This window comes from Tabrizicola piscis, from assembly GCF_003940805.1.
GTDB classification, from domain to species: domain Bacteria; phylum Pseudomonadota; class Alphaproteobacteria; order Rhodobacterales; family Rhodobacteraceae; genus Tabrizicola; species Tabrizicola piscis.
This window is the reverse complement of sequence record NZ_CP034328.1, coordinates 1,890,417-2,000,092: the sequence shown is the minus strand read 5'-3', so window position 1 is coordinate 2,000,092 and position 109,676 is coordinate 1,890,417. Positions and strand designations below refer to the sequence as shown.

Annotated in this window: 120 protein-coding genes and 1 pseudogene (2 of these 121 cut by a window edge); 59 read left to right on the top strand and 62 right to left on the bottom strand. The window is 64.7% G+C overall.

The genetic code is table 11. The annotated features are described in order from the left end of the window. On the bottom strand, positions 1-159 hold the beginning of the coding sequence (locus EI545_RS09755; RefSeq protein WP_125325297.1) for an ABC transporter substrate-binding protein. Its footprint begins 999 nt before the window's first position; only the first 159 of its 1,158 coding nucleotides appear in the window; its start codon is at positions 157-159; its stop codon lies beyond the left edge, outside the window. Positions 160-388: 229 nt separating this feature from the next. Between EI545_RS09755 and EI545_RS09750 the strand changes: the two genes are divergently transcribed. Further along, positions 389-1,558, top strand: a complete 1,170-nt coding sequence (locus tag EI545_RS09750) for a glycosyltransferase (protein WP_164517260.1) — start codon at positions 389-391, stop codon at positions 1,556-1,558. Here the strand turns inward: EI545_RS09750 and EI545_RS09745 are convergent, their stop codons facing one another. Next, positions 1,559-2,467, bottom strand: a complete 909-nt coding sequence (locus tag EI545_RS09745) for a LysR family transcriptional regulator (RefSeq protein WP_125325295.1) — start codon at positions 2,465-2,467, stop codon at positions 1,559-1,561. It lies immediately after the preceding gene. Positions 2,468-2,587: 120 nt separating this feature from the next. Beyond that, positions 2,588-2,932, bottom strand: coding sequence for a hypothetical protein (locus EI545_RS09740; protein WP_125325294.1), 345 nt, complete (start codon positions 2,930-2,932; stop codon positions 2,588-2,590). Positions 2,933-3,017: 85 nt separating this feature from the next. On the opposite strand from EI545_RS09740, the gene EI545_RS09735 reads away from it, so the two are divergent. Beyond that, entirely contained in the window at positions 3,018-3,416 is a 399-nt protein-coding gene (locus EI545_RS09735; protein WP_125325293.1) for an OsmC family protein, read from the top strand. A 52-nt stretch (positions 3,417-3,468) separates the two neighbouring features. On the opposite strand, the gene holA is transcribed toward EI545_RS09735, so the two are convergent. From holA to EI545_RS09715, 4 genes are all read right to left on the bottom strand, one after another. Then, on the bottom strand, positions 3,469-4,482 hold the full coding sequence (holA, locus tag EI545_RS09730) for a DNA polymerase III subunit delta (RefSeq protein WP_125325292.1): 1,014 nt from the start codon (positions 4,480-4,482) through the stop codon (positions 3,469-3,471). After that, on the bottom strand, positions 4,479-5,036 hold the full coding sequence (gene lptE, locus EI545_RS09725; RefSeq protein WP_125325291.1) for an LPS assembly lipoprotein LptE: 558 nt from the start codon (positions 5,034-5,036) through the stop codon (positions 4,479-4,481). Before lptE ends, holA begins: the two co-directional genes overlap by 4 nt. After that, a complete protein-coding gene (gene leuS / locus EI545_RS09720; RefSeq protein ID WP_125325290.1) occupies positions 5,023-7,650 on the bottom strand; it encodes a leucine--tRNA ligase in 2,628 nt (875 codons plus the stop codon). Before leuS ends, lptE begins: the two co-directional genes overlap by 14 nt. A gap of 120 nt (positions 7,651-7,770) precedes the next feature. Continuing rightward, positions 7,771-8,325: a DUF3576 domain-containing protein gene (locus EI545_RS09715; RefSeq protein ID WP_125325289.1), complete on the bottom strand. Its 555-nt coding sequence runs from the start codon at positions 8,323-8,325 to the stop codon at positions 7,771-7,773. 274 nt (positions 8,326-8,599) lie between these two features. On the opposite strand from EI545_RS09715, the gene EI545_RS09710 reads away from it, so the two are divergent. Both EI545_RS09710 and EI545_RS09705 read left to right on the top strand, forming a co-directional pair. Then, the gene (locus EI545_RS09710; RefSeq protein WP_164517259.1) at positions 8,600-9,556 is read left to right on the top strand and encodes a porin; all 957 of its coding nucleotides are present in this window, start codon (positions 8,600-8,602) and stop codon (positions 9,554-9,556) included. A 98-nt stretch (positions 9,557-9,654) separates the two neighbouring features. Further along, on the top strand, positions 9,655-10,311 hold the full coding sequence (locus tag EI545_RS09705; protein WP_125325287.1) for a YggS family pyridoxal phosphate-dependent enzyme: 657 nt from the start codon (positions 9,655-9,657) through the stop codon (positions 10,309-10,311). Here the strand turns inward: EI545_RS09705 and EI545_RS09700 are convergent. The 7 genes from EI545_RS09700 to ribA form a co-directional block, all read right to left on the bottom strand. Further along, positions 10,299-10,586, bottom strand: a complete 288-nt coding sequence (locus EI545_RS09700; RefSeq protein WP_125325286.1) for a hypothetical protein — start codon at positions 10,584-10,586, stop codon at positions 10,299-10,301. The two genes, EI545_RS09705 and EI545_RS09700, sit on opposite strands and share 13 nt — an antisense overlap. Further along, positions 10,576-11,622, bottom strand: coding sequence for a hypothetical protein (locus EI545_RS09695; RefSeq protein WP_125325285.1), 1,047 nt, complete (start codon positions 11,620-11,622; stop codon positions 10,576-10,578). Before EI545_RS09695 ends, EI545_RS09700 begins: the two co-directional genes overlap by 11 nt. Beyond that, positions 11,619-12,017: a hypothetical protein gene (locus EI545_RS09690; protein ID WP_174258173.1), complete on the bottom strand. Its 399-nt coding sequence runs from the start codon at positions 12,015-12,017 to the stop codon at positions 11,619-11,621. The genes EI545_RS09695 and EI545_RS09690 overlap by 4 nt, the downstream gene beginning before the upstream one ends. Continuing rightward, entirely contained in the window at positions 12,014-13,492 is a 1,479-nt protein-coding gene (locus EI545_RS09685) for an FAD-binding oxidoreductase (RefSeq protein ID WP_125325284.1), read from the bottom strand. The genes EI545_RS09690 and EI545_RS09685 overlap by 4 nt, the downstream gene beginning before the upstream one ends. A 151-nt stretch (positions 13,493-13,643) precedes the next feature. After that, complete coding sequence (locus EI545_RS09680; protein ID WP_125325283.1) at positions 13,644-15,530, bottom strand: amylosucrase; 1,887 nt, start codon at positions 15,528-15,530, stop codon at positions 13,644-13,646. Between the two features lie 90 nt (positions 15,531-15,620). Further along, complete coding sequence (locus tag EI545_RS09675; protein WP_125325282.1) at positions 15,621-16,124, bottom strand: L,D-transpeptidase family protein; 504 nt, start codon at positions 16,122-16,124, stop codon at positions 15,621-15,623. Next, on the bottom strand, positions 16,121-17,209 hold the full coding sequence (gene ribA, locus EI545_RS09670; RefSeq protein WP_125325281.1) for a GTP cyclohydrolase II: 1,089 nt from the start codon (positions 17,207-17,209) through the stop codon (positions 16,121-16,123). Before ribA ends, EI545_RS09675 begins: the two co-directional genes overlap by 4 nt. 139 nt (positions 17,210-17,348) lie before the next feature. On the opposite strand from ribA, the gene EI545_RS09665 reads away from it, so the two are divergent. The 5 genes from EI545_RS09665 to EI545_RS09645 all read left to right on the top strand — a co-directional run bounded on the left by EI545_RS09665 (position 17,349) and on the right by EI545_RS09645 (position 21,084). After that, positions 17,349-18,035, top strand: coding sequence for a response regulator transcription factor (locus EI545_RS09665; RefSeq protein WP_125325280.1), 687 nt, complete (start codon positions 17,349-17,351; stop codon positions 18,033-18,035). Between the two features lie 291 nt (positions 18,036-18,326). Next, positions 18,327-19,304 (top strand): alpha/beta fold hydrolase, encoded by a 978-nt coding sequence (locus EI545_RS09660; RefSeq protein ID WP_125325279.1) that lies wholly within the window; start codon positions 18,327-18,329, stop codon positions 19,302-19,304. Between the two features lie 7 nt (positions 19,305-19,311). Next, positions 19,312-20,100: an exodeoxyribonuclease III gene (locus EI545_RS09655; protein ID WP_125325278.1), complete on the top strand. Its 789-nt coding sequence runs from the start codon at positions 19,312-19,314 to the stop codon at positions 20,098-20,100. Between the two features lie 51 nt (positions 20,101-20,151). Beyond that, positions 20,152-20,637, top strand: a complete 486-nt coding sequence (gene parS, locus EI545_RS09650) for a type II RES/Xre toxin-antitoxin system antitoxin (RefSeq protein ID WP_125325277.1) — start codon at positions 20,152-20,154, stop codon at positions 20,635-20,637. After that, positions 20,638-21,084 carry an RES family NAD+ phosphorylase gene (locus EI545_RS09645; protein WP_125325276.1) on the top strand — a complete coding sequence of 149 codons (447 nt, stop codon included), beginning with the start codon at positions 20,638-20,640 and terminating at the stop codon, positions 21,082-21,084. It begins immediately after the preceding gene. Here EI545_RS09645 and EI545_RS09640 read toward each other — a convergent pair. Further along, entirely contained in the window at positions 21,078-21,644 is a 567-nt protein-coding gene (locus EI545_RS09640) for a TlpA family protein disulfide reductase (protein WP_425471640.1), read from the bottom strand. The two genes, EI545_RS09645 and EI545_RS09640, sit on opposite strands and share 7 nt — an antisense overlap. Here EI545_RS09640 and argH point away from each other — a divergent pair. The 7 genes from argH (at position 21,643) to pheT (ending at position 30,924) form a co-directional block, all read left to right on the top strand. Further along, on the top strand, positions 21,643-23,046 hold the full coding sequence (argH, locus tag EI545_RS09635; RefSeq protein ID WP_125325274.1) for an argininosuccinate lyase: 1,404 nt from the start codon (positions 21,643-21,645) through the stop codon (positions 23,044-23,046). The genes EI545_RS09640 and argH overlap by 2 nt on opposite strands. A gap of 93 nt (positions 23,047-23,139) precedes the next feature. Beyond that, positions 23,140-23,265, top strand: a complete 126-nt coding sequence (locus EI545_RS21770; protein WP_281275758.1) for a hypothetical protein — start codon at positions 23,140-23,142, stop codon at positions 23,263-23,265. Then, positions 23,262-23,582, top strand: coding sequence for a DUF2834 domain-containing protein (locus tag EI545_RS09630; protein ID WP_125325273.1), 321 nt, complete (start codon positions 23,262-23,264; stop codon positions 23,580-23,582). The genes EI545_RS21770 and EI545_RS09630 overlap by 4 nt, the downstream gene beginning before the upstream one ends. Before the next feature lie 102 nt (positions 23,583-23,684). After that, positions 23,685-24,950: a diaminopimelate decarboxylase gene (gene lysA, locus EI545_RS09625; protein WP_125325272.1), complete on the top strand. Its 1,266-nt coding sequence runs from the start codon at positions 23,685-23,687 to the stop codon at positions 24,948-24,950. Positions 24,951-24,978: 28 nt separating this feature from the next. Further along, positions 24,979-27,555 (top strand): TIGR02302 family protein, encoded by a 2,577-nt coding sequence (locus EI545_RS09620; RefSeq protein ID WP_125325271.1) that lies wholly within the window; start codon positions 24,979-24,981, stop codon positions 27,553-27,555. Between the two features lie 160 nt (positions 27,556-27,715). Further along, positions 27,716-28,441, top strand: coding sequence for an acetyltransferase domain-containing protein (locus EI545_RS09615; RefSeq protein ID WP_125325270.1), 726 nt, complete (start codon positions 27,716-27,718; stop codon positions 28,439-28,441). A gap of 65 nt (positions 28,442-28,506) precedes the next feature. Next, a complete protein-coding gene (gene pheT, locus EI545_RS09610) occupies positions 28,507-30,924 on the top strand; it encodes a phenylalanine--tRNA ligase subunit beta (RefSeq protein WP_125325269.1) in 2,418 nt (805 codons plus the stop codon). A gap of 3 nt (positions 30,925-30,927) precedes the next feature. Here the strand turns inward: pheT and EI545_RS09605 are convergent, their stop codons facing one another. The 13 genes from EI545_RS09605 to panB all read right to left on the bottom strand — a co-directional run bounded on the left by EI545_RS09605 (position 30,928) and on the right by panB (position 42,447). Continuing rightward, positions 30,928-31,587, bottom strand: coding sequence for a hypothetical protein (locus EI545_RS09605; RefSeq protein WP_216842507.1), 660 nt, complete (start codon positions 31,585-31,587; stop codon positions 30,928-30,930). A 66-nt stretch (positions 31,588-31,653) separates the two neighbouring features. Then, a complete protein-coding gene (locus EI545_RS09600; protein WP_174258172.1) occupies positions 31,654-32,331 on the bottom strand; it encodes a DUF1523 family protein in 678 nt (225 codons plus the stop codon). 12 nt (positions 32,332-32,343) lie between these two features. Continuing rightward, entirely contained in the window at positions 32,344-32,622 is a 279-nt protein-coding gene (locus tag EI545_RS09595) for a hypothetical protein (RefSeq protein WP_245990352.1), read from the bottom strand. Continuing rightward, complete coding sequence (locus EI545_RS09590) at positions 32,622-33,989, bottom strand: DUF6638 family protein (protein ID WP_125325267.1); 1,368 nt, start codon at positions 33,987-33,989, stop codon at positions 32,622-32,624. The genes EI545_RS09595 and EI545_RS09590 overlap by 1 nt, the downstream gene beginning before the upstream one ends. Then, on the bottom strand, positions 33,986-34,585 hold the full coding sequence (locus EI545_RS09585) for an endonuclease domain-containing protein (protein ID WP_125325266.1): 600 nt from the start codon (positions 34,583-34,585) through the stop codon (positions 33,986-33,988). The genes EI545_RS09590 and EI545_RS09585 overlap by 4 nt, the downstream gene beginning before the upstream one ends. Positions 34,586-35,189: 604 nt before the next feature. Further along, positions 35,190-35,564, bottom strand: a complete 375-nt coding sequence (locus EI545_RS09580) for a hypothetical protein (protein ID WP_125325265.1) — start codon at positions 35,562-35,564, stop codon at positions 35,190-35,192. After that, the gene (locus EI545_RS09575; protein ID WP_125325264.1) at positions 35,561-35,875 is read right to left on the bottom strand and encodes a hypothetical protein; all 315 of its coding nucleotides are present in this window, start codon (positions 35,873-35,875) and stop codon (positions 35,561-35,563) included. The genes EI545_RS09580 and EI545_RS09575 overlap by 4 nt, the downstream gene beginning before the upstream one ends. 3 nt (positions 35,876-35,878) lie before the next feature. Continuing rightward, complete coding sequence (locus EI545_RS09570; RefSeq protein ID WP_125325263.1) at positions 35,879-37,807, bottom strand: AAA family ATPase; 1,929 nt, start codon at positions 37,805-37,807, stop codon at positions 35,879-35,881. Between the two features lie 130 nt (positions 37,808-37,937). Further along, positions 37,938-39,065, bottom strand: coding sequence for a hypothetical protein (locus EI545_RS09565; RefSeq protein ID WP_245990351.1), 1,128 nt, complete (start codon positions 39,063-39,065; stop codon positions 37,938-37,940). Continuing rightward, positions 39,058-39,405 (bottom strand): hypothetical protein, encoded by a 348-nt coding sequence (locus EI545_RS09560; protein WP_125325262.1) that lies wholly within the window; start codon positions 39,403-39,405, stop codon positions 39,058-39,060. Before EI545_RS09560 ends, EI545_RS09565 begins: the two co-directional genes overlap by 8 nt. A gap of 30 nt (positions 39,406-39,435) precedes the next feature. Then, positions 39,436-40,506 carry a coiled-coil domain-containing protein gene (locus EI545_RS09555; protein ID WP_125325261.1) on the bottom strand — a complete coding sequence of 357 codons (1,071 nt, stop codon included), beginning with the start codon at positions 40,504-40,506 and terminating at the stop codon, positions 39,436-39,438. 262 nt (positions 40,507-40,768) lie between these two features. Further along, a complete protein-coding gene (panC, locus tag EI545_RS09550; protein WP_125325260.1) occupies positions 40,769-41,608 on the bottom strand; it encodes a pantoate--beta-alanine ligase in 840 nt (279 codons plus the stop codon). Then, the gene (gene panB / locus EI545_RS09545) at positions 41,605-42,447 is read right to left on the bottom strand and encodes a 3-methyl-2-oxobutanoate hydroxymethyltransferase (protein ID WP_125325259.1); all 843 of its coding nucleotides are present in this window, start codon (positions 42,445-42,447) and stop codon (positions 41,605-41,607) included. The genes panC and panB overlap by 4 nt, the downstream gene beginning before the upstream one ends. Before the next feature lie 151 nt (positions 42,448-42,598). On the opposite strand from panB, the gene EI545_RS09540 reads away from it, so the two are divergent. Then, positions 42,599-42,940, top strand: a complete 342-nt coding sequence (locus tag EI545_RS09540) for a cupin domain-containing protein (protein ID WP_125325258.1) — start codon at positions 42,599-42,601, stop codon at positions 42,938-42,940. A gap of 154 nt (positions 42,941-43,094) precedes the next feature. On the opposite strand, the pseudogene EI545_RS09535 reads toward EI545_RS09540, so the two are convergent. Continuing rightward, positions 43,095-43,829 (bottom strand): annotated as a pseudogene (locus EI545_RS09535) (L,D-transpeptidase); the annotation flags it as partial. 305 nt (positions 43,830-44,134) lie between these two features. Here EI545_RS09535 and EI545_RS09530 point away from each other — a divergent pair. Continuing rightward, the gene (locus EI545_RS09530) at positions 44,135-44,389 is read left to right on the top strand and encodes a GlsB/YeaQ/YmgE family stress response membrane protein (RefSeq protein WP_125325256.1); all 255 of its coding nucleotides are present in this window, start codon (positions 44,135-44,137) and stop codon (positions 44,387-44,389) included. Between the two features lie 35 nt (positions 44,390-44,424). Here EI545_RS09530 and EI545_RS09525 read toward each other — a convergent pair whose 3' ends face one another. Beyond that, entirely contained in the window at positions 44,425-45,630 is a 1,206-nt protein-coding gene (locus EI545_RS09525) for an aminopeptidase P family protein (RefSeq protein WP_125327348.1), read from the bottom strand. A gap of 236 nt (positions 45,631-45,866) precedes the next feature. Between EI545_RS09525 and EI545_RS09520 the strand changes: the two genes are divergently transcribed. From EI545_RS09520 to EI545_RS09510, 3 genes are all read left to right on the top strand, one after another. After that, positions 45,867-46,220, top strand: coding sequence for a TFIIB-type zinc ribbon-containing protein (locus tag EI545_RS09520; RefSeq protein ID WP_125325255.1), 354 nt, complete (start codon positions 45,867-45,869; stop codon positions 46,218-46,220). A gap of 148 nt (positions 46,221-46,368) precedes the next feature. Further along, positions 46,369-46,719: a cupin domain-containing protein gene (locus EI545_RS09515; RefSeq protein WP_125325254.1), complete on the top strand. Its 351-nt coding sequence runs from the start codon at positions 46,369-46,371 to the stop codon at positions 46,717-46,719. Then, the gene (locus tag EI545_RS09510; protein ID WP_125325253.1) at positions 46,719-47,723 is read left to right on the top strand and encodes a P1 family peptidase; all 1,005 of its coding nucleotides are present in this window, start codon (positions 46,719-46,721) and stop codon (positions 47,721-47,723) included. Before EI545_RS09515 ends, EI545_RS09510 begins: the two co-directional genes overlap by 1 nt. Positions 47,724-47,781: 58 nt before the next feature. Here the strand turns inward: EI545_RS09510 and EI545_RS09505 are convergent, their stop codons facing one another. Genes EI545_RS09505 through pgsA form a run of 3 tightly spaced genes read right to left on the bottom strand, consistent with a single transcriptional unit; the run spans position 47,782 to position 49,134 of the window. Beyond that, positions 47,782-48,222 carry a molybdenum cofactor biosynthesis protein MoaE gene (locus EI545_RS09505; RefSeq protein ID WP_125325252.1) on the bottom strand — a complete coding sequence of 147 codons (441 nt, stop codon included), beginning with the start codon at positions 48,220-48,222 and terminating at the stop codon, positions 47,782-47,784. 1 nt (position 48,223) lies between these two features. Beyond that, positions 48,224-48,472, bottom strand: a complete 249-nt coding sequence (gene moaD / locus EI545_RS09500) for a molybdopterin converting factor subunit 1 (protein ID WP_125325251.1) — start codon at positions 48,470-48,472, stop codon at positions 48,224-48,226. Beyond that, a complete protein-coding gene (gene pgsA / locus EI545_RS09495) occupies positions 48,469-49,134 on the bottom strand; it encodes a CDP-diacylglycerol--glycerol-3-phosphate 3-phosphatidyltransferase (RefSeq protein WP_125327346.1) in 666 nt (221 codons plus the stop codon). The genes moaD and pgsA overlap by 4 nt, the downstream gene beginning before the upstream one ends. A gap of 319 nt (positions 49,135-49,453) precedes the next feature. On the opposite strand from pgsA, the gene EI545_RS09490 reads away from it, so the two are divergent. After that, entirely contained in the window at positions 49,454-50,143 is a 690-nt protein-coding gene (locus EI545_RS09490; protein WP_125325250.1) for a hypothetical protein, read from the top strand. 23 nt (positions 50,144-50,166) lie between these two features. On the opposite strand, the gene uvrC is transcribed toward EI545_RS09490, so the two are convergent. From uvrC to EI545_RS09470, 4 genes are all read right to left on the bottom strand, one after another. Then, a complete protein-coding gene (gene uvrC / locus EI545_RS09485) occupies positions 50,167-52,035 on the bottom strand; it encodes an excinuclease ABC subunit UvrC (RefSeq protein ID WP_125325249.1) in 1,869 nt (622 codons plus the stop codon). A gap of 297 nt (positions 52,036-52,332) precedes the next feature. Continuing rightward, positions 52,333-53,106 (bottom strand): SDR family oxidoreductase, encoded by a 774-nt coding sequence (locus tag EI545_RS09480; protein WP_125325248.1) that lies wholly within the window; start codon positions 53,104-53,106, stop codon positions 52,333-52,335. Continuing rightward, positions 53,103-53,288, bottom strand: coding sequence for a hypothetical protein (locus tag EI545_RS09475; protein ID WP_125325247.1), 186 nt, complete (start codon positions 53,286-53,288; stop codon positions 53,103-53,105). The genes EI545_RS09480 and EI545_RS09475 overlap by 4 nt, the downstream gene beginning before the upstream one ends. Before the next feature lies 1 nt (position 53,289). Continuing rightward, positions 53,290-54,084 (bottom strand): S49 family peptidase, encoded by a 795-nt coding sequence (locus EI545_RS09470; protein WP_125325246.1) that lies wholly within the window; start codon positions 54,082-54,084, stop codon positions 53,290-53,292. Between the two features lie 61 nt (positions 54,085-54,145). On the opposite strand from EI545_RS09470, the gene EI545_RS09465 reads away from it, so the two are divergent. The 6 genes from EI545_RS09465 to EI545_RS09440 all read left to right on the top strand — a co-directional run bounded on the left by EI545_RS09465 (position 54,146) and on the right by EI545_RS09440 (position 60,988). Further along, positions 54,146-55,027 (top strand): LysR family transcriptional regulator, encoded by an 882-nt coding sequence (locus tag EI545_RS09465; protein WP_125325245.1) that lies wholly within the window; start codon positions 54,146-54,148, stop codon positions 55,025-55,027. Positions 55,028-55,116: 89 nt separating this feature from the next. Beyond that, complete coding sequence (locus EI545_RS09460) at positions 55,117-55,575, top strand: formate dehydrogenase subunit gamma (RefSeq protein WP_125325244.1); 459 nt, start codon at positions 55,117-55,119, stop codon at positions 55,573-55,575. Beyond that, positions 55,572-57,077 (top strand): NADH-ubiquinone oxidoreductase-F iron-sulfur binding region domain-containing protein, encoded by a 1,506-nt coding sequence (locus EI545_RS09455; protein WP_125325243.1) that lies wholly within the window; start codon positions 55,572-55,574, stop codon positions 57,075-57,077. The genes EI545_RS09460 and EI545_RS09455 overlap by 4 nt, the downstream gene beginning before the upstream one ends. Then, positions 57,074-59,950, top strand: coding sequence for a formate dehydrogenase subunit alpha (gene fdhF, locus EI545_RS09450; RefSeq protein ID WP_125325242.1), 2,877 nt, complete (start codon positions 57,074-57,076; stop codon positions 59,948-59,950). The genes EI545_RS09455 and fdhF overlap by 4 nt, the downstream gene beginning before the upstream one ends. Then, on the top strand, positions 59,947-60,768 hold the full coding sequence (fdhD, locus tag EI545_RS09445; RefSeq protein WP_245990350.1) for a formate dehydrogenase accessory sulfurtransferase FdhD: 822 nt from the start codon (positions 59,947-59,949) through the stop codon (positions 60,766-60,768). Before fdhF ends, fdhD begins: the two co-directional genes overlap by 4 nt. Next, entirely contained in the window at positions 60,758-60,988 is a 231-nt protein-coding gene (locus EI545_RS09440; protein WP_125325241.1) for a formate dehydrogenase subunit delta, read from the top strand. Before fdhD ends, EI545_RS09440 begins: the two co-directional genes overlap by 11 nt. 78 nt (positions 60,989-61,066) lie before the next feature. Here the strand turns inward: EI545_RS09440 and rfbA are convergent, their stop codons facing one another. From rfbA to rfbC, 4 genes are read right to left on the bottom strand one after another with little or no spacing between them, the layout of a single operon-like run. Next, positions 61,067-61,939, bottom strand: coding sequence for a glucose-1-phosphate thymidylyltransferase RfbA (gene rfbA, locus EI545_RS09435; protein ID WP_125325240.1), 873 nt, complete (start codon positions 61,937-61,939; stop codon positions 61,067-61,069). Next, entirely contained in the window at positions 61,936-62,790 is an 855-nt protein-coding gene (gene rfbD, locus EI545_RS09430) for a dTDP-4-dehydrorhamnose reductase (protein ID WP_125325239.1), read from the bottom strand. The genes rfbA and rfbD overlap by 4 nt, the downstream gene beginning before the upstream one ends. Positions 62,791-62,792: 2 nt before the next feature. Beyond that, the gene (gene rfbB, locus EI545_RS09425) at positions 62,793-63,833 is read right to left on the bottom strand and encodes a dTDP-glucose 4,6-dehydratase (RefSeq protein ID WP_125325238.1); all 1,041 of its coding nucleotides are present in this window, start codon (positions 63,831-63,833) and stop codon (positions 62,793-62,795) included. Further along, the gene (gene rfbC / locus EI545_RS09420) at positions 63,830-64,390 is read right to left on the bottom strand and encodes a dTDP-4-dehydrorhamnose 3,5-epimerase (RefSeq protein ID WP_125325237.1); all 561 of its coding nucleotides are present in this window, start codon (positions 64,388-64,390) and stop codon (positions 63,830-63,832) included. Before rfbC ends, rfbB begins: the two co-directional genes overlap by 4 nt. A gap of 160 nt (positions 64,391-64,550) precedes the next feature. Here rfbC and EI545_RS09415 point away from each other — a divergent pair, with 160 nt between their 5' ends. The 8 genes from EI545_RS09415 (at position 64,551) to EI545_RS09380 (ending at position 74,172) form a co-directional block, all read left to right on the top strand. Then, positions 64,551-65,600, top strand: a complete 1,050-nt coding sequence (locus EI545_RS09415) for a saccharopine dehydrogenase (protein WP_125325236.1) — start codon at positions 64,551-64,553, stop codon at positions 65,598-65,600. Between the two features lie 84 nt (positions 65,601-65,684). Further along, on the top strand, positions 65,685-66,836 hold the full coding sequence (locus EI545_RS09410) for a saccharopine dehydrogenase family protein (RefSeq protein ID WP_125325235.1): 1,152 nt from the start codon (positions 65,685-65,687) through the stop codon (positions 66,834-66,836). 81 nt (positions 66,837-66,917) lie between these two features. Further along, positions 66,918-68,681 (top strand): heparinase II/III family protein, encoded by a 1,764-nt coding sequence (locus EI545_RS09405; RefSeq protein ID WP_125325234.1) that lies wholly within the window; start codon positions 66,918-66,920, stop codon positions 68,679-68,681. A gap of 36 nt (positions 68,682-68,717) precedes the next feature. Then, positions 68,718-70,301, top strand: coding sequence for a bifunctional phosphoribosylaminoimidazolecarboxamide formyltransferase/IMP cyclohydrolase (purH, locus tag EI545_RS09400; protein ID WP_125325233.1), 1,584 nt, complete (start codon positions 68,718-68,720; stop codon positions 70,299-70,301). Between the two features lies 1 nt (position 70,302). After that, on the top strand, positions 70,303-70,797 hold the full coding sequence (lspA, locus tag EI545_RS09395) for a signal peptidase II (RefSeq protein WP_125325232.1): 495 nt from the start codon (positions 70,303-70,305) through the stop codon (positions 70,795-70,797). 64 nt (positions 70,798-70,861) lie between these two features. Continuing rightward, a complete protein-coding gene (locus EI545_RS09390; RefSeq protein ID WP_125325231.1) occupies positions 70,862-71,389 on the top strand; it encodes a DUF3035 domain-containing protein in 528 nt (175 codons plus the stop codon). Positions 71,390-71,461: 72 nt separating this feature from the next. Then, positions 71,462-72,880, top strand: coding sequence for a M16 family metallopeptidase (locus EI545_RS09385; protein WP_125325230.1), 1,419 nt, complete (start codon positions 71,462-71,464; stop codon positions 72,878-72,880). Next, the gene (locus EI545_RS09380) at positions 72,877-74,172 is read left to right on the top strand and encodes a M16 family metallopeptidase (RefSeq protein ID WP_125325229.1); all 1,296 of its coding nucleotides are present in this window, start codon (positions 72,877-72,879) and stop codon (positions 74,170-74,172) included. Before EI545_RS09385 ends, EI545_RS09380 begins: the two co-directional genes overlap by 4 nt. Before the next feature lie 55 nt (positions 74,173-74,227). On the opposite strand, the gene EI545_RS09375 is transcribed toward EI545_RS09380, so the two are convergent. The 3 genes from EI545_RS09375 to EI545_RS09365 all read right to left on the bottom strand — a co-directional run bounded on the left by EI545_RS09375 (position 74,228) and on the right by EI545_RS09365 (position 76,595). Beyond that, positions 74,228-75,172: an NAD(P)H-binding protein gene (locus tag EI545_RS09375; protein WP_125325228.1), complete on the bottom strand. Its 945-nt coding sequence runs from the start codon at positions 75,170-75,172 to the stop codon at positions 74,228-74,230. Between the two features lie 135 nt (positions 75,173-75,307). Beyond that, positions 75,308-75,616 carry a P-II family nitrogen regulator gene (locus EI545_RS09370; RefSeq protein ID WP_125325227.1) on the bottom strand — a complete coding sequence of 103 codons (309 nt, stop codon included), beginning with the start codon at positions 75,614-75,616 and terminating at the stop codon, positions 75,308-75,310. 1 nt (position 75,617) lies between these two features. Further along, positions 75,618-76,595 carry a sodium-dependent bicarbonate transport family permease gene (locus EI545_RS09365; protein ID WP_125325226.1) on the bottom strand — a complete coding sequence of 326 codons (978 nt, stop codon included), beginning with the start codon at positions 76,593-76,595 and terminating at the stop codon, positions 75,618-75,620. A gap of 114 nt (positions 76,596-76,709) precedes the next feature. Here EI545_RS09365 and mutL point away from each other — a divergent pair, with 114 nt between their 5' ends. From mutL to EI545_RS09350, 3 genes are all read left to right on the top strand, one after another. After that, positions 76,710-78,536, top strand: coding sequence for a DNA mismatch repair endonuclease MutL (gene mutL / locus EI545_RS09360; protein ID WP_125325225.1), 1,827 nt, complete (start codon positions 76,710-76,712; stop codon positions 78,534-78,536). Then, a complete protein-coding gene (locus EI545_RS09355) occupies positions 78,533-79,693 on the top strand; it encodes a DNA recombination protein RmuC (protein ID WP_125325224.1) in 1,161 nt (386 codons plus the stop codon). The genes mutL and EI545_RS09355 overlap by 4 nt, the downstream gene beginning before the upstream one ends. Positions 79,694-79,811: 118 nt before the next feature. Continuing rightward, positions 79,812-80,351 (top strand): HutD/Ves family protein, encoded by a 540-nt coding sequence (locus EI545_RS09350; protein WP_164517256.1) that lies wholly within the window; start codon positions 79,812-79,814, stop codon positions 80,349-80,351. Positions 80,352-80,375: 24 nt separating this feature from the next. On the opposite strand, the gene EI545_RS09345 is transcribed toward EI545_RS09350, so the two are convergent. Both EI545_RS09345 and EI545_RS09340 read right to left on the bottom strand, forming a co-directional pair. Then, on the bottom strand, positions 80,376-81,020 hold the full coding sequence (locus EI545_RS09345) for a ChrR family anti-sigma-E factor (protein WP_125325222.1): 645 nt from the start codon (positions 81,018-81,020) through the stop codon (positions 80,376-80,378). A gap of 14 nt (positions 81,021-81,034) precedes the next feature. Beyond that, entirely contained in the window at positions 81,035-81,580 is a 546-nt protein-coding gene (locus EI545_RS09340) for a sigma-70 family RNA polymerase sigma factor (RefSeq protein WP_216842506.1), read from the bottom strand. 286 nt (positions 81,581-81,866) lie between these two features. Between EI545_RS09340 and EI545_RS09335 the strand changes: the two genes are divergently transcribed. From EI545_RS09335 to EI545_RS09315, 5 genes are all read left to right on the top strand, one after another. Next, positions 81,867-83,162 carry an NAD(P)/FAD-dependent oxidoreductase gene (locus EI545_RS09335; protein WP_125325221.1) on the top strand — a complete coding sequence of 432 codons (1,296 nt, stop codon included), beginning with the start codon at positions 81,867-81,869 and terminating at the stop codon, positions 83,160-83,162. Then, positions 83,162-83,908 (top strand): DUF1365 domain-containing protein, encoded by a 747-nt coding sequence (locus tag EI545_RS09330; RefSeq protein WP_125325220.1) that lies wholly within the window; start codon positions 83,162-83,164, stop codon positions 83,906-83,908. Before EI545_RS09335 ends, EI545_RS09330 begins: the two co-directional genes overlap by 1 nt. A 124-nt stretch (positions 83,909-84,032) precedes the next feature. After that, positions 84,033-85,334, top strand: coding sequence for an MFS transporter (locus tag EI545_RS09325; RefSeq protein ID WP_342776568.1), 1,302 nt, complete (start codon positions 84,033-84,035; stop codon positions 85,332-85,334). Then, a complete protein-coding gene (locus tag EI545_RS09320; RefSeq protein ID WP_125325218.1) occupies positions 85,331-85,912 on the top strand; it encodes a DUF3833 domain-containing protein in 582 nt (193 codons plus the stop codon). Before EI545_RS09325 ends, EI545_RS09320 begins: the two co-directional genes overlap by 4 nt. Further along, positions 85,909-86,649, top strand: coding sequence for an SDR family NAD(P)-dependent oxidoreductase (locus EI545_RS09315; RefSeq protein WP_125325217.1), 741 nt, complete (start codon positions 85,909-85,911; stop codon positions 86,647-86,649). The genes EI545_RS09320 and EI545_RS09315 overlap by 4 nt, the downstream gene beginning before the upstream one ends. 87 nt (positions 86,650-86,736) lie before the next feature. On the opposite strand, the gene EI545_RS09310 is transcribed toward EI545_RS09315, so the two are convergent. Then, positions 86,737-87,960, bottom strand: coding sequence for an RsmB/NOP family class I SAM-dependent RNA methyltransferase (locus EI545_RS09310; RefSeq protein WP_125325216.1), 1,224 nt, complete (start codon positions 87,958-87,960; stop codon positions 86,737-86,739). 67 nt (positions 87,961-88,027) lie between these two features. Here EI545_RS09310 and EI545_RS09305 point away from each other — a divergent pair, with 67 nt between their 5' ends. Beyond that, entirely contained in the window at positions 88,028-88,201 is a 174-nt protein-coding gene (locus EI545_RS09305; protein WP_125325215.1) for a DUF1674 domain-containing protein, read from the top strand. Between the two features lie 30 nt (positions 88,202-88,231). Here EI545_RS09305 and EI545_RS09300 read toward each other — a convergent pair whose 3' ends face one another. Further along, entirely contained in the window at positions 88,232-88,567 is a 336-nt protein-coding gene (locus EI545_RS09300) for a dihydrodipicolinate reductase (protein WP_245990349.1), read from the bottom strand. An 87-nt stretch (positions 88,568-88,654) separates the two neighbouring features. Next, the gene (gene dapB, locus EI545_RS09295) at positions 88,655-89,464 is read right to left on the bottom strand and encodes a 4-hydroxy-tetrahydrodipicolinate reductase (protein WP_125325213.1); all 810 of its coding nucleotides are present in this window, start codon (positions 89,462-89,464) and stop codon (positions 88,655-88,657) included. 84 nt (positions 89,465-89,548) lie between these two features. Between dapB and rbfA the strand changes: the two genes are divergently transcribed. From rbfA to truB, 3 genes are read left to right on the top strand one after another with little or no spacing between them, the layout of a single operon-like run. Beyond that, positions 89,549-89,980 (top strand): 30S ribosome-binding factor RbfA, encoded by a 432-nt coding sequence (gene rbfA, locus EI545_RS09290; protein ID WP_125325212.1) that lies wholly within the window; start codon positions 89,549-89,551, stop codon positions 89,978-89,980. Beyond that, complete coding sequence (locus tag EI545_RS09285; RefSeq protein WP_125325211.1) at positions 89,980-90,714, top strand: phosphodiester glycosidase family protein; 735 nt, start codon at positions 89,980-89,982, stop codon at positions 90,712-90,714. The genes rbfA and EI545_RS09285 overlap by 1 nt, the downstream gene beginning before the upstream one ends. 5 nt (positions 90,715-90,719) lie before the next feature. Then, positions 90,720-91,622 carry a tRNA pseudouridine(55) synthase TruB gene (gene truB / locus EI545_RS09280; protein ID WP_125325210.1) on the top strand — a complete coding sequence of 301 codons (903 nt, stop codon included), beginning with the start codon at positions 90,720-90,722 and terminating at the stop codon, positions 91,620-91,622. A 154-nt stretch (positions 91,623-91,776) separates the two neighbouring features. Here truB and rplT read toward each other — a convergent pair whose 3' ends face one another. The 4 genes from rplT to pyk form a co-directional block, all read right to left on the bottom strand. Beyond that, positions 91,777-92,139, bottom strand: coding sequence for a 50S ribosomal protein L20 (rplT, locus tag EI545_RS09275; RefSeq protein ID WP_125325209.1), 363 nt, complete (start codon positions 92,137-92,139; stop codon positions 91,777-91,779). A 12-nt stretch (positions 92,140-92,151) separates the two neighbouring features. Further along, positions 92,152-92,352 (bottom strand): 50S ribosomal protein L35, encoded by a 201-nt coding sequence (gene rpmI / locus EI545_RS09270; protein WP_100196796.1) that lies wholly within the window; start codon positions 92,350-92,352, stop codon positions 92,152-92,154. A gap of 109 nt (positions 92,353-92,461) precedes the next feature. Continuing rightward, positions 92,462-92,686, bottom strand: a complete 225-nt coding sequence (locus EI545_RS09265) for a hypothetical protein (protein ID WP_125325208.1) — start codon at positions 92,684-92,686, stop codon at positions 92,462-92,464. Positions 92,687-92,728: 42 nt separating this feature from the next. Further along, a complete protein-coding gene (gene pyk / locus EI545_RS09260; protein WP_125325207.1) occupies positions 92,729-94,174 on the bottom strand; it encodes a pyruvate kinase in 1,446 nt (481 codons plus the stop codon). A 172-nt stretch (positions 94,175-94,346) separates the two neighbouring features. Between pyk and EI545_RS09255 the strand changes: the two genes are divergently transcribed. Together EI545_RS09255 and EI545_RS09250 are read left to right on the top strand one after the other, a co-directional pair. Next, a complete protein-coding gene (locus EI545_RS09255) occupies positions 94,347-95,075 on the top strand; it encodes an N-formylglutamate amidohydrolase (RefSeq protein WP_125325206.1) in 729 nt (242 codons plus the stop codon). A gap of 1 nt (position 95,076) precedes the next feature. Beyond that, the gene (locus tag EI545_RS09250) at positions 95,077-95,391 is read left to right on the top strand and encodes a DUF1244 domain-containing protein (RefSeq protein ID WP_125325205.1); all 315 of its coding nucleotides are present in this window, start codon (positions 95,077-95,079) and stop codon (positions 95,389-95,391) included. Between the two features lie 22 nt (positions 95,392-95,413). On the opposite strand, the gene EI545_RS09245 is transcribed toward EI545_RS09250, so the two are convergent. The 6 genes from EI545_RS09245 to dgcA form a co-directional block, all read right to left on the bottom strand. Next, entirely contained in the window at positions 95,414-95,893 is a 480-nt protein-coding gene (locus EI545_RS09245; protein WP_125325204.1) for a hypothetical protein, read from the bottom strand. 212 nt (positions 95,894-96,105) lie between these two features. After that, positions 96,106-96,405, bottom strand: a complete 300-nt coding sequence (locus tag EI545_RS09240) for an AzlD domain-containing protein (protein ID WP_125325203.1) — start codon at positions 96,403-96,405, stop codon at positions 96,106-96,108. Continuing rightward, positions 96,402-97,106, bottom strand: coding sequence for an AzlC family ABC transporter permease (locus EI545_RS09235; protein WP_164517255.1), 705 nt, complete (start codon positions 97,104-97,106; stop codon positions 96,402-96,404). The genes EI545_RS09240 and EI545_RS09235 overlap by 4 nt, the downstream gene beginning before the upstream one ends. A gap of 117 nt (positions 97,107-97,223) precedes the next feature. Further along, complete coding sequence (locus EI545_RS09230; RefSeq protein ID WP_125325201.1) at positions 97,224-98,087, bottom strand: D-amino-acid transaminase; 864 nt, start codon at positions 98,085-98,087, stop codon at positions 97,224-97,226. Positions 98,088-98,150: 63 nt separating this feature from the next. Beyond that, a complete protein-coding gene (locus EI545_RS09225) occupies positions 98,151-98,879 on the bottom strand; it encodes a hypothetical protein (protein ID WP_125325200.1) in 729 nt (242 codons plus the stop codon). 9 nt (positions 98,880-98,888) lie between these two features. Then, positions 98,889-99,851: an N-acetyl-D-Glu racemase DgcA gene (gene dgcA / locus EI545_RS09220; protein ID WP_125325199.1), complete on the bottom strand. Its 963-nt coding sequence runs from the start codon at positions 99,849-99,851 to the stop codon at positions 98,889-98,891. A gap of 185 nt (positions 99,852-100,036) precedes the next feature. Here dgcA and EI545_RS09215 point away from each other — a divergent pair, with 185 nt between their 5' ends. The 6 genes from EI545_RS09215 to EI545_RS09190 all read left to right on the top strand — a co-directional run bounded on the left by EI545_RS09215 (position 100,037) and on the right by EI545_RS09190 (position 104,012). Next, positions 100,037-100,996 (top strand): L-malyl-CoA/beta-methylmalyl-CoA lyase, encoded by a 960-nt coding sequence (locus tag EI545_RS09215; RefSeq protein WP_125325198.1) that lies wholly within the window; start codon positions 100,037-100,039, stop codon positions 100,994-100,996. Between the two features lie 277 nt (positions 100,997-101,273). Next, the gene (locus tag EI545_RS09210) at positions 101,274-101,753 is read left to right on the top strand and encodes an SRPBCC family protein (protein WP_125325197.1); all 480 of its coding nucleotides are present in this window, start codon (positions 101,274-101,276) and stop codon (positions 101,751-101,753) included. Then, positions 101,754-102,179: a hypothetical protein gene (locus EI545_RS09205; RefSeq protein ID WP_125325196.1), complete on the top strand. Its 426-nt coding sequence runs from the start codon at positions 101,754-101,756 to the stop codon at positions 102,177-102,179. A gap of 65 nt (positions 102,180-102,244) precedes the next feature. Further along, on the top strand, positions 102,245-103,204 hold the full coding sequence (locus EI545_RS09200; RefSeq protein WP_125325195.1) for an acetyl-CoA carboxylase carboxyltransferase subunit alpha: 960 nt from the start codon (positions 102,245-102,247) through the stop codon (positions 103,202-103,204). Then, complete coding sequence (locus EI545_RS09195) at positions 103,201-103,515, top strand: DMT family transporter (RefSeq protein ID WP_125325194.1); 315 nt, start codon at positions 103,201-103,203, stop codon at positions 103,513-103,515. Before EI545_RS09200 ends, EI545_RS09195 begins: the two co-directional genes overlap by 4 nt. Then, positions 103,512-104,012 (top strand): hypothetical protein, encoded by a 501-nt coding sequence (locus EI545_RS09190; protein ID WP_125325193.1) that lies wholly within the window; start codon positions 103,512-103,514, stop codon positions 104,010-104,012. The genes EI545_RS09195 and EI545_RS09190 overlap by 4 nt, the downstream gene beginning before the upstream one ends. A gap of 33 nt (positions 104,013-104,045) precedes the next feature. Here EI545_RS09190 and EI545_RS09185 read toward each other — a convergent pair whose 3' ends face one another. From EI545_RS09185 to EI545_RS09175, 3 genes are read right to left on the bottom strand one after another with little or no spacing between them, the layout of a single operon-like run. Beyond that, the gene (locus EI545_RS09185) at positions 104,046-104,771 is read right to left on the bottom strand and encodes a lysophospholipid acyltransferase family protein (RefSeq protein ID WP_125325192.1); all 726 of its coding nucleotides are present in this window, start codon (positions 104,769-104,771) and stop codon (positions 104,046-104,048) included. Beyond that, positions 104,768-105,664, bottom strand: coding sequence for a cell division protein FtsX (locus EI545_RS09180; protein WP_164517254.1), 897 nt, complete (start codon positions 105,662-105,664; stop codon positions 104,768-104,770). The genes EI545_RS09185 and EI545_RS09180 overlap by 4 nt, the downstream gene beginning before the upstream one ends. Then, positions 105,661-106,332 carry a cell division ATP-binding protein FtsE gene (locus EI545_RS09175; protein ID WP_125325191.1) on the bottom strand — a complete coding sequence of 224 codons (672 nt, stop codon included), beginning with the start codon at positions 106,330-106,332 and terminating at the stop codon, positions 105,661-105,663. Before EI545_RS09175 ends, EI545_RS09180 begins: the two co-directional genes overlap by 4 nt. A 187-nt stretch (positions 106,333-106,519) precedes the next feature. Here EI545_RS09175 and EI545_RS09170 point away from each other — a divergent pair, with 187 nt between their 5' ends. From EI545_RS09170 to EI545_RS09160, 3 genes are all read left to right on the top strand, one after another. After that, positions 106,520-107,683 (top strand): zinc-ribbon domain-containing protein, encoded by a 1,164-nt coding sequence (locus EI545_RS09170; RefSeq protein WP_125325190.1) that lies wholly within the window; start codon positions 106,520-106,522, stop codon positions 107,681-107,683. Between the two features lie 108 nt (positions 107,684-107,791). Continuing rightward, entirely contained in the window at positions 107,792-109,525 is a 1,734-nt protein-coding gene (ilvD, locus tag EI545_RS09165; RefSeq protein ID WP_125325189.1) for a dihydroxy-acid dehydratase, read from the top strand. A 9-nt stretch (positions 109,526-109,534) separates the two neighbouring features. Further along, positions 109,535-109,676 carry the 5' end (the start) of a DUF6478 family protein gene (locus EI545_RS09160; RefSeq protein WP_125325188.1) on the top strand. It continues 632 nt past the right edge of the window, so 142 of the gene's 774 nt are visible here — the first part of the coding sequence; the start codon lies at positions 109,535-109,537; the stop codon falls past the right edge of the window.

Genomic DNA, 109,676 nt, shown 5'->3' with positions numbered 1-109,676 from the left:
GAATTCCTTCATCGTCTCGCCGCGCTCGATATAGCCGGCCCAGGCGACGATGTTCACCTGACCTTCGGCGGCGCCGATTTCGGTGACTTGGGCCAGAATCGGTGTTGCAGCAGTCAGTACAGCAAGCGTTGTAGTTCCCAAGAGTTTGAGGCGGTTCATGGCTGGCTCCCGTTGGTGTTGCTTATGAAATGGGTGCAGGGTGTCCGTTATTCCGGACCTGCTGTCAGCGTATGACAGGAATACGCTTTCGCAATACCAAAAAGCTGATCCAGACCATCGCTTTTTCCGATGTCACTGTGACATCCTGTGGGAAGGCCAACGGATCGAATCCGGCTTGCTGGAATGTCTGGGGAACTTTAGGTGGTGAATAGCTTAAGGGTGGATGCTGATGCCAAGCTTAGTGATGATTGCGCCAGCCCCTGTCATCGATGCCGACAATCGGTTGCAGTTGGACATCAAGTTTGTCGAAGGCATGCGGGTGACGCAGGCGATGTGGCCGGACCGCATCATTTGCGTGCTTCGGCGCGGGGCGGCAACCATCCCCTTCGGAGCCGAGTTCGATCGCGCCGATCTGCCCTTTGAACTGGTGGTCCTTGCCCCCGATGAACCGCTGGGCCCCGCGCATCTTGGGGGACATGACCTGATCTATGCTTCGGGCGATGATTTCCATTGTCTGCGACTGGCCGATTCGCTGCAGCCTGAACAGAAGATCGTCTATGTCATAGAATACACGCACGAAACGCGGATGCAGATCCTGTGGCTGGATCGGAGCCGCAGCATGATCCGGCGGTTGAGGGGTGCCGTCTGGTTGCTGCAGCAGGAGCGGCTGCGGCGAAAGGCTTTCCGTCGCGCGGACGGATTGCAGTCCAACGGCTATCCGGCGCATGACCTTTACGGACCGATGTGCCGTGACAGCCTGCTGTATCTTGACGGTCGAATGACGCCTGCACTGTTCGCCACCGAGACGGAAATGGCCGCGCGCGAGGCCTATCGAGCGGCTGGCGGCCCGCTGCGGTTGATTTTCTCGGGCCGACTGGAGCCGATGAAGGGTGCGCAGGATCTGGTGCCGGTGGCGCGACGGCTGCAGACACTGGGAGTTGACTTTACCCTTGATATCTTCGGGGTCGGGTCGCTGCGCGACGAGATTGCGTCCGGAATCCGCGCCTTGGGCGCGGATGGGCGGATAAGGTTGCATGCACCGGTGGACTTTGAAACCGGTCTGGTCCCGTTTACCCGGCAGAACGCTGACATCTTCGTCGGCTGCCATCGCCAGTCCGACCCGTCCTGCACCTATCTTGAGGCGATGGGCTGTGGCGTTGCCGTGGCAAGCTATGACAATCGCATGTGGAGCCGCCTGAATCAGGAGTCCGGCGCAGGATGGAGCGCGGCCTTGGGCAGTGTTGATGCACTGGCCGATCAAATCGCCGATGCCGCCCGTCGCCCGGACGAAATCACGTCGCGCAGCCGCAAGGCGTGGGCCTTTTCGAAGGCGCATGGGTTTCATGAGGAATTCCGGCTGCGGATGGAGCATTTGGCGCGCATCGCCGGCGGAGGTTGATCAGCCCGGCCGCATTATGGTGGAGCTTTGCGCCGAGCGGATGAAGCTGCTGGCTGGACCGGAAAGCGGGGCGCCCTTGCGCCAGGCGAGGCCGACATGCACCGTCGGCAGGTCGCCCGAGACATCGCGGATTTCGATCCGGTCGCCTTCAAGGCTCCATGGCCGGTAGACCAGCGATGGCAGGATCGCCAGACCCGCGCCGGTGGCGACAAGGGACCGTACCGCCTCGACGCTGCGGGTGCGGTAGGCGATTGCCGGCTTGACCGGCAGGGCCGCGGTGAGGCGGCGGGTGCTTTCCTCGATCTCGTCCACCATCAGCTGGATCATCGGCTGACCGGCCAATTCGTCCAGCGTGATGCTTTCCTGCTGGGCAAGCGGATGCCCGAGCGGCAGCCACAGCCGGTAGGGTGACACAAGCAGGGTTTCGACGTTCAGCGCCAAGCGGTCCTTGACTGAGGATGTCAGGAGGACGGCCACGTCCAGTTCGCCCCCGATCAGCAGGTGTTGGAGGTATTCGCCATTATCTTCGATCACGTTGAGGGTGATCTGCGGAAAGGCGCGGCGATAGCGGGCGAGGATGTCTGACAGGACATAGCCGGCGACAAGGCTGGTGACGCCAAGCGACAGGTGGCCTGTCGCGGCCTCGGCCTCGGTCTGGAAGGCACTGCGGGCCGAGGCGACGTCAGCCAGGATCTTGCTGGCGTGACGCAGGAAGGCCGAGCCCTTGTGCGTGATCAGAAGGCCGCGGGCCTGCCGGTCGAAGAGGGTGACGCCAAGATCATCCTCAAGACTGCGGATCGCTTCGGTGACCGACGACTGGCTGATCGACAGCGCCCGTGCGGCGCCGGTGACAGACCCGGCCTCGGCTGCGGCGACGAAGAATTGCAGTTGGCGAAGGGTGAAGGCCATGGGCTTTGGTCTGATCCTGCAGGACCCGGGGGGGCTTGGCCCGCCATGAGCCGCGATTGGGTCGGTCGGGGAAAGAGACAGTCGGGGAAAGGCGCTGGGCGGCGTGATCTTGTCGCGGCGTCAGGGCGGTGTCCAGCGGCGGCTGTCCAGTGCGACCCAGCCTTGGGGCAGGGCATCCGGGGGCGGGCCGTCATCCTGCCAGAACTGCAGGCGGATGTGGTCCGGCAGGGTTGGCGTGTCGGCAAGGGCGGCCACGGTCCAGACCAGATGAAAGCCATCTTCCAGCAGCCCTTCGGCGTAGAAGGCGATTTCTTCGGACTCCAGCGCCTCGCTTGGCGCAGCGGGCCAGCCGTCGGCACCACCCCAGAAGACCAGCGCCTCGATCTCCGGGCGTTTGCGGGCGAGGGCAGTGAGCGGGGCCAGAAAGAGCTCGATCGGGGTGGGGTCGGGTTTGCGCTGGGTCAAGGCCGGTATCCTTTGGATGGGGCATTGTCCGGGCTTGGTCAGGGCAAAGTCAATCTGGTGAATGGGGCAGCGTGGTGGGGGCAGCATGAAATATGAACTGCGGGCATGGCGGGTGGACGGAACGGGCAGCCGGGCCGTGGCGCATGGGGCCGAGGTGGCCTTGGGCACGGACCTTGCCGGTCGATCGGAGGCGATGAACCCGGTGGAATTGCTGCTATCGGCGCTGGCGGCCTGCATGATCAAGGGGGTGGAGCGGGTGTCCCCGATGCTCGACTTTGCCTTTGACGGGGTCGAAGTGCGGCTGGAGGCGGAGCGGCAGGATGCGCCGCCGAAGCTGGTTGCGATCACCTATGAGATCATCGTCAAGACCGATGAGCGGGGACCAAGGCTGGACCTTTTGCACCGCAATATCCTGAAATACGGCACGATTTCCAACACTCTGGCGGGTGCTGTGCCGTTGACCGGGATCATCCGGCGGGCGTGAGGGGGCGGAGTTTTGCAAAACTCCGGTCCGATTTCTTGGAAGAAATCGGGGTCTAGCGCCGGGTCATCGCGATGCGGATCAGGGCGCGTTCCATCACCGCCATGCCCGGCGCGCGGGAGGCGGAGCGAAGCGTAAGGTCGGTTTCCAGCAGCAGCGATACGGCGGTTTCCAAGGCGCGGCTGCCCCATTGCCCGGCCTGACGGCCCATGGCGTCCTTCTGCTTGAAGTTCACGCGGGCTTTCTGGATGCCGACGCCCGGACCTTGGGGGTCGCAGGCGGCGGCGTGCAGGATGCGGAAATGGCGCAGCGCGGCGATGCAGATCGTGACGGGCAGGGTGCCCTGCCCCTCTAACCGCCGGAAGAAGGGGCCGATGGCATCGGTCCGCGCCTCAGCCACGGCAGAGATCAGGTCATCCACCTCGGCCTCGATGGTGGCGGGAGCCATGGCGGCGACATCGGCGGGTGTCAGGGGTGAAGGGTCGCCCCATTTGTAAAGCGCGATCTTTTCCAGCGTCTGGCGGAAATCGCCGGGGTCCAGCGCGCGGGCGAGGGTGGTGAGGTCGGTCATCGCCTCACGGTCCAGATTGGTCAGGCCGGCCTTCTGCAATGCGGCCTCAATCTCTTCCCGACCGGGCGGTTCGTCATAAAGGCCGATGCAGATGGCGGTGGGATGCTTTTCGAACAGGGTCTTCAGCGCCGATTTGCCGGTCAGGTTGCCAGCCGTCACAACGATCTGCGCGTCGCCGGGTTTCCAGTTCTTCAGCGCGGTGGCGATGGTTTCGGTCAGCCCGTCGGTGGCGTCTTCCAGAAAGGCGACCCGCGGGCCGGGGAAGAAACCGGTGGCCTTGATCGCATCTAGCAGGAGGCTGCCATCCTTGCGCAGGTCGCCGCCAGACATGCGGGTCAGGCGCATTTCGCCCTCACCCTCCGGGCCGATCAGGGCGGCAATCGCCTCTTGCCGTTTCAGGGCCACGCGCATGGCGTCGGCGCCGAAGATCAAAAGCCCCGCACGTCCCGGATCGGGTTTGGCGCAATAGCGGCTGGCCTCAACCCCTTTCAGGATCATGGCAGGCTGGGGGAAACGGCGATCAGGCGGGCGGTGATCTGGTCGGCAAGGATGCGCATCAGGCGGTAGGCGGCATCTTCCTCGGCGGCCAGGCCGGCAACGGTGGATCCGGTGGCGGAATAGGCGGTGAAGCTTTGCACCCGTCCCCCGGCAAGGCGTTCCCCCGTGGCGCGGTCGGACAGGGTGTAGTCGATCACGCCTTTCAGGTTGTAGCGGGTGATGTCGTTTTCCGTGGTGATGCCGACGCCAACCGCTTCTGTCGTGATCGTATAGGCCAGATCGTAGCGGTGGTTTTCCGGCCGACCAAGGCGTTCCTCAAGCCGCTCCACCAGATCGAAGCCGTTCTTGTCGGTCGGGTCCTGCGCGCGCACGGTGCCGAGGAGCGCCGTTGCAGCGCCACCGGGCGCATAGGCAGGGGTGAAGCCGCAGGCGGCGAGGGCGAGCGGTGCCAGAAGGACGGCGCGGCGCGAAAGCGCCGCCCTCCCCCCTGTGTGGGGGAGGGATGGGGTGGGGGGACACCCGCGCCTTGGGAAGGTTTTGTCAGACGACGACATTGATGATGCGGCCCGGCACGACGATGATCTTCTTCACCGGCTGCCCGGCAAGGAACTTGATGACATCCTCATCCGCCAGCGCGAGCTTTTCAACCTCTGCCACGGGCATATCCTTTGGCACGCTGATTTCCGCCCGCCGTTTGCCGTTGATCTGAATCGGCAGGATGACCGTGTCATCGATCAGGAGCGCCGGGTCGGCCTTGGGCCACGGGGCCTGCGCGCAAAGCCCGGCACCGCCCTGAAAGGTCCAGATCGATTCTGCGATATGCGGGGTCATTGGCGACATGAGCTTTGCCAGTGTCCGGATCGCCTCTTTCATCGTGGCGGTGGAGGCGTTGGCCTTGGCGATGGTGTTGGTGAAGGCATAAAGGCTGGCGATGGCCTTGTTGAAGGCAAAGCCTTCGATGCCCTTCGTGACTTCGTCGATGGCCCGGGCCGTCGCTTTCGCCAGATCGCTGTCGCCCTCACCCTTGTGGTCGGCAGGCATGTCGCCAATGCGGGAACACAGCGCCCAGACGCGGCTGAGGTGCTTGAACGCGGCTTCGGCGCCCGAGGCTGTCCATTCCACATCGCGTTCGGGCGGGCTGTCGGACATGACAAACCAACGCGCGGTATCGGCGCCGAAACTGGCGATGATGTTCATCGGGTCGACGACGTTCTTCTTCGACTTCGACATCTTGGCCGAGGGGATCACTTCGACCAGCAGCCCCTCGTCGCTAAGGGCGCGGATCCAGGCGTCGACATCGTCGATCATGTCCACGGGTGGCGGCACGTTGCCGGGTACCACGATCCTGCGGTCGGCCACGTTGAAGACAGTCACGTCTTCCGGCAGGTGATAGACCGGGCGACCTTGCGCGTCGGTGGTCTTGTAGATCTCATGCGTCACCATGCCTTGGGTGAACAGCGCGTTGAACGGCTCAATCGCCCCAGCTGGCAGGTGGCCGGTCTTGTGCATCGCCCGGGCGAAGAAGCGGGAATAGAGGAGGTGCAGGATCGCATGCTCCACCCCGCCGATATATTGATCGACGTTCATCCAGTAGGCGGCATCTTCGGCCACGGTCGGCGTCGTGGCGCGGGGGGCGGTGAAGCGGGCGTAGTACCAGCTGCTGTCCACGAAAGTATCCATCGTGTCCGTCTCACGCCGGGCCTTGGCACCACACTTGGGGCAGGTGCAGTCGCGCCATGTGGGGTGGCGGTCCAGCGGGTTGCCGGGGATGTCGAAGCTGACATCGTAGGGCAGTTCGATGGGCAGGTTCTTCTTGTCCTCGGGCACGACCCCGCAGGTCGCGCAGTGGATCACCGGGATCGGGCAGCCCCAATAGCGCTGGCGGGACACGCCCCAGTCGCGCAGGCGGAACTTGGTGACGCCCTTGCCATAGCCGTTGGCCTCAGCATGGGCGATGGCGGTGGCCACCCCTTCATCGCCCGTCTGCACCGCAGCCCCGGCAAAGCCGCGGACATAGTGGACCTTTTCCGACTTCATCGGCACGAAAGCCTCGGCCAGCGACTCGTCCATGCCTTCGGCCAGAAACACCGGCTTGATCGGCAGCCGGTACTTGGTGGCAAAGTCAAAGTCGCGCTGGTCATGCGCCGGGCAGCCGAAGATCGCCCCGGTGCCGTAGTCCATCAGGATGAAGTTCGCGATCCAGACCGGGAGTTCCCATGTCGGATCAAGCGGATGCTTCACGCGGATACCCGTGTCATACCCGATCTTCTCGGCCGTCTCGATCTCTTCGGCGCTTGTGCCGCCCTTCCGGCATTCGGCCACGAAGGCCGCCACCGCTGGGTCACCCTCCAGCGCCTTGGCAAGCGGGTGATCGGCGGAAATCGCGGCGAAGCTGGCGCCCATCAGTGTGTCGGGGCGAGTGGTATAGACCTCCAGCGTCTCGAACCCGGCCGGAGCACCGACCGTATCGAAGGCAAACTGCAGGCCACGGGATTTCCCGATCCAGTTCGCCTGCATAAGGCGCACTTTCTCCGGCCAGTTGGTCAAACCGTCCAGCGCTGACAGCAATTCCTCGGAGTATTCGCTGATCTTGAAGAACCACTGCGTCAGCTCGCGCCGTTCGACCGCAGCGCCGGAGCGCCAGCCCTTGCCGTCGATCACCTGCTCATTCGCCAGAACCGTCATGTCGACCGGGTCCCAGTTGACCACCGCCGCCTTGCGATAGACCAGCCCCGCCTCCAGCATGTCGATGAACATCGCCTGTTGCTGGCCGTAATATTCCGGGTCGCAGGTCGCCAGTTCGCGTGACCAGTCGATGGACAGGCCAAGGGGCTTCATCTGCGCCTTCATGTCGGCGATGTTGCCGTAGGTCCAGTCCTTCGGATGGCCGCCCCGTTCCATCGCGGCGTTTTCGGCGGGCATGCCGAAGGCGTCCCAGCCCATCGGATGCAGCACCGAAAACCCCTGCGCCAGCTTGGTGCGGGCCACCACGTCGCCCATGGTATAGTTGCGGACGTGCCCCATGTGGATGCGCCCGGACGGATAGGGGAACATCTCCAGCACATAGTACTTTGGCTTGGCCGGATCGCGCTGCGCGGTGAAGGCCCCCGCTGCATCCCAGGCCTGCTGCCACTTGGGTTCGATCACCGATGGGTCATAGCGCGACATTCTGGGGCCTCATGCAGGGTTGAGCGGCGGAATTACACCGCAGCAAAAGGAAAGGTCCACCCCATCCTTTCTCTTCACCAAATATCCCGGGGGTGCGGGGGCTGGCCCCCGCTGCCGTCATCAAAGATTGCTGTCGCGCACCCGAAGCTGGCGGGCGCGGGTCAGGATCGCATCTTCGATCGCGCGGACGGTTTCCGGTGCCACGGAGCCACCACCCTGCGACTGGAGGGCCACCTTCAGGCTGCGCGCGTCAAGGGCCGGGTCCTGCACATAGACGGTAGCGCGGTAGGCGCGGCCCCCGCCCGGCGGGCGGCCATAGCCGGTGGTGAACACGCCGGTGAACGGGTCGACCGATTCGACCGGCAGGAAGTTCAGCACTTCAAGGCTGGCCTGCCAGATATACTTGTTCACTTCGACGGTCGTGTTCGGATCATCAGCGTTGGAGAACAGGCTCCAGATCGTGTTGCGGCCGGTCCGGGTTCCCGTCTGGCGGATTTCGTTCGTGGGGGCGGCGCGCCGTTCTTCATCGGCCTTTGCGGCAGCAAGCTGCTCATCGGTTTGAGGGGCGCGGCGGAACAACCCACTGTCACCGCTCGCAAAGCCACCTCCGCAGGCAGACAGCGTCACGGCCAGCCCCGCTGCAAGCGTCATCCGTGCAAGTTGCTGCAAGATCATCTGGCCATCCTCAGTTCCCGTGTTCGTTGTCTAACTGAGCGTCCAAGGCCTGCCAAGGCCTTTCGATATTCTGTGCCGCGCTGGGCCCGCGCGCGGGGCGTGCAAAGCGGGGAATCCTGACCTGTGGCTTTAGTGCACCAACTGAACGCCGTTTTATGCCGCTCTTCCTGTTGCCGTTGCAATCGGGGGCGTCTGGGGCGAAAACCACGCCATTCCACTGCGGATTCCCCTGCGGCGGGCCTACCTTGAAGAAAGAGGGAACAACATGAAAAGAATGCTTCTCGCAACCACCGTGCTGGCTCTGACCGCACCGATGGCTGTCGCAGAGATCAGCTTCTCGGGTTACGGGCGGTTCGGTCTTAACTACAACTCGGACGCCGTGTTCAACGAGAGCCAGATCGACATGCGCATGCGCATCAACATCGACGGCTCGGTTGAAACCGACTCGGGCATCACCTTCGGTGGTCGCATCCGTCTGCAGTACGACGAAAACACCGTCAGCGATAACGATTCCGACGGTCTCGTTTCCAATGACCGCGCTGGCGCTCAGCTGAGCCCGGCCATGCTGTACGCAACCGGTTTCGGCGTCCGTGTGGAAGTTGGTAACGCCAACACCGCTTATGACTCCGTCGCTCTGATGTACAACTCGGAAATCGGTTACCTTGACCGTGGCTTCGGCGATCCGAACGGCAACTACTTCAGCTTCAACTCGACCCCCTACGGTTCCGAAGAAATCAACCGCATGGGTCTGTTCGTCAGCTACTCGGCTGGTGGCTTCAACGGTCGTATCTCGCTCGTCGACCCGGACCAGACCGGTGCCGTGATTGACGAAGAAGAACTGTCGCTGTCGGTTGACTACGCCTTCGGTCAGGCGACCGTTGCCGCTGCCTACGTCGACAACGCTGCTGGCGTTGAAAATGCTCAGGCTCTGTTCCTCGGCGCTGAATACGCTATCAGCGACGCTGCCAACATCGGCCTGCTGTACTTCGACTACGACGAAGACCTGGATGCCAACGACTCCGTCCGTGTGACCCTCTATGGTAACTACACGATGGATGCGATCACCTTCAAAGGCTACGTCGCAACCGACGACCAAGACGGTCTGGCCAACGACACCGCTTACGGCCTCGGCGTTGACTACGACCTCGGCGGCGCTCGCCTCTCGGGCGACATCCACCGCAGCTACGCCGAAGAGACCATCGCCGGTCTGGGCGTTCGCTTCGACTTCTAATCCTTCGGGATCCTTCTTTCGGAGAGAGCGGGCCTTGTGCCCGCTCTTTTCTTTTTGCGGCAGGGGGCTAGGGTCTGCCCGAAAGATGGGGGGACAGCATGGCACTGGCAGAGATCACGGCACGGATACGCGCGGCTGAAGCTGCGGCAGGGCGGGCGGTGGGGTCGGTCCAACTGATCGCCGTGTCAAAGGTGCAGCCGCTGGAGCGTGTAGTTGCGGTGCTGGACGCCGGGCACCGCCTGTTCGGCGAAAACTATGTGCAAGAGGCGGCGTCGAAATGGCCTGACCTGCGCGCCCGCTTTGGCCCGGTTCAGGTGCATATGATCGGCCCCTTGCAGACCAACAAGGCCAAACTCGCGCTGGACCTGTTCGACGCGATCCACACGCTGGACCGCCCTTCGCTGGCGCAAAAGCTGGCGGCCCTTGCCCAGGCGCGCGGTTCCTGCCCTGACCTGTTCGTGCAGGTGAACACGGGCGAAGAACCGCAGAAGGCCGGCGTCCTGCCCGCCGATCTGGCCGGGTTCCTGAAGGATTGCCGGGCGCTGGACTTGTCGCCCAAGGGGCTGATGTGCATCCCGCCCGAGGGCGAAGACTCCACCCCCCATTTCGCGATGCTGGCCGGGATGGCGGCGGATCACGGGCTGACCGGCCTGTCGATGGGGATGAGCGGGGATTTCGAAGCCGCGATTGCCCATGGCGCCACCCATGTCCGCGTGGGCAGTGCGATCTTCGGCGCGCGGGCCTATCCGGCCTGAGGCAGGCACAGGGTCAGCCCGGCGGGCAGCACCAAGGGCGCGCCAAGGGCGTATAGCGTGGCGACAAGGCTTGCTTCCCCCCGCAGGGTGACGCTGATCGGCCCGGCGCTGACCACCGACACCCCGGCTGGCAGGGCGCTGACGAAGCCGTCAGGCGGAAACATCACCAGCGCCGCCGGAGCCTCACCCCCCAGCCGCATGACCAGCGCCAGAGTGCCGATCCAGCCAAGGGCGACCAGTGGCAGGGCCGCAAGCCAGCGCCAGTCAATAATCATGGATATGTTCCAGCGCGCCTTGCGGCAGGGCGTTCAGGGTTGCGGCAAGGTCGCTGACCGGGACCAGCACTAGATGCCGGAACCCCGGGTTGCCCTGCCGGGGGAAGGAATGGATCGCGGCATCGGCTGTGAGCTGATCGGTGATGATGGTGAACAGGATATCGTCATTCCCGGCGATTTCGGTGAACCGGCCACCCGCAGCGGCGATGGTTGCCGCCAGTTTGGTAAAGGCGCGGTAGCGGGGGGCTTCGATGACAATGCCCTCCGGCAGGGTTTCGATCACCTGAACATCGGGAAGGGCGGCGAGCGTCGTTTCCGGCAGATCGCTTACCACCGCCCGCAGCCGCAGCTGGTCTTCCCCCACCGCAGCCACGGCGGCGGCAATCACTTGCGCATAGGCTGCCTTGGCCCAGTATTCCGCGCCAAGGGCAAAGCGTCGCTCTCTGTCGCGCAGGCTGTCGGTGGCTTGCGTGTCAAGTTCGGCGGCATCGCGCGGGAAGTCCCATTTGTACCACGGGGTTTGCTGCAGGAAGACCGCATAGTCAGCGGCCTGCCGGGCGGACAGATCATCCAAAGGCGCGCGGGTGTCGCCCCGGATCAGGGTGAAGATGCGGCCGATGGTTTCCTCATATGCGGCCTTGGCCAAAAGCTCGGCGGTGAAGCTGACACCGATGGTGTAGACCATCTGCTTGGTTTCCCAAGGGAAACCGCCGTGGGGACCCGAGGCCTGCGACAAGGCGCAGGTCGATGACCAGAAGCCCGCGATGGCGGAGAGGAAGCCATAGTCATGCGGGTCGGCGGTGCGGATGACTTCGCCGTAGTCGGCATAGGCATGGACGATATGCCATTCCGGGTAGGTCAGCAGCGTGCGACCTTCCGGGCGCTGCCAGTCAGGCCCGACAAGGGGGGTATGGGCCACAGCCACGCCGGCCGGGCGGCACATCGTTTCGACATAGGCGACGGGGGACAGCAGGCCAAGGACAAGCACCACGACCAGCAGGACAAGGCGACCGGTCCAGCGCAGAAGGACCCTCACCGCTTGAACCCGATGTAAAGCGCGAAGCCGCCCAGCAGCAGGTGGGGCACGGAAGACAGGAATTTCAGCGTGTAGGAGATGTCGAGGACCCCCCAAGTGAAGATGCCAAGGTCAAGAAAGCCGGACCCCGCATAGGTGCCCAGAAGCCCGTCAAGGAAGTAAAGCGCGCCGAACAGGATCAGGAACATCCGCGACGCCCTGGTTGACAGGACCCCTGCCACCAAAGCCCAGAGAGCCGAGGCAATGTGCAGCGCGTCGTCATAGATATCCAGCGCGAAGATTCCGAAGGTGCGGCCTTCGGCATCGACGATCCCGGGGATCGGCAGATAGTTCAGCGAGGCGACCAGCGCCAGGATGACGGCATAGGCGAAGGCGGTTTTGCGGTGCAGGGTCAATAGACGAATCCCTTATCCAGATAGGTGTCCCAAAGGGCGTTTCTCAGGCGAAGCTTCGGGTCGACCTGCAGCTTCACCTTCAGGAAATCCAGCGACCGGCCATAGCAGCGGCGAAACTGGTCCGGTGTCGCATGCAGCCGGTAGGGCAGGTAATAACTGCCGCCGATGGCCAGAACGGCCTCGATCAGCTCTTGCGTCATCCGGGTCATGTCAGCCTCGGCCCGCGCGGTCATCTCTTGGCTGAACAGCAGGACCGAGGCGATGCGCGGACCGTCTGGCGCGTAGCTGAGCAGCGCGGTCGGGTCTTGGGCGACATAGCGCAGGGTGATATTGAGAAGCTCTTGATAGCTGCCGGGGATGATCGCCTTGGCGGCGGCGGCGAAGTCGGCAAAGCGGTCGGGGGCGACGAAGTATTCGTGCAGGATGTCAGTGCGGGTCGGGTCGCGGTCATCCAGGGTGATGACCGGTTCGTTCATCAAACTGGACCGGCTGGAAGCGCCCGCCAGCATCGCGCCGATGCCGGTTTCAATCCCCCAGCGGCGGCGCTTGATCCATTCATTGCCCGGCTGCGCCCGGAAGATCGCGCGTGAGGCTTTGGACAGGAAGCCAGACCCGCTGGCCGGGGGGATGTCACCAGCGACCGGGCGGTAGGTCACCAGCATGGCGTCGTCAAAGAACCCCTCGCGGTCGATGTTCAGGCGGCCGTACGCCATGGGGGTGGAGCCGTCGGCGATGGCGGTGAAGGCGGCGGCGAAATCGGCGGTGGGCATGGTCTGGAAGGTGGGTTCCAGTAGCTGGTTCGGGACTGCCTCAACCTCCAGTTCCGTGATCAGGCCGATCAGGCCGTAGCCGCCCATCGCGGCGGCGAAAAGGTCGGCGTTTTCGCTGCGCGAGGCGGTGACAAGGGTGCCGTCGGCCAGCAGCATCTGGACGGAGCGCACGGTTGATCCCATGGGGCCATACGGCATCGGCCAGCCATGCGCGCCGACAGAGAAGGTGGAGGCAACACCGAAATCGGCGTTGGATTGCATGACCTTGGGCGACAGCCCAAGCGGGTCGAGCGCGGTGATCACCTGATGCCAGCGGGTGCCGGCCTGCACGCGGTAAGTCTCCCCCTCAACCAGGATCGAGGGCGTGTCGAAGGTGATTGCGTGGCCGTCGCGGGGAATGGCCTGACCCCCCATCGAATGGCGTGCCGCGCCGATGCTGACGGGGCGATCCTCCGCCTCGGCGGCGCGCAGTTCGGCCCGGAGCGTGGCAATCAGGGCATCGCCCGGCGGGTCCTTGATGATGATGTGCTTGAAGATCGGTGTTTCCGACAGCAGCGAGGCGTCGTTCAACGTGGTCTCACCGCCTGCAGGGGCGACAATCGCCACCCCGTCGAGCGAGGGGTTCGCCGCCCCCATCCAACGGCTGCCAGCCACGCCCACCGCTGCCCCGGCCCCAAACAGCGCCGCCCGTCTTGTCAGCGCCATGCGGCACCCTTTTCATTGTCCCAAGGCGCAGAATGGCGCGGCGCGCATGAGGCGTCCAGTCAGCATTTCCGGACGGGGAAGGCGGAGTTTTTGAAAACTCCGCACCGGAGCCTTCGAAGGCTCCGGTCCGATTTCTTTGAAGAAATCGGCGTCAGGTCAGCCAGACGCGGGCATAGGGCGGCAGGACGATCTGGCCGGCATGGGTTTCCACGCGCTGATCCGACAGCATGTCATGCATGGCCGTGACCCCAAGTGCGCGGGCCGATGCTTCGCTGATGTGCTGCCAGCGTTCGGTGAAGTTGAACAGGCCCAGCAGCGTTCCGGTCGGCGCAAGCCGCTGGAAGGCCAGCACGGCATCGTTGCCTGCAGCAACGACCCGGATCGGCACCGCCGCATGCAGCGCAGGCGTGGCGGCGCGGCGGGCAAGGATCTGCTTGGTCGCCCAGAAGACCCGGGCAGCGGGGGTGTCGCCGGAATGGCGCCCCTCGGCCCGTGCCCACTCCATCTGCGGACGGTGGATCCAGCGGCTGTCATGGGCATGGTCCGGGTTGGCCAGATAGCCATGGTCGTTGGGCAGTGCCAGCTCATCCCCCATGTAAATCAGCGGGATGCCGCCCCAGGCCGCGATCAGGGCATGGCCCAGCAGGATGCGTTGCACGGCCATTTCCACCCCTGCGACGTCCCCGGCCGCCTCGGCCAGTTCAAGCCCGGCAAGCGAGGCGAAGCTGCCCGAGATGCGCTTGTCGCCTGTCGCCTCGTTGAACTGGAAGAGCGCACCCTTGGCGAAGGAGCCGGGAAAGCTGCCTTCGAAGAAATCCGACAGGAAGTTGCGATGGCCGTGGCCCGAGGCACCGACGGCGGCGGCATCCTCATCCGTGATCGCCCAGCCGATATCGTCATGGCAGCGGATGTAGGTGGCATAGGTGGCATTGGTCAGCCTGTCGGGGAAATGCGTCGCCAGCACATGTGTCATTAGACGCGTGTCGCGGGTGGCAAGGGCTGACCAGAACTGCACCATCAGGCTGTTGTGGTAGGCAAGGTTCGCAACCTTCCCGTCATGCCGCCCGCGACCAAGGTAGGGCAGCATTTCGGCGGGGGCGACGATCGCCTCGGCCAGGTGCAGAACGGCGGCGCTGGCAATCCGGCTGCAGGCGCGCAGGGCTTGCAGCAGCATATGAACCTCGGGCTCTGACTGGCAGCGGGTGCCCATCCGCTTCCACATGAAGGCGACGGCGTCCAGCCGCAGCACATCGACGCCCTTGTTGGCAAGGAACAGCATCACCTCGACGATTTCCAGAAACACCTGAGGGTTGGCCCAGTTCAGGTCCCACTGGTGTTCGTTGAAGGTGGTCCAGACCCATTTGCCGAAGTCCGGATAATGGGTGAAATTTCCCGGCGCGTTGTCGGGGAAAACCTCGACCAACGTCTGTTCGTACTGGTTGGGCAGATCGGGCGAGTCGAACATCAGGTAGTAGTCCTGATAGGCGGCGTCGCCCTTCGCGGCCTTCTTCGCCCAGGCGTGCTCTTTCGCGGTGTGGTTCAGCACCAGATCGACGCACAGGGAAATGCCGCGTTCGCGTAATGCGCGGCTGACGGCTTCGAAGTCGGCCATCGTGCCGAAGGCGGGGTTGATCTGGCGGTAGTCCATCACCGAATAGCCGCCGTCGCTGTCGCCGGGGCGGGGCTTCAGGCAGGGCATCAGATGGACATAGGTGATGCCAAGGTCCTCAAGGTAATCCAGCTTGTCGAGAATGCCTTGCAGCGTGCCGTTGAAGCGGTCGATGTAGAAAACATAGCCCGCCATGCCCGGACGCTGGAACCAGTCGGGTTCAAGGTCGCGCTGCAGATCAAGGCGCTTGAGGTCGTCAGGCCGATCCGCCCAGCCCTTGCGCAGGGCCTTGACCAGCCTTTCGCGGAAGGCGGGATAGTCGGGGCGGGCGCCATAAAGGCCCTCAAGCATCGGGAAGAGGTCAGGCGCGGACCGGGCCAGCCGCAGATCGAAGATGTCGTCATCCGCGCTGGACGGCGTTCTGGCCATGGCTGTCCTCCCCTTTTGGACAGATTAGGTGGTCCAAAGCGGTTTGGAAAGGGGTCTGCCAGTGTGCCAGAAGGGGGAAGGGGCGGATGGTCAGAGCCGGATCACTAGCCGCGTCTGGAGGGTGATGCGCGGGGCGATCCAGTGCAGGGCGCGGCGGGACAGGGCAACGCAGCCTGCCGTGGGCGCGCCTGGGCGACGCCATTGGTGGATGAAGATGGCCGAACCCCGGCCCGGGTCGGCATGCGGCCAGTTCCAGTCGGTGATCAGGATCAGGTCATACATCGGGTCGGCCCGGCGCAGGCGTTCATGGCTGAACCCGTGCGGCGCGCGGACCATCAGGTTGTAGTCTTCATCCCGCGGATCGTCAGACCACAGGTCAGACGGCCCGATCGGCAGCGCCCAATCCGCCGGGCGGGCCATCCGGTCCGGGCGGTACAGCATGCCAACCAGCCGGTGCACCCCGGCGGGCGTGGCCCCGTCGCCTTCGCGCTTGCGTGCGGCGGGAACAACCCCGCCGCGCCCCAGCGTGCAGGCAAAGCGGCGGCCCATGAAGCGCACGCCCATCGGAGTGACGACCAGATCTTCCCGCTTCACAGAAGATGCCCCGATTTCGCGGCCTTGGTGGCCAGATAGGCGCTGTTTTCGGCGGTCATCCCTACCTTCAGCGGCACACGTTCGGTCACATGCAGGCCGCAGCCTTCCATCATCGCCAGTTTCTTCGGGTTGTTCGTCATCAGCCGTACGGCGGAGAACCCCATCTTGCGCAGGATCTCGGCCCCCAGCCGGAAATCACGCTCGTCATCTTCAAAGCCAAGCCGGTGGTTCGCCTCGACCGTGTCAAAGCCCTGATCCTGCAAGGAATAGGCGCGCATCTTGTTGGCCAGCCCGATCCCCCGACCTTCCTGGTTGAGGTAGAGGAGCACCCCCGCCCCTTCCTCACCCATCTGCGCCAGTGCCGCGCGAAGCTGTGGGCCGCAGTCGCATTTCAGGCTTCCCAGCACGTCGCCGGTAAAGCAGGCCGAATGCAGCCGGGCCAGCACCGGTGCCGCGCGGTCCGGCTTGCCGATCTCAATGGCGTAATGCTCTTCGCCACCGTCATCCGGGCGGAAGATGTGGACGCGCCCGGCGCTGGAGGCGACCAGCGGCACCCGGGCAGACACCACCTCGGCCATGGGCGACAGGGCGGCAAGGACGGGGGTGATGTCGTCCAGCGCCAGCAGGGTCAGGCCGCTGTCCTGCGCCAGTTGCAACGGATGGACCACCGGCACGACCAGCACGGCCGGCAGCAGATGCGCCGACTTCGCCAGCGCAAGGGCGGCGCGGTGCAGGTCGGCAGGCCCGTCCCGCAGGGATTGCAGCGGCCCCTTCATCGGGGCGCGCAGATCATCCGCCGGGTCGGCAACAGACCGCAGCCACGGCAAGCCGGCATCGGCGGGCAGGACAATGCGGGCAAGATCCCCGTCATAGGCGCGCGCCTTCAGCGTTTCCGCCCGCCGTGCCGTGATGGCCAGAACGGGCGTGCCAAAGCCCCGCAGGTCGGCAAGGCGCGAAGGCTCCAGCGCCTCGACCGCGACGACCATTGCGGCAGATCCGGCCATGCACAGCACCACAGGCACGCCCATGCGCAGATCGCCCCGGGCGCGGGTCAGCCGTTCGGTGGTGGTGAGGGTCAGTGTCATGCCTCCTCTCATACCCCCGGGGTTACGGAATTGAAACATTGACCGGCTGTGCGACACGACCGCGTGAGGTTTTCGTTGCAATCCTTGAAGGGGCCGTGATCGGGGCGCATGTCACCAGACAGAAGCAGTGGAGGCACTCATGGCCGGACTTCGGAAAATCCTGTTGGTGGACGACGACGACGACCTGCGCGAGGCGTTGAGCGAGCAGTTGGTTCTGACTGAAGATTTCGATGTGTTCGAAGCCCGCACGGGTGCCGAGGGCATGGAAAAGGCCAAGGCCGGGCTGTTTGACCTCGTGATCCTGGACGTGGGCCTGCCGGATACCGACGGGCGCGAGTTGTGCCGCCGGATGCGCAAGGGCGGCGTGAAATGCCCGATCCTGATGCTGACTGGGCACGACACCGACAGCGACACGATCCTTGGGCTTGACGCCGGTGCCAATGACTATGTGACCAAGCCGTTCAAGTTCCCGGTCCTGCTGGCCCGCATCCGCGCCCAGCTGCGCACGCATGAACAGTCTGAGGATGCGATTTTCCAGATGGGTCCCTATACCTTCAAGCCGGCGCAAAAGATGCTGGTGGACGAGAAGGACAAGAAGATCCGCCTGACGGAAAAGGAAACGAACATCCTGAAGTTCCTGTACCGCGCCAGCCAAAGCGTGGTCGCCCGGGACGTCCTGCTGCACGAGGTCTGGGGCTATAACGCGGGGGTCACCACCCACACGCTGGAAACCCACATTTACCGCCTGCGCCAGAAGATCGAGCCCGATCCATCGAACGCGCGGATTCTTGTCACGGAAAGCGGGGGTTACCGGTTGGTCGCCTGAAGCGCGCCGGGTTCTGTTGCGCGGTAGCCGCAGTGTGTTGCGGCTGCCTTGCAACAGCCCAGAAATCTTGCGCATTGGGGCTTATTGTTGCCGGATTTGCTTGCTACCTTCATTTCATGCACAGGTTGTGCACCCAGTTCCCCTTGTCGCGTCGGGGTTATGGCGCGGCATCCTCCCTGTTGGACCTGGCCGGGCTTCTTGCCCGGCCTTTTTTTTCCAATGGGTTGACCAAAAGGGTCAACTCCGGGGGCAGTTGTTGCCGCATGCAGACCGCTCTGTTACCCAAGCGTGATGCGCTATGTGTTCGGTCTTCTGACAATCCTTGTCTTCGTGGTGGTGATCGGGCTGCTTGGCCTGAGACTGACCGCGATGCTGCGCGAGATCAGCATTCTTCCGGACAGCATCCCCGAAGAGGGGCGGATCGTCGAAACCGCGCTTGGCCCGATCTATGTCGAAGAGCTTGGTCCCGAGGATGGCCCGGTGGTCCTGCTGGTGCACGGCTCTGTCGGCTGGTCGCGGATGTGGCGCCCTACGCAAGTGGCACTGGCTGCCGAAGGCTATCGCACCGTGGCTTTCGACATGCCGCCGATGGGGTATTCCTTCCGCGATCCTGACGCCGACTACAGCCGCCAGACGCAAGGCGGGCGCATGCTGGCGCTGATCGCGGCGCTTGACGTGCGGCCGGTTGTCGTCGCGCATTCCTTTGGCGCGGGGCCAGCGGCTGAGGCGGCGATGGTTGACCCTGCCGCCATTGCCGGGCTGGTCGTCGTTTCCGGCGCGATCGGGCTGGAGGGGCGGGAAGGCGGCACCTTGCCCTGGCCGCTGGGCAACTCGTTCATGCGCGAACTGGCCGTGTCGGCCAGCGTGACCAATCCCTATGCAATGGGCCCCCTGCTGCGCCTTTTCCTCCATCGGAAAGAGGCCGCGACACCCGAAGTGATCGACATGCTGCTGGCACCCTCCCGGCGGCCCGGCACGACGACGGCGATTGCCGGTTGGCTGCCAAGCCTGCTGGTGCCGCCAACCGGCGCCTTGTCCACCCGGGCCGAGGGCTGGCAGGCGCTGGCCGTGCCGCTGGCCTTCCTCTGGGGCGACCGGGACACCGCCACGCCGCTGGCGCAGGGCGAAAGGCTGGCCGACCTGACCGGCGCGCCGCTTTCCATTCTGCCAGAGGTCGGCCATATTCCGCAGATCGAGGCGCCGGATGACTTTCAGGCGGCGCTCATCGCACTGCTTGCCGACCTGACGCCCCCGATCACAGCCCCTTGAGCCCCCCATGTCCTTTACCCTTGCCACCTGGAACATCAACTCTGTCCGCCTGCGCGAAGGTCTGGTGACCCGGTTGCTGGCCGAAGAAATGCCCGACATCCTGTGCCTGCAGGAATGCAAAAGCCCGGTCGAGATGATCCCCTTGGCGCAGTTTCAGGCGCTGGGCTACCGCTACATCGTGGCGCGGGGGCAGAAGGGTTACAACGGCGTGGCGATCCTGTCCAAGCTGCCCATCGTCGATGCCGGGGACAAGGACTTTGCCCAGCTTGGCCACGCGCGGCATGTGGCGGCGCGGCTGGAAAACGGGGTAACGATCCACAACACCTACGTCCCCGCGGGCGGCGATATCCCGGACCGCGAGGTGAACGTGAAGTTCGGGCAAAAGCTGGATTACCTGACCGAGATGCGGGATTTCTTCCGCTGGGAACGCCCCGACCGCGCCATTCTGGTCGGCGACCTGAACATCGCCCCGCGGGAAGATGACGTGTGGAATCACAAGGCCTTGCTGAAGATCGTCAGCCATACGCCCATCGAGGTCGATCATTTCAACGCGGTGATGGAGGCGGGCAACTGGCAGGACGTCACCCGCCACGATCTCCGCGAGGGCCGGCTTTACAGCTGGTGGAGCTACCGCGCCGCCGACTGGGACACCGCCGACAAGGGCCGCCGGCTGGACCATATCTGGGCCACCCCCGACATCCTGAACGCCAGCCACCAAAGCCGCATCCTGCGCCCAGTCCGGGGCTGGGACGGGCCAAGCGACCATGTGCCCGTGTTTGCGACGTTTGATTTGTGAAGTGCTAACCGCCATATGCTGTGATACACTGCGGCAAATGGCGGGGATGGGATGGCCAAGAACAGTGCCGAGAAGACCGTGGCACGGTCAAGAAAAAGCGGACTGGCTTCGAAGACTTTGATGGGTCGGGATGCCTCATCCGGTCAGTTTTTGGTCCGGAACCCGGAGGCTAAGTCCTATTTTGTATCCTATCAGGCGGTGTCAGGTGGCATTCCGTCGCGAGCGGTGCGGGTGTTGGAAGACAATGGCGTTTCCAAAGACGACATTCGTCAGATCATCCCTGACCGCACGCTCGAACGCCGGATCGCGTCGGGCGAAAACCTGAAGCTGGAAGAAGCTGACGGCCTTGCACGCCTACTTCGCGTCGTAACCATGGCGCGGCGCGTCTTTGGTGACAACGCCCTTGCGGACGAATGGCTGCGCAACCCGAACCCGGCTCTGGGCGATGCTATCCCGATAAGAATGGCCCGCACCGATCTTGGCGGGCGCGAGGTCGAGGCTGTGCTGGGCCGCATCGAACATGGGGTGTTCAGCTAAGTGCGCCTATGGCGGCTGACGAAACCTGAACACGCCCCCGGCCTTGATGGTGAGGGTGCACGGCTTTGGGGTGGGCGGTGGAACAGTCCAGGCCTGCCGATGGTTTATACCTCTTCTTCCCTTTCGCTTGCCGCGTTGGAGGTTCTGGTCCACCTGCCACCCATGATGCGCCGCAAAGGTGGGCTGCCACCATTTGTTGCCGTCGCAATCGACGTGCCCGACGAGCAAATTGCTGAAGCCGGCCTTGGGGTTGATCAGGACGAACAGTTTACTCGCGCTTTCGGGGACGCTTGGCTAAAGCAATCAGCAAGCGTTGGCATGAGTGTCCCAAGCAGGGTCATCCCGCTGGAACTCAACGTGCTTTTAAACCCCCGCCACCCCGCGATGGTCATGGTGAACGTAGTCCTCGCCCAACCCTTCGTCTTTGACGACCGTCTAGCTTACTGACCCGCCACCAGCGCCGCCATGATCGCCTTGGCGCTGGCGCTGTCCCATTCGGCGTCGCCGATAAGGCGGGCGACTTCATGGCCGTCGGGGTTCAGGATCACGGTCACCGGCAGACCCATCACGCCCATGCCCCGCGCAAGTTCCGATTTCGGATCGCGCAGGATCGGCAGCAGCTTGATCTCGGCCTCTGCAAAGAACTTCTCGATCCCGGTCACCGAGTTGCGCCCTGTCGCGACAGGCACGACGGCAATCTCGGGCATCGCCGCCTGCAGCCGGTCAAGCGAGGGCATCTCGTGCCGGCAGGGCGCGCACCATGTGGCCCAGAAGTTCAGGACCACCCATTTGCCACGATAATCGGCCAGCGCATGTTCGCCGTCCGTCGCATCCAGCAGCACCACCTCGGGCAGGGCCACAGGGTCGGTGTGCAGCGCCAGTTTCTTCATGTCGCCATCGCGCAGGGCTGACACGTCGGCTGCCGCCGCGTTTGCACCAAAGAGGAAGGCCGTGTAGAGGACGACCATAAATTTCCGCACGACATCCCTCCGAAGGCCAGTCCCCATGACCGAACGCCCTGACACCCCTTCCGCCAACCAGATGTGGGGCGGGCGCTTTGCCTCGGGGCCGGACGCGATCATGCAGGCGATAAACGCCTCTATCGGGTTCGACCAGCGGCTTTACGCACAGGATATCGCAGGCAGCCGGGCCCATGCCGCGATGTTGGCCGCACAGGGTATTCTGAGCAATAAGGACGCCGAGGCAATCGGGGAAGGGCTTCTCACGGTCTTGTCAGAGATTGAAACCGGAAACTTCCCGTTCCGGGTGGAGCTTGAGGATATCCACCTCAACATCGAATCCCGCTTGACCGAGATTGTGGGCGACGCGGGCAAGCGCCTGCACACCGCGCGCAGCCGGAATGACCAGGTGGCGGTGGACTTCCGGCTGTGGGTCCGCGACCAGTGCGACGCGGCGATTTCCGGGCTAACCGCGCTCATGCAGGCGTTTGTGACGCAGGCCGAGGCAGGGGCCGATTGGGTGATGCCGGGCTTCACCCACTTGCAGACCGCGCAGCCGGTGACCTGGGGGCACCACATGCTCGCCTATGTCGAGATGTTCGCGCGGGACCGCAGCCGGTTTGAAGATGCGCGGCGGCGGATGAACGAATGCCCCTTGGGGGCGGCGGCACTGGCGGGGACCAGCTTTCCAATTGACCGCGAGATGACCGCCAAGGCGCTGGGCTTTGACCGGCCGACGGCAAACAGCCTTGATTCGGTCAGTGACCGCGACTTCGCGCTGGAGTTTCTGGCCGCCTCCAGCATCACCGCGATGCACCTGAGCCGCTTTGCCGAAGAGCTGGTCATCTGGTCATCGGCCCAGTTCCGCTTTGTGCGCCTGTCGGACCGCTGGACCACCGGGTCTTCCATCATGCCGCAGAAGAAGAACCCCGACGCGGCGGAACTGCTGCGGGCCAAGCTGGGGCGGATTCTGGGGGCGACGGTGGCCCTGTTCACCATCATGAAGGGGCTGGCGCTGACCTATTCCAAGGACATGCAGGAAGACAAGGAACAGGTCTTCGACGCCGCCGACACACTGATGCTGGGCCTTGCCGCGATGACGGGCATGGTCGGCGACATGACCGCCAACCGCGAGACGTTGAAGACCGCCGCCGCCTCCGGCTTTTCCACCGCGACCGATCTGGCCGACTGGCTGGTGCGGGAACTGGGCCTGCCCTTCCGCGAGGCGCATCATGTGACCGGCACGCTGGTGGCGCTGGCCGAAAGCGCGGGCGTTGACCTGCCGGACCTGACGCTTTCGCAGATGCAAGGCGTGCATCCCGGCATCCGCGACGATGTGTTTGCCGTGCTGGGGGTCGAAAACTCGGTCCGCAGCCGGATGTCCTATGGCGGCACGGCCCCTGACCGGGTGCGCGAACAGGTGGCGCGCTGGAAGGCCGCTCTGGGGTGACGCCAAGGAACCCTTGTGCCGGTTTCCCGTACCTTGCGGGTCGCGGCCCGGGGTGGCACAGTCCCGTCCACTTCCCCTGACCTTGAGGTTGCAATGTCCCGCCTGATCCTTCTTGCCGCCTTGGCCCTTGCTGCTTGTGGCGTCGATGGTGACCCGCAGCCGCCGTCAAAGTCCGGCATCACCGTTTCGGGTGAAGCGCGGATTGGCGTGACGAATTGACACCGCTGCGGTTGGCCTTCCTTGCGCTGGCGATCTGGGGGGCGGTGCATCCGATGTACTGGTTCCTGCGCCATATGCGCGAAACCGGCACTGGCCTTGGGGGCCTGATCGACGCCTGGTATGTGAACGCCTCGACCACTGGCCTGACGTGGGACCTGACGATTGCCGCCATCGCCCTGACGGTCTGGGTGCTGGCCGAGGCGATTTCGCGCAAGGCGTGGTGGCATCTGGTGGCGATCCCCGCCACCTTCTGCATCGGGGTCAGCTGCGGGTTGCCGCTTTATCTGTTCCTGCGGTCCGGTCGGGCATCGGCGTAGCGGAGTTTTGCAAAACTCCGGTCCGATTTCTTTGAAGAAATCGGCACTTTGCACCAATGCAGCGCCCGGATATGACAGCGCGACGGTATCCGGGGGCGACGCATGGACCACTTCCTTTACAAGAACGGCGTTCTGCATGCCGAGGATGTGGCGATCCCCGATATCGCCGCCGCTGTGGGCACGCCGTTCTACGTCTATTCCACCGCCACGCTGACCCGGCACTATCACCTGTTCACCGAGGCGCTGAGCCCGCTGCCGCACCTTGTGTGCTTCGCGATCAAGTCGCTGTCCAACGTGGCCGTGCTGAAAACGCTGGGCAATCTGGGTGCCGGGATGGATGTGGTGTCCGCCGGGGAATACCTGCGCGCCAAGGCCGCTGGGGTACCCGGAGATCGGATCGTGTTTTCCGGCGTCGGCAAAACGCGGGACGAGATGCGGCTGGCCCTGACCGGCGGCATCCGCCAGTTCAACGTGGAATCGGAACCCGAGTTGCGGGCCTTGTCCGAGGTGGCGGTGAGCCTTGGTGTGACCGCGCCCATCACCATTCGCGTCAACCCGGATGTGGACGCAAAGACCCATGAAAAGATCGCCACGGGCAAGAAGGAAAACAAGTTCGGCATCCCCATCTCCCGCGCGTCCGAGGTCTATGCCGAAGCCGCCCGCCTGCCCGGCCTGCAGGTCATCGGGATCGACGTGCATATCGGCAGCCAGCTGACCGAGCTGGAGCCGTTCGAGCAGGCTTACCTCAAGGTCGCCGATCTGACCCGCCGCTTGCGCAGCGAAGGCCATACGATCACCCGGCTGGACCTTGGCGGCGGGCTGGGCATTCCCTATGCCCGGTCGAATGACGCGCCGCCCCTGCCCACCGACTACGGCGCCTTGATCAAGCGCACCGTGGGTGATCTGGGCTGCGAGATCGAGATTGAGCCCGGCCGTCTGATCAGTGGCAACGCGGGCATCCTCGTGTCGAAGGTCATCTATGTGAAAAACGGCGAAGGGCGGGATTTCCTGATCCTTGACGCCGCGATGAACGACCTTGTCCGCCCGTCGATGTACGGCGCGCACCATGACATCATTCCGGTGGCCGAACCCCCGGTCGCCGCGCCCACGCAGGAATTCGACGTGGTCGGCCCGGTCTGCGAAACCGGCGACACCTTCGCCAAGGGGCGTGATCTGCCGCTGGTGGCCGAGGGCGACCTTGTCGCCTTCCGCAGCGCTGGGGCCTATGGCGCGGTGATGGCATCGGAGTACAACACACGGCCGCTGATCCCCGAAGTGCTGGTCCATGGGGATCACTTCGCTGTCATCAGGGAAAGACCAACCTTTGACGAAATCCTGAACCGCGATACCATCCCTCCGTGGCTGTGACATCCCGTCGGGCCCAGAGGCAGCCCTGATGACCGGAACACCACCCCAACCACCCCTGAAATCGCTTGTCTGGCCGCTGCGCCTGACACTGACGGGGTTGTGGGCGGAACGGCTGGCACGCGCATTCTGGCCGCTTTGGTCGCTGATCTTGCTGGTCCTCGCCGCGCTGGCCTTCGGGCTGCAGGATCTGGGGCCGCTCCATTGGGCGCAGATCGGTGGCGGCGTGGCGGCACTTCTGGCGCTGGGCCTTGGCGTGCTGGGCTGGCGGCGGTTCGCCAAGCCGACGGTGGGCGATGCGCTGGTCCGGCTGGACAGCACCATGCCCGGCCGCCCCATCGCCACGCTGCTGGACACTCAGGCCATCGGCCGGAACGATCCCGCCTCCCTCGCCGTGTGGGAGGCGCACCGTGCCCGCATGACCGCCCGCGCCGCCATGGCGCAACCCGTGGCCCCCAACCTGCGCCTGTCGTCGCGCGATCCCTTCTCGCTGCGCTATGTCGCGTTGACGGCCTTCGTCATGGCGGTGCTGTTCGGGTCGTTCTGGCGTGTCACCTCGGTCGCCGGCCTTGCGCCCGGCGCGGCCGAGGCGATGCCGGGCGGACCAAGCTGGGAAGGCTGGGCGCAACCGCCCGCCTATACCGGCAAGCCGTCGCTCTACCTCAACGACATCACCGCGCCGGGGTTGGAACTTCCCACCGGCACCCGCCTGCAGATCCGGCTGTACGGGGCTGAGGGTGGGCTGACCGTCGCCCAGACCGTGGCCGATGCGTTGCCGCCCCCTCCGCCGCCCGTGGCAGATGAGGCGACGCCCGCCGCCGCCGTGCCCGATGGCATGGCCGGGGTGTTTGACCTGACCGTGAACCGCTCGGGCCGCCTTGCCATCGAAGGCCCGAACGGCCGGGAATGGGACGTGACCGCCCTGCCTGACGGCCTGCCCAGCATCGCCATCGCCGGTGAAATCGGGCGCGAGGCGGATGGCCGCTTTACCCAAGGGTTCACCGCCTCGGACGATTATGGCGTGGTCGCGGGCCGCGTCACCATCAGTCTGGACATGTCGCAGATCGACCGCCGCCATGGTCTGGTCCCAGACCCCGAACCGGTGGAACCTGTCACGCTTGACCTGCCGATGCCGCTGTCGGGCGAACGGACCGAGATCACCGAGACGCTGATCGACGACCTGTCGAAGCACGTCTTCGCCAACCTCCCGGTGACCATGGTCTTTGCCGCTGTCGATGCGGCGGGGCAAGAAGGCACCTCGGCCCCCCATGCCGTCACCTTGCCGGGCCGGCGTTTCTTTGACCCGCTTGCCGCCGCGCTGATCGAGATGCGGCGCGATATCCTGTGGAACCGGATCAACGCCCCCCGCGCCGGGCAGATCCTGAAGGCTGTCACTAACGCGCCCGAAGGCTTTATCCGCCATGACCGCGCGTTCATGCGCCTGCGGGTCCTGATGCGCGACCTTGAGGCGAAAGAGGCCAGCCTATCGGTCGAAGACCGTGACGCCATCGCCGAAGAGCTGTGGACGATTGCCCTGATGGTCGAGGAGGGGAACCTGCAATCCGCGCTTGACCGGCTGCAGCGCGCGCAGGACCGCCTGCAAGAGGCGATCGAAAACGGGGCCTCGCCCGAAGAAATCGACCAGCTGATGCGCGAAATGCAGCAGGCGTTGAACGAATACATGCGCGAACTGGCTGAAGAGGCGCAGCGCAATCCGGACGACCAGCAGCAGTCCGAGATGATGCAGGGCCAGATGATGTCTGGTGACCAGCTGCAGGAAATGCTGGATGAACTTCAGCGCCTGATGGAAGAGGGCAAGACGGCCGAAGCGGCGGAACTGATGGAGCAACTCCGCCAGCTGATGGAAAACATGCAGGTTGTGCAGGGCCAAAGCGGTCAGGGCCAAGGTCAGGGCCAGCCCGGTCAGCAAGGCATGCAGGATCTGGGCGAAACGCTGCGGGACCAGCAGGAACTGTCTGACGATGCCTACCGCGACATGCAGCGCGGCGAAGGTGGCCAGCAACCGGGCGAGCAGCCGGGTCAGGAAGGTGGCGAGCAGCCGGGCGAAGGTCAGGGCCAGCAGGACGGCGATCAGGCAGGCGAAGGCGGGCAGGGCACGCTGACCGACCGCCAGCGTGACTTGCGCCAACGGCTGGGTGACCTGCAGCAGGGTGATCTGCCGGGCGATGGCACCGAACAGGGCGAGGAAGGCCGCCGCAATCTGGACCGCGCGGGTCGCGCCATGGAAGAGGCCGAAGAGGCACTGCGCCGGGGCGATCTTGACGGCGCGCTTGACCGTCAGGCCGAAGCGATGGAGGCCATGCGCGACGGTCTGCAGGACTTTGGCGAAGCGCTGGCGCAGGAACAACGCGAACAGCGCGACGGGCAGGGCGGGCAGGAGTTTGGCAGCGCCGACCCCAACGGGCGTGATCCGCTGGGCCGTGAACCCGGCGACAGCGCGCGCATCGGGTCGGACCAGAACATGGTGCAGAACGACCCCAATGCCCGCGCGCAGGAACTTCTGGACGAAATCCGCCGCCGGTCAGGTGACCTTAGCCGGTCGGGCGAGGAACTGGATTACCTCAAGCGCCTCTTGCAGCTGTTCTGATCCCTTCCCGGCAAGCACGCCGGAATTTTCGAAAATTCCGGACCGGAGCCTTCAAAGGCTCCGGCGCGATTTCTTTGAAGAAATCGGCGACGCGGCACCCGGCGGTCGGTAAAGGGCCTGCGGCTTGCAGGCCCTGCCGTTCCGCGCCACAGTCTGCGGCATGAATGCAGCGCCCCTTCAGAACCGTCTCATCACCCTCGATCTGGCCCGCACGCTGGCCATCCTCTGCATGGTGGTCTTTCACTTCACCTTCGACCTCGCGCTGTTCGGGTACATCCCGTTCGACACGATGAGCCAGCCGTTCTGGTATTACTTCGCGCGGATGATTGCAGGCAGCTTCCTGTTCCTGTCCGGGGTCAGCCTGTGGCTGGCGCATGGCCAAGGCATCCGCTGGCCCGCCTTCTGGTGGCGGTTTGCCAAGGTGGCCGGTGGGGCCGCCCTTGTGACCATCGCCAGCATCTGGTTCGTTCCCGGCGGGACGATCCTGTTCGGCATCCTGCATGCCATCGCGGCGGCAAGCTTGCTTGGGCTGGTAGCGCTTCGGCTGCCATGGGTCGTGACCCTGTCCCTTGCCGCCGTGATCTTTGCCACGGCCTTTCTCTATCGCAGCCCGGCCTTCGATCCGATCTGGCTGGTCTGGACCGGACTTGGCGAAACCCGCCCGATGATGGGCGACTATGTCCCCTTGATCCCCTGGGCCGCCCCCGCGCTGGCGGGGGTCGCCTTTGCCAAGGCCCTGCGCGTCGACCAATGGCGCAGGGCGGCCCCCTCACGCGCCATGCGCCTGCTGGCCTTCCCCGGCCGCCACAGCCTGATCATCTATCTGATCCACCAGCCCATCCTGATCGGCCTGTTCAACGCCTGGGCGTCGGTTGCAAACGGCTGACCCCGCTTCCCCTTGGCCTGCCTTTGCGCTAAGCCCGTCCCCGCACTGCTACGGGAACCGCACAGATGAAATTCACCCTGTCCTGGCTGAAAGATCACCTTGAGACCGAGGCCACCGTTGACGCCCTGTCCGAGGCGCTGACCGACCTTGGGCTGGAGGTGGAGGGGATCGAAGACCCCACCACGCAGCTGGGTGCCTTCCGCATCTGCCGGGTGATCGAGGCTGTGCAGCACCCCAACGCCGACCGCCTGCGCGTCTGCCGGGTGGAGACCTATCCCGATGGCCCCGGTGGCCGGGTTGAGGAAGTGCAGGTCGTCTGCGGTGCGCCAAATGCCAAGACCGGGTTGGTCGGCGTTTTCGCGCCCCCGGGCACGCATGTTCCGGGCACGGGTGTGGATCTGAAACCCGGCAATATCCGCGGTGTGGACAGCAACGGGATGCTCTGTTCCGAACGCGAGTTGATGCTGTCGGACAACCACGACGGCATCATCGAACTGCCCGCCGACGCGCCGCTTGGTGTGCGCTACATCGACTATCGCGGGGTCAATGACCCGGTTGTCGAGATCAAGGTGACGCCAAACCGCCCCGACGCGCTGGGCGTCCATGGCATCGCCCGTGACCTTGCGGCACGCGGCCTTGGCACGCTGAAGCCGATCACTACCCCTGCCGTCACAGGACGCTTCCCCAACCCGATCAAGGTCACCATCGACCCCGCGCTGAAGGCCAAGGGCTGCCCCCATTTCGCTGGCCGCCTGATCCGGGGCGTGACAAACGGCCCCTCGCCTGACTGGATGCAGGCCCGTCTGAAGGGCATCGGCCTGCGCCCGATCTCGGCCCTTGTGGACATCACCAACTACTTCACCTTCGGCCTGAACCGCCCGCTGCACGTCTTTGATGCGGCCAAGATGAAGGGTGATCTGGCAATCCGCCCCGCCCGCGGCGGCGAAACCCTGCTGGCGCTGGACGGCAAGACCTATGCGCTGACCGAAGGCCAGATGGTCATCGCCGATGACCACGGCCCGGAATCGCTTGCCGGGATCATGGGCGGCGAGGCGTCCGGCTGCACGCCGGAAACCACCGACGTGTTCCTTGAATCCGCCTGGTGGGACCCGATCACCATCGCCGCCACTGGCCGCGCGCTGAAGATCAACTCCGACGCCCGCTACCGCTTTGAACGCGGCGTCGATCCGGCCTTCACCCGGCCGGGGCTGGAGCTTGCGACGCAGATGATCCTTGATCTTTGCGGTGGCGAGGCTGGTGAGGTCGTGCAGGACGGTGCCCCCGTGGACACCACCCGCGCCTACCGTCTTGACCCGGCCCGGGTTGTCAGCCTTGTCGGCATGGACATCCCGGAAGTCACCCAGCGCGCGACGCTGCAGGCCCTTGGCTTCACGCTGGACGGCAACATGGCGACCCCGCCCACTTGGCGGCCGGATGTGCTGGGCGAGGCGGACCTGATCGAAGAAGTCGCCCGCATCGCCAGCCTGACCAAGCTGCAAGGCGCGCCCATGGCCCGCAGCCTGCCGGGCGTGCCAAAGCCGATCCTGACGCCCCTGCAAGTGCGCGAACGCACCACGCGCCGCACCATCGCGGCTTTGGGTTACAACGAATGCGTGACCTACAGCTTCATCGACGCCAAGGCCGCAGCGCTGTTCGGCGGTGGCACCGATGCCGTCCGGGTCGACAACCCGATCTCCTCCGAGATGAGCCACCTGCGCCCAGACCTGCTGCCCGGCCTTCTGGCCGCCGCCGCCCGCAACCAAGCGCGCGGCTTCATGGACCTTGCACTGTTCGAGGTCGGCCCCGCCTTCAGCGGCGGCGAGCCGGGTGACCAGCATCTGCAGGCTGCAGGCCTACTGATCGGCGCTGCTGCCGCCCGCGATCCGCACGGGTCGCGCCGCATGGTAGATGTCTTCGACGCCAAGGCCGATGCCGAGGCGGTCCTTGCCGCGCTGGGTGCGCCCGCGCGCGCCCAGATCACGCGCAAGGCCGCGGAGTGGTGGCACCCCGGCAGGTCGGGTGTGATCAGCCTTGGCCCGAATGTCATGGCGACCTTTGGCGAAGTTCACCCCCGCATTTGCCAGGCGATGGATGTGAAAGGCCCCGCTGTCGCCTTCACTGTGCTGGTTGCGAACATTCCCGCACCCAAGGTCAAGACGCCAACCCGCCCAGCCCTTGCGATCAGTGACCTGCAAGCGGTGGACCGCGACTTTGCCTTTGTGGTGGACACGAAGGTTGAGGCGCTGACCGCCGTCAACGCAGCGCTTGGTGCCGACAAGGCCCTGATCGAAAGCGTGCGCGTCTTCGACCAGTTCACCGGCGACAAGGCCGAAGCGCAGATGGGCCCGGGCAAGAAGTCCATCGCCCTGACCGTGCGCCTGCAGCCATCCGAAAAGACCCTGACCGAGGCCGAGATCGAGGCCGTGTCGGCCAAGGTCATCGAGAAGGTAACCAAGGCAACCGGCGGCAGCCTGCGGGCCTGAAGCTTAGCGCAGGGAAGCAACCAGCCCTGCGTACCACTCCGCATGGCTGCCGGAATGGTTGGCCATGCCGGGTTTGGTCAAGCAACCCTTCGGATTGATATAGCTTGATATCACCCGCGCCGGCTCTTCACGCCAGGTCAGGTTGAAGGCTGCGCGTTTGGGAAAGAAGTACATGGCCGAGTATGGCAAATGGTCGTGGATCCACCAGGCCATCTCTCGCCAGTCGGCACCAGCCTCGTAGCGGTCGGCGAAAGAAGGAATCACAATGCAGGCGGTCGCTCCCATGCGGCCCTCGGCGTCGCGGCGGTCCCAGATGTGGCCAGCATAGTTGGCTTCGTTCGAGGCGCAGGAATACCCGGTCTTTCCAGCCTTCTGCTGCTCGCACCCAAAGCCGTTGACGGCCGGGCTTCTATAGGCCGACCGGATAGAGATGCGTCCGAACACGTCCTGCAGCGGCTCCAAAAGCTCGGTGCACAGGCGGGTGCCTGCGGCAATGGCAAGCTCTGGGTCGTCTGGGATATTCGGGATTCCATGCAGGTTGGCGATCTCGCTGTATAGAAAATCGCGCATGAAGAAAGACTTCGACAGGCGGGTCCGGCCAAAGTCGTCCAAGGCTGCAACAGATTTCAACGCCTTCACGGTCATCTCCTCCAGGCCGCTCATCGCGTGCCTTCGGCGCTCTTCGCTAAATCAGCGAGGAGTGCACGAAGTGCTTCGACGAGCAGCCCGTTACTTCTTCGCGCGCCAGGTGTTCATCCAGGCCCCGATCCGCCCAAAGAACCCCCGCGCCTCTTTCCGGGCGGCCTCGGCCCGGTCGCCCACGGCGTCGAACGTCTCGCCCACATCCGCCAGCGTCGGATCGACCATCCGCTCGCGGAACTGCAGCCACATGCGCCGGGCCATGACCACCAGGAAAGCAATGAAGGTCAACAGCAGGATATTGACCCAAGGGATCAGCGTGACATCCGGCCCCTCGACCGGAGTGATCTTGACCGCGTTGGGAAAGGCCGAAAGCAAGGGAATCCGCCAGCCGTAATGGGTGATCGCCACCCATTTCGGCGCGTCGCGGGTGGACCGCAGGTTCGTAGCCTCGGCCTGCAGGGTGCTGCTGTCCCACTTGAAGTAGGGCGGCCAGAACCAGCCGGTATCCTCGTTGCGGTAAACCATCACCGTGGAATCATCTTCGAAAACGGCGTCGATAAAGCGGATGTCGCGGGTCGTGCTGGTCTCGGCCCCGGTGCCGGTATCTTCGATCGAGTAGAAGATCCAGTTCGCCCCGATCTGCGTGATCCGGTTGCCGGTGTCGACCACCCGGACGATGTCACGCTGCGGCAGGGTGTAGTGCAGGAACAACCCCACAATCAGGACCGCCAGAATGCGCAGGCCCCATTTGATCTTGGTCCACATGGGCAGGTCCCTTCAGTGCCAGTTGATAAAGTAGATCGTGGTCAGAAAGCCGATGGTCGGAACCACATAGATAAGCCATAGCAGGCGCTTTTTCAGCCCCTTGTCATAGGCCTGCATCCCGGCCTCGATAAAGGCTGTCCGCTCGGCCGGCGGAATGCCCTCTTTCGAGGGGTCAGTGTCCCAGCCCTTTTCCAGCTTCTCGCGCCGGACGGACCGCGAATAGATGCTGGTCAGGAAGTAGATGATCGTCAGCGCCACATACATGACAAAGGCAAGTCGCAGCCAGCCCATTAGCGTCTTCCTCCCCATGGTCCCGAGACCGGGCCGCGCCCTGGCGTACGGGTCGGCTTTGGCCCGGCCGCCATTTCCGGCCGCTGCTGCTCATCCATCCCAGGTTCCGCCCCGAACAGCGCCGTGCGGGCACCTTCGCGGTCCACCTGATACTCCCGCGCCAGAAAATCCGCGACATAGGTTTTCTTGCGTTCGCTCCACGTCGCATATTGCGCGTAAAACAGCTCCTTGTGCACGATGTACATCTGCCGCACATCCATTGGCGCCAGTTCCGCCAGCAGCATGTTCACCAGATCGCGGTCCTTCCCCGCCTTGCCCCGCAGCGTATAGAAATACGCCGGGTGTTCGCTGTTGATCTTCGGCCAGGGCCCCCCGGCCTCCACCCAGCGCAGCAAGGCCGCCAGCCCCAGAAACTCCTCCGGCAGGGCGGAGCCAAGCCTGTAGGCCACCTTGCGCAATTCCGTCCGCCGCGCGTCGCCCACCTCGATCCCCAGCCGGTCCGCCGCATCAATCAGGATGAAGTCCATCTTCTGCCGCAGCACCGCCGCCGCATCCATCCCCCGCGCCTGCACGATGGGTTCGGCCAGCTGGTTCCGTTCCAGCCAGTCGGCAATCTGGTTGCGCAAGCTGAGGTCCATCACCTGCGGCACCGGCACCGTGCCCAGACTGCGCCAGTCCAATGAGGATATTGCCGCCGGGAACCGCACATCCCGGAAGATGTAGACCCCGCCGAAATGGCTGGTCCAGAAGTTCTGCTGCTCGAACGTCATCGCAGGCAGGCTGATCGGCACCCGCGTCACATCGCCGGTCTTTTTCGCCAGCCCGATCATCTCGGCCACCAGCACATCGTCGCGCCAGCCGTCGGGCTCCTGCCGGAAGCGGTCGATCAGCTTGGCCAGCTTCCCCGCATCCGCCACATGCCCGCCGATCGTATCCGCCTCGACCGTCACTTGCCTGATGTCGAACAGCTTGGCCGGCGTGTCCACCGAATAGACCGAGTTCTGCAGCTCCCCCGCCACCGCATCCCGCGCGGTCAGGGCAAAAAGCTGCGCCTCGTTGGTCTCGATGAACTGCGTCAGGATCCCCCGGCTGGTGGAGAACTTGATGTTGAGCAAAGGCGCATCCTTCTGCGCCGTGGTCAGGAGGATAAATTGCCGGTTCGCCCCGTTGGGGTTGAGGTAAAGGTCGTCGTTGAGTTCGTCACCAATCTCGGGCGAATAGCCGGACAGGTCGATGTGGAAATCGTCCAGCTTCGTCGTCTTGCCGGTAAGATGCTTGAGCGCGCGGTTGTAGCGTTCGACAAGGGCCGGGGAGGACACCTCGATCAGGTTGCCGAACATGAGGCCGCGTTGGATGAGGCGTTTCATGGCGCGTTACCTTCCAGCCGGGTGCCCCCCACCCCCATCCCCTCCCCACGAGGGGGAGGGGAGGCTCCGGGTTCAGCCGTCCCGCACAACGTCAAAGGATAGGAACCTCCCTCCCCCCTCGTGGGGGAGGGATGGGGTGGGGGGGCACCAGCAATAGTCGGATCGACGAGATGCTTGTCGCCGACGCCATCCCCAAGCGCCTTCGCTCCCCCTCGTGGGAAGGGGGTGGGGGGCACGCCCTCAGCTAAGGACTCGCCGTCAACCGCGTCGAAGATCACCTGCATCACCCCGTCGATATTCCCCGAAACCTCCGGATTCCAGAACCTCAGCACTCGAAACCCCTGCAAGGCCAACCACTCATCCCGCGCCACGTCCCGAGGCCCACCATGCCCACCGCCGTCAATCTCAACTACCACCCGCCGCCCCAGATCAGCGAAATCGGCAATGAACGGCCCGATGGGCGCTTGCCGCCGGAAATGCAGCCCCAGCATCCGGTTATATTCCCGCAACTTCACCCAGACTTTCCGCTCCTCTGGCGTCATCTCATGGCGCAGCTTGCGGGCCTTGGCGCGGGTGATGGGATGGATGCCAGTCATGCCTTGCGCCCCATGGCCAAGTCCCCCCACCCCAACCCTCCCCACAAGGGGGAGGGAGCGCTAAGCCGCCAACGACCAGCACCCACCCCAACCGAAGAAGCGCCTCCCCTCCCCCTCGTGGGGAGGGGCTGGGGGTGGGGGGCTGGGGAGGAGCCCACGATCAGGTTGGTGGACATGTGGCCGTGGTGGATGAGGGGTTTCATGAGGTTTCCCACAGTGTGTCCGCAGCCTTAGCCACTCCCCGGTCGCTGAGCTTAACCTCTTGAACGACAAGATCGATAACAGCGACACATCCCCTATTCTTCATTGCTTTTGTCACCCGTGATGGCTGCAAATGTGAAGATAAAGGCAATGAGGGCAAGAAACGCGCAAATGTAGGACGATAAGTACAGTAGTCCGGAGGCTCCACTGCCTCTGTTAGCTCCAGACGCCATTGCAGACACCAAGGCGAAGGGGACAACCAATGAAACTACCGCTCCCAGAAAATATGAGCGCACTATAGACCATCCCGAGTCTAGCATCACCGCCTTGACCATGCGCGCCCAAATGATCCCGCCAAGCACGGGTCCGCCAAGCAATGCAATTACACCGACGGTTTCTCCAATCATTCACCATCCACCATCTTCATCCCCAACCGGCGATTCATTTCCTGCGCCTTCACCAGCCAGACGAACCCCAACAAAGGCCCCCACAGCAGCGCGAACAGCGCCGAGCGGCCCAGGAAGAACCCCACCCGCTCAATCGGGTTACGCAGGACCTGCTCGTATACCCCTTCGTTGATTGACGCATAAAGTGCCGCCATCATCAGCGCGCCCACCGCATAGGCCACGACCGCTGTCTTGAGGGCCGCGAACGCCAGCGTGCGGTGCGACAGGTTGTTCTTGCCAGTGAACCAGCCGGGCAAGACAACCACCACCGCGCAAAGCAAGACGAGCGGCAGGACAGAGTTCCAGAGGTCCAGCGTCAGATGGTTGCTCACCCCTTCCCCCCCGACCGCCGCAGCTTCCAGATCACAGACCCAAGCGCGGCTCCGACCAGGAAACTGGCGATCCACATGATGCTCTCGCTGGTCATGTAGCCAAAGGCCGAGGCAACCCGGCCAGACCCATCAGGATTGACCCCCGGACTGACCTGAAAGAAGAACAGTACAAAGACCCCGACAAGCGCCGGGATCACCGCGAAAACGATCCCGCGGTTCGGCCCCCAGCGCAGACAGAGCAGCAATGCCACCACCAAGGGCAGGATGAAGTCAGCCACGAAAACCAAAGGGTTGTGCAGAACCGCTCCCATAGCTCACCCCTTCCCCTCCAGATACCGCCGCTTCGCCTCTTCCTGCCGCCCAAAATCCCGCACCATGCCCTGAATCGCCACCTCGTCCGACTTGTCCGCATAGCGGAACTCGCTGTCGGCGTAGCGGTTGATCTCCTGGATCACCATCTCCACCGAGATCGGGGTCATCAGCCCGCGGATCATCGCCAGCTTCTCGTCATAGGGCTTGAAGAGGAACAGGTCCGGCTCCTCCATCCACTCATCCGGCAGTTCAAAGTCCATCGCCCGGACCTTCACCGCATCGGTGATGTTCTTGATCGCCCGCCCTGTGAACCGCTCATCCGCCGTCTGGATCGCCTTCAGATAGGCCCCGATCTTGGCAATGGTGTCGAGCGGCCCGATGTCCTTCGCCACCTTCTCCCACACCGTCAAAAGCCCCGCCTCATGCGGCTTTGAATGCCCCTCAAAGCTGGCCGCCACAGCCTTCTTGATCTCCTGCGCGGCGAACAACTCATGCTCCCCAACCGGGATCGCATGGTTCTTGCCCAGCAGAAGGCTCAAAATATCAATGTAATCCTCCTTCGTCTGTGGCCCATCCACCAGAAACCGCGCTCCTGCCCGCTGGCGCAGGGCGTCGTCCACATTCTCCGGGTAGTTGGAGAACATCCCAAACGTGCAGTTCCCCCGCACCACCGTTCCGGCCCCCGCAAAGGCCTGCATGAAGACCGCCGTCACCTCCTGCTGGCCCGCGCTGGACTGCCGGTCCCCCCGCTTGCCCGCCACCTGGTCGATGTCGTCGATGGTCCCGAACCCAATGACCGAGGGATCCAGCACCGCATCAATGAACGCCTTGGCATTCTGCCCCGACTTGCCCTGATAGCTGTCGATCTGGTCGATGCTGAAGTTCTGGTAGCGGAACGGATAGCCCGCCACCTTGCAATAATCGTTCAGAAGCCCCGCCATCATCTGGATCAGCGTGGTCTTGCCCGTCCCCGGTTTCCCATCCCCCATGAAGGTGAAGATGAACCCGCCAAGCTCCGCAAATGGGTTCAGCCGGCGTTCGAAGTCATAGGCCATCAGCATCTTCGACAAGCGCAGGCTCTGATACTTCGCGATGTGGTTCCCCACCACCTCATGCGGCTTCTTGAAGGCCATGGCGATCACGCCGCCCTTCGCCGCCTTGGCCGGCTTGAAGCCTGAAAGCGTCAGCCCATCCGCCTCCACCTTCCACGACCCAGCCGTGAACACCGACGTCCGCGCCCCATTCTCGGCCCGGATCTGCACTTTCTTCATCAGCGCCTCGGCGAAGGCCGACACCACCGCCACCAGCTTCACATCATCCGTTGCCAGCGCCCCGATGTCCTGATCCAGCTCCCACAAGGCCCCCTGCAACGCCAGCGGGGCATTATCCGTCAGCACCTCCTCCACCTCGCCCAGCTCAACGGTGGAAGACCCGACATGTGGCGCGATCAGATAGGCCAGCGCATTGCCGAAGGTGAACAGCACCACCAGCGCCTCACCGGCCAGCAACTCCCCGAACTCCCCGCGCTTGGGCTCCGGCACCCGCCCCTCAAGGTTCGCCCGCTTCAACTCCGCCAGCCCCGACTGGGCCGAGAACGTCTCACCCATTGCCAGCGCAATCGCCAAGGACCGCCGCAGCGCATTCAGCACCGCCGCCTGCACCGGGGTCACCAGCCCGTCGCCCAGACCCTCCACCCGCTCCGCCAGCCGCACGCCCCCGGGCCGCGCCGTGGACCGCGCCGCCATCCCCGGCACGGTCGACCGGAACCGGGGCCGCGCGCCGATGCCCGAGGACCGCTCGGCCTGAATCGCCTCGACCAAAGGCTTCGCCAGCCGCGGCGCATGATCGAACCCAAGGACCATCCCCAGCGCCGCCTCATATTGCGCGCGGATCGTCTCTTCCTTCAGTTCCATCGTGTCGCGCGTGCTCATCGAACCCTCCAAATGCCATCCAAACCGTTCGCGCGCCGCGCGGGAGTATTTGGAAAGAAGCAAATCTGCTCAAGTTGCTCTTTTCCAAATACTCCGGGGTCCGGGGCAGCGCCCCGGGGGCTGCCGCCGATCACAACGTCGGGATCAACCGCCCCCCGTCCCCCACGACAAATTTCCGCAACCCCCGCAATCCCTTGGGGTCCTGCTCCACCAGCACCTGATAGGGCCGCTCGGGCAAGATGATCATCCGGTCCTGCCGCGTGGCCCCCAGTTCGGCCCCAGCCACCGGGTCCAGCTTGTAAACCTGCCGCTGCGAGGAGGAGAACCAGCCGTCCTTCACCGGCTCTTCCCGTTCAGCCAGCAGATCCTCGACCGTCCAGACCAAAGCCCAATCCTGACCCTCAGGGGCCTTGGCGCCTTCCAGAACCTTGGAAATCGGCCCGGATTGCAGCGTGAAGCTGGCCGAATACATCGGACCCAGCGTGATGCGCCGTAGCCGTTTAGGGTGCAGGTCGGCAAAGTCCTTGTCGAACCCCGTGGCGATGGTCAAAAGCTTCAGCCCGCCAATCGCCTGCGCCATCAGCGCTGCCTGTACCTGTGGCCAGCGGAACACGTCGCTTGGCAATGGCTTTCGGCCAGAATCCTCCAGGTCCATCAGATAGACCACCGGCAGGTTGACCTGCGTGTCCCAGACCGCCCAATGCACCAGAAAATGCCGCCGCTCACCGATGTTCTCGATCCACTGCGCGTCCGGGTCGTTCCGCGCCCAGAAGATGCCGCCCGCCTGCAGCGCCTCATAGTAGTAGCGCTGCGCCAATGCGAATTGCAGCGTGGTCGGGATCGTCAGGTCGCCGACAATCTGCCGCACCATCCGGTCCTTGAGCTCCGCCTCCGACGGCATCCCCGCCAGATGCCGCTCGGCCTGCTGGGCATCGACGGCCATGGTCATCAGCTCTTGCGCGACCGGAAAGCCGCTTTCGTGCCGGTCGATTGTCAGCCGCGTCGCGCCATCGTCCCGCCCGGTCATCAGATACTTGTGGGACAGCGCCTGAAACGTCGCTGCCACCGCCTTGAGGTACCCCCCCAACACCCGCGCCTCGGTCCGGCTCAGTCGCCCCTCGGTCTCCATCTCCGCCGCAACCCGGCCAAGATAGCCGCCGATCTTGACGAACTTGGCAAAGTACCGCCGCGCCGTCAGCGTGTCGTAAAGCTCGGAATGGTCCGAGGTGAGGACGTCTTTGATGGTGGGGTCAGCCACGGATGGCCCTCCAAGGCAGCGTCAGGTCATGGCGCAGATTGGACCATTGCTCCAATACAATCGCCATTGCCAGGCTCGGCTCTGCCGGAACGGAAAGGTCGACCACCCGCCAATAGTGGCGATGTAGCCGGATCAAGGTAGGGCATGCGAACCGTAGCAGAATCCACAGCAGCGCAACCGAGGTGGCGGCGTCGGTGAAAAGCGCAATCTCGGGCATCAGAGCGTTCAGAATGAAGTTCATCACCGCCACGCTGAACGCGGCGACAAAGAACCTCCACGCGGCCGCCCAGACTACACCTTGGAGCGCGCTCCTGGCGAGAAAACGTCGGTTGATGGCCATCGCCACTAGCCCCGCCGAACCGGCAACCGATCACTCCCCATACGCGTTCTTGTCGTGCTTCTCGACAATCGCCGCGAACCGGCGCGCAAAGCGTTCATCCGCCTTTGCTTTCTGCTCCAGAATCTGGCGGGCAAAGACCATGTGGTCCTCATGCTTCTCCAGCATGTCGGCCATCTTGTCATTGGTCGCAGCGCCAATCGCCGCCATCGCAGTCTGCGCCTCCTGGTCGGTCTTGACGCCAATCTCGTTGATGCGGTGCGCCACGTCCTGCTGCTGGGCGGTTTTCAACGACGAGGTCAGCGCGTCATAAAGGACAACCCGCTGCTTGGTATCCGTCTGCAGCTTGTTGATCAGCACCAACTGCGTCGCCGCCTGGTTCTGCAGGCTGTCGACCCAGGTCTTGCCCTTCTCGATATAGCGCTCCAGCGTCTGGGACTTGGCCAGCTTCACCTGTTCGTCCTGCACCAGAGCGTTGTACTTGGCGTTCAGCGTCGCCAGTTCCGTTTCCAGCTTCGTCCGCGCCGCCGCGTCCTGTTCGACCGCGATCTTGTTTTCCAACTCGATGATCTTGGGATCAAGTGCGGCGACTTCCGTCCGCACCGCCTCCAGCGCAAAGACGGTTTCCTCGCGTTCGGTCAGGGTGCCGGCAAGGTTGGTCTCCACCCGTGTCTTCTGGGTGTTCAGAAGGTCCAACTGCCCCTGCAACAGCTTCACGATCACGTCCGACTTCGCGATCAGGTCCTGCAGCTTGTCATCCACGGAGGCTGACCGCATCCGCTCCTGCCGCATGGATTCCGCCTTGGCGTTGGAGAAGATGCCGATAAAGCTTTCCATCCCCGTCTTCGACCGCATCTCGGCGAACTCGGCCGAAAAGCCTGCCGTCACATCGTCCAGACCCATGATCAGTTCCGCGATATTCGCGTTCATCAGGTCGGTGTGCTTGTGCACATCCTCCAGCGTGGCGTTTTCCACGTCCAGCGTGATGCCCTGATCCAGCTTCGACCGCGCCGCCTCGATCCGGCCGGTAATGGCACTGATCTTCGCCTGCGCCTCAGCGACCTGAGCCTGACTTTCCTTGATCTGCGTCTCGAAATCGGCCATCGCGCCCTCCGTTGAATAGCGTTTCTATCACTTAGTGATGTAACAAAGAATTACATCATCCCGGCGCCAGTTTTTCGTCATATCCAGCGGCCCAAGTCTTGCAGCATGTTTCCCCCCTCGCCAAGTGCGGATTGTCGGCTTTCTCTTCGACAAATATCCCGGGGAGCTCGAGGGGCGGCGCCCCTCGTCAGCCGAGGAGGAGGCGAAGCCCGACGACGAGACAAAAGGCATGCGCGGCAGCGCTCCTTTTAAAAACCGCCCGTCACACCGGGATGTTGTCGATCAGCCGCACACCGTCGATCCAGGCGGCGGCGAGCATCCGGCGCGGGCGGCGGGGGTCGTCCGAGGGCATCAGCGTCTCGGCATCGCGCAACTCGATGTATTCCACCCGCTCGAACCCCGCCTTGCGCATGGTTTCGGCCGCCTCGCGGATGGCCATGCGGTCGGCGTGGCCTGCGCGAATATCTGTCGCCGCCGCCGTGATCGCCGCGTAAAGGATCGGCGCCTTGGCGCGGCCCTCGGTGGTCAGCCGCACGTTGCGGGAGCTCATCGCCAGCCCGTCCGTCTCGCGGATCGTTTCGCAGCCCACAACCTCGACCGGGACGTTCAGGTCGCGCACCAGACGCAGGACGACCTGCAACTGCTGCCAGTCCTTCTGGCCGAAGTAACCCTTGTCGGCCAGGGTCATGCCAAACAACTTGGTCACAACCGTCGCCACGCCGTCAAAATGGCCCGGCCGCATGTAGCCTTCCAAAGGTTGCGCCACGCCCTGCATCGTGACGTTGGTGATGAAGCCTTCAGGATAGACCTCCTCCACCGGCGGCGCGAAGATCGCATCGACCGGGACTGTCGCAAGCAAGGCGGCATCCGCTTCCTCGCTGCGGGGATATTTCTTCAGGTCTTCCGGGTTGTTGAACTGCTTGGGGTTCACGAAGATCGTGGTGATCACCCGGTCACATTCCGCGCGCGCCCGGCGGGCCAGCGACAGATGCCCGTCGTGCAGCGCCCCCATCGTCGGGACCACGCCGATCACCTCGCCCGCTGCCCGCCAGCCGCGGGCCAGAGCGCGCAGATCGGCAACGGTCCGCAGGATCGGCGTCAAGATTTCACCGCTTTGGATGGGGGCAGGGCGTCGGGAAAGGAATGCTCCTCCGCCGGGAACGTGCCCGACCGCACCTCGGCGGCATAGGCGGCAATCGCATCATCCGCGGTCTTGCCCAATTCGGCATAGCGCTTGACGAACTTGGGGCGAAAGTCGGTGAACAGCCCCAGCATGTCATCGACCACCAGCACTTGCCCGTCACAATCCTTGCCCGCGCCGATCCCGATGGTCGGGATCGTCAGCGCCTTGGTGATGTTGCCGGCAAGCCCCATCGGCACCTTTTCCAGCACCACCGAAAACGCCCCTGCCGCCTCCACCGCCTTGGCGTCGGCCATCACCTTGGCGGCCTCGGCATCCCGGCCCACCACCTTGTAGCCACCCAGCGTGTTCACCGCCTGCGGCGTCAGCCCGACATGCGCCATCACCGGCACGCCCCGCGCCGTCAGAAAGGCAATCGTCTCCGCCATATGCACCCCGCCCTCAAGCTTGACCGACGGGGCGCCGGTTTCCGCCATCAGGCGGCTGGCGTTGCGAAAGGCCTGTTCTGGCGATTCCTCATAGCTGCCGAAGGGCATGTCGATCACCGGCATCGCCTTGGCCGCCCCGCGCACCACGGCGCGGCCATGCAGGATCATCATCTCCATCGTCACGCCCAGCGTTGATGGCAGGCCATGGATCACCATCCCCACCGAATCCCCGACCAGCACCACATCGCAATGCGCATCAACCAGCCGGGCCACGGGCGTGGAATAGGCGGTCAGCACCACCAGCGGCACGCCCCCCTTGCGGGCACGGATATCTGGCGGCAGCACCGGGCGCACGGGCGAGGTCGCACTCATCAGATATCTCCTTGGGCCGTTCGCAATCTGCCCGCCATATGGGCACATGCGCCCTGCCACCGCAACAAATTTGCGCCGCAGCGCAGCGTCAGGCCAAGCCTTGACGGCGGCCCCGCGACCCGCCCCAATGCGCCCAGCGAAAGGACACATCATGCAGCTGTTGCAACGCGTCACCCGTGACGGAACCCCGCCCGAAGTTACCCGCCCCGATCCCGCGAAGGTCTTGAAGGGTGACCCCGTCCACAGCACCTGGAATCTTGAGGATGCGGGCGGCCTTTACGCCGGCCTTTGGCAATCCACCCCCGGTGCCTGGCGCGTGTCCTATGCCGAATGGGAATATGTCTACATCCACTCCGGCCATTCGGTCCTGACGGGCACAGATGGCAGTGTCACCCACCTGCGGGCGGGGGACAGCTACATCATCCGCCCCGGCTTTGAAGGCGTGTGGGAGGTGATCGAAACCACCCTGAAAGACTACGTCATCCGTTCGTAGAGGTGTCCGACGTTCCGACCGTCACCACCGCATCGGGCAGTTCCGGGCCGGGGCAATCGTCCGGGGTGATCCCGCGGCGTTTGCAGGCGGCAAGGCGCTTCCGGTCGGCCTTTTCGGCGGCGGCACGGTCCTTTTCGGCCTGACGGGCGATCAGGACCAGGTCCTTTTCCTTCTTCGTCATGTTCTCGGGCGTTGCCGGAACCACGCGGCCATAGGCGTCTTCCATCTGCGGCCCTTCGGCGGCAAGGCTTTCCGCCTCGGTCCGCACCTTCACGCGGGCGCCGTTCGGCACGCGGTTGTAAAGGTCGATGGCATCCTGGTTGAACAGCCGGATGCAGCCCGCGCTGGTGGCATAGCCGACTGATGCGGCGTCGGACGTGCCATGAATGCGGAACATCGTGTCGCGTCCACCGCGGTACAGATACAGCGCGCGCGCACCAAGCGGGTTCTGCAGACCACCGGGCAAGCCGCCGGCATAGGCGGCATAAAGGTCAGGCCGGGTGCGGATCATGTTGGCGGTCGGCTGCCACGACGGCCATTCCGCCTTGCGCCCAACCACGCCGGTACCCCGGAACGACAGCCCCTCACGCCCTACGGCGATCGGATAGCTCATCGCGCGGCCACCCTCCATCACGAAGTACAGCTTGCGCGCAAAGGTATCGACGACAACCGTTCCCGGCGCCTCGTCACCCGCAAAGGCCACCTCTTGCTTCTGGTTGCCCCCGGCCAAGAACCGCTCCGGCACCGGCTCGATGAAAAACTCACCGTCCTGGATACCCTCATAGCCTGGCACGGCGGCCGGGGCGTCGTCGGTGCGTGGGCTTCCCGCGCAGGCGGCAAGCAATGGCAGGGCAAGGATCGCGAAGATCCGGGCAAGGGATTGGGACACTTGGCAGACTCAATTTCTTGTGGCAGTTGGCCGCAGCTTGCGCCACGCGCATGGGTCTGCGTCAAGTCTAAACCGTTAAGATTGTCGAATCTTTCCGCAGGTTTCGGCACTTGGGTGACGAATCCCCCCGGATTCACCACAGGCATGGTGCTTTGGCCTGACCGCTGGCGCATAGCTCCAGAATCGGTCCCCAGAATCGGGTCTGGTCCGCCACACCAGAAACATCCCGCGCAGGCGGAACCGCTCACGATTCTGTGCGTTGTCTTGCATCGCTCCATTCTGGAAGCGGCAAAAAAGGAACTTCCATGGGCATTGAAGCACTTATCATCACGCTGATCATCGGCGCGGTCGCAGGCTGGCTGGCTGGCCAGATCGTCAAGGGCTACGGCTACGGCCTGCTTGGCAACATCATCGTCGGCATCGTCGGTGCCTTTGTCGCAAGCCTGCTTTTGCCCAGCCTTGGCATCAGCCTTGGCGGCGGCATCCTTGGCGCGATCATCGCAGCCACGATCGGCGCCGTGATCCTTCTGTTCCTGATCCGCCTGATCAAACGCGCCTGAGTGTCGGGGCCGGGGGTTTTCCCCGGCCCGAACCCCTATCCCACCACGTTGAACGCAGGCCCATAGGGGTAATGCGTGATATCCTCCGGCTCATCTTCGGTCACGACGAAGATGTCATGCTCCCGATATCCCCCCGCCCCCGGCATCCCCTCGGGGATCGTCAGCATCGGCTCCATGCTGATCACCATCCCGGGTTCCAGCACCGTGTCGATATCCTCGCGCAGCTCCAGCGCCGCCTCGCGGCCATAGTAGTGCGACAGGATGCCGAAGCTGTGGCCATAGCCGAAGGTCCGGTACTGCAGCATCTGCCGCTCCGCCAGGAAGGCGTTGATCTTCATGGTGATCTCGGCGCAGGACGCCCCCGGCCGCAGCAGCTTCATCCCGAATTCATGGCTGTCGATGTTGGTCTGCCAGACCTTCATGCTGGCATCGTCCACCTCTCCGACAAACAGCGTCCGCTCCAGCGCGGTGTAATAGCCGGAAATCATCGGAAAGCAGTTGAGGCTCAGGATATCCCCATGCTGCAGCTTGCGGTTCGTCACCGGGTTATGCGCGCCATCGGTGTTCAGGCCGGACTGGAACCACACCCAGGTATCGCGATACTCGGCATCCGGGAAGCGCTTGGCAATCTCGCGCTCCATCGCGTCCCGCCCGGCGATGGACACCTCAAGTTCCGTCGCACCCACCTTGATCGCCTCGCGGATCGCATAGCCGCCGACGTCGGCCACATTCGCCCCATGCTTGATCAGCGCAATCTCGGCGGGGGATTTCGTCATCCGTTGGTGCATCGTGGCCGGGGCCACATCCACCCCGCGCTTGGGCTTGAGGAAGGTGTTGAACTTCTCGGCCCGGTCCATCGTCAGATGGTCGGCCTCACAGCCCACCGCCTTGCCCGTCCCGGTCACAGACGCCACCGCGCGCCAGAAATTGTCACGCGTCCAGTCGGTATAGGTGATGTTGTCGCCAATGCTGCGCCGCCAGGGCTGGCCCGCGTCAATGCCCGCAGAGATCGTCACACACTCCGTCTTGGTCACGACGCAAGCGTAGGGACGCCCGAAGGTGCAGTACAGGAACCCCGAATAATAGGCGACGTTGTGCATGGATGTCAGCACCACCGCATCCAGATCATGCATCGCCATGATCTCGCGCAGGCCGTCCAGCCGGTCGGCATATTCCTCGGCGGCAAAGGGCAGGGTGGCCTTCTCGCCGTTGTGGAAACGGTACATCTCGGGTCGGTTCAGTGGCATGTCAGACCTCCGTCACGGGGTGCGCTTCTGGGACCCCGAAAGGTCCCGGCGTACAGGACGGTAGCGGGCAGCCCGCAAGCGTCGGGGCAAAAGCCCCTGTGGCGACGCCATCGCCACGGCTCGCCCCCTTTCTGCGGCTTCGCGGCATTTCGCGCAAGCGCCTTTGCGACCCTTGCGGCCCCGCTTTGCGACCCCATCTAAAGCGGCAAGCAATTGGAATGGAGAACAGGATGCGCTGCCCGGTAGACAATGAAACGCTTGTGATGGCTGATCGCGGCGGGGTCGAAATTGACTATTGCCCCAAGTGCCGGGGCGTCTGGCTTGACCGGGGTGAGCTTGACAAGATCATCGAGCGCTCGCTTGGCGGCAGCGCCCCTGTGGCTGCGGCACCCGTCGCCGCACCGCCGCCGCCGCCCATGCAGCGTCAGGCCGCCCCCGTCTATCAGCCGGAACCCCGCAGCGCACCGCAGGGCTACCGCGATGACGACCGCCGCCGCCGCGATGACGACGACGATGATGACTATCGCCGTGGCTACAAGAAGAAGCGCAAGGAAAGTTTCCTGTCGGACATCTTCGACTTCTGACCCTGTGCTCCTCGATGACTTCGTCACTCGTCGCCCGCCCTTCGCGACGAGGAGACGAAGTCGAACGAGGAGCGGACACCCTGTCCACCGTTTGCGCTTCCGATGCCTCCGGCCTTATCGTCGCGTTACGCAGCCCGGAGGCTTTCCCATGACCCCGATAAACCTGGCCGAAAAGCTTTCGCAATTCAGTGCCCATTGGTCGCCCCACATCGTTGGCGCCTTCAACGGTCATGACCTGATGGTCGTGAAGGTACTGGGCGAGTTTACCTGGCACGACCACCCCGACACTGATGATTTCTTCATGGTCCTTTCTGGTGAGCTGATGATCGATCTGCCCGATGGCACCGTCACGCTGAAACCGGGTGAGGTTTTCGTGGTCCCCAAGGGCATGCAGCACCGCCCCCGTGCAGTGGTTGAAACCCACCTTCTTCTGATCGAACCCGCGGGCACCCCAAACACCGGCGATCCGGCCACTGCGGTGACCAAGGTCCACATCTGATGCGCTCCGGCCCCCTCAACCTGATCACCGATGTGCCGGGCCTGCGTGTCGGCAACGCACAGGATGCAGCCCTGCGCTCCGGCGTCACTGTCTTGACCGCCGACCGCCCCTTCGTGGCGGCCGTGCATGTGATGGGCGGCGCTCCCGGCACCCGGGAAACCGACGTTCTGGCCCCGGACAAGCTGGTGCAAGAGGTGGATGCGCTCTTCCTCTGTGGCGGCTCGGCCTTCGGGCTGGACGCAGGCTTGGGCATCATGGCGGGCCTGCGCGCCATGGGCCGGGGCTTTGCTGTCGGCCCAGTACAGGTTCCGATCGTGCCGGGCGCAATCTTGTTCGACCTGCTGAACGGCGGCGACAAGGATTGGACGGATAGCCCCTATCCCGCGCTTGGCCGCGCGGCGCTGGAGGCTGCGAGTGACACCTTCACCCTCGGCACGGCAGGCGCTGGCTTTGGGGCAATGACCGGCACGCTGAAGGGCGGTCTTGGCTCGGCCTCTGCCGTCCTGCCGTCGGGGATTACTGTGGGTGCGTTGGTGGCCGTGAACGCGCTTGGGTCTGCCACGGTGGGGGAAAGCGCCCACTTCTGGGCCGCCCCATGGGAGGAAGGCGCAGAATTCGGCGGCCTTGGACCGGCGCCGATGATCCCTGAGGACGCCCCCCTGCCGCGCAAGCGGCTGGGCGAGGCGACGACAATTGCCATCGTCGCCACCGACGCCGCGCTGACCAAGGCGCAGGCGCACCGCATGGCAATCGCCGCGCATGACGGGATGGCGCGGGCGCTGGTGCCGTCGCATACGCTGCTGGACGGTGACCTTGTGTTCAGCGCCTCGACCGGGGCGCGGGCGATGGCCGACCCAGTGACCGACAGCTTCCAGATCGGCCACGCTGCAGCCACCTGCCTTGCCCGCGCCATTGCCCGCGCGGTCTTTATGGCCAGCGCAAAGCCCGGGGATCTGCAGCCCAGCTGGCGGTCCCGTTTCGGATCAAATGTTAAGGGTTCGTGAATCGGGCTGTCCAAGCCCTTGAAATCATTGCCTGTGAAGGATGTCCCTTGCAGGGACACTACCACCGCTTCAGGGCCACCTCGTCAGCCTCCTTCGCAGCCACCCACTCGGCCCCATCAGCCCCGATCTCTTTCTTCCAGAAGGGTGCCCGCGACTTGAGGTAGTCCATCAGGAACTCCGCCGCGGCGAAAGCATCCCCCCGATGCGCCGCCGCCGTCGCCACCATCATGATCGCCTCACCCGGGCCAAGCCGCCCGAAACGGTGGATCACCAGCACATCCGCCAGATGCCAGCGCGCCGAGGCTTCCTCGACGATCCCGGCAATCGCCTTCTCGGTCATGCCGGGATAATGCTCGATCTCCATCGCCGCCAAGGACCCGGAGTCATCGCGGACGATCCCGGTGAAGGTCACCACCGCCCCGGCCCCGGTGACGCCACTGGCAAAGCGGGCGGTCTCGGCCCCCAGATCAAAGGGCGCGGACTGGACCGACAGGCGCATCTCAGCCCCCGGTCATCGGAGGAAAGAACGCCACCTCACGCACCCCGGCAAGGGGGGCATCAAAGGACGACAGCTCCTGATCCAGCGCCACGCGCAGGGCCGAGAGGTCGGCGAACGCGGCAGCATAGCGGTCTTCCCGGGCGCGCAATTCGTCGATCAGCCCGGCCACAGTCACGGCCGAGGTCTGCACCCGTTCGCGCGGCAGCCCGATCCGTTCCCGCACCCAGGCGAAGTAGAGGACGTCGATCATTTTTCATCCCGCAGAAATGGCAGGGATTTCGAGAAATACTCCCACCCCGTCAGCAGCGTCAGAAAGGCCGCCAGCCACAATAGCCCGATCCCGACCACGTTCGCATAGGACGCACAGTCGCGCGAGCCACAGGTGCGGATCGCCTCAGCCTCACCGGCAACGACGGCCGCGATGTGCTGCTCCGGGGTCATCCCCTCCAGCGCGAGGACGTTCAGGTAGTCCAGCCCGGTGCCAAGGAACAACACGGCGATGGCAACCATCTGGGCGGTGGTCTTCCACTTTGCCAGCTTGGTGACCTGCAAAAGCCCGGCCTTGGAACCAAGGAATTCCCGAAGGCCGCCCACAAACACCTCACGGAACAGGATGACGGTGGCGGGAAGGATCAGCCAGGGGTTCATCCCGTTGTAGCCGGTCAGGACCATCAGCGCGATCACCACCATGGCCTTGTCGGCGATGGGGTCGAGCATCGCGCCGAACTTGGATTCCTGCTTCCAGAGCCGGGCAAGGTAGCCGTCGAACCAATCGGTGATGGCTGCCCCCACGAAAAGCGCCAGCGCAAACCAGTCGGCCCAGGGGCGGTGGAAGTAGAGGAACATGATCGCCACGCCCGGGGCGGCCAGCAGGCGGATGACGGTCAGGATGTTCGGAATGTTCCAGCGCATGAGGAATTCGTAGACGAAGGGGGGGAGAGGGGGAAGGGGGATCGTCGTCATCCGGGTCGCCGGGCTGATGCCGTTGTGAAAAGGAGCGCGTGCCGCGCGAAGACCCTTTGTCTCGCCCTTTGCGCGTGAAGGACGCGCAAAAGGCTCGGGTATGCCTCCGGCGGGGATATTTGGCGAAGAGAAAGGTGGGGGTTTCGGAGGGGGTCGGCTTGGCGGGGGTGTGGTAGGGTGAGGCGGAGCGGTTGAGGTTGGGTGGTTCGGGATGCGGGTGGTTGTAGGTCTGGCGGCGGTTCTTCTTGCACTTGTTGCAATAGTCTGGATGACCTTCGCGCCTGAAACGCATCGCTGGCGGCAGAAGCTGACTGTCGTCATTCACACGCCCACAGGTGAGGTCACCGGATCGTCGGTCATCGAGGTGCGCGTCAGTTTCTATGGAGGCGGCCAAACCATAACCGGGAGGGAGGTCGCTTATGACCTGATCGGCGAGGCGACGGTGGTCGAGGTTCTGCCGGGCAAATATCTCGTTGCGCTGATCGGTGGCAGCGAGGAGCTGTTTGCACGGGCGGCAAAGGATCGCTTCGAGGGCATGACGCGCGGAGAGTGGCTGCGCGCGATTCCACGGCAAACCGAACCTGTGACGCTGTCCGGCGATCTGATCCCTATGCTCGTGACTTTTGACGACATCACCAAGCCCGAGACGGTGCGGAGGGTGGACCCAAAGGGCCTTGCGGCGGTGTTTGGTGAGGGGGTGCGGCTGAAGGCGGTGACGCTGGAGATCACGGAGGAGGCGGTGACGGAGGGGCGGGTTGAGGGGGTGCTGGGGTGGTTGAATGATGTTTGGCCCGATCGGCTGGATGGGAAGAGATTCGGGACAACCAGAACTCAGTACCGGTTTGCCAATTCCCTAAGCGCAAACTCGTTCTCGACCCATATAATCGTTCTCGACCCATATAACAGGACCCTAAAACGCAGAGGAAGCCTCTCTGCATGCCGCGATGGTGCGCTGTAGCGCACCCTACGATTTTGCCGCATTCACCCCTTCGCCGAGAAGTAGTCCGCGATCGTCTTCGCCATTGCCTCGGAAATCCCGTCCACGGCCTGCAGGTCTGACAGGCCCGCCCGTGCGACGGCTTTGGCGCTGCCGAAGTGTTGCAGGAGGGCGCGTTTGCGGGTGGCTCCGATGCCGGGGATGTCGTCGAGGGGCGTCAGGCTGACCGCCTTGGCCCGCTTGGCGCGGTGGGCGCCGATGGCCCAGCGGTGGGCCTCATCCCGCAGGCGCTGGATGAAGTAGAGCACCGGGTCGTTCCGTTGCAGGGCGAAGGGGCGTTCGCCGGGGCGGTGGAATTCCTCCTTGCCCGCGTCGCGGTCGATGCCTTTGGCGACGCCGACCATCGGGATGTCCTCCACCCCCAGTTCGGACATGATCTCGGCCACCGCCGACACCTGCCCCGCGCCGCCGTCGATCAGCAGAAGGTCGGGCCACATGTCCGACTTCCGCTCGGGGTCTTCCTTCAACAGGCGTTCGAAGCGGCGGGTCAGGACTTCCTTCATCATGCCGAAGTCGTCGGAGTTGGCCCCGGCATCAGACTTGATGTTGTACTTGCGGTATTGCGATTTCAGGAAGCCTTCCGGCCCCGCAACGATCATCCCGCCCACGGCATTGGTGCCCTGAATGTGGGAGTTGTCGTAAACCTCGATCCGCTGCGGCGGGGTGTCCAGATCGAAGGCCTCGGCCAGACCGGTCAGCAGCTTGTTCTGCGTGGTCGATTCCGCCATCCGGCGGGCAAGGCTTTCGCGGGCGTTCCTTGCGGCGTTTTCCACCAGTTCGGCCTTTTCGCCGCGCTGGGGGACGGCGAGTTCCACCTTGCGACCGGCGCGGATGGCCAAAGCCTCGGCCACGAGGTCGGGGTTTTCCACCGGGTGGGAGAGGAGGACAAGGCGCGGGGGTTCCTTGTCATCGTAGAACTGGGTGAGGAAGGCCTCCATGATCTCCGGCTCCTCCGCGCCCGCGCCGGTCTTGGGGTAGAAGTCGCGGTTGCCCCAGCTTTGGTTGGCGCGGATGAAGAAGACCTGCACGCAGGCCTGGCCATGCTCCAGATGGAGCGCGACCACATCCGCCTCGGCCACGCCCTGGGGGTTGATGCCTTGCGTCTGCTGGACCTGCGTCAGCGCCTTGATCCGGTCGCGCAGGGCGGCGGCGCGTTCGAATTCCATCGCGGCGCTGGCTTCGGTCATTGCCTTGGCCAGATCGGCCTGGACAGAGGTGGTCTTGCCTTCGAGGAAGCGCTGGGCGTCATCGACAAGGGTGGCATACCCCTCGCGGTTGATCTTTTCGACGCAAGGCGCGCTGCAGCGCTTGATCTGGTATTGCAGGCAGGGGCGGGTGCGACTTTCGAACATGGAGTCACTGCAGTTGCGCAGAAGGAAGACCTTCTGCAGCTGGTTCAGCGTGCGGTTCACGGCGCCGGCGCTGGCGAAGGGGCCGAAATAGGCGCCCTTTTCGGACTTCTTGCCGCGGTGCTTCTTGATCTGCGGATAGGGGTGTTCGCTGGAGATCAAGATGTTCGGAAACGACTTGTCGTCGCGCAGAAGCACGTTGTAGCGCGGCTTCAACTGCTTGATCAGGTTCTGTTCGAGAAGCAGCGCCTCAAGTTCCGTGCGCGTGGTCAGGAACATCATCGAGGCGGTTTCGTGGATCATCCGGGCGATCCGGCCGGAATGGCCCGAGGGGCGGGCATAGTTTGACACCCGCGCCTTCAGGTTGCGCGCCTTGCCCACATACAGCACTTCGGAAGCGGCGTTCAGCATCCTGTAGACGCCGGGCGAGCCGTCCAGCGTGCGGAGATAATCCTGGATCACGTCATGTCCGACGCGCACGGTGGTCTTGGGGTTTTCATCCATGTTGGGCAGGCATCGATTCTGTGTCGGGGCTGCAATGAACCACGGGTGGGGGCAAGAGGAAAGCTGTCCACTCTTTCTGGGGATAAGTCTGCGGAGAAGATTTCACGAGCGCGGATTTTCTGTTGTTTTCGGCCCGCTTCCTTGGGTTGCCTGTTTTTTGGGCACAATACCAACCCATTGATTTCACAAGAAAGATTTTCGGCTACATCGCAAATCCCTGAAAAATCAGGGGAATTATGACATTTCCGTTAACGTCACGCGAAAAGTGGACAACTTTCTTCGGCTTGGCGGCAAGGACTATTCTACCCCAAGCACGTCGGGCGTCTGCCAGGCCAGATGCTGGCCGCCGTCGATGGCCAGAAACTGGCCTGTGACGGCCGGGCTATCCAGAAAAAACCCAAGCGCTGCGCAGATATCCGCCGGGTTCGCCCCGCGCCCCAAAACCGTGCTGGCGCGTTGGCGGGCGAAGTGATCCGCCGATTGGCGTGCACCCTGCAGGGTAGGGCCGGGGCCGATGGCATTGACGCGGACATGCGGGGCCAGCCCTTGTGCCGCCGTCCGGGTCAGCGCCCAAAGGCCCATCTTGGCGATGGTGTAGCTGGAAAACTCGGGCGTCAGCTTCAGTATGCGCTGGTCGATCATGTTGACGATCAGGCCCTTGGCCAGCAGTTCGCCGTCTTCGTCCGGCGTGGCCGTCGGGCACTGGCGTGCGAAGGCCTGCGTCAGAACATAGGGCGCGCGCAGGTTGGATTCGATGTGACGGTCCCAGCTTTCCCGCGTCGCCGTGTCGATCCGGTCGTATTCGAAGATCGAGGCGTTGTTGACCAGCACGGTCAGCGGCCCAAGGGCAGCGGTTGCGTCGGGGATCAGGGCTTGGCTGTCAGCCTCGACAAGGAGATCGGCCTTGAAGGTCTGGGCCTTGCGTCCCAAGGCGCGGATCTCGGTCGCCAGCGTTTCAGCTTCGTCCTGTGAGGAGGCGTAGTGCACCGCCACGTCATGCCCGCGCCCCGCCAGATACAGCGCCATCGCGCGGCCAAGCCGCTTGCCCGCGCCCGTCACCAATGCCGTCATTTTGCCTTGCCCCCGCAGTCGCATATCTTGCGGCCGATCAGATAGCGCCCGCATTTGGCGCAGACAGGGGCTTTGGAGTTTTTCCGCAGGACGCGGGGCAAAGCAGACGGAAACAACGCCCGGCCGATCAGGGCAATCAGCGCCATGAGGCCAAGAAAGACGAGGATGATCTTGAACAGCATCCTAAAGCCCGTACCGCGCCCAAAGCGCCCGGTCCTCTACCGCGCCAAGCGTCTGGTCCACCATCGCGAGGCCAAACCGCTGGAACAGGCTGCGCTTGCGGCCATAGGGCACCAGCTTCACCTTGTCACCGTAAAGCGCCTTCAGCTTTGGCACCATATGGCCCAGACCGTCCACCAGCCCAAGGTCCACCGCCCCCTGTCCAACCCAGACATCGGCATTGAACAGGTCGGCGGTCTGGTCCAGCCGCGCGCCCCGGCTGGACTTTACATGGGCGATGAAGGCCTGATGGATCGGGGTCTGCAGGGCCTTCAGACGATCAATATCCTCAGGCTTCTGCGGCAGGAACGGGTCGGCGAAGCTTTTCGACCGCCCCGCCGTCACCACCCGCCGCTCTACCCCCTGCCGGGCCAGAAGCTCCGGAAAGCCGAAGGACGCGAAGATCACCCCGATCGACCCGATGATCGAGCTTTGGTCGACCCAGATGTCATCTGCCGCACAGGCCAGCCAATACCCGCCCGAGGCTGCCACATCCTCGACAAAGGCATGGACGGGTACCTTCTTTTCCACCGCCAGCCGCCGGATCCGCGCCGCGATCAGCGACGATTGTACCGCCGACCCGCCGGGTGAGTTGATCTGTAACGCCACCGCCGCCGGCTTACCGCGCGCAAAGGCACGTTCGATCAGCGGGGCGAGGGCTTCGTCGTTCAGGCCGCGTTGGCCGGACCCGATGGTGCCGGACAGCCGGATGACCGGGACAAAGGCGGGTTTTGGCAGGAAAGGGATGAAACGTTTCATGGGTCAGAGTTAGGCCTTCGGGGGCTTGCGGGCAAGGGCTGCGCCGGGGCAGGGTTGAGGCATGATCGACAAGCTGGAAATGTTCATCGCTTTGGCGCGGGAACGCCATTTTGGCCGCGCGGCCGAGGCGTGCGGGGTCACGCAGCCATCCCTCTCCAGCGCCATCCGGCAGCTGGAGGATCAGCTTGGCGTTCAGCTGGTGTTTCGCGGCAGCCGGTTTCAGGGCCTGACCCCCGAAGGCCAGCGCGTTCTTGACAGGGCGCTAGGCATAGTCGGCGATGTGCGTGCGCTGAAGGATGAAATGCGGGTGGTCCGGTCGGGCCTGTCTGGCAACCTGCGGCTTGGGGTGATCCCCACGGCCCTGCCGATGGTGGCCGACCTGACTGGCCCCTTCACCGCCCGGCATCCCAATGTCCGCGTGTCGATCCTGTCGCGCACCAGCGTGGAAATCCTTACCGGCATCGAAAGCCTGGAGCTTGAGGCGGGGATCACCTATCTGGACAACGAACCGCTTGGCCGCGTGTCACAACTGCCGCTTTACACCGAATTCTACCGGTTGCTTGTCGCCAAGGGCAGTGATCTTGCCGGTCGGCGTCAGGTCAGCTGGGCGGATCTTGCGACCATTCCTTTGTGCCTTCTGACGGCGGACATGCAGAACCGGCGGATCGTCAACCAGCATCTGGGGGACGCCGGGGTGGTGGCGGCACCGATGATCGAATCGAACTCCACCGTCGCCCTTGTGGCGCATGTGCTGACCGGGCGCTGGGCGTCGATCGTGCCAAAGCGGTTGGCCGACATGTTCCTTCTGGATGGGCGGCTTCTGTCCGTTCCCATTGTGGAGCCCGAGGCGGAACACACCGTCGGCCTGATCGCCGCCCGCCGTGACCCGCAGACGCCGGTCCTGCAAGCCTTGATTGATGAGGCGTTGCGGCAGTTCCGTTGATAGGCTACGTCTATCAACTAACGACATATCTGTATTGATTTCCCTATCAACCCGCGTATCACGGCGGCAAGCCAGCCAGGGACGCCCGCATGCTTGATTCCGCAGACCTTTCCGACCGGATCGCCGAGATCCTTGAGGCGCATCGCAGCCTTGAAGGCCCTTTGCTGCCCATCCTGCATGACGTACAGGCCGCTTTCGGCCACATCCCGCAGGCGGCGGTTCCGCAGATTGCCAAAGCGCTGAACCTGTCCAAGGCCGAAGTGCATGGCGTGGTCACCTTCTACCACGACTTCCGCGATATGCCCGCCGGCCGCCATGTGCTGAAACTTTGCCGCGCTGAGGCCTGTCAGGCCATGGGTGCCGACCGGGTGGCCGGTGCCGTCAAGGCGGCGCTTGGCATTGACTGGCACGAAACCACGCCTGATGGCCGCGTGACGCTGGAACCGGTGTTCTGCCTCGGGCTATGCGCCTGCGGGCCTGCGGCGATGGTGGATGGGCGACTGGTCGGCCGCTGCGATGCCGGGATCGTCGCGGAGGTTGCCGAATGAAAGTTTACATTCCCCTTGATAGCGCCGCCGTGGCGCTTGGCGCCGATGCGATTGCCGCTGCGGTTGTTGCCGAAGCCACGCGCCGGGGCGTGACGGTCGATGTTGTCCGCAACGGCTCGCGCGGGATGGTCTGGCTGGAACCGCTGGTCGAGGTGGTGACGGATGCCGGGCGTCTGGGCTTTGGGCCGATGACGGTGGCAGACGTGCCCGCGTTGTTCGGTGACCTGTCGGCCCATGCAATGGCGCTGGGCCTGGTGGAAGACCTGCCGTGGATGGTGGGCCAGACTCGGCTGACCTTCGCCCGCGTTGGCGTGATCGACCCCTTGTCGCTGGTTGAATACGAAGCGCATGGCGGGCTGTTGGGCCTGCGCCGGGCGCAAACCATGGCCAAGGCCGAAATCGTGGCCGAGGTGACTGAAAGCGGCTTGCGCGGGCGGGGCGGGGCGGGTTTCCCTACGGGCATCAAGTGGAAAACCGTGTCCGAGGCCCCCGGTGACCGCAAGTACATCGTCTGCAACGCCGATGAGGGCGACAGCGCCACGTTCGCCGACCGCATGCTGATGGAGGGTGACCCCTTCACCCTGATCGAAGGCATGGCGATTGCGGGTCTTGCCTGCGGGGCGACCAAGGGGTTTGTGTACGTTCGTTCGGAATACCCCATCGCCATCCGCGTGATGGAAGCCGCTGTGGCGATTGCCCAGGATGCGGGGTTGCTTGGCCCGGCCTTCGACATCGAAATTCGGGTCGGCGCTGGCGCCTATGTCTGTGGCGAGGAAACGTCGCTGCTGAACAGCCTTGAAGGCAAGCGCGGCGTGGTTCGCGCCAAGCCGCCGCTGCCGGCGCTGCAAGGCTTCATGGGGCAGCCGACGGTCGTCAACAACGTGATTTCGCTGGCCTCCGTGCCGGTGATCCTGGCCAAGGGGGCGGCCTACTACAAGGACTTCGGTCTTGGCCGCAGCCGTGGCACGATCCCGCTGCAGATCGCCGGAAATGTTCGCTACGGCGGGCTTTACGAAACGGCGTTCGGGCTGACCTTGGGCCAGATTGTTGAAGATATCGCAGGGGGTTGCGCAAGCGGCCGCCCGGTCAAGGCGGTGCAGGTCGGTGGGCCGCTTGGCGCCTACCATCCGCGCAAGGACTTTGACACGCCCTTCGGCTATGAGGAATTCGCCGGCCAAGGCGGGCTGATCGGCCATGCGGGGCTGACCGTGTTTGATGACAGCGCCGACATGCTTTCCCTGGCCCGCTTCGCGATGGAGTTTTGCGCCATCGAATCCTGCGGCAAGTGCACCCCCTGCCGTATTGGTGCGGTGCGCGGAACGGAAACCATCGACCGCATCGCCAAGGGGGATGCGGATGCCATCCCGCTGCTGACCGACCTGTGCAACACCATGAAAGCGGGTTCGCTTTGCGCTTTGGGGGGGTTCACGCCCTACCCGGTGATGAGCGCACTGACCCATTTCCCCGATGACTTTGCCCCGATGAAGGAGGCCGCCGAATGAAAGACTTCATCATCCCGGATCGCGATTTCGGCACGCCAGCGGCGAAAAGCAAACAGATGGTCACATTGACCATCGACGGCTTTGACGTGACCGTCCCTGAAGGCACGTCCATCATGCGCGCGGCGGCTGAGGCAGGTATCCAGGTCCCCAAACTTTGCGCCACTGACAGCATTGAGGCCTTCGGGTCCTGCCGTCTGTGTCTGGTGGAAATCGAAGGCCGCAACGGTACCCCGGCCTCATGCACCACCCCCGTCGCCCCGGGCCTCAAGGTCCACACCCAGAACGCCAAGCTGAAGCAACTGCGCCGCGGCGTGATGGAGCTTTACATCAGTGACCACCCGCTGGACTGCCTGACCTGCGCGGCGAATGGCGACTGCGAGCTGCAGGACATGGCTGGTGCCGTCGGCCTGCGCGATGTGCGCTATGAGGCGGTGGATACCCACTTCCGCGCGAAGAACACCAGTGGTGAGGCCAATCCCCAGTGGCTGCCGAAAGACGACAGCAACCCCTACTTCGCCTATGATCCGGCCAAGTGCATCGTCTGCTCCCGCTGTGTCCGCGCGTGCGAGGAAGTGCAAGGCACCTTCGCCCTGACCATCGAAGGTCGGGGCTTCGACAGCCGCGTTTCCTTTGGCGCAAAGACCGACAATGCGCTCGCCTCGGATTGCGTCAGCTGCGGCGCTTGCGTACAGGCCTGCCCGACGGCGACGCTGACCGAAAAGTCGATCATCGACATCGGCACCCCGTCGCATTCCGTCATCACCACCTGCGCCTATTGCGGCGTCGGCTGCAGCTTCAAGGCCGAAATGCGGGGCGATGAGCTGGTTCGCATGACGCCCTACAAACACGGCAAGGCCAACCGGGGCCATTCCTGCGTCAAGGGCCGGTTCGCCTATGGCTATGCGTCGCACAAGGACCGCATCCTGAACCCGATGATCCGCGAGAACATCAACGACCCCTGGCAGGAAGTCTCCTGGCCCGAGGCGATGGAGTTTGCGGCCAACCGGATGAAGGGCATCCAGGAAAAATACGGGCGGCAATCGGTGGGGGTCATCACCTCCAGTCGTTGCACGAATGAAGAGGCGTATCTGGTCCAGAAACTGACCCGTGCCGTGTTCATGAACAACAATACGGATACCTGCGCCCGGGTGTGCCATTCGCCGACCGGCTATGGCCTTGGCCAGACGTTCGGTACCAGCGCGGGCACGCAAGATTTTGACAGCGTTGAACACACTGACGTTGTCATCGTCATCGGCGCGAACCCGACGGACGGTCACCCGGTCTTTGCCAGCCGCTTGAAAAAGCGCCTGCGGAAAGGGGCCAAGCTGATCGTGATCGACCCGCGCCGGATTGATCTGGTCGACAGCCCGCATGTGAAGGCCGCGCACCACCTGCCGCTGCGCCCGGGCACCAACGTCGCCGTTGTGACGGCGCTGGCGCATGTGATCGTGACCGAAGGCCTGATGGATGAGGCTTTCATCCGCGAGCGTTGCGATTGGGACGAATTCCAGGACTATGCCGAATTCGTCAGCCAGCCGAACCACTCGCCCGAGGCGACGGAACTGCTGACCGGCGTGAAGGCTGATGAGCTTCGAGCGGCTGCAAGGCTTTACGCCACCGGCGGCAACGGGGCGATCTACTATGGTCTGGGCGTAACGGAACACTCCCAAGGTTCCACCACCGTGATCGGGATCGCCAACCTTGCCATGCTGACCGGCAACATCGGCCGTCCCGGCGTGGGCGTGAACCCGCTGCGGGGGCAGAACAACGTGCAGGGATCGTGTGACATGGGGTCTTTCCCGCACGAACTGCCCGGCTATCGCCACGTCAAGAATGACGCCGTGCGGTCAGTGTTCGAGGACCTTTGGGGCGTCAAGATCGACAACGAACCGGGCCTGCGCATCCCCAACATGCTGGACGCGGCGGTGGAGGGCACGTTCAAGGGCCTTTACTGCCAGGGAGAGGATATCCTGCAATCCGACCCCGATACCAAGCACGTCGCGGCGGGGCTTGCGGCGATGGAATGTGTGATCGTCCACGACCTTTTCCTGAACGAGACGGCGAACTACGCGCATGTGTTCTTCCCCGGCTCCAGCTTTCTGGAAAAGGACGGCACCTTCACCAACGCCGAACGCCGGATCAACCGTGTCCGCAAGGTGATGGCCCCCCGCCAGGGCTATGCCGACTGGGAGGTGACCCAGCTGTTCGCCCAAGCCATGGGCGCGAACTGGACCTACACCCACCCGTCGCAGATCATGGACGAAATCGCCCTCCTCACCCCCAGCTTCGCGGGCGTCAGCTATGAGAAGCTGGAGGAGATGGGATCGGTCCAGTGGCCCTGCAACGAGGCCTCGCCCGAAGGGACGCCGCTGATGCATATCGACGGCTTCGTGCGCGGCAAGGGCAAGTTCATCCGGACGGAATACGTGGCCACCGATGAACGCACGGGCCCGCGGTTTCCGCTTCTCCTCACCACCGGGCGGATCCTGTCGCAATACAACGTCGGCGCGCAGACCCGGCGGACGGCGAACGTGATCTGGCATGATGAGGATCTGCTGGAAATCCACCCCCACGACGCCGAAGTGCGCGGCGTGAAAGAGGGCGATTGGGTGCGTCTGGCCTCGCGTTCCGGTGATACCAGCCTGCGGGCCACGCTTACCGATCGGGTCAGCCCGGGTGTGGTCTACACCACCTTCCACCATCCCGATACGCAAGCCAACGTCATCACCACCGACTTCAGCGATTGGGCCACCAACTGCCCGGAATACAAGGTGACGGCGGTTCAGGTCTCGCCCTCCAACGGGCCGACGGAATGGCAGCAGGACTATAACGCCCAAGCCGCCCATTCGCGCCGGATTCTGGCGGCGGAATGACCGACAGCATGATCGGCGCGCGGGCGACCCCTCGGCTGGTTTTCGGTCCCTCGGTCCAACCGGGGGCCCAGTCTGGCAAGCGCATGCTGCCCGAGGAGGTTGCCGTGGCGCTGTCGTTCAACGGCACGACGCAGGCCGTGATGATGGCCACGCCTGAGGATCTGGTGGATTTCGGCTATGGCTTTGCGCAGACCGAAGGCATTGCGACGCCCGCGGATATTCTGTCGGTCGAGGTTGAAACCCTGCCCAAGGGCCGCGATGTACAGATCTGGCTTGCCCCTGAAGCCGAAGCGAAACTGTCCGCCCGCCGCCGTACGATGACAGGCCCGGTCGGCTGCGGCCTGTGCGGTATCGACAGTCTGGATCAGGCGCTGCGCGATGTCCCCACGGCGCAGCCGTCAGCCTTCCGCATGACCCCGGCGCATGTGATGGAGGCTGTCGCCAGCCTTCCCGCCCAGCAGCGCCTGCACGACGCTACCCGCGCGGTCCATTGTGCCGCCTTCTGGAATGGCAAGCTGACCCTTGCCCGGGAAGATGTCGGCCGCCACAACGCGTTGGATAAGCTCGTCGGCGCCATGGTGCGCATAGGAACCAGCCCTGCGGGCGCGGTGGTCCTGACGTCCCGCGTGTCCATCGACATGGTGCAGAAGGTCGCCATGCTTGGGGCGCCGATGATCATCGCGGTTTCTGCCCCCACCGCCGATGCCGTGACGCTGGCGGAAAGCGCTGGCATCACACTTATCGCCCTTGCCCGGTCTGACCGGTTTGAGGTCTTCACCCATTCCGACCGCATTCTTGAGGAAAGCCATGTCCGCTGAAAAACTTGTCCACATGGCCAATCAGATCGCCACTTTCATGGAGTCCAAGCCCCATGCAGAAGGCGTCGCCGGACTGGCCAGTCATATCAACGATTTCTGGGAACCCCGGATGCGCCGCCAGCTGTTTGAGGTGATCGACGCCGGCGGCAGGGACCTGCGCCCGCTTGTGATGGAAGCCGCCGCCCAGATCCGGCGTCCGTCCCCCGAAGCCGCCCACTAACCCCGAAGCCCCGGAATTTTCAAAAATTCCGGACCGGAGCCTTCAAAGGCTCCGGCTCGATGTCTTCAAAGAAATCGCTCACTCCCGCAAGACCGAAGCGAGCTGTGTCCCATAGCTGCTTTTCCCGAACACCCGGGTCCGTGCGGCCAACCCGTCGCGGTCGATCCACCCCTGCCGGAACGCAATCTCGTCCGGTGATCCGACCTGCATCCCCTGCCGGTCCTGCAGCGTCCGCACGAAGTTCCCTGCATCCAGAAGGCTGCCCGGTGTGCCGGTATCAAGCCAGGCAAAGCCGCGTCCCATCCGCTCCACCTGCAACGACCCCTCGGCGCGGTAGGCTTCAAGCAGGTCAACGATCTCCAGCTCCCCCCGCTCTGATGGCCGCACCTTGGCGGCAAGGTCCGGGGCGCGTCCGTCCAGAAAGTAAAGCCCGGTGATGGCAAAGCTTGACGGCGGGACCTTGGGCTTTTCCACAATCATCGTCACCCGGCCATCGGCATCAAAGGCGGCCACACCATATCGTTCGGGGTCGGCGACGTGATAGCCGAAGACCGTCCCGCCAGACGCCTGCGCATCCGCGCGGGTCAGGACTTCTGGCAGGCCGTGGCCGAAAAAGATGTTGTCGCCCAGAACCATTGCCGAAGGCGCGCCGTCCAGAAAATCGCGCGTCAGAAGATAGGCCTGTGCCAAACCCTCCGGCCGTTCCTGGATAACCCAGGTAAAGCTGACCCCCCATTGCCCGCCGTCGCCCAAAAGGCGCTGGAACTGCGGCTGGTCATCGGGCGTGGTGATGATCGCAATCTCGCGGATGCCGGCCAGCATCAGGACCGACAGCGGATAGTAGACCATCGGCTTGTCATAGATCGGCAGCAGTTGCTTTGATGTCCCCAGCGTAATGGGCCAAAGCCGCGACCCCGTGCCACCGGCCAGCAGAATACCTTTGCGTTTCATGCGCCCAACTCCGTCAATACATCCTGAAGACCGGCCCGCCAATCCGGGCGCGGCATGCCAAATGCCGTCTCGAACCCGGCGCAATCCAGCCGGGAGTTCAGGGGCCGCTGCGCCGGGGTAGGATATTCCGACGAAGGAATGCCTTCCACACGGCAGCCAAGCCCCGCCATAGCCATGATCTCGCGCGCGAAATCCGCCCAGCTTGCATCTGGCGCGCCCGCAAAATGATGGATTCCGCCCGGCGCGCCATCGCACAGGCCCCGGGCCGCGACGAACAAAGCGTCGGCAATCGCGGCGGCTGGGGTAGGGCCGCCGACCTGATCGGCCACCACGCGCAGCACGTCCCGCTCGCGCCCAAGCCGCAGCATCGTCTTGACGAAGTTCGCCCCATGGGCCGAGAACACCCACGAGGTCCGCAAGATCAGATGACGCCCCGCTGCGGCCCGAACCCCCGCCTCGCCCATCAGCTTTGACCGGCCATAGGCCCCCAAAGGCGCTGTCGGGTGATCTGGGGTAAAGGGGTTTTCCCCTGTCCCGTCAAAGACATAGTCAGTGGAGATATGCAGGAACGGCAGCCCCCGTGCTGCCGCCGCCGCCGCCATCGCCGCTGCGGCCGCGCCATTCACGATCGTCGCTGCAGGCTCCTCGGTCTCGGCCTTGTCTACGGCTGTCCAGGCAGCTGCGTTGATGACCGCATCCACCGCCGCCTCGGCCACCACGGCCGCACAGGCCCCCGGATCGGCAAGGTCTGCCCGGTCCCGGCCCAAGGCGATGACCGTCACACCCTGCGGTGCCCGGCGCACCAGTTCCCGCGCGACCTGGCCCGTCTGACCGAAGACCAGCACCTTCATGCTCACGCCTTCGTCCCCAGCCGCTGCCCCACGCCCTGCCGCACCAGCAGCGGCTCCCACCAGGCGCGGTTGTCGAGGAACCAGCGCACTGTCCGGCGCAGCCCTTGATCCAGCGTGACCGATGGGCGCCAGCCCAGTTCCTCACGGATCCGCGACGGATCAATCGCATAGCGCGCATCATGCCCGGGCCTGTCGGTCACGAAGGTGACCAGCCGATCATGCGGCGCGCCTTGCGGATGCATCTCGTCCATCAGCGCGCAGATGCTGCGCACGATGTCGATATTCCGCGCCTCGGCCTCGCCCCCGATGCAGTAGGTCCTGCCGACCGTGCCGCGTTCGACCACGGTCAAAAGCGCCTCGGCATGGTCTTCGACGAACAGCCAGTCGCGCACGTTCTCCCCCGCGCCATAGACCGGGATCGGGCGGCCATGCAGCGCGTTCAGGATCACCACCGGGATCAGCTTTTCCGGGAAATGGTAGGGCCCATAGTTGTTGGAGCAGTTCGTCACCACGACCGGCAAGCCATAGGTTTCGCCCCAGGCGCGCACCAGATGATCGCTGGCCGCCTTCGATGCCGAATAGGGGCTGCGGGGATCATAGGGCGTGTCTTCATCGAACCGCCCTTCCGGCCCAAGCGAGCCAAACACCTCATCGGTGGAGATGTGGTGGAACCGGAACCCCTCCGGCTTGCCTTGGCCCACCCAATAGGACCGCGCCGCCTCCAGCATGGTGTAGGTGCCGGTGATGTTGGTGGCGATGAACTCGCCCGGGCCGTCGATGGACCGGTCGACATGGCTTTCCGCCGCAAGGTGCATCACCGCGTCGGGGGAATGGGCGGCAAACACTTTGTCCAAAGCCTCACGGTCGCGGATATCGCAATGCTCGAAGCTGTAAAGGTTCGACCCCGCCACTGGCGCAAGGCTTTCCAGACAGGCCGCATAGGTCAGCGCGTCAACATTGACCACCTGATGCCCGCGCGCAATCGCTGCCCGCACGACGGCAGACCCGATGAACCCTGCCCCTCCCGTAACCAGCAGCTTCATGCGCGCCCCCATTGGAACGGGGTACCGATTTCTGCCAGCAGCGGTGCTTTCGCGTCCTTGTCGGACAGGATCGGCGCGTCAGTCCCCCAGTCGATCCCGATTGCGGGATCATCCCAGCGCACTGCACCATCATGTGCAGGGCTGTAAAGCTCGGTGCATTTGTACTGCACCTCGACATCGTCGGTCAGGGTCAGGAACCCGTGCAGGAAGCCTTTGGGCACGAACATTTGCTGCCCGTTCTCGGCCGAAAGTTCCACCCCGACCCATTTGCCATAGCCGGGTGAGCCTTTGCGGATATCCACCGCCACATCCAGGATTGCACCCCGCGAACAGCGCACCAGTTTGTCCTGCGCGTATGGCGGGGATTGGTAGTGCAGCCCCCGCAGCGTGCCCTTTGCGGCCGAGAAGGAATGGTTGTCTTGCACCCACGGCAGGTCAAGCCCCGCTTCGGTCATGCGGGCTGCATTCCAAGTCTCGACGAACCAGCCCCTTGCGTCGCCAAATCTGCGCGGTGTCACGATCTTCACATCGGCAAGGGCTGTCGCTTCAATCTGCATTACTATGTGCCTTCAGTTTCGTATCCCAGAAACCAGATCAGACCAGATTCTGCAAACCCTGCTTGGCCGGATTTGCCCGATTGTGGCCCGCCTTCCCCCCTGTTCCCGGCCCCCGCTTGGCGCTATCAGTCAGGAAACCGGATATGAGGGGACTTGACCGATGACCCATCTTTGGGTGCGGGCCGAACAGCGGCCACATGAAGAGCGCGTGGGACTGACCCCAGAAGGCGCCGCCGCGCTGATCAAGGCCGGCCTCCGCGTGACGGTCGAGGCGTCGTCGACCCGCGCCATCCCCATCGACGGCTACCGCGCCGCAGGCTGTGAGATTGCCGCCGAAAACCTGTGGCCACAGGCCCCGGCAGACGCGATCATCTTCGGCCTCAAGGAACTGCCCGAGGATGGCACCCCCCTGACCCACCGCCACATCATGTTCGGCCACGCCTACAAGGGCCAACCCGCCGGCCGTGTCCTGCTGCAGCGGTTCAAGGCGGGGGGCGGCACGCTTTATGACCTTGAATACCTCGTCAACGAAGATGGCCGCCGCGTCGCCGCCTTCGGTTACTGGGCGGGCTATGCTGGGGCTGCCGTGTCCTTGAAATGCTGGGCCGCCCAACAGCGCGGCGCCATTGCCGGCCCGGTCCGCAAGGTCCCTTCCAAGGCAGCACTTCTTGACCAGCTTGCCGCCGAGCTTGACGGCCTGTCCCGCCCCCGCGCCATCATCATCGGCGCGCTTGGCCGCGTCGGCTCCGGTGCCGCCGACCTTTGCACTGCGATGGGCGTGGCTGTCACCCGCTGGGACATGGCCGAGACCGCATCCGGCGGGCCGTTCCCCGAGGTTTTGCAGCATGAAATCTTCCTCAACTGCATCCTCGCCCGACCCGGCTGCCCAGTCTTTGTGCCCGCCTCCGCCAAGACCGACCCGCGCAAGTTGACCGTCATCGGCGACATCGCCTGCGACCCGACCTCGGACTTCTCGCCGATCAAGGTCTATGACCGCGCCACAGACTGGGATGCCCCGGCGCTGCGGGTGCATGACGCCCCGCCGCTGGACGTGACCGCCATCGACAACCTGCCATCCCTGATGCCGGTGGAATCGTCTGAAGACTACGCCGCCCAGCTCCTGCCCTCGCTTCTGACGCTTCCTGCGCTTGATGCGGGCGTCTGGGGCCGGGCAAAAGCTGAATTCGACCGGCATGTCGCCAACGCCTAAGCCCGCGCAAATCTTTTCGAAAAGATTTGCAGGAGTTTTCGAAGATTCTTGCTGCATCCCACGGCAAGCGAAGGAGGAAAGACCATGACCATCCACTGGTGCGGCACAGGCCTGTCATCCATCCCCGGCCTGCGCCGCCTGATCGAAGCGGGCCACCCCGTCGTGGTCTGGAACCGCACAGTCGCCAAGGCGCAGGCGGAAGTCGGCGATATCGCCACCGACATCCGCCCCTACAGCCTTGAGGCGCTGACCGCCGCCCTGCAGCCCGGTGACATCGCCGTGTCGATGCTGCCGGCCGACCAGCATGTGCCCATCGCCAAGGCCTGCCTTGCCAAGGGCGCGCACTTTACCTCCTCCTCCTACATCGCGCCGGAGATGCGGGAACTGGATCAGGCCTTCCGCGAGGCGGGTCTGGTGTCGATCAACGAGGTTGGCCTTGACCCCGGCATCGACCATCTGATGGCGCATGATCTGGTCGCCCGCTACCGCGCCTCCAAGGCCTATGCGCCGGACAATGTCATCAGCTTCACGTCCTACTGCGGTGGTGTGCCGAAGATCGCCAACGCCTTCCGCTACAAGTTCAGCTGGGCCCCGGCTGGCGTGCTCAAGGCGCTCCGCTCGCCCTCGCGCAGCTTGCGCCACTTCACCGAACTGCGCGTTGCGCGGCCCTGGGACGCCATCACGCGCTACGACGCCCCCCTGCCGCAGCCCGAAAGCTTTGAGGTCTATCCCAACCGCGACAGCTATCCATTTATGGAGGAATACCGGTTCGAACCGCACTGGAACGTCCGCGATTTCGTCCGTGGCACCATCCGTCTGAACGGCTGGGCCGACGCTTGGGCCCCGATCTTCGCCGAGATTGAGGGGCTTGAAGGAAAGCCGTTGGCCGAAATCAACGCCGCCCTCGACGCCCGCGCCGCGCAGCTTTTGCAGGAAAACGCCTATGCCGAAGGGGAGCCTGACCGTGTGGTTCTGTTCGTGTCCCTGAAGGCCGAACAGGATGGCAAGCCGGTCTTCCACGAAACCTGGGCCATGGATGCCTGGGGCGACGTGCGCGGCACGGCGATGGGGCGGCTCGTGTCCGTCCCCGTCTCTCTGGCGATCGAGTCGGTGCTGAACCGCGAAATCCCCGCCGGGGTCCACGCTGCACCGCATGACCCACGGCTTCTGGCCCGCTGGCTGGGCGAGGTGTCGCATCTGGCCCAATACATGGACCGGATCACCCATGTGACCTGATTGGTCCAGGTCTGGGCCGATCCGTCTGATGGACGGCTTTGACGTGACAGGGGCCACCTGACCGCGCTATGCTTTGCGGCGATGATCCGGGCAAACCGGGCGGATGGGGCGGCAGGCTTGGGCAGCAACGACAAGGCACAGGAACGGTTTGGCCGGCTGGCTGACAGGTTGGCCGCATTCGCTGCCCGCACGACGCGGCCTGCGGGTGGCTTCGTGTCGCAGCCCGAACCACGGTCCATCGGGATTTATGCCCGTGGCAAGCAGCTGGTGGCCGGGAACATCCTGCTGGCCGGACATCTGGCCGAAGCCCCCGACACTGCGCTGTGGGACATTCCCGCCCCCGATCCCGCCTTCATTTCCGAAGCTCAGGGCTTCGCCTGGCTGGACGATCTGGCCGCCTTCGGCACCCCGGATGCGCGCAGGCGTGCGCAAGACTGGACATGGGGCTGGATCGCCCGCTACGGCGCGGGCCGTGGTCCCGGCTGGACGCCTGACCTGACCGGCCGTCGTATGATCCGCTGGATCCATCACGCCACGCTGCTGTTGTCGGGCCGCAACCGGGCCGACACCCAGGCCTTCTATCGCGCGCTGGCCCGGCAGTCGGTCTATCTGTCCCGCCGCTGGAAGGCCGCGGCCTCGGGCCTGCCGCAGTTCGAGGCGCTGACTGGGCTGGTCTACGCGGGCCAGTCCCTGATCGGGATGGAGCGCCTTGTTGCCCCGGCCACCACCGCCCTTGCCCGCGCCTGCACGGCCGAGATTGACGCCGAAGGCGGGATTCCCACCCGCAACCCCGAGGAATTACTTGAGGTGCTGACCCTGCTGACCTGGGCCGCCAGCGCTATGACCGAAGCCGCGCATCCGGTGCCACCGGCGGTTTCCGCGGCGATCACCCGCATGGCCCCGGCGCTGCGCACCCTGCGCCACGCCGATGGCGACCTTGCCCGCTTTCACGGCGGCGGCAAGGGTGTGGAAGGTCGCCTTGACCAAGCGCTTGCCGCTGCCGGAACGCGCCCGGGGGCGACACCGGCCATTGCGATGGGCTTTGTCCGGCTGTCCGGGCGGCGCACCTCGGTCATCGTCGATGCCTCATCGCCCCCCGGCGGGCGGGCAGCGCGGACCGCCCATGCCTCGACCGCCGCGTTCGAGCTTACCTCGGGCCGTCGCCCGCTGATCGTGAACTGCGGGTCGGGCGAAAGTTTCGGCCCGTCATGGCGGCAGGCGGCCCGCGCGACGCAGTCGCATTCCGCGCTCTGCCTTGATGGGGCCTCATCCTCACGCTTTGGGCCATCGGGGTCCACGTTGGATCAGCGGGCCAACATCACCACCTCACGCATGACGCAAGGGACCGAAGGCGCCGACCTTTACGTTGCCCATGACGGCTGGCTGCAAAGCCATGGCCTTACCGCCAGCCGCAGCCTGACGCTCAGCCACGATGGCCGCCGCCTGTCCGGCGTCGATGCGCTGACGGCCCTGACCGCCGATGCCCGCAAGCGCTTTGAAGACATGATGACCACCACCGCCATGACCGGCGCGGGCTTCACCATCCGCTTTCATCTGCACCCCGAGGTGGATTCGGCCCTCGACATGGCCGACACCGCCGTTTCCATGGCGCTGCGCAGCGGCGAGATTTGGGTGTTCCGCTTTTCCGGTCAGGCCAGCCTGACGCTGGAACCTTCGGCCTACCTTGAAAAAGGCCGCGTGAAGCCGCGCCCCTGCACACAAATCGTGCTCCGCGCGCAGGCGCTTGGGTTTGAGACCCGGATAGGCTGGACCTTGGCGAAGGCAAAGGATACTCCGCTCGCCATCCGTGATCTGGAAGGTGCTGACCCGGAAGGGCAGGGCTGACAGGTCCGTCCAGGGGCACAGCGACAGGGTTTCAGCATGACCAACCTCGTTCCCATCGGCCGCGCGCTGATTTCGGTATCGGACAAGACCGGCCTTCTGGACCTTGCCCGAGCGCTGGCCAGCCACGGGGTCGAACTCATCTCGACCAGTGGCACCCTGATGATGCTGCGCACGGCAGGCCTCAAGGTCCGCGATGTGGCAGAGGTGACCGGCTTCCCGGAAATGATGGACGGCCGGGTCAAGACCCTGCACCCCAATGTCCACGGCGGCCTTCTGGCCTTGCGCGATGATGACGAACACCTTGTCGCCATGGCCGCGCATGGGATTGAACCGATCGACCTTCTGGTCGTGAATCTGTATCCCTTCGAGGAAACCGTGGCCAAAGGCGCCGACCACGCCACCTGCATCGAAAATATCGACATCGGCGGCCCCGCCATGATCCGCGCCGCGTCGAAGAACCATCGCTTCGTAACTGTCATCACCGATCCGTTCGATTACGACGCCCTGATCGCCCAGATGAAGACCCATGACGGCGCGACGACGCTGGCCTTCCGCCAGAAGCAGGCCCTGACCGCTTACTCCCGCACCGCCGCCTATGACACCGCCGTTTCCACCTGGCTGGCGGGCGAGATCAAGGAACCCACCCCCCGCTACCGCAGCTTTGCCGGCAAACTCGCCCAGCCTCTGCGCTACGGCGAAAACCCGCACCAGAGTGCCGCCTTCTATACCGACGGCACCCGTCGCCCGGGCGTTGCCACCGCCCGCCAGTGGCAGGGCAAGGAACTGTCCTACAACAACATCAACGACACCGACGCCGCCTTCGAACTGGTGGCCGACCTTGGCCAAGCGCCGTCTTGCGCCATCATCAAGCACGCCAACCCCTGCGGCGTGGCCACTGCCGCCACGCTGGTTGAGGCTTACAAGCGCGCCTATGTCTGCGACCAGACCTCGGCCTTCGGTGGCATCGTCGCGCTGAACCAGCCGCTGGATGCCGAAACGGCGGAGGAGATCGTGAAGATCTTCACCGAAGTCGTCATCGCCCCCGGTGCCAGCGACGAAGCCAAGGCGATTTTCGCTGGCAAGAAGAACCTGCGCCTGCTGACCACCTCTGCCCTGCCAGACCCCAAGGCAAAGGCGCTTGCCTTCAAACAGGTCGCCGGGGGCTTCCTTGTGCAAGACCGTGACGCGGGCCATATCACGACGGCCGACCTCAAGGTCGTGACCAAGCGCCCGCCTACGGACAAGGAGCTTGCCGACCTGATGTTTGCCTGGACCGTCGCCAAACATGTGAAATCGAACGCCATCATCTATGTGAAGGACGGCGCGACGGTCGGTGTGGGCGCAGGGCAGATGAGCCGGGTCGACAGCACCCGCATTGCCGCCCGCAAGGCCGAAGACATGGCCGAAACCCTTGGCCTGCCCGCGCCCCTGACCAAAGGTGCCGTCGTCGCCTCGGACGCGTTCTTTCCCTTTGCCGATGGCCTGATCACCGCTGCCGAGGCTGGGGCCACCGCCATCATCCAGCCTGGCGGATCGATGCGCGATGATGAGGTGATCGCGGCGGCGGACGAACGTGGCCTTGCCATGGTCTTCACCAACATGCGCCACTTCCGGCACTGACATGCGCCGCTTCTGGATCACCGCCGCCGCGACCTTCGGGATCGACCAGATCACCAAACTTGCCATCGTCCACGGCCTTGACCTGATCAACCGCGGTGAAATCGACGTGCTTCCCCCCTTCCTCGTCTTTCGCATGGCCTGGAATTATGGCGTGAACTTCGGCCTGCTTGCCGGTGGGTCCGATCTGACGCGCTGGACCTTGATCGCTGTGGCGCTTGCGATCTCGGTCTGGGTGATCTGGTGGATTCGCAGCGAACGCGGCAACTGGAAGGCGGAACTGTCCGGCGGCCTGCTGGTCGGCGGCGCGCTTGGCAATGTGATCGACCGCATCGCCTATGGCGCTGTAGCCGACTTTCTGAACATGTCCTGCTGCGGGATCGAGAATCCCTATGCTTTCAACGTGGCCGATATCGCCATCTTCGCCGGGGCGCTGGGGCTGGTGATCTTTGCCGGGAATAACCCCAAGGGTGGAAAACCTGCCCGGACAAAGCGCTAAAGACCCCGTGACGAGGCCCAAGCTTTAGGCTAAGACGGGGAAAAGACGGGTGCGGAGGCAGCGAATGCGGGCAGCAAAGGGCAAGGCGATCATCGCGGTTGCGGCGATGCTGACGCTTGTCGCCTGCGGCGGTGGCACGCCCCAGTTGATGAATCTGCGCGGTGGCGAAGGCCCCGACGAATTCGGCATCGTCCCGCCAAAGCCGCTTGAAATGCCGGAAAACCTTGCCGAACTGCCGGAACCTGCCTTGGGCGGCAGCAATCGCACCGATCCCCAACCGCTGGACGAAGCTGTTGTTGCACTGGGCGGTCGTCCCTCCGCCGGTGGTGGCATCCCAGCCGGGGATGGCGCCCTTTACAGCCACGCTGCCCGCTTCGGCGTTGATTCCGGCATCCGTTCCACACTCGCGTCGGAAGACCTGCAGTGGCGGCGCGACAATAACGGCCGCATCCTGGAACGCCTGTTGAACGTGAACGTCTACTACCGCGCCTACCGGTCGCAGCGTCTGGAACAGCAGGCCGAAGTGTCCCGCTGGCGGAAGCTGGGCGTCAAGACGCCTTCGGCCCCGCCGCGCCAGGATGGCGAACAGTAACAAGCCCGTTTGCAGGGCTTGAAACGCGGCCAAAGGCCCGCACCTATCCCCAAAGCCCGCGCGGAGGATTCTATGCCCGGAAAACTTGGCCTGTTGAACGGCTTGACCGTTGGCCTGTTCGCAGCCCTGACGCTGGCGTTGCCCGCCGCAGCCGAACCCGTCACCAGTTTCACCCTCGACAACGGGCTTGAGGTGGTGGTGATCGAAGACCACCGCGCCCCCGTCGTTGTGCAGATGATCTGGTACCGCGTCGGCGCTGCTGATGAACCACCCGGGCATTCCGGCATCGCGCATTTCCTTGAACACCTGATGTTCAAGGGCACCGATACCATCGGCCCGAACCAGTTTTCCGCGATTGTTGAGGCGCAGGGCGGCGATGACAACGCCTTCACCTCGTGGGACTACACGGCCTATTTCCAGCGCGTCGCCGCCGACCGACTTGATCTGGTCATGGGGCTGGAGGCAGACCGCATGCGCAACCTGCGCCTGACGGAAGAAGATGTCCTGACCGAACGCCAGGTGATTCTTGAAGAACGCGGCCAGCGCACCGACAGCAACCCCGGCGCGCTTCTGTCCGAACAGATGCGCGCGGCACAGTACCTGAACCACCCCTATGCCATCCCGATCATCGGCTGGCGGCATGAGATGGAGCAACTGTCGCGCGAAGATGCGCTGGAGTATTACGAACGCTTCTACGCCCCCAACAACGCCATCCTGATCCTCGCCGGTGACGTTGACCCGGACACCGCCCGCACGCTGGCGGAAAAGCACTATGGCCCCATCGTCCCCAGCGACGGCATAACCCCGCGCGACCGTCCGCAGGAACCGCCGCAACTGGCCGAACGCCGCATCACCCTTGCCGATGAACGCGTGTCCGAACCCTATATCTACCGCACCTATACTGCCCCCGAGCGCGACCCCGGCGCGCAGAAGGACGCCGCCGCCCTGACCGTTCTGGCCGAACTCCTCGGCGGTTCTGGCCAGACATCTGTCCTTGCCCGGGCGCTGCAGTTTGACACGCAAACCGCCGTCTACGCCTCGGCCTTCTACGATGGCACCTCCATCGACGATGCGACCTTCGGGCTGATTGTCGTCCCCGCCCCCGGCGTCAGCCTTGCCGATGCCGAAGCCGCGATGGACAGCGTGATCGACGATTTCCTCGCCACCGGCCCCGACCCCGCCGCGCTGGAGCGGATCCGCATGCAGGTCCGCGCCGGTGACATTTACGCCCGCGACGACGTCAACCGCCTCGCCCGCCGCTATGGTGAGGGGCTATCAGTCGGCCTTACGCTTGCCGATATCGAAAGCTGGGACGAAGCCCTGTCCGCGGTGACCGAGGCTGACATCATGGCCGCCGCCGCCAAGGTCTTTGACCGCCGGAACGCCGTCACCGGTTGGCTGACCCGCCCAGAGGCCGCGCCAGAAGACACCCCTGTGGCCACCCCTGAGGCAGCCCCCGCAACAGCGACCGTACCCGAGGCCACCGAATGATCCGTGCCGTTTTCGCAGCCTTCCTTGCCCTGACCCTTCCGGCCTATGCCGAAATCCAGATCAAAGAGGTGGTCTCCCCCGGCGGCATCACCGCATGGCTGGTGGAAGACCACAACATCCCGTTCACCGCGCTGGAAATCCAGTTCCGCGGCGGCACGTCCCTTGACGCACCGGAAAAGCGGGGTGCTGTGAACCTGATGACCGCCCTGCTGGAAGAAGGCGCCGCCGACCTTGACAGCCGCGCCTTCGCCGAAGCCCGCGATGCCCTTGCCGCCGATTTCACCTTTGACTCCGGCACTGATTCTGTCGGCGTCTCGGTCCGGTTCCTGACGGAGAACCGTGATGAGGCCGTCACCCTCCTCCGCAAAGCGCTCGTGGAACCCCGTTTCGACCAGGACGCCATCGACCGCGTCCGCGAACAGGTGCTTTCCAACCTTCGGTCCAACGAAAAGGACCCCGACACCCTCGCCGCCAACGCCTTTGACGCGCTGGCGTTCGGCAGCCACCCCTACGGCTCCACTGGCGACGGCACCATCGACACGGTGACCAAACTCACCCGCGATGACATCCTCGCCGCCCACCAAGGCGCCTTGGCGCGTGACCGGATCTATGTCTCCGCTGCCGGTGACATCACGGCCGAGGAACTTGGCCCCCTCCTCGACACGCTGCTCGGCGACCTTCCCGCCACTGGCACCCCCTTGCCACCCAAGGCAGACCTCCTCCTTCCCCCCGGCCAGACCGTCATCGACTTTCCCACCCCGCAGGCCTCGGTCCTGTTTGGCCATGTTGGCATCCCCCGCGATGACCCGGATTTCTTCGCCGCCTTCATCCTGAACGAAGCCTTTGGCGGCGGTCGCTTCACCGCCCGGCTCATGTCGGAAGTGCGCGAAAAGCGCGGCCTCACCTACGGCATCGGCAGCTATCTTGTCGGCATGGACCAGGCCGAGCTTTTCATGGGCCAGTTCTCCGCCTCGAACGACAAGGTCGCCGAAGCGATTGCCGTCGTTCAGGCCGAATGGGCCCGCATCGCAACCGAAGGGCTGACGGAACAGGAACTGGCCGACACCAAGACCTATCTCACCGGTTCTTATCCGTTGCGATTTGATGGCAACGGCCGCATCGCCAACATTCTTGTCGGCATGCAGATGGATGACATGCCCATCGACTACGCGGCCACCCGCAATGCCAAGATCGAGGCGGTGACGATGGACGACATCAAGCGCGTGGCACAGCGCATCTTCCTGCCCGAAGCGCTGCATTTCGTCATCGTCGGCCAACCCACCGGCCTTTGACGCCACTCCAGGCAGCCCAAGATTTTTCGCCGAAAAATCTTGGGCATCGCCGCATCTAAAAAACCTTGTGCGCCCCCCGGTCGTCCGCCACCTCACCGCGCAGCATCGCGGCATAATGGTCCTCCAGCCGGTCGGTCCCGAACTCGGGCGTGGCCTCCGCGTCATAGCGCGCGCCGTCCCAGACCAGCATCGACTCGGTCGCGTAATACCGCCCGATCCGCGCCAGTTCCGCCTTCGCCCGCAACTTGGCCGACAGGATACCCCCCGCCGCCAGCCCCGCGATGATCGCATCCATCATCGCCACCGGCACGCGCTTCACTGTCACCAGCTTGCCCGTCAACCGCTCCAGCATGGCCACCTGATCCAGCGGCGTGACCGCCGGCCCCGGCCCACCCACCGGCGACACCCGGTTCCGCATCGCAGGCTCTGTCAGGCACAGCGCCAAGTAACGCCCAAGGTCAGCGTCCGAAATCGGCTTGCAGGCTGTCAACCGCCCGTCGCCGAACACAAGGAACGGCTTGCCCGCCTGAACCCGCGCCACCTGACCGGACAGAGACTTGAAATAAGCCGTCGCCCGCACGATCGACCAGTCAATCGGCGCTGCCATCAACTCGGCCTCAAAGGCCAGCTTCGCCCGCTGAAACTCCAGCTTCGGCTTTTGCACGCAGATGGCGGAGAGAAGCACGAACTGCCCCACCCCCACCGCCACAGCCGCCTTCAGAACCGCCGAATGCGCCGCGTGATCCACCGCCCAGGCATCGGCAGGTTCCCCCGTCCGGCTGGCAAGACAGGACACCACCGCAGAAGGCCGGGCATCGGCCATCACCGCCGCCACATCGCTGGGATCGGTCACCCGTCCCTGAACCACCTGGCACCCGGGCAGCGACACAGCGCCCTGCCGCACCAATGCCACCACCTCAAAGCCCGCATCAAGCAAAGCCCGCGCCGTAGCCCGCCCAATGGTCCCGGTCGCCCCAAGAAGCAGCACCCTACCTGTCATTCCGCACTCATTTCCCTTATGCCCAAATATCCCCGCGCGGAGCGCATTGACCCGAGCCGGTTGGCGCGGCACGCGCCAGAGGCGAGACAAAAGGCGTGCGCGGAACGCGCTCCTTTCTGCGACCGCGAGGCAAGGTCAGAACCGTTCCGCCCGCAGCACCTCGGCGTCGGTGACCCCGATCACCCCGATATGCCGTTCGACAACGGTAAAGGCGGCTTCCAGCAACCCGTCCAGCTTCTCCGGTCGCACCAGACAGACCACCGCCACCATCCCGCTGCGCCCGACCTGCCCCTCTCGTGTCCAGCGGCCTGACCGGCCTGATCCGCCAAGGACCGGCAGCACCGAAAACCCGGTCACCCCCGCCTTTTCCAGCGCCTGAGTCAGGCGGCTTTCCATCGGCGCTTCGATGATGATCTCCACCCGTTTTGCCTTGTGCGTCTGCATCTCACCCCCCCATCGCCGTTGCCACAGCCACCCAGGCCGGAATACCGATCACCAGATTGAACGGAAACGTCACCCCCAGCGACAGCGTCAGGTAAACGCTCGGGTTCGCATCGGGCAAGGCGACCCGCATCGCCGCCGGCACCGCGATGTAACTGGCCGACCCCGCCAGCACCATCATCAGCGCCACGCCCCCGGTCGAAAGCCCCAGCGCCATCCCCGCCGCAAGGCCAAAGGCAGCGCCGACCACCGGCATGACCAGACCAAAGGCCAGCACCCCCGGCGTCATCACGCCCTTGGCCCCGCGCATCCCCCGCCCGGCGACCAGCCCCATGTCCAGAAGGAACAGGCACAGCACCCCTTGGAACGGTGCCACGATGAACGCCTCGATCCGCGCCATGCCGGGTTGGCCGGTCACCAGCCCGATCAGGAACGACCCCACCAGCAGCACGATCGACCCGTTGAGCAGGATTTCGCGCCACAGGTCCGCGTCCATCTTCTCGGCCCGCCCCCCGGACCGGCTGGCAAGGTAAAGCGCCGAGATGATCGCAGGCGCCTCCATCGCCGCCGCGACCGCCACCATGTACCCCTCGGACGAAAGCCCCGCCGCCTGCACCACAGACGTCCCGGTGACAAAGGTAACAATGCTGATCGACCCGTAATGCGCCGCCACTGCCGCTGCGTCGGTGGCCGAAAGCCGCGTCATCGCCTTCAAGAGGCCAAAGGCCACGAAGGGGATGACAAAGGACAGCACCACCCCGGCCACCAGCGCCGCGACCAGCCGGGCGTCAAGCCCGTGGTCGGCCACCGCCACGCCACCCTTGAACCCGATGGCAAACAGCAGGTAGATCGACATCCCCTTTGCCACGGCCTCGGGGATGGTCAACTCGCTGCGGGCCAGGGCCGCGAACAGCCCCAGCGCAAAGCAAAGGATCATCGGTGTCAGCAGGTTGGCCCCGGCCAATGACAGGATGTCTTGCATGTCCGCCTCACAGTTTCGCCCCGTATGACACGGGCGGCAAAAACCGCAAGCCCGGGGTGCGGCAATCCCGTTTCGTTCTTCCCCGACTCAGGTGCCCCTGCTACAGATAGGGGCATGACCGTTCACACCCCCAAGATAACGGGCGCCGATGGCCGCCCGACGATCCGCCAACTGGATGAGGCGGCGATCAACCGCATCGCGGCGGGTGAGGTGGTGGAACGTCCCGCCTCCGCCGTGAAGGAGCTGGTGGAAAACGCGCTGGATGCCGGCGCCGGGCGCATCCAGATCGACATTGGCGGTGGTGGCAAGACCCTGATCCGCGTGACGGATGACGGCTGCGGCATGACGGCGGCTGACCTGCCGCTCGCCCTGTCGCGCCATGCGACGTCCAAGATCGACGGGTCTGACCTTCTGAACATCCGCAGCTTCGGCTTCCGGGGTGAGGCGCTGCCGTCGCTTGGCGCGGTGGGCCGTCTGACCATCACCTCGCGCGCCGAAGGGCATGATGGCGCGCTGATCGCCTGTGATGCCGGTCGCCTTGCGCCCCCGCGCCCTGCTGCCCTGTCGCGCGGCACGGTGGTTGAACTGCGCGACCTGTTCTGCGCCACGCCCGCCCGGCTGAAATTCCTCCGCTCCGACCGGGCCGAGATGCAGGCCTTGGCCGAAGTGGTCCGCCGTCTGGCCATGGCCGAACCCCAAGTCGGCTTCACCCTGCGTGAGGTGGCTGATGGGGCCGAAGCGCGTGTCCTCTTCCGCGCCGATCCCCAGCCGGGCGATCTGTTCGACGCGCTGGAACGCCGCCTGACCGGCATGCTGGGCCGGGATTTCACCGAGAACGCCCTGCGCATCGACGCCGAACGTGAAGGTCTGCGCCTGCAGGGCTATGCCGCCCTGCCCACCTATTCGCGCGGGTCCTCCGTGCAGCAATACCTGTTCGTCAACGGTCGCCCGGTGCTGGACCGCATGCTCTACGGCGCGCTGCGGGCCGCGTACTTCGATGTCCTCAGCCGTGACCGGCATCCGGCGGCAGTGCTGAACCTGCTCGTCGATCCCCAGCGCGTCGATGTGAACGTCCACCCCGCCAAGGCCGAGGTGCGGTTCCGCGAACCCGACGCCGCCCGCGCACTGATCATCACCGCGCTGAAATCGGCGCTGACCGGGGCGGGCCACCGCGCGTCCTCCACCGTCGGCGCGGCCACCTTGGGGGCGTTCCGCCCTGTCTACCAGATGGACCGCCCCAGCCAGCCCAGCCTGTCGCGCGCCTTTGCCTTCCAGTCTCCTTCCGGCTTTGCCGAGGCGCCTCAGGCCCCCGTCTTCGCCAGCGAAGAGCGGGCGCAGCCAAGCGATGAGCGGACCGAAGCCCACCCCCTTGGTGCCGCCCGGGCGCAACTGCATGAGAATTACATCCTCGCCCAGACCGCCACCGGCATCGTCATCGTCGACCAGCACGCCGCCCACGAACGCCTCGTCTACGAACGGCTCAAGCGCCAGATGGCGGACACCGGCATCCGCGCTCAGGCCCTTCTCATCCCTGAAATCGTGGAACTGTCCCCGACCGACGCCGCCCGGCTGCTCGATGCCGCCCCCGCGCTTGCCAAGGTCGGCCTTGGCATCGAACCCTTCGGTGGCAGCGCCATCGCCATCCGCGAAACCCCGGCCATCCTTGGCCCGGTGAACGGGGAAGCCCTGTGCCGCGACATCCTTGATGAGCTTTCGGACGCAGGCGACAGCCAGTTGGTGCAGGCCAAGATCGACGCCATCCTGTCGCGCATGTCCTGCCACGGCTCCGTCCGCTCCGGTCGCCAGATGCGGGCCGAGGAGATGAATGCGCTGTTGCGCGAGATGGAGGCGACGCCGCTGTCCGGCCAGTGCAACCACGGCCGGCCGACCTATGTCGAGCTTAGCCTCCACGACATCGAACGCCTGTTCGGCCGCAGATGATTACCCTCTTCGGTCAGACCTATCAGTGGAACGATCCCGAGATCCTGCTTCTTGGCGGGATCGCGATTGCCTTGGTCGCGCTCCTCCTCCTCATCCTGCGCAGCGTCAGCCGGTCGGCCACGGCGGCGGAACCTTTGATCCGGGAAATCGGCTGGCTCTCCAGCCGGATGCAGCAATTGGGCGACGGGCAGGAACGGCTCGCCGGGGGGCTCCACCATGTGTCCGAGGCGCAGGCCGTCAGCCAGACCGCGATGCTGCAAGTGATGGAACAGCGCCTTGCCGAAGTGCAGCGCCAGATGACCGAGGCGCTGCATGGCACCTCCACCCGCACGGCGCGGTCCTTGGGCGAATTGCAGACCCGGCTGGAAACCATCGACAAGGCACAGGCGAATATCGAGAAACTCTCGGGCAACGTCCTCAGCCTGCAGGATATCCTGTCCAACAAGCAGACCCGCGGTGCCTTTGGCGAAATCCAGTTGCATGACATCGTGCAAAAGGCCCTGCCGAAGGACGCCTACACGATGCAGGCGACCCTTTCGAACGGCAAGCGCGCCGATTGCCTGATCCACCTGCCCAATCCGCCCGGCCCCATCGTCATCGACGCCAAATTCCCGCTTGAAGCCTATGAGGCGATCCGCCGCGCTGACACCCCGCGAGGCGTGGTTGAGGCGGCACAGCAGATGCGCACTGCCGTCCGCGCCCATATCCGCGCCATCGCCGAGAAATACATCATCGAAGGCGAAACCGCCGACGGCGCGCTGATGTTCCTGCCGTCCGAAGCCGTCTATGCCGAGTTGCATGCGAACTTCCCCGAGATCGTGCGCGAGGGCTTTGCCGTGAAGGTCTGGATCGTGTCCCCCACCACCAGCATGGCCACGCTGAACACGATGCGGGCGGTGCTGAAAGACGCACGGATGCGCGAACAGGCCGGTGCGATCCGCAAGGAACTGGCGCTGCTTTACGGGGACGTTGATCGGCTGGGCACGCGGGTGGAAAACCTTGACCGCCACTTCGGGCAGGCGGCCAAGGACATCGAAGAGATCAAGATTTCCTCGGAACGCGCTGGCAAGCGCGCCCGGCGGCTGGACAACTTCGACTTCGAGGAAATCGCGCCGGATGATCCGGTCAAGGTCATCGGTCCGACCGCCGCTGAGTAAACCCCGCCCCGGACTTGATCCGGGGCCTCGTCCAACGGCCGAACTGGCCGCAACGGGAGGTCCCGGGTCAAGCCCGGGACGGGTTGTCATTGTCAAAGCGGCGCGCAAAAAAGAGCGTATGACCCAGCGCCACCTGACCCCCGCCGATTACACCCGCCAGCCGTGGAAGAACGGCCGTGGCTTCACGGTCGAACTCTGGAAGATGGAACGGGATGGTCAGCTTCTCGCCCGCCTCTCCCGCGCATCCGTGGTCGAGGATGGGCCGTTTTCACTGTTTCCGGGGATCGAGCGCAACCTGACAGTCCTGTCGGGCCCCGGGTTTCGGCTGACAGGCGATCGCCATGACTTCCGCTGCGAACCCTTGGTCCCCGTGGCCTTCCCCGGCGACGTGGCGCTGACAGCGACGGAAACCAACGGCCAGCAATCCGACGATTTCAATGTGATGACCGCGCGCAGCCTGCCCCTGCCAGAGGTGTTCCTGGCCCAGAACGACAGCCTGCCCGAAGGTGGCCTGCTGGCGCTCTACGCGCTTGGGCCGGTCACGGTGAACGGGCAACCTGTGGCGCGGGAGGACCTTGTTCTGACAAACGGGCCAGTCACCCTGACCGGTGACTGGCCCGTTCTTGCGGCAAGGTTTTACGGTTTGCCCGCAGCCTAGGCCGGGCTTCAGCCCGGAATCCCGTCAGATCCGGAACAACGGCTGCGCCAGACGCGGCAGCATCGACCGGAACCGCAGCGGAGCGTCCGTGGCCGCAAGGCAGATGCAATCCTGCCCCGCCAGCGCAACCGGCGTGTGTTCCAGTTCCTCATCGGCAATCTCGATGTCGCCGCGGCCAAAGCGGGCGTTGTCATCGGCGAATGCGCCTTGCAGGACCAGCGTCAGTTCCATCCCGCGGTGACCGTGGTCGGGAACAGCCGTTCCCGCCGGAATGTACAGCAACCGGGCGGAAGCGTCGGGTCCGGTCGGCAGGATCGCCTGCTTGACCCCGCCCCCGATCCGCCGCCAGCGGACCGCGTTCAGATCACCGCCGATATAGTCGGCCAGTGGCGCCGGGAAGATCCCCGCCGGCTTCAAGGGTTCGGCCTTGGTGGCCTGCGGCAAATCCTCGATCCGGGCCAGCGCTGCCTCAAGCGCCGCCTCGCCCATCGAAATCTCGTCGATCTCTTCGATCAAGGCACCGCCGACCGCATCAAAGGCCCCCAGTCGCGCCCGGCACTCGTCGCAAAGCGACACATGCGTGGCCACGACCAGATTAAAGGCTTCGGGCAGCTGACCGGCCGCGTAGGCCATCAACAGCGGGTCCGAAAGATGGTGGCGTATCGTCATTTCAGTCCAGTCCTTCACGTCATGTGGTGGCGCAACTTGTCCAGCGCCAGCCGGATGCGCGATTTGATCGTTCCCAAGGGTAGGCCGGTTTCTGCAGCAATCTCGCTGTGCGACAATTCGCCGTAGAAGGCCCTTTCGATCAAGGCACGCTGTTTTGCAGGCAGTTGCGCCAAGGCTTGGCCCAACCGTTCGGTATCTTGCTGGGCTTCCATCACCTCGGCCTGATCGGGTTCAGGCTCTGGCCCCCAGTCCAGTTCTTCCGGCTCGGCGCGGCGGTCCTTCCGCAGCGCGTCGATCCGCTTGTTCCGCGCGATGGTGTAGACCCAGGTCGACACCGATGCCCGCGCGGGGTCAAACAGATGCGCCTTCTGCCACAGCGTCGCCATGACATCCTGCGCACATTCCTCGGCCAGCGCCGCCCCCGCGCCCGACTTCATCAGGAACGCCTTCACCCGGGGGGCGAAATGGCGAAAGAGCGCCGCAAAGGCCGCCCTGTCCTGACGGTCGCGCACCTGAATAAGCAGGCCCGCCCAATCCGTTCCATCATCCGCCTTCGACACCAGTCGGTCCTTCCTGCCGGGCAACCCGTTCCCGGCGGCCACAACACCTGGTTGCAGCGGGCCGGATCGCTCCGTCTTAACCGGTCTGGTGGCGTCAAGCATCATGGAACATTTACGCACCACGCTGCCCAGCGGATCAGTCTTGGAAACCGATTTGGTTCAGTCCGGAAAACTGTCAAGGGCGGACTGTCAACTTCATTTGACAGTGCCTTTTCCCGCGGTCACTGTGATCCGACCGGGTGTTCGCCGCGTAAGGCAATCAAAGCCCTTAAGGAAGTTTGCCTGAATGCCGTTCGAGACCTTGGGTTCTGCCCGCCGCCGCGTCGCTGTTATCGGAGGGGGGATTTCCGGCATGGCCGCCGCGCATCTTCTGGCCGACACTCATGCCGTCGTACTTTATGAGGCTGATCCGCGCCTTGGCGGCCACGCCCGCACCGTGATTGCGGGCAAGCGCAAGGATCAGCCTGTCGATACGGGGTTCATCGTCTATAACAACGTAAACTATCCGCATCTGATTAAGCTGTTTGAAAAGCTTGCCGTCCCCACCGTGGAAAGCAGCATGAGCTTTGGGGCCTCCATCAAGGGCGGGCGGCTGGAATATGGCCTCGCCTCGGTCGATGCGATCTTCGCGCAGCGCCGCAACGCGCTTGACCCGCGCTTCCTGCGAATGCTGGGCGACATCATGCACTTCAACCGCAACGCCGAGGCTGTGGCGTCAGACCCCACCATGACGATCCGCGACCTCTTGGCCCGCTTGGGCACCGGGGCCTGGTTCCGCGATCACTACATCACCCCGTTTTCCGGCGCGATCTGGTCGACCCCCACCTCCGGCATCCTCGACTTTCCCGCGCAGGCGCTGGTGCGCTTCTTCCGCAACCACGCGCTTCTGGATTTCGACGGCCAGCACCAGTGGTACACGGTCAAGGGCGGGTCGATCGAATACGTCCGCCGCCTGCAATCGGCCCTCTTGTCGCAAGGCGTCGATATCCGCACCGCCACCCCCATCGCCGCCGTCCGGCGTGAGGCAGGGTCCGCCCTCGTCCGCGCTGTCGGGGATGAGTGGGAGCTGTTCGATGACGTCGTCTTTGCCACCCATTCCGATCAATCCCTGCGGATGCTCAGCGACGCCACGCCGCAGGAGGCCGCAAATCTTGCCGCCATCCGCTATCAGCCGAACGAAGCCGTCCTGCATTCCGACGCTTCCCTCATGCCCAAGTCGCGCAAGGTCTGGTCAAGCTGGTCCTATGTCGAACCCAAGAGCGGGGCAGGGGCCAGGATTGACCTCACCTACTGGATGAACTCGCTGCAGCCGATCCCGCAGGATGACCCGCTCTTTGTCACCCTGAACACCGCGCGCCCGATCCGGGACGAGTTGATCCATGATGTGAACACCTTCGATCACCCGGTCTTCGACGTCGCCGCATTGGAGGCGCAGCACGCCATCCGCGCCAGCAATGGCCGCCAGAACACCTGGTTCTGCGGCGCATGGATGCGCAACGGGTTCCATGAAGATGGCTTCGCCTCTGCGGTGGATGTGGTCACGGCAATGGCCGAACGCCGGATGGCAAGGCTGGCCGCGTGATGCAGGTTCAGCGGATCCGGGCCGAAACGTTTCATGGCCGCAAGGGCCCGGTCCGCAACGCCTTTCGCTACACGGTGGATTACATCCTTCTCGACCCTGAGAAAGCGCAAGGTCCGCGCCTGTTTTCCCGCAACACTGGCAACCTCATGTCCCTGCAGGACAGCGACCATGGCGGTGCGCCGGGGCAGGGCAGGGGCGCGCAATGGGCACGGCAGGTGCTGTCTGAAAACGGCCTGCCGACCGACCGCGTGCTGCTTCTCGCTCAACCCCGGCTGCTGGGCCATGTGTTCAACCCGGTCAGCTTCTGGCTCGCCTATGATCCCCTCGGCCACTTGCGCGCCGTGATTGCCGAAGTGTCCAATACCTATGGCGACCGGCATTCCTACCTGTGCCACCGCGACGACCGCGCCCCGATCACGCGTGAAGATACGATCCGCGCGCAAAAGATCTTCCACGTCTCGCCGTTTCAGCCCGTTGCCGGAACCTACGACTTCCGCTTCGACATCCGCCCTGACCGCATCGGAATCTGGATCGACTATACCACGGCTGACGGTGGCCTGTTCACCAATCTGATCGGCCTCCGCGAACCCCTGACCAACCGCGGCATCCTCGCCTCCGCCCTCCGCCGCCCGTTCGGTTCGCGCCGGGTCCTGGCGCTGATCCATTGGCAGGCCCTGAAACTGGCGCTGAAGCGGGTGAAGTTCAATTCCCGCCCCACGCCCCCCGGCGAAGACATCTCGCGATGACCGCGCCCCCCAGACTTTTACCCTTTCCTTTCTGCCCAAATATCCTCGCCGAAGGCCCTTCGCCCAAGCCGGTTGCGCGCCTGCGCGCAGAGGCGAGGAAAAAGGCTTGCGCGGAACGCGCTCAATTCAACACCCGCCCCCGCACACGCAACAGCAGCCCGTGCCGGCCATGACCAGCCGCCTCTATGCCTGGTCGCTTTTTGCCGCCCTGATCGCCACGGCCGGCCTGCCGATCTATATCCACGCGCCAAAGTTCTACGTTGACAGTTACGGTGTGTCGCTCGCCTCCATGGGCTTCGTTCTTGCCGCCCTGCGCCTGATCGACGTGGTCCAAGACCCCGCGCTCGGCTGGCTGGCCGAGGCGACCCGCCCCCGCCGCCGCCTTGGCGTGGCCCTTGCCGTGGGGCTTCTGGTGGTGTCGATGGCCGCCCTGTTCGCGGTAACCCCACCCATCCCGGCGCTTTGGTGGTTCGCGCTGTGCCTCACGGGGCTCTTCAGCGCGTTTTCCTTCCTGACCATCTGCTTTTACGCCGAAGGCGTGGCCCGGGCCGAAACCCTTGGCCCTGGCGGTCACATTCGCCTTGCCGGTTGGCGCGAAGGCGGCTCGCTCTTGGGCGTCTGCATGGCCGCTGTCGCCCCCGTGGCGCTGGCCGCCGCGACCGACAGCCCCTTCACCGCCTTCGCCGTCCTGTTCGCCGCTCTGGCACTGGTCGCCACCTTCGCCATGCACCACCAGTGGCAGGGCCACGCCGCCGAACCCACGCCAAGCCCCTTTGCCCTGTTCCGTCCCGTTCTGGCCGACCGCCTTGCCCGCCGCCTGTTGCTCATCGCCCTCCTGAACGCCACCCCGGTTGCTGTCACCTCGACCCTGTTCCTGTTCTTCGTCGAAAGCCGCCTGGGTTTGCCGGGCTGGGAAGGCCCGCTCCTTCTGCTGTTCTTCCTCGCCGCGGCTCTCTCCACCCCGGTGTGGAGCATCCTTGCCCGCCGCCACGGCCCCCGCCCCGTCCTTCTGTCAGCGATGGCCCTTGCGATCCTCGCCTTCCTCTGGACCTTCACCCTTGGCACCGGCGACGGGATCGCCTTCGCCCTGATCTGCGCCGCCTCGGGTGCGGCGCTCGGGGCTGACCTCACGCTGCTGCCCGCGATCTTCGCCCAACGCCTTGCCCAGCTTGGCACGCGCGAAGCCGCGGCCTTCGGCCTGTGGTCCTTCGTGTCCAAGCTCTCGCTGGCCTTTGCGGCAGCCACGCTGCTTCCTGCGCTGGACCTTGCGGGGTTCCGCCCCGGACCGGACAACAGCGAATCCGCCCTGCGCACCCTTACTTTGATCTATGCAGCGCTTCCTTGCGTATTGAAGGTAACGGCAATCCTGCTGCTTGCCTTTACCCCGCTGTCCGACCCTGCCCCTACGAAGGAAGCCCTGACGTGACCCCGATCCTCTCTGCCCTCCTCGGCGCCGTGATCATCCTCACGCTGCTGGCCCTTCGCAGCCGCTACGCTTCGTTCCAGGCGCAGTCCCCGTCGGACTATTCCGGCCTCGGCCCCCAGTTCGACCTGCGCCAGCATCTCTCCGGCCCGATCCAGTGCGAAGGCATGATCTTCGGTCCGATGGGCCGCGTCGCCTCGCGCTTCGTCGCGGACATGGATGGCAAGTGGGAAGGCAACATCGGCACGCTCAGCGAAGTGTTCCGCTATGACAGCGGTTCCGTCCAGAACCGCGCCTGGACGCTGGCCGTGGCCAACACCGGCGACATCACCGCCACGGCCGCCGATGTTGTGGGCCTTGGCCATGGCCGGGTCGAAGGCCCCGGCGTCGTCCTGCGTTACCGCATCCGCCTCACGCCCGAGGCGGGGGGCCATGTGCTGGATGTGGTGGACTGGATGTATCTGATGGAAAACGGCACCATCATGAACCGCTCGCAGTTTCGCAAGTTCGGGATCAAGGTGGCCGAACTGGTCGCCACCATGCGCCGCGTCCCAGCCGCCGACATGACCCCCGCCGAATGAGGGATTTTTCCGGAAAACGCTATTGGCTCGTCGGCGCCTCCGAAGGTCTGGGCCTTGCACTGGCCCAGAAGCTCAGCGCCGCCGGGGCTGATCTGATCCTCTCCGCCCGCAATCAGGATGCGCTGGCAAAGGCGGTCGCCAGCCTGCCGGGTAAGGCGACCGCGCTCGTCGTGGACGTGGCCTCCACCGAAAGCGTGTACGCCGCCGCCGCCCAACTGGGTGATCTTGATGGCATGGTCTTCCTCGCCGGGGTCTACTGGCCGATGCGCGCCCAGGACTGGGACGCCAAGGCGGCCGAGGCGATGGCGAATGTCAACTTCACCGGCTGCATCCGTGCCGTAGGGGCGGCGCTGCCCGGCATGGTTGCCAAAGGCCGGGGTCACGTCGTGATCACCGGCTCGCTGTCCGGGTTCCGGGGTTTGCCCGGCGCCATCGGCTACGCCGCGTCAAAGGCCGGGACGATGGTCTTGGCGGAATCGCTTTACGCCGACCTGCGCAAGACCGGCATCGCCGTGCAGCTGGCCAACCCCGGCTTCATCCGCACGCGGCTGACCGCGAAGAACGATTTCACCATGCCCTTCATCATGGACCCGGAAGCCGCCGCTGACATCATGTTCCGCCACATGCAATCGGGCCGCTTCAAGATCAGCTTCCCCACGGCCTTCAGCTGGCTGTTCCGCGGCGGCAACTTCCTGCCCGACGCGCTTTACTACCGGATCTTCCCGCCAAAGCCGTAAAGATCCTAGCCCGCTTCGCTTTCATATTGGCCCAAATATCCCACGGGGTCCGGGGGTGTGAAACCCCCGGCGGTCGGCCAAGGGCGATCAGGCCCGGATCAGCGCCATGAAGAACCCGTCCATCCCACCCCGGTCCGCCCAGTAATCCGGCCGCAACCGCAGCCCCCCTGCCTCCGTCCACCAATCCGCCTCGACCCCCGCCATTTCCACCCGCTCCACCGCCAGCCCCGGATGCCGCGCCAGCGCCGCCGCCAACTGCCCCTCGCCCTCGTCCGGCAGAAGCGAGCAGGTGGCAAACACCAGCCGCCCCCCCGGTTTCAGCCAGCCAAGGGCACGGTCCAGCAGCCGCGCCTGCAACTCCACCAGCCCCGCCACCTCTGATCCGTCCTTCACAAACGGCAGGTCCGGATGCCGCCGCACTGTCCCGGTCGCCGAACAGGGCGCATCCAGCAGGATCGCGTCAAATGGCGCGTCCGGCTCCCAGATCAGCGCATCGGCGACCACCAGATGTGCTGCCAGGCCAGTGCGCGCAAGGTTGGCCTCAACCCGCGCCATCCGGGGGCCGGAGATGTCCACCGCCGTCACATCCGCCCCGGCGGCAGCCATCTGCAGCGTCTTGCCCCCCGGTGCCGCGCACAGGTCCAGCACCCGCTCGCCGGGCTGCGTCCCAAGCAGGCGCGCGGGCAGGGCGGCGGCGGCATCCTGCACCCACCAGCCCCCGGCGGCATAGCCTGGCAAGCCCGACACCTGCCCCGGCGTCGCCAGCCGCAGGCTTCCGGTCGGCAGCACCTCACCCTCTGGCGCCTCGAACCCGGCACGCAAGCTAAGGTCCAGCGGCGGCTCGGCCGCCTGCACCGCCTCGATCGCCGTCACCGCGTCACGGCCATAGGCGTGGACCATCGGCTGCCGCATCCAGCGCGGCAGCTTTTGTGGTGGCAGCGGTGCCACGTCCGTCAAGGCGCGCAGGACCGCGTTGACCAACCCCGCCAGATGCGCCGTCCGTTTGCCGCTGCGCACGATGTCGACTGCGGCATTGACCACGCCATGCGCAGGGGCACCCTGCGCCACCTCGACCACCGCCAGCCGCAGCACATTGCGCACCGTCAGGGGCGGGGATTTGCGCAGATGCCGCTCCAGAAGCTTGTCCGCAGGCTCCAGATGCCGCAGCACCGATCCCGCCAGCCGCAAGGCGCGCGCGCGGTCCGCAGGGGCAAGGTCCGGGCCGGAAAACTCCGACAGCATCCGCCCTTCGCCCAGAATCCCGTCAAGGATCGCCACCGCCGTCGCCCGTGCTGTCACACCTTCGGCCATCGCCAACCCCTTGCTGCCCGCCCCGCGCGGCGTATATCAGGGACAGCCCCTGCACAAGGAACACGGCATGGACCCCGAAAACCTTCCCCCTGCCGCCAAGCGCGCCCTCGCCGAAGCCGAGGCGCGCCGCAAGGAAGCCGAAGCCAAGGCCCCGCTGCCGCCCGAACTTGGCGGGCGCGACGGGCCGGAACCCGTGCGCTATGGCGATTGGGAGAAAAAGGGTCTGGCCGTCGATTTCTGACAGGCCGATTTCTGGCGGGCAGAAGAACGCTCAGCGCAGCCGGAACACCGCCGAATCGCCCGCGCCCTGATCGACCGTAAAGCGCATCTTGTCGGACCCCTGCGCTTCGACCAGCTGGCAGTTATAGTCGATCTCCATGCCGCTCCAGTCCATCTCTCGGCAGAAATAGCCGTCCTTCCAGTCCCAGGACCCGGTGATCGACCACCCCAAGGCGCTGCCTTCGATCCGGCCATCCGGCAGGACGTTCAGCGACAGATTGTAAAGGCCGATCCGCAGAACCCGGTCCTTGATCAGCGACAGAAAGGTGCCCTTGTCGTTGATCGGCTCAAAGTCGTTTGCCCCAGCCGAAACTGGTGCGGCCAGCATGAAAACAGTTGCAATAAATCGCAGCATGGCAAGCCCCCGAGCTTATGACCAGACTGATACGCTGGTGCGCGGGAACTGGATGACTCGTCAGATGCCCAACACATCCATCATGTCATATTGTCCGGGCTTCTGTCCCTGACCCCAGACCGCCGCCCGCAACGCCCCGCGCGCAAAGATCCCCCGGTCGGTCGCCACATGGCGCAGGATCACCCGCTCACCCATCCCGGCAAAGATCACGTCATGCTCGCCCACGATGTCGCCACCCCGGATCGCCGAGAACCCGATCGTCCCGCGTTCGCGCGCCCCGGTGATTCCGTCCCGACCCGAAACCCTGGCGTCCTCCAGCGCAACGCCACGCCCCGCCGCCGCCGCTGCCCCCAGCATCAGCGCCGTGCCTGAAGGCGCATCCACCTTCATCCGGTGATGTGCCTCGACCACCTCGATGTCCCAATCGGCATCCAGCGCCGCCGCCACCTTCTCGGTCAACCGCACCAGCAGGTTCACGCCCAAGGACATGTTCCCCGCCCGCACGATCACCGCATGCCGACTGGCCGCCTCGATCCGGGCCAGATGCTCCGCCTCCAGCCCCGTGGTGCCGATCACATGCACCGCCCGCGCCTGCGCCGCCAAGGCCGCAAACTCCACCGTCGCCGCGGGTGAGGTGAAGTCCACCACCGCCTGCGCCTTGGCAAACGCCTCCAGCGGGTCATCCGTTACGGTCACGCCAATCGGCGCGCCACCCATCGCCTCGCCCACATCGCGGCCGATCCAGGCATGCCCCGCCCGTTCCACGCAGGCCACCAGCTTCAGCCGGTCAGACCCCTCGGCCAGCCGGATCAGCGTCTGCCCCATCCGCCCGGACGCACCCGTCACCACGATCCCTGGAACGTCACCCATGCCACACCTCCGCTTTCCCCCGTCCTAGCGCCGATCCGCAGCACACAAAAGCCCGCCGTTGCAGGGCGCGCTGAAACGGCCTACATGGGCGCCATGTCCAGCAATCGCCCCTCCTCCGGCCAAGGCCCCTCGCAACGTCAGCTGCGCGTCGGCGAACTGATCCGCCGTACCCTGTCCGACGTCCTCAACCGGGCCGAGATTCATGACCCCGACCTGAACGCCATGTCCATCACCGTGGGCGAGGTGTCGATGTCGAACGACCTCAAGGTCGCCACCGTCTATGTCATGCCGCTGATGGGGTCCGTCCCCGTGCAGGATGCTATCGCCGCCCTCGCCCGCAACAAGGCCGAGCTTCGCCACCGCGTCGTCAAGGGCATGACGCTGAAATACGCCCCTGACCTGCGTTTTCGCCCGGATGAAACCTTCGACCGCCTCGACGAAACCCGCCGCCTGTTCGCCGATCCCACCGTCCAGCGCGACATCGAAACCCCAGACACCCCCGACGGGGAAGACTGATGCTTCGCCCGGCACTGGCCCTCGCTCTGGCGCTCTCTCTCGCCCCCGTCGCAAGCGATGCCGCCACCTGCCGCGACATCACCTTCGACCGCGCCGCCTACACCTTGTGCGAAGTGGCGCTTGGCGAAGACCTGCGCCTGTTCCACTCGGGGACTGAGGGGGCGTATGGCAGCTTCGCCCGGGTGAACGTGGCGCTGGAAGCCACGGGCCAGACCCTCGGCTTTGCAATGAACGCCGGCATGTACCACCGCGACCTCGCTCCGGTCGGGCTTTATGTCGAAGACGGGCAGGAACGCTCTGCCATCGTCACCAGCGACGGCCCCGGCAATTTCGGCCTGCTGCCGAACGGCGTCTTCTGCATCGGCGACAGCTTCCGCGTGATCGAAAGCCTCAGCTACAAGGCCGAACAGCCCGCTTGCCGCTATGCCACCCAGTCCGGCCCGATGCTGGTCCTGAACGGCGATCTGCACCCGAAACTCCTCCCCGGCAGCGACAGCCTCTATGTCCGCAACGGCGTCGGCGTCAGCGCCGATGGCACCCGCGCCATCTTCGCCATTTCGGATGACGCGGTGAACTTCCACGCCTTCGCCCGCCTGTTCCGCGATGAGCTTGGCCTCTCCGACGCGCTTTACTTTGATGGCAACATCTCGCGCCTCTACGCGCCCGAGTTGAACCGCCACGACGCGGGCTTTCCCATGGGGCCGATCGTCGGCACCGTCATCCCGAAAGGCTGATCCCCATGGGTCGCATCAAGAAGGGCCGCGCCGTCACCGGCTGGCTGATCGTGGACAAACCCGCCGGCGTCACCTCCACCGCTGTCGTGAACAAGGTGAAATGGGCGCTTTCGGCGCAAAAGGCCGGTCACGCCGGCACGCTTGACCCCGATGCCACCGGTGTCCTCGCCGTGGCCTTGGGTGAGGCGACAAAGACCATCCCCTACATCACCGACGCGCTGAAATGCTACCGCTTCCGCGTGACGCTGGGTGCCCAGACCGACACGGATGATGCCTCGGGCAAGGTCGTCGCGACCAGCGCCAGCCGCCCCACCGACGCGCAGATCGAAGCCGCCCTGCACGCCTTCCGCGGTGACATCAGTCAGGTCCCCCCGCAATATTCCGCCGTGAAGGTCGACGGCGACCGCGCCTATGACCTCGCCCGTGAGGGTGAGGTGATGGACCTCGCCCCCCGCCCGCTTTGGGTGGAAAGCCTGACGCTGCTGAACCGCCCCGACCCCGACCATGTCGAGCTTGAGATGGTCTGCGGCAAAGGCGGCTACGTCCGCTCCATCGCGCGTGACCTTGGGCTGGCCTTGGGCTGCCTCGGCCATGTCGAATGGCTCCGCCGCACCTGGTCCGGCCCCTTCGATGCCGAAGACGGCGTGACGATGGAAACGGTCGAGGCTGAGGCGAAGACCGACGCCCTCGACACGCGCCTCCTGCCCCTCGAACTCGGGCTGCAAGACCTGCCCGAATTCCCCGCCACCCCCGAAGGCGCTGCCCGCCTACGGAACGGCAACCCCGGCATGGTCATCGCCAATGCGGATTGGGGCACCGAAGGCTGGGCCAGCCTGAACGGCCAGGCCATTGCCGTCGGGCAGTACCAGGGCGGCGAACTCCACCCCTCCCGCGTCTTCAACCGCTAAACATTAGCTAAAATTGTTTTTCTCTTCCGCAAATATCCCACGGGGAGCGCGAGGGGTGTGAAACCCCTCGCTCCGACGCCGGGGCAGGGCATCGCCGCAAAAGAAAAAGCCCCGCGTCGCCGCAGGGCCTTTCCAAATTCAGCAGCCTGAAACCTCAGACCAGCGCGGCTTTCGCCTGACCGGCAATGGCGTTGAACGCCTCGGGCTCATGCACGGCCAGATCGGCCAGAACCTTGCGGTCCACCTCGATCCCGGCTTTCGCCAGACCGTTGATGAAGCGCGAATAGGTCATCTCGGCATCGAACAGCCGGACAGCGGCGTTGATCCGCTGGATCCACAGCGCGCGGAAGTTGCGCTTGCGGGTCTTGCGGTCGCGGGTCGCGTATTGGTTGGCTTTGTCCACAGCCTGAGTGGCGGTGCGGAAGTTGGTGCTGCGCGCGGCGTAATAGCCTTTGGCAGCCTTGATCACCTTGCGGTGACGGGCGTGGGTGACCACACCGGATTTGACGCGGGACATCTGGTGCTCTCCTTACCGGTCGTAGGGCATGTACTTCTTGACGATCTTGGTGTCCGAGGCGGACAGCAGCATCGTGCCAGAAGCATCGCGAATGAACTTGGTCGTCCGCTTGATCATGCCGTGCCGCTTGCCGGCAACGCCAGCCTTGGCCCGACCGGAGGCCGTGAAGCTGAAGCGCTTCTTCGCCGCCGACTTGGTCTTCATCTTGGGCATTTCCATCTCCGTGGTTTCAGGCAGGACTCGGCATGCCACGTTGGCCGGTCCTGCGGGTATCGAAGCCGTCCCTATAGGCGGGGCCGTTCCCGGGTGCAAGAGCCTGTGTTCACCCCAGCAGCCGGGCGATGACGCCCAGCACCACATCCGGCACATCGGAAAACGCATAGCCGCCCGGGCGGTACATCAGGGCCGTGACGATCATGCCGATGCCCCCGATCACCATGACGGACCCCACCCGTGGCACCCGCTGTTCCACCCAGGCCGACAGAAGCGATGGCAGGGACAGCGCCAGAAGCACCAGCCCGACCGTCAATACCAGATCCGTATCCATGATACCCCCGGCACACCGCTTGGCTGCTGTCCGAGGGAAAGATTACTCCGGGTCAACCCGCGAAATCAACCGTTCGTCGCAAGGTGCCACGCGCAGGATGTTGGTTGTGCCCTTCACGTTGAACGGCACGCCTGCGGTGACCACGATCTGATCTTCCTCGGTCGCAAAACCGCCATCCCGCGCGGCACGCACGGCGGCCAGCACGGCCCCCTTGAAGCGGTCCTGCGGTTCGGTGATCACGCAATGCGCGCCCCATGTCAGCGCCATCCGCCGCGCCGTCGACATCAGCGGCGTCAGCGCCAGGATCGGCACATGCGGCCGTTCCCGTGCCACCAGGCTTGCCGTGTTGCCCGACTGGCTGAAGCAGCAGATCGCCTTGATATTCGTCGCCTCGGCAATCTCGCGCGCGGCGGCGACGATCCCGTCAGCCACCGATTCGCGCCGCACCACGCGGCTGGCCTCGATCACTGACCGGTAGGTCGGGTCCTTCTCGACGCTCATCGCCACGTTGTTCATCGTGGTCACGGCCTCGATCGGATACTTCCCCGCCGCCGATTCCGCCGACAGCATCACCGCATCCGCGCCTTCATAGATCGCCGTCGCCACGTCGCTGACCTCGGCCCGCGTCGGAACCGGCGCTTCGATCATCGATTCGAGCATCTGCGTCGCCACGATCACCGGCTTTGCCGCCGCCCGCGCGCCACGCACCAGCCGCTTCTGGATCGGCGGCACCGAATAGACCGGCAGTTCCACCCCAAGATCGCCCCGCGCGACCATGATCCCATCCGAAACCTGCAGGATGGCGTCATAGGCCTTCACCGCCGCCGGCTTTTCAATCTTCGACATGATCGCCGCCCGACCCTTGGCCAGACCCCGCGCCTCGATCACATCTTCCGGGCGCTGCACGAAGGACAGCGCCAGCCAGTCGACGCCCAGCGTGCAGGCAAACTCCAGATCGCCCCGGTCCTTTTCCGACAGCGCCGCCACCGGCAGCACTACGTCCGGCACGTTCACGCCCTTGCGGTTGGAGATGGTGCCCCCAACTTCAACCGTGCATTCGGCAAAGTCCTTGCCGCAGCTGTTGACCAGAAGGCGGATCTTCCCGTCATTGACCAGAAGGCTCGTCCCCGGCTCCAGCGCCGCGAAAATCTCGGGGTGCGGCAGGTTCACCCGCGTCACATCCCCCGGCTCGGTGGACAGGTCCATGCGGAAGGCAGCCCCCTCGACCAGTTCTTCCGACCCGTTGGCGAACACGCCCACCCGCAGTTTCGGCCCCTGAAGGTCCGCCAGAATCCCGATCGGGCGGCCAAGGTCCTTTTCGACCTGCCGGATGATCTCATGCCGTTTGCGGATGTCATCATGGACCCCGTGGCTCATGTTCAGGCGGAACACGTCGGCCCCGGCCTCGAACAAGGCGCGGATCATCTCGTAGCTGCTGGATGCCGGGCCAAGCGTGGCCACAATCTTCACGTTGCGGTGGCGGCGCATCGCCATCCTCCTGCTGATATTTCGGTTCATGTGGGCCGCGTGCCTTATGGCGCAATCCGAAAGCTCTCGCAACGCTGCTCTTTGCGTTTTGGCAGGCGCACGTCGCTGGAATTGCGCGCAGATCGACCTTAAGGAGGGGTGAACGCCCCCCGATTGCCGCGAAAGGACCGCCTTGGCCTTCCACATCGACGGAGAACACCGCCCCGGCCGCTGGCTTGTCACCTGTGACCACGCCTCGAACCACGTCCCCGACTGGGTGAACGGTGGCACGCTGGGCATCCCGGCCGCGGATATGGCCCGCCATATCGCCTGGGATGTCGGTGCCGCCGGCCTTGCGCGCGAGCTTGGCCAGCATCTCGATAGCCCGGTCCTGCTATCCCACTTTTCCCGCCTGGTGATCGACCCCAACCGGGGCGAGGATGACCCCACCCTCGTCATGCAGCTTTATGACGGCACGATCATCCCCGCCAACCGCCACATAACGCCCGAGGCGGTGGAAGACCGGCTTGATCGCCTCTACCGGCCCTACCACGCCGCCTATGCCCGTCTGGCCGCCCTCCACCCCCAGCGGGTGATTCTGGCCATCCACTCCTTCACCCCCTGCCTGCGCGGTCGCCCGCCGCGCCCCTGGCATGTCGGGGTGCTGTACTCACACCTTGATGACCGCCTGTCGCGCCGGCTGATCGACCGGCTGACCCGCGAAACAGACCTTTGCATCGGCGACAACGAACCCTACTCTGGCCACCTGCCGGGGGACGCGATCGACCGCCACGCCCTGCGCCTTGGCCGCCACAACACCCTTGTCGAACTCAGGAACGACCTGATCGACACGCCTGAAAGCCAAGCCCACTGGGCCGCCCGCCTTGCCCCGATCCTGACCGAAGTGCTGAAGGACCTCTGACATGGATGACCAGACCCGCACGGAACTTGAAGCCGCCGCCTTCCGCGCGCTGATGCACCACCTGATGGTCAAGCGCCCCGATGTGCAGAATATCGACCTGATGAACCTTGGCGGCTTCTGCCGCAATTGCCTGTCGCGCTGGTATCAGGAAGCGGCCAACGCACGCGGGATCGACATGTCGAAGGATGAGGCCCGCGAAATCGTCTACGGCATGCCCTACGCTGATTGGGTGGCGCAGACCCAGACCGGGGCGGACGCCGCCAAACAGGCCGCCTTCCAGAAAGCCTTCGCCGAAAACGTCGGCAAGAAAGACTGAACGGCTCGCGCTGATCCTCGGCTCAGCTCTGTGGCTCGCAATTGTCCATTGCCGTCAACCGGGACGCATAGTTTTCGGACTTCTGCTTTGTTTTCAACCCAAAGGCGCCGATCTCAAAGTAGTCGTCGTTATACGCCTTTCCCCCGACCGGCCCGGCCTTGACCAGATAGCCCTTACCCTGCTTTTGGGTCTCGCTGGCGATCTTCTGGCTTACCCCGTCCGAATTCTTGTAGCGGTAGGTGCAATTGCCCGGCTCGGAATAGCAGCTGTAAGGGGTGAATGTCTCCCAGTTGCCATCAGCCCAATCCTTGCGGACCATGCGGCCCCTCTTGTCGTATAGCATTGTGCGTATCACGGCCTTGGCATTGCCGGCCTGCGTAACCGTGGTCTTGTACTTGCCCTTTGCCTGCCCAAGATAGGTTTCCGTGACGGATTGCCCGTCGGAAAACGTGGTGGTCCAGCTACAGCCTACCGGCATCGCCGAAAAGTCGATCTGTGCCATGGCTTGAGCCGGAGCCAAAAGCCCAAGCGCCAGACTTGCGGTCCGCATGATGCTGGGCAGCTTTGAGAAGAAGTGGGGCAAAAGCGGTCCTTTCCTTTAGGAAGTGCAGTCTACCCTGAGGGCATTATCGCCTGCCGGTTGCTGGCCGATGCAAGCATGGCATGGGCCGATCTGCCTGCAAAGCGGCAACTCTGCCCATCACAGTCTGGCCCTCACACTCCAATCCACCGCAACACCGCGACCACCACCACACCCAACAGCGCCGCCGCCACATCGCTGCCCACCACAATCGTCAGCCCCACGACCGCAGCCAGCGCCAGCGCCTCGGCCAGCCCGCCCTGCGCCAGCGCCAGTGCGGCAATCCCCGCCATTACCGAAAGCGGGGTCGCCCGCAGCGCCGCCTCAACCCGGGGTGAGGACGGCATCACCCGCATCAGCACGAACCCCGCTGCCCGGCAAAAGAAGGCCGCCCCCGCCATGACCAGCAGCAGAATCGCGAAATTGTCGGTCATGTCCCGGTCTTGCCCCTGAAGGTCACTGCCGCCACCGCGCCCCCGGCCAGCCCGGCACCGATCACGGCCAGACCCGGCCCGGCCAGCTTTCCGATGATCAGCGCCGCTGCCGCGCCCACCGCCACTGGCACCAGATCGCCCCTCACCTTGACCATAGCCGTGGTCATGGCCGTGGCAAAGGCCGCCAGCATCAGATCAAACCCCAGCGCCTCGGGCGTGGGCAGGATGCTGACCGCCCCCGCGCCAATCGCCGTGCCGGTCAGCCAGCCCACGAACATCGGCGTTCCGGTCCCGGCCAGATAGGCCCGGTCCTCCTCGCCCGCCGCGATGGCGCGCATCGTCACCATCCAGTTAGCATCGCCCAAAAGCAGCAGGCTGCCATAGGCCTTTGGCGCGCTCACCTGCCCCAGCCAGGGCTGCAGGGCCGCGCCAAACAGAAAGTATCGCGCATTGATGACAAGGATCGTGGCAAAAAGGGCGGCGAGCGTGGCGCCTCCGGTCTGCAGCAGGTTGATCGCCGCAAGCTGCGCGGACCCGGAATAGATCGCCGCACTGGTGGCCACCGCCTTCGCAATCCCGAACCCCGCCTGCGCGGCCACAAGGCCGAAGCCCAGACCATAGGCAAAGATGCTCAGGCCCAAAGGCAGCCCGTCGCGAACCCCGCGCCGAAAGCCGTCAAAGGTGAAAAGGGCTGCGCTCAATCCCGTAGGTCGGGGTTCACCCCGACTCCCGCACCGCATACTGCTAACAAACCCTTAACGCCCACGGCCAACCCATTGAAATCAAAGGACCTCGAAAATGTCCCCGCCCGGGACACGTCAGATCGCCGCCTTCCGCATCTCGTCAAGATAAATCTCCCGCAGCCTTACAGCCACCGGCCCCGGCTTGCCTGATCCCACGGGTTTCCCATCCACCTCGACCACCGGCATCACGAAGATCGAGGCCGCGGTGGAGAATGCCTCATCCGCCCCTTGCGCCTCTGCCGCCGTGAAGGCCCGCTCCTCCACCTCGAACTGCGCCTCCTCAGCAAAGCGCAGGACGGCGGCCCGGGTGATCCCGTGCAGGATGTCGTTGCCCAGTTGACGGGTGATGATCCGGTTGCCCTTCACGATGTAGGCGTTGTTCGATGTCCCCTCGGTCACCGCGCCATCCTCATCGGTGAACCAGCTGTCGTCCACCCCCGCCTTCTTCGCGGCCATCTTGCCCATCGACGGGTAAAGAAGCTGCACCGTCTTGATGTCCACCCGGCTCCACCGCAGGTCCGGGATCGTGATGACCTTGAACCCGGTCTTGGCGGCGGGGGCATCCGCAAGGTTGGGGATGTTCTGGGTGAAGGCCACGATCGTCCCGGGCAGGTCGGCCGGGGGGAACACAAAGCTTCGGTCCCCCGGATTGCCCCGCGTGACCTGCAGATAGATCATCCCCTGATCAATCCCGTTCCGCGCTACCAATTCGCGGTGCATCGCCAGCAACTCAGCCTCAGAGACCGGGCAAGTCATCTCCAACTCGGCCAGAGACCGCCACAGCCGTTTCACATGGCCGTCAAAGTCGATCAGCTTGCCGTCAAGGACCGAGGTCACCTCATACACCCCGTCGGCCATCAGAAACCCGCGGTCAAAGATTGAAACCTTCGCGTCGCCCTCGGGCAGGTAGTCGCCGTTCACATAGACAGTGCGGGTCATCGGGGCCTCCATGGGGTGTACCGTGCTTCTTCGCCAAACGGCGGTCGTGGTCAAGACTGCCTGTCAGACAAAGGCGATGGCGGCCCCGGTCCGAAGGGAATGATCGCAGGCCTGGCGCAGGATGATCAGCGAATGGGTCGCAATGGGCTGGGCCTGCCATGGCGCGGTGATCGGGCCGGGGGCAGGGCCTTCCAGCCAGGTTTCCAACAGCGTGTCCGGATCGGGCAGCGGATCAGGCAAAGCGAGCGCGCGGCCAAGGACGTCCAGTTCAGCCGACAGTCGCTGAACCGATCCCAAGGGCCACAGCAGTTCGGTTCCCCGCGGGGCAGGCAGGGGGATGAGGGGCTGCACGAAGTCAACCGGGACATAGAAGCCATCGGCGTCCGAATGCAGCACCAGATGGGCAAACGGCGGCAGCGGCGGCCTTGGGGTTCGCTTTTCGCCAAGCAGCCGTTCGAACAGGCCCTGTCGCCGCTCTGGCGCGCATGCTGCGGCTGCCGCTGAGAACAGCGCCTCGGCGTTGGGGGTGTCTGTGCCGGTCAGGAGATGATCCATTGGAATGGGCAGGTCCCGCCAGACCAATCCGGCCACTTCGCGCAGGGCATGGAGCCCGGTGTAGCCGTAGCCGTCTGCGCTCCAGGTGACACAATCCTTGGGCTCGGTATGCGGAACCAGACCGGAGTTCGCCATCGCCTTGGCCATGGCGGCGAAGCTTTGGTGTGCTTCGTCGGCAGACTCCGGGTCGTTCTGGTCAAGATCGGCATACAGTCCGACTGTAAGTCCAAGACCCATCGGCTTCCCCTAGCCCCAAAGCCCGGCGTCGGGCGGGTGTACACCTTCCGCATCGTAGTGGATGGGATCGGGCCGGTCCTCGGCCAGCAGGAGCGGGGCGTCAAGGTCGGTCCACCCGGCGCCCTGCGCCAGCAGAACGGCAGGGGCCATGGCAAGTGAGGAGCCGACCATGCAGCCGACCATCACCTTCAGGCCCATCTGGCGGGCAAGGTCGCGGGCCAGAAGCGCTTCGGTCAACCCGCCAGTCTTGTCGAGTTTCAGGTTCACCACGTCATACTTGCCCGGCAGGCCCGCCAGCGACGCGCGGTCAAAGCAGGATTCGTCGGCGCAGACCGGGACGGGGCGGGCGATTTCGGCGAGCATGTCATCCTGACCGGCGGGAAGCGGTTGTTCGACCAGTTCCACGCCCAGCAGCAGAAGGTGAGGGGCGAGGTCGGTGTAAACCTCGGGCGTCCAGCCTTCATTCGCGTCGATGATGATCCGGGACCGGGGTGCGCCCTGACGGACGGCCTCAAGCCTTGGCATGTCGTCGGGGGTGCCAAGCTTGATCTTCAGGATCGGCCGATGGGCGTTTTCTGCCGCCGCCATTCGCATCTCAACCGGCGGGGCTAGCGACAGGGTGTAGGCGGTAAGGACCGGGCCGGGGGCGGGCAGCCCCGCAAGGTCCCAGACCCTTCGGCCAGCCTGCTTTGCCTCAAGGTCCCAAAGCGCGCAGTCCACGGCGTTGCGGGCTGCGCCGGCTGGGAGGGCGGATTGCAGGTCGTGGCGGGTGATGCCGCCTTGCAGGCCTTCGATCTGGTCGCGCACGCTGTCCAGCGTTTCGCCGTAGCGGGCATAGGGAACGCATTCGCCCCAGCCGGAGACACCGCCCCGCGAAATGCGGACGGTCAGCACCCGCGCTTCGGTCTTGGTCCCGCGGCTGATGGTGAAGGCCTTGGTCAGGCGGAAGATGTCTTCGGTGACGGTGATCATGGGGGTCGCTCATCAAGCCTGAAGGCTTTCTTCGCCGGGCCGGGGCCAAGCGCAAGCGAAGAATGCCGAAAGCTTGGGGGCCGGTCGGTTTTGCTGCAAGTGCGAAATCCGCTTGCGATCCGCTGCGCAAGATAATATCGCAGGGACCGCGTCCAGTGAAACATGATTGCCCGAAGGCCTGACCGATGAGCTTCCGTCTGCAACCCGCTGCCCCCGCCCGCCCGAACCGCTGCCAGCTTTTCGGCCCCGGATCACGGCCTGAGCTGTTTGCCAAGATGGCGGCCAGTGCGGCGGATGTGATCAACCTTGATCTGGAGGATTCAGTTGCCCCGGCGGACAAGCCGCAGGCGCGGGCGAATATCATCAAGGCGATCAGCGAGGTGGACTGGGGCCGCAAGACGCTTAGCGTGCGGATCAACGGGCTTGATACCCCCTTTTGGTACCGCGACGTGGTCGATCTGCTGGAACAGGCCGGGCCAAGGCTGGACCAGATCATGATCCCCAAGGTCGGCTGCGCGGCCGATGTCTATGCAGTGGATGCGCTGGTCACAGCCTGCGAGGCGGCGGCAGGGCGCACGAAGCGGATCAGCCTTGAGGTCATCATCGAGACTGCGGCGGGGATCGCCCATGTCGAGGAGATTGCCGCCAGCAGCCCGCGCCTGCAGGCGATGTCATTGGGTGCGGCGGATTTCGCGGCGTCGATGGGGATGCAGACGACCGGCATCGGCGGGACGCAGGAGAACTATTACATGCACCGCGAGGGGGCGAAATACTGGTCTGATCCCTGGCATTGGGCGCAGGCCGCGATCGTTGCCGCCTGCCGGACACATGGCATTCTGCCGGTCGACGGACCGTTCGGCGACTTTTCCGACGAGGAAGGGTTCCGGGCGCAGGCACGGCGGTCGGCAACGCTGGGGATGGTCGGCAAATGGGCGATCCACCCCAAGCAGGTGGCGCTGGCCAATGAGGTTTTCACGCCGTCCGAGGCTGCGGTAGCCGAAGCGCGCGAGATCCTGTCGGCGATGGAGGCGGCGAAGGCCGCCGGGCAGGGGGCGGCGGTCTACAAGGGGCGGCTGGTGGACATCGCCTCCATGCGGCAGGCGGAAGTGATCGTGCGGCAGGCCGAGATGATTGCGGGCGCATGAATCGTTGACAAACTGCCCGTGAAACGTGCAGGTTCACGCAGCGTCAGCCCTGACCTTGGGCGGATTGCAAAGAATACCTGAGCCGCGCACCAGGGGACGGGAGGCCCCGCGCGGCGACTAGGGAGGATGCACGCCCCGTGGCCCAGCCACGGGGCGCTGCTGTTTCCGGTGGGTGGGATTTCAGACAACCCGCTGATAAACAACCCGGATTCTTGAGATACTTCGACGCAGCGACAGAACTTGCTACGGCAGGACCACCTGACTCGGAGTGGTGTTCATGCGTATCCTGATCCTGACCTTTGCTGGCCTGGCCCTTTTGGCGATCGTGATCTTCCTGATCGGCTGGTTGCTTCCGGCCACGCGCGAAGGGCGCGCCGAAACCGTGATCGCAGCACCACCGGACCGGGTGCTTGCGGTGATCGCCGACGTGGAAGCGCAACCTGAATGGCGCGCTGTGGCCAAGGTCACGCGCACGGCCGAGGGCTGGGAAGAAATCACCCCCCGGGGTGAAAAGATCGCCTTTGCCGCGGAGGAGATGACCAAGGCGCGCATCCGGCTCCGCTTCACCTCGGACGCGGGGTATTCCGGCATATGGGAGGCGGTGCTGGAGCCAGTGGCAGAGGGCACCCGCATCGCAGTGGTTGAACGGGCGACGGTGCCGTCGCCGTTGGGCCGGATCATTTCGCGCCTGATGTTTGACCCGGGCGCTTTCGCGACCATATATCTTGCCGCCTTGAAGGCGCGGGTGGAGGGGTAGATGGCGAAGAAGCCGACTGACTGGCGCAAACGCTTTGGCGGGGCGAAGCCGCCACATGTGGTGATGCTGCACGCCGATTTTGCGGGCGTGAAGGCTGGGAACACAATGCTGATCTCCTCACCCGGGGACATCGCGGCCTATGTTGCGAAGATCCCGCCCGGCGAGACGCGGACGATGGATCGCTTGCGCAATGAGCTCGCGCGGAAGGCGGGGGCCAATTCGATGTGCCCGGTGACGACGGCGATCTACCTTCGGGTGGTGGCCGAGGTCAGCTTGCGCGATCTGGAGGAAGGCAAGCGCCTGGACGAGGTGGTGCCGTTCTGGCGCGTTGTGATGCCAGACAGCAAGCTTGCGAAAAAGCTGAGCTGCGGGCCGGATCACGTGGCGCATCTTGCAGCGCTGGACCTTGGTCAGGCGTCAGACTGACGCTTGCCGAGTTGCATCACGCCTTGCCCAAGGGCATATAGGCAAGGTCCCCGGAAGGAAGCGTCATGAACTACCTTGAGTTTGAAAAGCCTCTGGCCGAAATCGAAGGCAAGGCCGAAGAGCTGCGGGCGATGGCCAAGACCAGCCCGGGCATGGATGTCTCGAAAGAGGCCGAGGCGCTGGACCGCAAGGCGGAAACCGCGCTGCGCGATCTCTATAAAGGCCTGACGCCATGGCAGAAGTGCCAGGTGGCGCGGCATCCCGACCGGCCGCATTGCAAGGATTACGTCGAGGCGCTGTTCAGCGAGTTCACGTCGCTTGCCGGGGATCGGGCCTTTGCCGACGACCATGCGGTGATGGGGGGAATCGCGCGGTTTCAGGACCAGCCGGTCATGGTGATCGGCCACGAAAAAGGCAATGACACCAAGACGCGGATCGAACGCAACTTCGGCATGGCCCGGCCGGAAGGCTATCGCAAGGCGATCCGGCTGATGGATCTGGCCGACCGGTTCCGCCTGCCGGTGATCACGCTGGTGGACACGCCCGGTGCCTATCCCGGCAAGGGCGCGGAAGAACGCGGTCAGGCCGAGGCGATTGCCCGCAGCACCGAAAAGTGCCTGGCCATCGGCGTGCCGCTGATTTCTGTCGTGATCGGCGAGGGTGGATCCGGCGGCGCGGTGGCTTTTGCGACGGCGAACCGGGTGGCGATGCTGGAACACAGCGTCTATTCGGTCATCTCGCCTGAGGGCTGCGCCAGCATCCTGTGGAAAGACGCCGAAAAAATGCGCGAAGCGGCCGAGGCTTTGCGCCTGACGGCACAGGACCTGCAGAAGCTTGGGGTCATCGACCGGATCGTGAAAGAGCCGATGGGCGGCGCGCAACGCGCACCGAAAGAGGCGATTGACGCCGTGGGCAAGGCCATCGAGGCGATGCTGAAAGACCTGTCCGGCAAGAAGCCCGAGGCCCTGATCAAGGACCGTCGGCAAAAGTTCCTTGATATGGGCGCGAAAGGACTTGCTGCGTGAACCCCTGGATCATCGTGGCGATTGCCGGGCTGATGGAAACCGGCTGGGCGCTGGGGCTGAAGTATTCCGAAGGGTTCACCCGCGTGGTCCCCTCGGCCATCACAGTCGTGCTGGCGTTGGGATCGTTCTACCTGCTGTCGGTCGCGATGAAGACCCTGCCGGTGGGGACGGCCTATGCCGTCTGGGTGGGCATCGGCGCGGTCGGCACGGCCATCGCGGCGGTGTTCCTGTTCGGTGAGACGGTCAATGCCATGCGCGTGCTTGGGGTGCTGCTGATCCTTGCCGGGATCGCGGCGCTGAAATTCGCATGATCCGGGCGGCGATCCTTGCTGCGGTGCTGGCCTGCCCGGTTTCGGTCTGTCAGGTTTTGGCGGGCACTCTGGAAGGGCGTCTGGTCACCTTCACCGTCGAGACGTGGGACGTGCGCGACGCGCCGCTTATGGTCGCACGCGGACGGACCGTCACTGTAGGGCAGGGCGTGGAGTTCGGGTTGGACCGCCAAGGGTTTACCGGCGGTCTGGACGTGGTTCCGGTGAATGTGGAAATCGGCCCGACGCGGATCGAACTTAGCTATCCCAAGGGGATCGGCCGGTTCTACGAATCGAAATTCAACGGCTATGTGCTGCGGTTCGAGACGGAATGTGCCCTGTTTGATAGCGTTGCCATCGACCCTGCAGCCACCACCATGAAGGTGACAGAGGTCTGGGCCGAGGCTGGGGCGCTTTACATCAACGTCTCGGGTCTGGGCTTTGGGCCTGCGTCCACATTGGCGCTGGACCTTTCAGTCGCGGATTGTCCGCTGAGCTGACCTGCCCCATTGCTCTGACAGCGTCGAGCCCGTTCAGCCGCGAAAGCCAGCCTCGGCCATCAGCCGGTTGGAGTGGGTTTCGATATCGGATTCAATCCGCTGCATGAAGGCAGGGACGGGCAGACCGGGGCTGATGGGGGGCAGGAACTCTACCACCGCAAGGCCCGGCTTGCGCAGGATGCCGCGCTTTGGCCAGAAGACCCCGACATTGGTGGCGACGGGATAGCAGGGCTGCCCAAGCTGGTCATAGAGCAGCCCGGTTCCAACCTTGTACGGCTTCGTGACCCCGGGGGCGACGCGGGTGCCTTGTGGGTAGATGATCAACTGGCCGGGGTCGGCACTGCCCGCCGCGACATCCGCCTTCATCTTGGCGATTGCAGCCCCACGCTTGCCGCGGTCCACCGGAACACAGCCGATCTTGAGCGCGTATTGGCCAAGGAAGGGGGCATACATCAACTCGCGCTTCATGATGAACTTGCCCGCCGGGACGGCGTTGAAGATCAGGATGATGTCCAGAAAGCTTTGGTGTTTCGCCGCGATGACCGTCTCGGCCATCGGGGGGGTGCCACGCACTTCGCACTTCAGGCCGCACAGGAGGCGCAGGGTGAAGATCACCCAGACGCAGTAGGTCTTGCAGGCGGTCCGCGCCCCCCGGCGCGAGAACAGCGCCCATGGGGCGAAGACCAGTGCGAGGACCGCCATGGCAAGATACATCTGGACCACGAAGACCAGCGAAAGGACCCAGCGGAGTGCGGTCATGTCAGTTCCTTCAACTTGGCAAGGGCGGCACGGCGGGTGGCAAGGAACGCCACAAGGGCTGCAAGCGGGGGCAGGATGAGGGGCCAAGCCCAGGCAGACCCCACAAAGCCAAGGCCGGTCAGGAACCCGCCGGCGGCATCGGCGGCGGGCAGGGCGGCGACACCGGCAAGACCGGCAGCCGCCCCGACCGTGGCCCCGGCCAGCGTGCGCAGCGTGAAGCGGCGGACAAAGGCGCGGGCGATGTAGCTGTCCTTGGCCCCCACAAGGCGCAGGACGCGGATCACCTCGGCGTTGGCGGCAAGGGCGGCGCGGGCGGCAAGGGTGATCATCGCGGCCATGGTGGCGCCGATCAACGCAATGGACAGGACACCCAGCAGGCGGATGCGGCCCGCAGCCTCGGCCAGGGGGCGGCGCCAGCGGGTATGGTCGTCCAGAAGCGCGCCGGGGGCTTCGGCGGCAAGGCGTTGGCGCAGACCTTCGGCGTCATAGCCGGGGGTCGCTTCGACCACCTCGAACAATCGGGGGATCGGCAGCGCCTCGATCGGCAGGCCGGGGCCGAACCAGGGTTCCAGCAGGGACCGCGTCTCGGCATCGTCGATGGCGCGGAAGCTGGCGATGCCGGGGGTAGCCGCAAGAACAGACAGGATCGCGTCGGTCTGGATCTGCACCTGCTCCACCGGGGCGGACAGGCGGATCGTGGCGGTGCGCGCCAGCGCCTCGGACCAGCGGTCGGCAAGGCGACCAGAGGCAATCGACAGGGCAAGTGCAAAGACGCAGAGGAAGGTCATCGCCCCGGCGGTGAAGGTGGTCAGCCAGGCAGTGGGGCCGGAAGGCGGCACCACTTGCAGCGCACGGGTCGCCGGGCTGGCCGGTTTGGCGGCGGGCAGTTTCACAGATCGGCCCCCGCAAGCTGGATCCGGTGCTTGGCGATGCGCAGCACCCGGGCTTGGATTTGTGCCTTGGCCTGACGGATCAGGTTCAGGTCATGGGTCGCGACAAGAATCGTCTTGCCCATCCGGTTCAGCTCGACCAGCAGGGTCAGGATGCGCAGCGACATGTCCCAATCCACGTTGCCGGTGGGTTCATCCGCAAGGATCACGTCAGGGTCGACGATCACTGCCCGGGCCAAGGCGGCACGCTGGCGTTCGCCGCCCGACAGCTGCGGGGGCAGGGCATCGGCAAGGTGGTCAAGCCCGACCCAGCCGAGCAGGTCCTTCATGTCCTGCCCATCGCTTTCTCGGTCGGACACGGTGAAGGGCAGCGCCATGTTGGCGGCGAGTGACATGTGGTCAAGGAACTTGCAGTCCTGATGGACGATGCCGATACGGCGGCGGGCGCGGGCGACATCGTCGCGTGACAGGGTTTTCACATCGCGATCAAACAGGTTCACGCGGCCCGACGTCGCCCGAAGCTCGGCATAGGCGAGTTTCAGGAAGGTGGATTTGCCCGACCCGGATGGTCCGGTCAGGAAATGAAACGATCCCGGCGCAAGGCGCAGGGACACGTCTGACAAGAGATCCCCCCCGCCGTAATTGTAGGCCACATTCTCGAAGGCGATCACGACAGGTCCTCTGCCCGGTTTGCCGGTCTTGCTGATGTTTTTGCCGCGCCAGAACATTGCGCGACTGCGCTTTCCATCGCACAGGCGTAAACGATTGCACAAGGGTGCGCTACAAAGCCTTGGAACGACAGGAATTAGGGTTTACAAACCAGTTGGGGGAGCCAGAAACAGGCTTTGAGGAACACGAATGCGTTTGGTTTGCCCGAACTGTGAGGCGAAGTACGAAGTGCCCGAGGATGCGATCCCGGACACTGGACGGGACGTTCAATGCGCGAATTGCGGGCATGCGTGGTTCCAGATGCGCCAACGCTCTGCCGCAGCACCGGTTGATGAAGCGCCTCCGGCCGCGGTTGCAGAAACGCCCGTGGCGGAACCTGTGGCCGAAGTCACACCCGAACCAGAGACCAGCCCTGCGGCTTTGACTGACCCGGGGCCAGAGGCTTTGGTTGAGGTGGCGGCTGAAGCGCCTGTTGAAGAACCCCTTGCCGCAGTGGAGGAGACGCCCCCGCCAGTAGCGGCAGTCGAAACGGCGGACATCCCTGCCGAGGTGGCGGCGATCGAACCGGAAAAGACGCCGGAAGGTGTTGCAGAGCCTGCACCTGAGGTTGAACTGGACGCAAAGCCGGACAGCGCCTCAGCCGATCTTGACAGCGCGCTTGCCGAGGCGGACGCCGTAATTGCCAAGCTTGACGCAGAGGTTGCGGGCGAGGCGGGGGCTTTGGGCGATACCCGGGTTCAACCCGTGGCAGACACGGCCGCTGAGATCGAGCCTGAGGCCGTGTCAGAACCTGCTCCGGGGGAAAGCGATACCGACGCGCCAGCGCCAGCTCCGGCTTATGCGGTGGACGAAAGCGTGCTGGCCATTCTGCGCGAAGAGGCCGAGCGTGAGGCGCAGGCCCGCCGGGCCGAGGCGCGCCCGCTGGAAAGCCAGACTGACCTTGGGATCGATGCGGCGATGCCCGGTCGGCAAAAACCGGCGCTTGTGGCGTCGAACGGGGCCTTGCTGGACGGCGATACCGAAGCCGCCCACAAACCCTCGGCCCGACGCGATCTTCTGCCGGATGTCGAAGAGATCAACTCGACCCTGCGCCCGTCCGAAACCGCGACCGAGGCCGCAGATGGGCAACCCCTGCCCCCAGTGCGTGAGTCGATGGGCTTTCGCAGCGGTTTTCTGATGGTGATGACCGTGGCGATCATCGGTGCAGCGGTCTACATCATGGCTCCACGGCTTTCGGGCTGGGTGCCTGCCATGGCCGCGCCTCTGGAAAGCTACGTCAGCGCGGTTGACGGCCTGCGCCTTTCGCTGGACGGGATGATGCGCTCGGCCACCGTGGCGATCAACGGCGAGTAGGCACGGACATTCCTCTGGCCTTGCCCAATTCGGCTTGCCCCTTCGCGGGCTGGCCTTTATCCCTTGCGCGATGCCATTGCCTGCCCGATTGCTTGCCAAGGAGCCGCCATGACCAACCAGCGTTTCGACAAGTCGAAGCTTCCCAGCCGCCATGTGACCGAAGGTCCGGCGCGCGCCCCGCATCGCAGCTATTTCTACGCGATGGGGATCACCGAGGAAGAGATTCACCAGCCGTGGGTCGGCGTCGCCACCTGCTGGAACGAAGCGGCCCCCTGCAACATCGCGCTGAACCGTCAGGCGCAGATCGTGAAGCATGGCGTCAAGAAGGGCGGCGGCACCCCGCGGGAATTCACGACGATCACCGTGACCGACGGGATCGCGATGGGGCATGAGGGGATGCGGTCCTCGCTCGCATCCCGCGATGCGATTGCCGATACGGTTGAACTCACGATGCGCGGGCACTGCTATGACGCGCTGGTCGGCCTTGCGGGCTGCGACAAATCCCTGCCGGGCATGATGATGGCGATGGTGCGGCTGAACGTGCCATCGGTCTTCATCTATGGCGGCTCCATCCTGCCGGGCCGCTATCAGGGCAAGGACATCACCGTGCAGGACATGTTCGAGGCCGTGGGCAAGCACCAGGCCGGGAACCTTTCGGACGCGGAACTTGAGATCATGGAGCGGGTGGCCTGCCCGTCCAGTGGCGCCTGCGGCGCGCAGTACACCGCGAACACGATGGCTTGCGTGAGCGAGGCGATCGGGCTGGCGCTGTTGAACTCATCCTCCGCCCCTGCGCCCTATGAATCGCGCGACCAGTATGGCGAGGCGTCGGGTGTCGCCGTCATGCACCTGATCGAAAAGAACATCCGCGCGCGGGATATCGTGACGCTGAAGTCGCTGGAAAACGCGGCCCGGGTGGTGGGCTGCACGGGTGGCTCCACCAACGCGGCGTTGCATTTGCCTGCCTTGGCGAACGAGGCGGGGATCGACTTCGACCTGTTCGACGTTGCCGCCTGCATGAAGGACACGCCCTATTTCGTCGACCTGCGGCCGGGCGGCAAATACGTCGCCAAGGACCTGCATGAAGTTGGTGGCGTCGCCGTCGTGATGAAGGAACTGGCGAAAGAGGGGCTGCTGCACCTTGATTGCATCACCGCCAGCGGCAAGACACTGGGCGAAAGCCTTGAGGAAATCCGCGGTGAGGCAGATGGCCGGGTGATCTATCACATCGGCTCGCCCATCACCAAGACGGGCGGCGTCGTGGCGCTGAAGGGCAATGTGGCACCGGACGGGGCGATCGTGAAGGTCGCCGGGATGAGCGACGAAGAGCAGGTCTTCAGTGGCCCAGCCCGCGTGTTCGAGTGTGAGGAAGACGCCTTTGAAGCCGTGAAGCAGCGCGCCTACAAGGAAGGCGAGGTCATCGTCATCCGCAACGAAGGCCCCGCAGGCGGCCCGGGCATGCGTGAGATGCTGTCGACGACCGCAGCCCTGTCCGGTCAGGGCATGGGCAAGAAGGTGGCGCTGATCACCGACGGCCGGTTCTCTGGCGCGACGCGGGGCTTCTGCGTCGGTCACGTCGGGCCGGAAGCGGCCCATGGCGGGCCGATTGCCCTGTTGAAGAACGGCGACATCATCACGCTGAACGCGCTGACGGGTGAGCTGTCGGTCAACGTGTCAGACGAGGAGATGGCCAAGCGCAAGACCGAATGGAAAGGCCCGCGCAAGACGGCCTATACCAGCGGGGCGGTCCACAAGTTCGCCAAGCTGGTCGGCGGCGCGCGCTGGGGGGCCGTGACGCACCCGGGCGCGAAGGCCGAAAGCCACGTCTACATGGACCAGTAAGCCAAAGCCATGGCCCGGCGCCTTTCGCAGCTGATTGACCAGTGGCGCCTGCGAAAGGTGCAGGACCGCTGGACAAAGGCTGCGGATGATGCGGCAAAGATGGAGCCATCTACCCTGCGCAGCCTGCGGGCCGAAGCGCGGACGATGCGGC

What these genes read in the sequence shown, in the direction of transcription:
- EI545_RS09510 (WP_125325253.1), top strand. Translation starts at nt 46,719, where the DNA reads ATGCGCTCCGGCCCCCTCAACCTGATCACCGATGTGCCGGGCCTGCGT.
- EI545_RS09405 (WP_125325234.1), top strand. Translation starts at nt 66,918, where the DNA reads ATGATCCGGGCAAACCGGGCGGATGGGGCGGCAGGCTTGGGCAGCAAC.
- EI545_RS09305 (WP_125325215.1), top strand. Translation starts at nt 88,028, where the DNA reads ATGGACCCCGAAAACCTTCCCCCTGCCGCCAAGCGCGCCCTCGCCGAA.
- rfbA (WP_125325240.1), bottom strand. Translation starts at nt 61,939, where the DNA reads ATGAAACGCAAAGGTATTCTGCTGGCCGGTGGCACGGGGTCGCGGCTT.
- EI545_RS09410 (WP_125325235.1), top strand. Translation starts at nt 65,685, where the DNA reads ATGACCATCCACTGGTGCGGCACAGGCCTGTCATCCATCCCCGGCCTG.
- rplT (WP_125325209.1), bottom strand. Translation starts at nt 92,139, where the DNA reads ATGTCCCGCGTCAAATCCGGTGTGGTCACCCACGCCCGTCACCGCAAG.
- EI545_RS09245 (WP_125325204.1), bottom strand. Translation starts at nt 95,893, where the DNA reads ATGGCACAGATCGACTTTTCGGCGATGCCGGTAGGCTGTAGCTGGACC.
- EI545_RS09555 (WP_125325261.1), bottom strand. Translation starts at nt 40,506, where the DNA reads ATGGCCGATTTCGAGACGCAGATCAAGGAAAGTCAGGCTCAGGTCGCT.
- EI545_RS09620 (WP_125325271.1), top strand. Translation starts at nt 24,979, where the DNA reads ATGACCGGAACACCACCCCAACCACCCCTGAAATCGCTTGTCTGGCCG.
- EI545_RS09515 (WP_125325254.1), top strand. Translation starts at nt 46,369, where the DNA reads ATGACCCCGATAAACCTGGCCGAAAAGCTTTCGCAATTCAGTGCCCAT.
- EI545_RS09710 (WP_164517259.1), top strand. Translation starts at nt 8,600, where the DNA reads ATGCTTCTCGCAACCACCGTGCTGGCTCTGACCGCACCGATGGCTGTC.
- ilvD (WP_125325189.1), top strand. Translation starts at nt 107,792, where the DNA reads ATGACCAACCAGCGTTTCGACAAGTCGAAGCTTCCCAGCCGCCATGTG.
- EI545_RS09465 (WP_125325245.1), top strand. Translation starts at nt 54,146, where the DNA reads ATGATCGACAAGCTGGAAATGTTCATCGCTTTGGCGCGGGAACGCCAT.
- EI545_RS09505 (WP_125325252.1), bottom strand. Translation starts at nt 48,222, where the DNA reads ATGCGCCTGTCGGTCCAGTCCGCGCCCTTTGATCTGGGGGCCGAGACC.
- EI545_RS09330 (WP_125325220.1), top strand. Translation starts at nt 83,162, where the DNA reads ATGCAGGTTCAGCGGATCCGGGCCGAAACGTTTCATGGCCGCAAGGGC.
- EI545_RS09655 (WP_125325278.1), top strand. Translation starts at nt 19,312, where the DNA reads ATGTCCTTTACCCTTGCCACCTGGAACATCAACTCTGTCCGCCTGCGC.
- pgsA (WP_125327346.1), bottom strand. Translation starts at nt 49,134, where the DNA reads ATGCGCTGGAACATTCCGAACATCCTGACCGTCATCCGCCTGCTGGCC.
- EI545_RS09380 (WP_125325229.1), top strand. Translation starts at nt 72,877, where the DNA reads ATGATCCGTGCCGTTTTCGCAGCCTTCCTTGCCCTGACCCTTCCGGCC.
- lptE (WP_125325291.1), bottom strand. Translation starts at nt 5,036, where the DNA reads ATGTCGTCGTCTGACAAAACCTTCCCAAGGCGCGGGTGTCCCCCCACC.
- EI545_RS09370 (WP_125325227.1), bottom strand. Translation starts at nt 75,616, where the DNA reads ATGCAGACGCACAAGGCAAAACGGGTGGAGATCATCATCGAAGCGCCG.
- EI545_RS09265 (WP_125325208.1), bottom strand. Translation starts at nt 92,686, where the DNA reads ATGGATACGGATCTGGTATTGACGGTCGGGCTGGTGCTTCTGGCGCTG.
- EI545_RS09520 (WP_125325255.1), top strand. Translation starts at nt 45,867, where the DNA reads ATGCGCTGCCCGGTAGACAATGAAACGCTTGTGATGGCTGATCGCGGC.
- EI545_RS09560 (WP_125325262.1), bottom strand. Translation starts at nt 39,405, where the DNA reads ATGGCCATCAACCGACGTTTTCTCGCCAGGAGCGCGCTCCAAGGTGTA.
- EI545_RS09315 (WP_125325217.1), top strand. Translation starts at nt 85,909, where the DNA reads ATGAGGGATTTTTCCGGAAAACGCTATTGGCTCGTCGGCGCCTCCGAA.
- holA (WP_125325292.1), bottom strand. Translation starts at nt 4,482, where the DNA reads ATGATCCTGAAAGGGGTTGAGGCCAGCCGCTATTGCGCCAAACCCGAT.
- EI545_RS09595 (WP_245990352.1), bottom strand. Translation starts at nt 32,622, where the DNA reads ATGGGCTGGCTGCGACTTGCCTTTGTCATGTATGTGGCGCTGACGATC.
- EI545_RS09490 (WP_125325250.1), top strand. Translation starts at nt 49,454, where the DNA reads ATGACCTTCGCGCCTGAAACGCATCGCTGGCGGCAGAAGCTGACTGTC.
- EI545_RS09365 (WP_125325226.1), bottom strand. Translation starts at nt 76,595, where the DNA reads ATGCAAGACATCCTGTCATTGGCCGGGGCCAACCTGCTGACACCGATG.
- fdhD (WP_245990350.1), top strand. Translation starts at nt 59,947, where the DNA reads ATGACCGACAGCATGATCGGCGCGCGGGCGACCCCTCGGCTGGTTTTC.
- parS (WP_125325277.1), top strand. Translation starts at nt 20,152, where the DNA reads ATGGCCAAGAACAGTGCCGAGAAGACCGTGGCACGGTCAAGAAAAAGC.
- EI545_RS09225 (WP_125325200.1), bottom strand. Translation starts at nt 98,879, where the DNA reads ATGGGTCTTGGACTTACAGTCGGACTGTATGCCGATCTTGACCAGAAC.
- EI545_RS09310 (WP_125325216.1), bottom strand. Translation starts at nt 87,960, where the DNA reads ATGGCCGAAGGTGTGACAGCACGGGCGACGGCGGTGGCGATCCTTGAC.
- EI545_RS09200 (WP_125325195.1), top strand. Translation starts at nt 102,245, where the DNA reads ATGAACTACCTTGAGTTTGAAAAGCCTCTGGCCGAAATCGAAGGCAAG.
- EI545_RS21770 (WP_281275758.1), top strand. Translation starts at nt 23,140, where the DNA reads ATGTCCCGCCTGATCCTTCTTGCCGCCTTGGCCCTTGCTGCTTGTGGC.
- pyk (WP_125325207.1), bottom strand. Translation starts at nt 94,174, where the DNA reads ATGCGCCGCCACCGCAACGTGAAGATTGTGGCCACGCTTGGCCCGGCA.
- uvrC (WP_125325249.1), bottom strand. Translation starts at nt 52,035, where the DNA reads ATGGATGAAAACCCCAAGACCACCGTGCGCGTCGGACATGACGTGATC.
- purH (WP_125325233.1), top strand. Translation starts at nt 68,718, where the DNA reads ATGACCAACCTCGTTCCCATCGGCCGCGCGCTGATTTCGGTATCGGAC.
- EI545_RS09350 (WP_164517256.1), top strand. Translation starts at nt 79,812, where the DNA reads ATGACCCAGCGCCACCTGACCCCCGCCGATTACACCCGCCAGCCGTGG.
- rbfA (WP_125325212.1), top strand. Translation starts at nt 89,549, where the DNA reads ATGGGCGCCATGTCCAGCAATCGCCCCTCCTCCGGCCAAGGCCCCTCG.
- panB (WP_125325259.1), bottom strand. Translation starts at nt 42,447, where the DNA reads ATGAGTGCGACCTCGCCCGTGCGCCCGGTGCTGCCGCCAGATATCCGT.
- EI545_RS09170 (WP_125325190.1), top strand. Translation starts at nt 106,520, where the DNA reads ATGCGTTTGGTTTGCCCGAACTGTGAGGCGAAGTACGAAGTGCCCGAG.
- EI545_RS09735 (WP_125325293.1), top strand. Translation starts at nt 3,018, where the DNA reads ATGAAATATGAACTGCGGGCATGGCGGGTGGACGGAACGGGCAGCCGG.
- EI545_RS09750 (WP_164517260.1), top strand. Translation starts at nt 389, where the DNA reads ATGCCAAGCTTAGTGATGATTGCGCCAGCCCCTGTCATCGATGCCGAC.
- rfbD (WP_125325239.1), bottom strand. Translation starts at nt 62,790, where the DNA reads ATGAAGGTGCTGGTCTTCGGTCAGACGGGCCAGGTCGCGCGGGAACTG.
- EI545_RS09185 (WP_125325192.1), bottom strand. Translation starts at nt 104,771, where the DNA reads ATGACCGCACTCCGCTGGGTCCTTTCGCTGGTCTTCGTGGTCCAGATG.
- EI545_RS09455 (WP_125325243.1), top strand. Translation starts at nt 55,572, where the DNA reads ATGAAAGTTTACATTCCCCTTGATAGCGCCGCCGTGGCGCTTGGCGCC.
- dgcA (WP_125325199.1), bottom strand. Translation starts at nt 99,851, where the DNA reads ATGATCACCGTCACCGAAGACATCTTCCGCCTGACCAAGGCCTTCACC.
- EI545_RS09385 (WP_125325230.1), top strand. Translation starts at nt 71,462, where the DNA reads ATGCCCGGAAAACTTGGCCTGTTGAACGGCTTGACCGTTGGCCTGTTC.
- truB (WP_125325210.1), top strand. Translation starts at nt 90,720, where the DNA reads ATGGGTCGCATCAAGAAGGGCCGCGCCGTCACCGGCTGGCTGATCGTG.
- EI545_RS09215 (WP_125325198.1), top strand. Translation starts at nt 100,037, where the DNA reads ATGAGCTTCCGTCTGCAACCCGCTGCCCCCGCCCGCCCGAACCGCTGC.
- EI545_RS09585 (WP_125325266.1), bottom strand. Translation starts at nt 34,585, where the DNA reads ATGACTGGCATCCATCCCATCACCCGCGCCAAGGCCCGCAAGCTGCGC.
- EI545_RS09705 (WP_125325287.1), top strand. Translation starts at nt 9,655, where the DNA reads ATGGCACTGGCAGAGATCACGGCACGGATACGCGCGGCTGAAGCTGCG.
- EI545_RS09570 (WP_125325263.1), bottom strand. Translation starts at nt 37,807, where the DNA reads ATGAGCACGCGCGACACGATGGAACTGAAGGAAGAGACGATCCGCGCG.
- rfbB (WP_125325238.1), bottom strand. Translation starts at nt 63,833, where the DNA reads ATGAAGCTGCTGGTTACGGGAGGGGCAGGGTTCATCGGGTCTGCCGTC.
- EI545_RS09680 (WP_125325283.1), bottom strand. Translation starts at nt 15,530, where the DNA reads ATGGCCAGAACGCCGTCCAGCGCGGATGACGACATCTTCGATCTGCGG.
- EI545_RS09530 (WP_125325256.1), top strand. Translation starts at nt 44,135, where the DNA reads ATGGGCATTGAAGCACTTATCATCACGCTGATCATCGGCGCGGTCGCA.
- EI545_RS09685 (WP_125325284.1), bottom strand. Translation starts at nt 13,492, where the DNA reads ATGGCGCTGACAAGACGGGCGGCGCTGTTTGGGGCCGGGGCAGCGGTG.
- moaD (WP_125325251.1), bottom strand. Translation starts at nt 48,472, where the DNA reads ATGATCGACGTCCTCTACTTCGCCTGGGTGCGGGAACGGATCGGGCTG.
- EI545_RS09575 (WP_125325264.1), bottom strand. Translation starts at nt 35,875, where the DNA reads ATGGGAGCGGTTCTGCACAACCCTTTGGTTTTCGTGGCTGACTTCATC.
- EI545_RS09205 (WP_125325196.1), top strand. Translation starts at nt 101,754, where the DNA reads ATGGCGAAGAAGCCGACTGACTGGCGCAAACGCTTTGGCGGGGCGAAG.
- EI545_RS09605 (WP_216842507.1), bottom strand. Translation starts at nt 31,587, where the DNA reads ATGAGCGGCCTGGAGGAGATGACCGTGAAGGCGTTGAAATCTGTTGCA.
- EI545_RS09590 (WP_125325267.1), bottom strand. Translation starts at nt 33,989, where the DNA reads ATGAAACGCCTCATCCAACGCGGCCTCATGTTCGGCAACCTGATCGAG.
- EI545_RS09190 (WP_125325193.1), top strand. Translation starts at nt 103,512, where the DNA reads ATGATCCGGGCGGCGATCCTTGCTGCGGTGCTGGCCTGCCCGGTTTCG.
- ribA (WP_125325281.1), bottom strand. Translation starts at nt 17,209, where the DNA reads ATGACACTGACCCTCACCACCACCGAACGGCTGACCCGCGCCCGGGGC.
- dapB (WP_125325213.1), bottom strand. Translation starts at nt 89,464, where the DNA reads ATGGGTGACGTTCCAGGGATCGTGGTGACGGGTGCGTCCGGGCGGATG.
- EI545_RS09415 (WP_125325236.1), top strand. Translation starts at nt 64,551, where the DNA reads ATGACCCATCTTTGGGTGCGGGCCGAACAGCGGCCACATGAAGAGCGC.
- EI545_RS09375 (WP_125325228.1), bottom strand. Translation starts at nt 75,172, where the DNA reads ATGACAGGTAGGGTGCTGCTTCTTGGGGCGACCGGGACCATTGGGCGG.
- argH (WP_125325274.1), top strand. Translation starts at nt 21,643, where the DNA reads ATGACCGAACGCCCTGACACCCCTTCCGCCAACCAGATGTGGGGCGGG.
- leuS (WP_125325290.1), bottom strand. Translation starts at nt 7,650, where the DNA reads ATGTCGCGCTATGACCCATCGGTGATCGAACCCAAGTGGCAGCAGGCC.
- EI545_RS09250 (WP_125325205.1), top strand. Translation starts at nt 95,077, where the DNA reads ATGGATGACCAGACCCGCACGGAACTTGAAGCCGCCGCCTTCCGCGCG.
- EI545_RS09210 (WP_125325197.1), top strand. Translation starts at nt 101,274, where the DNA reads ATGCGTATCCTGATCCTGACCTTTGCTGGCCTGGCCCTTTTGGCGATC.
- EI545_RS09660 (WP_125325279.1), top strand. Translation starts at nt 18,327, where the DNA reads ATGCGCTATGTGTTCGGTCTTCTGACAATCCTTGTCTTCGTGGTGGTG.
- EI545_RS09475 (WP_125325247.1), bottom strand. Translation starts at nt 53,288, where the DNA reads ATGCTGTTCAAGATCATCCTCGTCTTTCTTGGCCTCATGGCGCTGATT.
- EI545_RS09480 (WP_125325248.1), bottom strand. Translation starts at nt 53,106, where the DNA reads ATGACGGCATTGGTGACGGGCGCGGGCAAGCGGCTTGGCCGCGCGATG.
- EI545_RS09600 (WP_174258172.1), bottom strand. Translation starts at nt 32,331, where the DNA reads ATGTGGACCAAGATCAAATGGGGCCTGCGCATTCTGGCGGTCCTGATT.
- EI545_RS09745 (WP_125325295.1), bottom strand. Translation starts at nt 2,467, where the DNA reads ATGGCCTTCACCCTTCGCCAACTGCAATTCTTCGTCGCCGCAGCCGAG.
- EI545_RS09440 (WP_125325241.1), top strand. Translation starts at nt 60,758, where the DNA reads ATGTCCGCTGAAAAACTTGTCCACATGGCCAATCAGATCGCCACTTTC.
- EI545_RS09640 (WP_425471640.1), bottom strand. Translation starts at nt 21,644, where the DNA reads ATGGGGACTGGCCTTCGGAGGGATGTCGTGCGGAAATTTATGGTCGTC.
- EI545_RS09470 (WP_125325246.1), bottom strand. Translation starts at nt 54,084, where the DNA reads ATGAAACGTTTCATCCCTTTCCTGCCAAAACCCGCCTTTGTCCCGGTC.
- mutL (WP_125325225.1), top strand. Translation starts at nt 76,710, where the DNA reads ATGACCGTTCACACCCCCAAGATAACGGGCGCCGATGGCCGCCCGACG.
- pheT (WP_125325269.1), top strand. Translation starts at nt 28,507, where the DNA reads ATGAAATTCACCCTGTCCTGGCTGAAAGATCACCTTGAGACCGAGGCC.
- fdhF (WP_125325242.1), top strand. Translation starts at nt 57,074, where the DNA reads ATGAAAGACTTCATCATCCCGGATCGCGATTTCGGCACGCCAGCGGCG.
- EI545_RS09460 (WP_125325244.1), top strand. Translation starts at nt 55,117, where the DNA reads ATGCTTGATTCCGCAGACCTTTCCGACCGGATCGCCGAGATCCTTGAG.
- EI545_RS09335 (WP_125325221.1), top strand. Translation starts at nt 81,867, where the DNA reads ATGCCGTTCGAGACCTTGGGTTCTGCCCGCCGCCGCGTCGCTGTTATC.
- EI545_RS09715 (WP_125325289.1), bottom strand. Translation starts at nt 8,325, where the DNA reads ATGATCTTGCAGCAACTTGCACGGATGACGCTTGCAGCGGGGCTGGCC.
- EI545_RS09615 (WP_125325270.1), top strand. Translation starts at nt 27,716, where the DNA reads ATGAATGCAGCGCCCCTTCAGAACCGTCTCATCACCCTCGATCTGGCC.
- rpmI (WP_100196796.1), bottom strand. Translation starts at nt 92,352, where the DNA reads ATGCCCAAGATGAAGACCAAGTCGGCGGCGAAGAAGCGCTTCAGCTTC.
- EI545_RS09285 (WP_125325211.1), top strand. Translation starts at nt 89,980, where the DNA reads ATGCTTCGCCCGGCACTGGCCCTCGCTCTGGCGCTCTCTCTCGCCCCC.
- rfbC (WP_125325237.1), bottom strand. Translation starts at nt 64,390, where the DNA reads ATGCAGATTGAAGCGACAGCCCTTGCCGATGTGAAGATCGTGACACCG.
- EI545_RS09240 (WP_125325203.1), bottom strand. Translation starts at nt 96,405, where the DNA reads ATGACCGACAATTTCGCGATTCTGCTGCTGGTCATGGCGGGGGCGGCC.
- EI545_RS09345 (WP_125325222.1), bottom strand. Translation starts at nt 81,020, where the DNA reads ATGACGATACGCCACCATCTTTCGGACCCGCTGTTGATGGCCTACGCG.
- EI545_RS09540 (WP_125325258.1), top strand. Translation starts at nt 42,599, where the DNA reads ATGCAGCTGTTGCAACGCGTCACCCGTGACGGAACCCCGCCCGAAGTT.
- EI545_RS09230 (WP_125325201.1), bottom strand. Translation starts at nt 98,087, where the DNA reads ATGACCCGCACTGTCTATGTGAACGGCGACTACCTGCCCGAGGGCGAC.
- EI545_RS09665 (WP_125325280.1), top strand. Translation starts at nt 17,349, where the DNA reads ATGGCCGGACTTCGGAAAATCCTGTTGGTGGACGACGACGACGACCTG.
- EI545_RS09355 (WP_125325224.1), top strand. Translation starts at nt 78,533, where the DNA reads ATGATTACCCTCTTCGGTCAGACCTATCAGTGGAACGATCCCGAGATC.
- EI545_RS09700 (WP_125325286.1), bottom strand. Translation starts at nt 10,586, where the DNA reads ATGATTATTGACTGGCGCTGGCTTGCGGCCCTGCCACTGGTCGCCCTT.
- lysA (WP_125325272.1), top strand. Translation starts at nt 23,685, where the DNA reads ATGGACCACTTCCTTTACAAGAACGGCGTTCTGCATGCCGAGGATGTG.
- lspA (WP_125325232.1), top strand. Translation starts at nt 70,303, where the DNA reads ATGCGCCGCTTCTGGATCACCGCCGCCGCGACCTTCGGGATCGACCAG.
- EI545_RS09300 (WP_245990349.1), bottom strand. Translation starts at nt 88,567, where the DNA reads ATGCTGGCCGCACCAGTTTCGGCTGGGGCAAACGACTTTGAGCCGATC.
- EI545_RS09390 (WP_125325231.1), top strand. Translation starts at nt 70,862, where the DNA reads ATGCGGGCAGCAAAGGGCAAGGCGATCATCGCGGTTGCGGCGATGCTG.